We start from the raw sequence: 82,971 nt of genomic DNA on the forward strand, positions 1-82,971 counted from the left end.
GATTCACGGCAGTCTGCCGGTGGATGAGGCGCTGCGTGCCCTGATCGAGGCTTCACGCCAGGCCGACCGCGACGATATCGCGGCCAAGGTGGCGATCTGCCAGGCACTGGGCATGACCACCAGTGCACTCAAGGGTAACGGGTTTACCGCGTGGCTGCCGGACATGGCAGCGTTTGCCTCGGTACTGGAGCAGGCGCCACGGGCGGTCGATGGACCGTGGGTGGTGCATGTGCAGGACGAGGCGCTTGCCGCCGACCTGCAGGACCATTGCCTGCAGGTGACGGGCGATACGCCGGTCTACTATGCGTTCATCGGTTTCTAGCTAGATTCGATCGCGCGGCAAGGCCGATCACCGATTCACTGACAGCGCCGCCAGAACTCATCGGCCAACCGCCGCAGGTCCTTGGCCAGGTCGGCCACGTCACTGGCGCTGCTGTGGCTGCGCTGCCCGACGCTGACCGTCGCCTCGCTGGCCTGGCGAATGCTGGTGATGTTGCGGTTGATGTTCTCGCTGACCTGGCTCTGCTGCTCCACCGCCGCGGCGATCTGCAGGCTCATCTCGTTGATCTGGTTGACCCGCACGCTGATGCTGTCCAGCGCATCGCTGGCCAGTTGCGCCTGCTCGACGCTGTGCCCGGCATGGGCACTGCTCTGCTGCATCACCTGCACCGCCGCGCGGGCGCCGTCCTGCAGGGCGGCGATCATGCGCTGGATATCGTGGGTCGACTGCGCGGTGCGCTGGGCCAGGCCACGCACCTCGTCGGCGACCACCGCGAACCCCCGCCCCTGATCGCCCGCACGCGCCGCCTCGATGGCGGCGTTGAGCGCCAGCAGGTTGGTCTGCTCGGCGATGCCACGGATCACGTCGAGCACCCCGGAAATCTCGCTGCTGTGGTTCTCCAACTGCTGGATCACCTCGCTGGCTTCCACCAGCGAGCCGGCCAGGTCCTGGATCGCGCAGCGGTTGCGATCGACCAGCTGGTGGCCTGACTGGGTCTCGTCCTCGGCCTGGTCAGCCGCCATCGCCGCCATCTGCGCGCTGCTGGCCACCTGGGCGACACTGGCGCTCATCTGGTGGATCGCCGTGGCCACCTGGTCGGCTTCGCTCTGCTGCTCGAGGCTGTTGGCGTGGCTGCTGTGCAAGGCCTCGACCAGCGAGCCGGAGTGCCCGGCCAGGCGCGAGGAGGTGTCGCCGATGCGCCCGACCACCGCCCCCAGCTGCGCCTTGAGCATGCGCATGGCGAACTCGATCTGCCCCAGGCCGTCACGCCGGCCGGTGTACAGGTGCTGGCTGAGCGGGTTGTCGGCGATCGCCTGGGCCTGCCGCCGCAGCCGCTCGTAAGGGCGCAGCAGCCCAAGGATCGCCAGGCTGCTCAAGCCCGCCGCCGCCACCATCTCCACCAGCGATTCCAGCAGCGGTGCCCCCAGCCACCATTGACCCGCGCCGATCACCAGCGCCAGCACCACACCGACCGCCAGCGACAAGCGCGTGCCCAGCTGCAGCACCGGCAAGCGCTCGCGCCAGCCACGCCGGCCTTCGCGCAACCTTGCATAGCACCGCTCGGCCGCCGCGACCTGCTCGACCCCAGGTTTGGTCCGCACCGACTGGTACTCCAGCACCTGCCCGCCGCTGCTGATCGGCGAGACGAACGCGCTTACCCAGTAGTGGTCGCCGTTCTTGCAACGGTTCTTCACCAGCCCCATCCACGAGCGCCCGGCCTTGAGCGCCTGCCACATCTGGGCGAAGGCCTGGGGCGGCATGTCGGGGTGGCGGACAATGTGGTGGGGATTGCCCAGCAGCTCCTCGCGCGGGAACCCGCTGACCCGCAGGAAATCTTCATTGGCATAGGTGATACGGCTGTCCAGATCGGTGGTGGACAGGATGTTGGCGTCGCCGGGGTAATCCACTTCGCGACCGGTAACAGGCATATTGCACTTCATCGGAGGCTCTCGTTGTTGTACGGGAAAATCGGCAGGGCGTACGACTCTAGGGTCAAACGCGGGGGCAATATTGATCCACGGCAGGGTATTGGCACTTGGCCATCAAACGATCGAAACTGACAGCCGTGACAGCCTGGCGTCACGCTGGCGACCCGGTAGGCGCGCTATAACCCTGCAATAGCCCAATCCATTTCCCAGCCCTTTGGCCAAGGTGCCCGCCCCGATGCGACGTCCGTCCCGCTCCCTCGTACTCGCCGCCCTGGCCCTTGTCCTGCTGATCACCATCGGCGCCTGGCAGGGATTGCGCCGCGAAGCCCCGGTCAACCGCGCCGCCAGCGCGATACCGGTGCGCGTGGTCGCCGTGGCCCAGCAGGACGTGCCGCGCTACCTGAGCGCCATCGGCTCGGTGCTGTCGCTGCACAGCGTCGAGGTGCGCCCGCAGGTCGAGGGCGTACTGACCCAGGTGCTGGTCAAGGAAGGCCAGTGGGTCAAGCAGGGCGACCTGCTGGCCACCCTCGATGACCGGGCGATCCGCGCCAACCTCGACCAGGCCCGCGCCCAGCTCGGCCAGACCCAGGCGCAGTTGCAGGTGGGCAACGTCAACCTCAAGCGCTACCAGTTGCTCAGCAGCGACGACGGCGTGTCCAAGCAGACCCTCGACCAGCAGCAGGCGCTGGTGAACCAGTTGCAGGCGACGATCAAGGGCAACCAGGCGGCCATCGACAATGCCGCGGTGCAGCTCAGCTACACGCAGATCCGCGCGCCGGTGAGCGGCCGCGTCGGCATTCGCAACGTCGACCCTGGCAACCTGGTACGCACCAGCGACACCCAGAGCCTGTTCAGCGTCACCCAGATCGACCCGATCGCCGTGGAGTTCGCCCTGCCCCAACAGCAGCTGCCAGTCCTGCAGGGCCTGCTCAACTCGGCCACGCCCGCCGAAGTGGAGACCTACCTGGACGCCGACGGCGAACGCAGCCTGCTCGCCAAGGGGCACTTGATGCTGATCGACAACCAGGTCTCGGCCACCACCGGCACGGTGCGGGTCAAGGCCGAGTTCGACAACCGGGACGCACGCCTGTGGCCGGGCCAGCTGGTCACCGTGCGCCTGCGCACGGCGGTGGACGAGGACGCCCTGGTGGTGCCGCCGCCGGTGGTGCAACGCAGCATCGACGGCCACTTCGTCTACCGCCTGGACGGCGACAAGGTCAGCGCCGTACCGGTCAAGGTGGTGTACCAGGACAGCACGCTGAACGTCATTGCCGGGGTCAAGGCCGGCGATCGCCTGGTGCTGGACGGCCAGTCGCGGCTCAAGCCCGGCAGCACCGTGGAAGTCACCCCCGCCCCCCCTGCCCCGGCGCAAATGGCCGAAAGCAGGAGCCAGCCATGAACACCCGCAACGGCGTTTCGGCCTGGTGCATCGACCACCCCATCGCCACCCTGCTGCTGACCTTCGCCCTGGTGCTGCTCGGTGCCATCGCCTTCCCGCGCCTGCCGGTGGCGCCGCTGCCCGAGGCCGACTTCCCGACCATCCAGGTTACCGCCCAGTTGCCCGGTGCCAGCCCGGAAACCATGGCCTCGTCGGTCGCCACGCCCCTGGAGGTGCAGTTCAGCGCCATCCCCGGCATGACCCAGATGACCAGCAGCAGCGCCCTGGGCTCGACCAACCTGATCCTGCAGTTCACCCTGGACAAGAACATCGACACCGCCGCCCAGGAGGTCCAGGCGGCGATCAACACCGCCACCGCGCGGCTACCCCAGGACCTGCCCAGCCCGCCCACCTGGCGCAAGGTCAACCCGGCCGACAGCCCGGTGCTGATCCTCACCGTCAGCTCGGCGCAGATGCCCGGCAACCAACTGAGCGACTATGCCGAGACCCTGCTGGCCCGCCAGCTCAGCCAGATCGACGGCGTCGGCCTGATCAACATCACCGGGCAACTGCGCCCGGCCATCCGTGTGCAGGCCCAGCCCGAGAAGCTCGCCGCCATCGGCCTGACCCTGGCCGACATCCGCCAGGCCATCCAGCAGACCAGCCTCAACCTGGCCAAGGGCGCGCTGTACGGCGAGCACAGCGTGTCGACCCTGGCCGCCAACGACCAGCTGTTCCACCCCGAGGACTACGCGAAGCTGATCGTCAGCTACCGCAATGGCGCCCCGGTGCACCTGGCCGACGTCGCCAAGGTGATCGACGGCGCCGAGAACGCCTACGTCAGGGCCTGGTCCGGCGAACAGCCGGGGTTGAACCTGGTGATCTTCCGCCAGCCCGGGGCGAACATCGTCGACACCGTGGACCGGGTGATGGCCGCCCTGCCCCGCCTGCAGGAAATGCTGCCGGCGGCGGTCGAGGTATCGGTGCTGCAGGACCGCACGCAGACCATCCGCGCCTCGCTGCACGAGGTCGAGCTGACCCTGCTGATCGCCGTGGCCCTGGTGATCGGGGTGATGGCGCTGTTCCTGCGCCAGTGGTCGGCGACCTTCATCGTTTCCAGCGTGCTCGGCGTGTCGCTGATCGCCACTTGCGCATTGATGTACGTATTCGGCTTCAGCCTCAACAACCTCACCCTGGTGGCCATCGTCATCGCCGTGGGTTTCGTGGTGGACGATGCCATCGTCGTGGTGGAGAACATCCACCGCCACCTGGAGGCCGGCGACGACAGCCGCACGGCCGCGCTCAAGGGCGCCGGCGAGATCGGCTTCACCGTGGTGTCGATCAGCTTCTCGCTGATCGCCGCGTTCATTCCGCTGCTGTTCATGGGCGGCGTGGTCGGCCGGCTGTTCAAGGAATTCGCCCTGACCGCCACCGCGACCATCCTGATTTCGGTGGTGGTCTCGCTGACCCTGGCGCCGACCCTAGCCGCGCTGTGCATGCGCCGCCCGCCCGAGACGCGGCATGACGGTTTCGGCCAGCGCCTGGTGCGCTGGTACGAGAAGGGCCTGGACCGGGCCCTGGCGCACCAGCGTGTCACCCTCGGCGTGTTCGGCCTGACCCTGGCATTGGCGGTGGTCGGCTACGTGGCCATCCCCAAGGGCTTCTTTCCGCTGCAGGACACCGGTTTCATCCTCGGCACCAGCGAGGCGGCGGCCGATGTGTCCTACCCCGCGATGATCGAGAAGCACAAGGCGCTGGCGAAGATCATCGAAGCCGACCCGGCGGTGCGCGCCTTCTCCCATTCGGTCGGTGTCACCGGCAGCAACCAGACCATCGCCAACGGGCGCTTCTGGATCTCCCTCAAGCCCCGTGGCGAACGCGACGTGTCGGCCAGCGAATGGATCGACCGCATGCGCGCGAAACTGGCGCAGGTTCCCGGCATCGTCCTGTACCTGCGCGCAGGGCAAGATATCAACCTCAGTTCCGGGCCGTCGCGCACCCAGTACCAGTACGTGCTCAAGAGCAACGACGGCGTCGCGCTGAACCTGTGGACCCAGCGCCTGACCGAACGCCTGCGCGAGAATCCGGCGTTCCGCGACCTGTCCAACGACCTGCAACTGGGCGCCAGCGTCACCCGCATCGACATCGACCGCCAGGCCGCCGCGCGCTTCGGCCTGACCACGACCGACGTCGACCAGGCGCTGTACGATGCCTTCGGCCAGCGGCAGATCAGCGAATTCCAGACCGAGACCAACCAGTACAAGGTGATCCTCGAGCTGGACGCCCGCCAGCGCGGCAAGGCCGAGAGCCTCAACTATTTCTACCTGCGCTCGCCGCTGTCCGGCGAGATGGTGCCGCTGTCGGCCCTGGCCCATGTCGCGCCGCCCAGCACCGGGCCGCTGTCGATCAGCCACGACGGCCTGTTCCCGGCGGCCAACCTGTCGTTCAACCTGGCCCCCGGCGTGGCCCTGGGCGATGCGGTGCAGATCCTCGAACGCACCCAGCGCGAACTGGGCATGCCCGACTCCATCGCCGGCAACTTCCAGGGCGCCGCCCAGGCGTTCCAGAGTTCACTGTCGAGCCAGCCCTACCTGATCCTCGCCGCGCTGGTGGCGGTGTACATAATCCTCGGCGTGCTCTACGAGAGCTTCGTGCACCCGCTGACCATCATCTCCACCCTGCCCTCGGCGGGCCTGGGCGCGCTGATCCTGCTCTGGGCCATGGGCCAGGACTTCACCATCATGGGCCTGATCGGCGTGGTGCTGCTGATCGGCATCGTCAAGAAGAACGGCATCCTGCTCATCGACTTCGCCCTCGAAGCCCAGCGCAACCACGGCATGACGCCCGAGCAGGCGATCCACCAGGCGTGTCTGGTGCGCTTCCGCCCGATCATCATGACCACCCTGGCCGCACTGCTCGGCGCGCTGCCGCTGATGTTCGGCTTCGGCGCCGGCGCCGAACTGCGCCAGCCACTGGGCATCGCCGTGGTTGGCGGCCTGCTGGTGAGCCAGGCCCTGACGCTGTTCACCACCCCGGTCATATACTTGGCCCTGGAGCGTCTGTTCCACCGCCGCCGGGCCACCGTCGCCCCCGCGCCGACCGCCAGTTGAGACAAGACCATGCGTGTGCTGATCATCGAAGACGAAGAGAAAACCGCCGACTACCTGCATCGCGGCCTCACCGAGCAGGGCTTCACCGTCGACCTGGCGCGCGACGGCATCGACGGCCTGCACCTGGCGCTCGAAGGCGACTACGCGGTGATCGTGCTCGACGTGATGCTCCCCGGCCTGGATGGCTACGGCGTGCTGCGCGCACTGCGGGCGCGCAAGCAGACGCCGGTGATCATGCTCACCGCCCGCGAGCGGGTCGAGGACCGCATCCACGGCCTGCGCGAAGGCGCCGACGACTACCTGGGCAAACCGTTCTCGTTCCTCGAACTGGTGGCCCGGTTGCAGGCCCTGACCCGGCGCAGCGCCATTCATGAACCGCTGCAGATCCAGGTGGCGGACCTGTGGATCGACCTGATGGCGCGCAAGGCCAGTCGTGCCGGCCAGCGCCTGGACCTGACCGCCAAGGAGTTCTCGCTGCTCAGCGTGCTGGCCCGGCGCCAGGGCGAGATCCTGTCCAAGACCGCCATCGCCGAGCTGGTCTGGGACATCAATTTCGACAGCGACGCCAATGTCGTCGAGGTGGCGATCAAGCGCCTGCGCGCCAAGCTCGACGGGCCGTTCGACAACAAGCTGCTGCATACCATCCGAGGCATGGGCTATGTCCTGGAAAACCGTGGGTAGCCCGGGGGGCGCTGCGCGCCCCTTTCGCGGCACAAGGCCGCTCCTACAGCAGATCGCGTCCCCCTGTAGGAGCGGCCTTGTGCCGCGAAAGGGCTGCAAAGCAGCCCCCTGGGGTATTTGCCCATGAACCTTTTCCGGAGCCGACCCGGCACCCCCGTCGCCCTGCGCCTCTCGGCGCTGTTCACCCTGGTGGCACTGGCCGTGTTCGTATTGATCGGCAGTGCCTTGTACCGCCAGGTCGACCGCAGCCTCGACCTGCTGCCCGAAGCCGAACTGGACGCGCGCTTCAGCGTGCTCGAGTCCACCCTCAACCGCTACGGCACCGCCGAACACTGGGCCAAGATCAACAACAAGCTCAACCTGCTCAGCGAAGAAGACCGGCGCATCCGCTTCTGGGTGGTGAGCAGCGACCCGGCCTTCGAGTACGGCCATCCCAGCCAACAGCTGCGCGCCTTCGCCAAAGGCGCGCCAGGCATGCGCGACCTGCGCCTGGCCGACAGCCCCTACCCCTACAAGGTGCTGGTCAGCGAGCTGCCGGCCCTGGGCGGACGCCCGCCGCTGCGCTTTCTGATCGGCATCGACACCGAGACCTTCTGGCAGGCCCAGCACAGCCTGCTGGTGGCCATCGTCGGCCTGGCCGCGCTGGGCGTGTTGCTGGCCTCGCTGCTCAGCTACTGGGTCGCGCGCATCGGCCTCAAGCCCTTGCAAGCCCTCTCGGACGAAGCCCAGACCCTGGCGCCGCCACGCCTGGACGGGCGCCTGCAAACCCACGACCTGCCGCCGGAACTGGCGCAGTTCGCCGGCGCCTTCAACGCCGCCCTCGACCGGGTCAGCCAGGCCTACACGCAACTGGAAGCGTTCAACGCCGATGTCGCCCACGAACTGCGCTCGCCGCTGACCAACCTGATCGGCCAGACCCAGGTCGCCCTCACCCGCGGGCGCAGCGCCGAGCACTACTTCGAGGTGCTGCAATCGAACCTTGAGGAGCTCGAGCGCCTGCGCAGCATCATCAATGACATGCTGTTCCTGGCCAGCGCCGACCAGGGCAGCAAGGCCACCGCGCTGACCCAGGCATCGCTGGCCGAGGAAGTGGCCACCACCCTGGACTACCTCGACTTCATCCTCGAGGACGCCCAGGTCAGCGTCAGCGTCAGCGGCGACGCCCAGGCACATATCGAGAAGGCCCAACTGCGTCGGGCGCTGATCAACCTGTTGAACAACGCCGTGCAGCACACCGCGCCGCACCAGGTGATCGACGTGCGCATCGAGGCCAACGAGCAGCAAGTGAGCATCGCTGTCAGCAACCCCGGCCCGGCGATCGCCGACGAGCACCTGGCGCTGCTGTTCGAGCGTTTCTACCGGGTGGATGCCGCGCGGGCCAACAGCGGGGGCGGCAACCACGGCCTGGGCCTGGCGATCGTCAAGGCCATCGCCCTGATGCACGGCGGCAGTGTGTTCGTGCGCAGCGAAGCAGGCGCCAATACCTTCGGCATCAGCCTGCCAAACGGTCAACTACGCGGGTTTGCGGTAAAAATCTGATACTTTTACCGCTCATCATTACTTTTTATGCAACAGTGCTTATCCAAACAGCCTCTGTTTCCAGGCTGTTTACAGGGCTAACTTTAGCCCCGTCATCACTCGCACTTGCTTTGCAAGAAGGTTGCATCAAATGTCCAACAGTATGGGTATTGCCAGCGTCTTCGTCCTGTCGTCCCTGTTGTTGTCGCCCCTGGCCATGGCCGAAGAATCCCCGGCCTTCGTCGCCCGTAACAGCGAACTTGCCGCCCTCCATCAAGAAGCCCGCGAGGCCTATGCCGCAAAGCCGGCCGACGCGGTGAAAGACTCGCAGCAGACAGCTTCCAAGGTTGCAGCCGACAGCGATGTCGATAGCTGATCGGCCCTTTTCGATTCGAAGTTTTCCCTTGGCTACACCATGGGCACCGCCTGTGACGATATGTTAGCCTTTCAAAGCCGCTGCTAATCAGCGGCTTTTTTTATGTGTCGAAAATATCAGCAGGGATGTTGCGTCTCTAATAAGAGATTGGCAGACACGACAATAAAATCTGCCCAACCGCTTGACCAAAGGAGTTTGTACCGGTGCTTTCCGCGTTTCGTTTCACCCCGTTGTTCGTTGCGTTGGCCGCAACGATTCCCGTCTCCGCCCAGGCCGAAGAAGAGCGAGCCGAGGGTTTCATCGAAGGGTCCTCGCTCAACCTGCATTTTCGCAATGCCTACTTCAACCGCAACGAGAAGAACCGCAAGGTAGAGGACAAGCGCGAGTGGGGCCAGGGCGCCGTGGCGCGCTTCGAGTCCGGCTATACGCCAGGCACCATCGGCTTCGGCCTCGATGCCCACGCCATGATCGGTTTGAAACTGGACGGCGGCTCCGGCCATGCCGGTACCTCGATCCTGCCGAGCGAACCGGGCGACAAGGCCCGCCACGCCTTCTCCACCGCCGGCGGCGCGATCAAGCTCAAGGGCTTCGACACCGAGTTCAAGGCCGGTGACCTGTTCCTCAGCAACCCGGTGATCGCCGGTGGCGAAAGCCGCATGCTGCCGCAGACCTTCCGCGGCGTCGCGCTGACCAACAACAGCATCGACGGGCTGATGCTCGAAGGCGGCAAGGTCAGCTTCACCAAGCCGTACAACCAGAGCGGCCACCGCCGCATCAACACCTACTACAGCAACCAGACGCCCGAGCAGGACAGCCAGAACCTGAGCTGGGCCGGCGCGTCGTGGAGCGGCACCGAGGGCGTCACCGCCAACCTCTACGCCGCCGAGCTGAAGGACATCTGGAACCAGTACTACGCCGACTTCGACTACACCTACGCGGTCAACGACCTGGTCAGCCTGAACCCGGGCGTGCACTTCTATCACACCCAGGACACCGGCCAGTCGAAGCTGGGCAGCATCGACAACAACACCTGGAGCGTGCACTTCACCGTCGCCGCCGGGTACCACAGCGTCACCGCCGCCTACCAGCGGGTAAACGGCAACACGCCGTTCGACTACATCAACCTGGGTGACAGCATCTTCCTCGACAACTCGCGCATGTATTCGGATTTCAACGCGCCGAACGAGCGCTCGTGGAAGCTGCAGTACGACTACGACTTCGCCGGCCTCGGCATCCCAGGCCTGAGCACCTCGCTGTCGTACTCGCGCGGCAAGGCCGACCTGACCAAGGCCAGCCAGGACACCGAGTTCTATACCTTCTACAACGCGGACGGCAAGAATGCCCGGCACTGGGAGCGTGACTTCGACCTGAAGTACGTGTTCCAGGAAGGCCAGCTCAAGGACCTGTCGGTGCTGCTGCGCTATGCCACGCACCGAGCCAACGCGGCGTATGCGAGCGAGCAGGACAACGACGAGTTCCGGGTGATCGTGGATTACCCGCTGAACGTGTTCTAACGCGGTAATCACTATAGGAGCGGCCTTGTGTCGCGAAAGGGCCGCAAAGCGGCCCCAGCACTCTTAAGCAGCCCTGCAGAATCCTGGGCTGCTGCACAGCCCTTGCGCGACACAAGGGCGCTCCTGCAAAGTCAGCCGCTCGTTGCCTGGGCCAGGCCTTCCTGAATCAATTCCGTCGGCCAAATCGCCTTTGATCTTGTCCGACAATCCCCGCTTGCCTAGAATATCGCCGCCGCTTTTCGGCCCATTCCCCATGGATCCCGGGGCTTATGCAGTTGCGAGCATGACGTTGCCCACCCGATCACCACGATCCGCCCTGTACAAGTCACACCCCGAGCTGGTCCTCAACCTGGGCAGCTGCCTTGCCGTGCTCGCCATAGTGGCCATCGTCGGCTACCTGCTGGCCCGCGAACGCGACAGCGTCGAGCAATCGGAAATGCGCTCGTCGAGCAATATCGTGCAGTTGATCGAAAGTGACATCCTGCGCAACGTCGAACTCTACGACCAGTCGCTCAAGGGCCTGATCTGGGCCGTGCAGCACCCCGAGCTGCTCAACGTGCCGACCAAGCTGCGCCAGCAGATCCTGTTCAACCAGGCCTTCTCCGCGCCGGTGCGCGGCGACATTCTCTGGCTCGACGCCAAGGGCGACGTGCTCGGCGACTCCACCAGCGCGGTGCCGCGCCAGGCCAACTTCGCCGACACCGTGGCTTTCCAGGCGCACCGCGACCGCCCGGGCCTGGGCCTGCTGATCAGCCCGCCGTTCAAGGCGCGGCTGGGCAACCTGGACTGGTGCATCAGCTTCAGCCGGCGCATCTCCGGCGCCAACGGCGAGTTCCAGGGCCTGGCCGCCGGGGCCCTGCGCCTGTCCTATTTCAACGAACTGTTCCAGCGCCTGGACATCGGCGTGGACAGCAGCATCAACCTGCTCAACACCGATGGCCAGCTGCTGGCGCGCCAGCCGACCCGGCCGCAGGATCCACTGATCGGCACCAGCTTCAGCGAGCGCCCCAACTTCAAGCGCATCCTCAGCGAGCGCAGCGGCAGCTTTACCGCCCGTTCGACGGCCTATGAGGGCCAGCGCCTCTACACCTTCGCCCGGGTCGCCGACCTGCCGTTGATCGTGCTGGTGGCCCACTCGGCCGATGAAGTGTTCCAGTCGTGGCGGCGTACCGCGATCGTGGTCAGCGTGGCCACCGGCGTGTTGTGCATTGGCATCCTCTGGCTGACCTTGCTGCTGGGCCGCGAGCTACGTCGGCGCCACGATGCCGAACTGGGCCTGGCCACCCTCGCCGCCACCGACAGCCTCACCGGCCTTGCCAACCGCCGCCGCCTCGACCAGGTGCTGCGCCAGGAATGGGCGCGCGCCCAGCGCAACCGCAAGCCGCTGGCAGTGTTGATGGTGGATGTGGACCACTTCAAGGCCTTCAACCAGCGCCATGGCCATGCCGGTGGCGACCATGTGCTGCGCGAGGTGGCCACCACCATCGAGCTGTGCATCCGTCGCCCGGCGGACCTGGCGGCGCGCTACGGCGGGGAGGAGTTCCAGGTGGTACTGCCAGAGACCGAAATGGCCGGCGCGTTGCTGCTGGCCGAGCGGATTCGCGCCAGTGTCGAGGCGATGCCGCCGTTCGCCGATGATGAGCGGTCGGTGACGGTCAGTGTGGGGATTGGCCTGCATATCCCCGGCACCCATCAGGACCTGGCGGCGCTGCTGGGCGATGCGGACGAGGCGTTGTATCGGGCCAAGGCCAATGGGCGCAATCGGGTTGAGGGGCCACGGGCCTAGCTTTCGCGACACAAGACCGCTCCCACAGGGAGTTGCGTTCCCCTGTAGGAGCGGCCTTGTGTCGCGAAAGGGGCGCAAAGCGCCCCCAGCTTCCCGCTTACGACCGAGCGCGGGCTGCGTTGCGCAGCGCTTTCACCTGGTCATGGTTACGCTGTACACCCTGCAGCTGTTTCTCCACCAAGGCGTAGGAAGTGTCATTGGCCGACCGTCCCAGCTTGACCAGCTTCTCGCGGGCTTCCTTGTAAGCCTTCAGCGCATGGTCCTCGCCACGCTCCACTTCGTTGAGCACCGCTTCTTCATCCTTGCCGGTGACCATCGACTTGAGGTTGACCCAGCCACGGTGCAGGTCGCCGCTGATGCTGGTGCTGGTTTCCGGATCACCGCCCAGCCGGCGCACTTCACTTTGCAGCTCGGCCGCGGCACTGGCGCACTCGCTGGCACGCTGCACGAAAAATGCTTTCAGTTCAGGGTTCTTCACATCCTCGGCAGAGGTCTTGAAGCCCTTCTCACCATCCTTGCTGTACTCGATCAGGTCGTTGAGTACGTCGATCGTGTCTTTGTTGGGATTGCTCATGGCAACAACTCCTTGGCAGGTGATAGTCACCTTTACCGGAGCAGGCTTCATGCCAAGCCAGGAAATTAAAAAATACTGTTTAAAAACAATCACATATAAAACAACGAGCTTAACCATGAAGCGGCGTTCTGCATGATCGCCGCTTGGGTCGTCGTGCAGTTTGCAGTATGGTCGCGCTTCAACCGCCACAGGCCACCGCCCCGATGAAACCCGAAACCCTGCAACTGCTGGTCACCCGCACCATGCCTTTTGGCAAGTACCAGGGGCGGATCATCGCCGACCTGCCCGGGGACTACCTGGCATGGTTTGCCCGTAAAGGTTTCCCGCCCGGGGAGCTGGGCGGGTTGCTGGCGCTGATGCACGAGATCGACCACAACGGATTGGGCGATCTGCTGAAACCGTTGCGGGGCAAGACCAGGGGTTGAAGCATTTGATGGAGCTATCGCGGGGCTAGCCCTTGACCGGCGCCACCACCATCTCCACCTGCTCGCTCTTCTTGATCAGCGCATACACCACCGCCGTCAGCAAGCTGCCGGCCGTGATTGCCAGCAGATACAACAGCGTATGGTTGATCGCGTTGGGGATCAGCAGCACGAACAGCCCGCCATGGGGCGCCATCAGCTTGCAGCCGAAATACATCGACAAGGCCCCGGTCAGCGCGCCCCCGGCGATGCTCGCCGGAATCACCCGCAGCGGGTCCTTGGCGGCGAACGGGATCGCGCCCTCGGAGATGAAGCACAGGCCCAGCGCCAGCGCCGCCTTGCCGGCCTCGCGCTCACTCTGGGCGAACTTGCGCCGGGCCAGGAAGGTGGCGATGCCCAGGCCGATCGGCGGCACCATGCCGGCGGCCATGGTCGCGGCCATCGGCGCGTAGCTCGACGAGGCCAGCAGCCCCACCGAGAACGCATAGGCGGCTTTGTTGATCGGCCCGCCGAGGTCTACGCACATCATGCCGCCGAGCAGCAGCCCGAGCAGCACGGCGTTGGTGGTGCCCATGCTGTCGAGGAAATGGGTCAGGCCCTCGAGCATGGCCGCCACGGGCTGGCCGACCACGTAGATCATCACCAGGCCGGTGAACAGGCTGGCCAGCAGCGGGATGATGAGGATCGGCTTGAGCGCGTCGAGGCTGCTGGGCAGGCGCACCCAGCGGGCGATGGCCTTTGCGCTGTAGCCGGCCAGAAAGCCGGCGACGATGCCGCCGATGAACCCCGCCCCCAGCGTGCTCGCCAACAGGCCGCCGATCATCCCGGGCGCCAGGCCCGGGCGGTCGGCGATGGACCAGGCGATATAGCCGGCAAGCAGCGGCACCATCAACTTGAACGCCGCCTCGCCGCCGATCTGCATCAAGGCGGCGGGCAGCGTGCCGGGTTCCTTGTAGGCCTCGATGCCGAACACGAACGACAGCGCGATCAGCAAACCGCCAGCAACCACCATCGGCAGCATGAACGACACCCCGGTCAGCAGGTGCTTGTAGACACCGGTCTTCTCGGCCGGCGGCACCGCGCCGGTCGTCCCCGTCGCCTCCACCTTGCCCTCGGCCAGGGCCTTGTCCAGCGTGGCGCGGGCCTGCTTGAGGGCGATGCCGGTGCCGCAGCGGTAGATGCGCTTGCCGGCGAAGCGCGCAGCCGGTACTTCGATATCGGCGGCCAGCAACACCACATCGGCTGCGGCGATGGCCTCGGCCGGCAGTGGATTGCGCGCGCCGACCGAGCCCTGGGTTTCCACGGTGAGCTGGTAGCCCATGGCCTGCGCCGCCTGTTGCAGGGCTTCGGCGGCCATGAAGGTGTGGGCCACGCCGGTCGGGCAGGCGGTTACCGCGACAATCTTCGGCGCACCCTGCACCGGGGTTTGCGCCACTTGCACCTGGGCGCCAGCAGCGGCCTCGTCGAGGAAGCCTTCACGGTCGGCCAGGGCCTGGGCCGGCGTGCTCTGGTACAGGCGCTTGCCGGCGAAGCGCGCCAGGTCCACCGGCCCGCTGCTGACCACCAGCACCCAGTCGGCCTCGGCGATCTGCGTTGGCGTCAGGCGCAGCTCCGGGTGTTCGGCGTCGTGTACCTCGACGCAGGTTTTCCAGCCCCGACGCTGGGCAGCGGCGGCCAACAGGCGGGCGCTGAGCACGCTGGACACCTGGCCGTTGGGGCAGGCGGTGACAATGGCAATGTTCATCAGCAGCCCTCTTCTTGTTGTTCTGTAAGGCGCACGGCGGCTTCCAGGCGCTCCAGTTGCTCACGGTCGTGAATGCCGAAGCAGACCTGGGTGACTGCCTGGGCGGCGATGGCGGTGGCGCGGCGCAAGGTAGCGGCGGGCGCTTCGGCCTGGAGCAGGCCATGGACCATGCCGGCAACCAGCGAATCACCGGCGCCGACGGTACTGGCGATGCGCACTTTCGACGGTTGCGCATGCAACGCCAGGCCAGCGGCGAACCAGCTCACGCCCTGCTCGCCCTGGGACACCACCACATGCTCGACGCCAGTGGCGAGCAGCCGCCGTGCGGCCGCGCGTTGCTCGGCCGCGGCCTGCACCGGCAGCCCGAGGACTTCGCCCAGCTCCTCGGTGTTGGGCTTGACCAGCCAGGGCGCGGCCTGCAGGCCCGCGCGCAAGGCTTCGCCGCTGCTGTCCAGGGCCACCTTCAGGCCTTGCGCCTTGAGCATCAGCAACAGCTCGCGCAGCCACTCGGGGCTGATCCCCCGTGGCAGGCTGCCGGCCACCACCACGGCGTCATGCCCCGGGGCCACCTGTGCCAGACGTTGCAGCAAGGCGTCGCGGGCAGCCTCGTCGACCTGCGGCCCTGGCCCGTTGATATCGGTGACCTGGCCATCGGCTTCGACCAGCTTGATGTTGCTGCGGGTCTCGCCCGGCACGCGGACGAAGCAATCGGCGAACCCGCGCCAGGCAATCAGCGCCTCGAACGGCGCCAGGTTGTCCTGCCCCAGGAAACCACCGACGGTGACGCTGTGGCCCAGGTCGGCCAGCACCTGCGCGACGTTCAGCCCCTTGCCGGCGGCATGGCTGTGCTGGGCCTGGCTGCGGTTGACCGCGCCGGCTCGCAGGCGGTCGAGGCTGATGGTGATATCCAGCGCCGGGTTGAGGGTGAGGGTGAGGATCTTGGCCATCAATAACGCTCCACCAGCGCCCGGACTGCCTCGGCGCTGTCTTGTTGCAGGGCCTCGCGCGCCAGGGCGCGGGCCGTCGAAAGGTCGGCCTGGCGCACCAGGGCCTTGACTTCAGGAATGCTGCGGGCGGCGACGCTCAGCTCGTCCACCTCCAGGCCCAGCAGCACGGCGACCGCCTGCGGGTCGGCCGCCAGCTCGCCGCACACACCCACCCACTTGCCCTGGGCATGGGCGGCGCGCACGGTCATGTCGATCAGGTTGAGCACCGCCGGGTGCAAGCCGTCGGCCTGTGCCGACAGGCTCGGGTGACCGCGGTCGATGGCCAGGGTGTACTGGGTCAGGTCGTTGGTGCCGATGCTGAAGAAGTCCACTTCACGGGCCAGCTGCGGCGCCAGCAAGGCGGCCGACGGTACCTCGACCATGATGCCCACCTGCAAGTCGGCCACCGGGATCTCCTGGCGCAGGCGCTCGACCATGGCCTTGGCGGCGCGCCATTCATGGAGCTGGCCGACCATGGGGAACATGATGCGCAGCGGGCGGTTGTCCGCGGCACGCAGCAAGGCGCGCAGCTGGTCTTCCATCACCTGCGGGCGTTGCAGGGTCAGGCGCACGCCGCGCACGCCGAGGAAGGGGTTTTCCTCAGCCGCGATCGGCCAGTACGGCAAGGGCTTGTCGCCCCCAACGTCGAGGGTGCGCACCACCAGTGGCCGTCCGTCCAGGCCATCGAGCACCTGCCGGTACTCGGCTTCCTGGGTGGCCACATCGGGCAGTTGCGGGTGGGCCATGAAGATCAGCTCGGTGCGCAACAAGCCGACGCCTTCGGCACCTTGCTCCACCACCTTGTCGATGCCGTTGCTCTGGCCGATGTTGGCGAACACTTCGACGGCATGGCCGTCGCGCGTCCGCGCGGGCTCATGGCGGTTGGCCCAGGCGATCTGCAGCCGACGCTCGCGGGCATCACGCTCTGCCAGGGCTCGTTGCAACTCGGCCTCGGCTGGCGCAACCACGACCCGCCCGCGCTGACCATCGAGCAGCAGCGGCGTGCCGCTATCCAGCAACAGCACGGCCGCCCCGGCCCCGACCACCGCCGGGATGCCCAGGGCGCGGGCGACGATGGCGCTGTGTGCGGTGGCGCCGCCCTGGGCAGTGACGATACCGGCGACCCGTGCCGGGTCCAGGCGCGCCACGTCCGAAGGGCCGACTTCGGCCATCACCAGCACATAGGGCTGCTCTGGCTCGGCGCTGTCCTTGACGCCACACAGTTGCGCCAGCACCCGACGACCGATATCGCGCAGATCGGCGGCCCGCTCGGCCAGCAGCGCATCGTGCAGGGCCTCCTGCTGACGGGCGGCGGCTTCGATCACCGCCAGCCACGCAGCGGCGGCGCTTTCGCCCTGGGCCAGGCGCAGCTCGACGTCGTCGGTCAGGGCCGGGTCGGCGAGCATTTCCTGATGGGTGACGAAAATTTCGCCGATGGCCTTGTCGCTGCGTTGCACCAGGGCCTGAAGATCGGCGTGCACTGTGTCGATGGCCTGGCGCAGCCTGGCCCGCTCCTGGGCGGGCGACTCGCCGCGCAGCGGGTAGTCGATATCGCGCTCGACGCAGACATGGGCCGGACCGCTGGCGATGCCCGGCGCCGCAGCAACGCCTTGCAGCGTGCTGCCTGGCAGCGGAGCCTGCAGGGCTGGCACCGTTGCCTCGTCCTGCATCGCTGTGGGCGGCAGTGCCTCCACCTCTTCGCCCAGGCCCTGCTCGATGGCCGCCTGCAGCACCGGCAAGGCATCGGCGGCGATACCGGGCTCGGCGATCAGTTCCAGGACCTGGCCACGGCGGGCGCCCAGACTGAGCAGCTTGCTCAGGCTCTTCACCGAAACGGCGGGCTGGGCGCTATCGTGCAGCCGTATGCGGACCTCGCCCTCGAACCCCTTGGCCAGCTGCGCCAGTACCTTTGCAGGGCGAGCATGCAGGCCATGGGCGTTGGCCAGTACTATCCGGGCGCTCGGCCAGTCGGCAGGCGCCTCGCCGCCGAGCACCTCGAGCACGGCGCGGCTGCTGGTGGCCTGGTAGAGCATCTGCCCACGGCCCTCGATCAGCACCTCGCACAGGCGCTCGAGCAAGGCTTGATGCGCCGCTCCGAGGCTGGCCAGGCAGAACAGGCCATTGAGCGGCTGATCGCGGTAGCGCAACGGTTGCTGCGGGGTGACGAAGGCCAGCCCCGGTTGGCGCACCTCACGTTCGCTGTGCAGCCACCACAGGCCTTCACCCAGCGGCAGCGGCTCGGTCTGCTGCAGCACGGCGGCAAAGCCGCTGTCGGCACAACCGGCGCGTTGCAACAGACGAGCACCGCGCCAGGCCAGTTCGTCGAAGTCTTCCGCCGCCAGGTTGAGGCCGACCAGCTGGGCATCCAGCGCCAGCTCGCGTGGCGCCCCTTGCAGTAACTTGAGCAGTGCCTCGGCGCTGCCGGAGCGACGCAGCGCCTCGGCCAGGTCGGTTTCACCGAGGGCGCGGGTCAGCAGTTGCAGCAGGCGCAAATGTTCATCGGAGCGGGCGGCGATGCCGATGGCCAGGTAGACGATCTGGCCGTCGCCCCAATCCACCCCCTCGGGGAATTGCAGCAGGCGTACCCCGGTGGCGAATACCAGGTCGCGGGTCTGCGGCGTGCCGTGGGGGATGGCGATGCCCTGGCCAAGGAAGGTCGAGCCTTGCGCCTCGCGGGCTTGCAGCCCCGCCAGGTAACCCTCGGCCACCAGGCCATCGGCGACCAGTCGGTCGGCCAGCAACGCCAATGCCGCGCCTTTGTCGGCGGCGCGCTGGCCCATGGCAATCTGCTCCACGGCAAGCTCGAGCATGACCCTCTCCTTTTGCGACGCCCACGCCGGGCGCCGAGGTATTGTTGTGAAATTGGTTGGCAGATGTAGTGACAATGTCCAGCGCCAGTGGCGATTTCCGACTCGCAAGGCAGGAAACTTCAGCAAGCTGAAACGTTTAATCTGACCGGACGGCCACGTTACTCGATAATCTGCCGACGAAAAAGCCCCATCCTGTCGGACAATTGCGACAATGGTCGTCTGCGCGCGGGCTCGCCAATGGGTGAAACTACCCGGTCAAGCCACGCAGCCAGCCCCGGAAATAACAAGGAAAATTCGGTGAAACTCAGCGATATCGCCCGTCTGGCCGGTGTGTCCGTGACCACCGCCAGCTACGTCATCAATGGCAAGGCCGAACAGCAGCGCATCAGCAGCAGCACCGTCGAGCGCGTGCGCGCGGTGGTCGAGGCACACGGCTTCACGCCCAACCCCCAGGCCGCCGGCCTGCGCAGCCGCCATACGCGGACACTGGGCTTCATTCTCCCGGATCTGGAGAACCCCAGCTACGCCCGCATCGCCAAACAGCTGGAACAGGGCGCCCGCGCCCGTGGCTATCAGTTGCTGATCGCCAGCAGCGACGACCAGCCCGACAGCGAACGCCAACTGCAGCAACTGTTTCGCGCCCGACGCTGCGATGCGTTGTTCGTCGCCAGTTGCCTGCCGCCGCAAGACGATAGCTACCGCGCCTTGCAGGCCAAGGGCCTGCCAGTGATCGCAATCGACCGGGGCCTGGACCCGGCGTATTTCTGCTCGGTGATCAGCGACGACCGCGATGCCAGCCGCCAACTGGCGCAGAGCCTGCTCAAGACCCAGCCGCGCAGCATCGCGCTGATCGGCGCGCGCCCGGAACTGTCGGTCAGCCAGGCCCGCGCCGGTGGCTTCGACGAGGCGCTACGCCAGTTCGACGGCGAAGTACGCCGCTACCAGGGCGAGGCGTTCAGCCGTGAGTGCGGCCAGCAACTGATGGCGCAATTGATCGACGAGCTGGGCGGCCTGCCGGATGCCCTGGTGACCACCTCCTACGTGCTGCTGCAAGGCGTGTTCGACACCCTGCAAAGCCGCCCGGAAGGTTCGCGCCAACTGCAACTGGGCACCTTTGGCGACAACCAACTGCTCGACTTCCTGCCGCTGCCGGTCAACGCCATGGCCCAGCAGCACGGTCTGATCGCCGCCACCGCGCTGGAGCTGGCCCTGGCCGCGATCGAGGAAAAACGCTACGAGCCCGGCGTGCACGCCATTGGCCGCACCTTCAAGCAACGGATCGGCAAGGCCTGAGCATGCGCCTGATCGACACCCACACTCACCTGGACTTCCCCGACTTCGACGCCGACCGCCCGCGCCTGCTGGCCAACGCGGCGGCGCGCGGGGTGGAGCGCATGGTGGTGCTGGGGGTGTTCGAGGGCAACTTCCAGCGGGTATGGGAGCTGGCCTGTGCCGATGAGCGTATCCGCGCGGCATTGGGCCTGCACCCGGTCTACCTGGAACAGCACCGCCCCGAGCACCTTGGCCTGTTGCGCCAGTGGCTGGAGCGTCTGCACGGCGATCCACGGCTGTGCGCGGTGGGCGAATTCGGCCTGGACTACTACCTGGCCGAGCTGGACCAGGACCGCCAGCAGGCGCTGTTCGAGGCCCAGTTGCAGATGGCCTGCGACTTCGAGCTGCCGGCGCTGCTGCACGTACGCCGCAGCCATGCCCAGGTGATCGCCACGCTCAAGCGTTACAAGCCGGCGCGGGCGGGGATCATCCATGCCTTCGCCGGTAGTTACGAAGAAGCACGCGAGTACATCAAGCTGGGCTTTCGCCTCGGTCTCGGTGGCGCCGCCACCTGGCCGCAGGCGCTGCGCCTGCGCAAGACCTTGCCGCGCCTGCCGCTGGACAGCGTGGTGCTGGAGACCGACGCGCCAGACATGGCCCCGGCCATGTACCCTGGCCAGCGCAACAGCCCGGAGCATCTACCCGAGATTGTCGGGGCACTGGCCGAAATCATGGGGATCGAACCAGGGCTGCTGGCCGAGGCCAGCAGTCGCAACGCCTGCGAGGTGTTTGGCTGGTAGCCCGACACGTATCCCGTGTAGGAGCGGCCTTGTGTCGCGAAAGGGCTGCGTAGCAGCCCCAGGATTTCGGTGTTGACGCAAAGATCGCAGGGGCCGCGTTACGGCCCTTTCGCGACACAAGGCCGCTCCTACATGGGATCCATGTCGTCCTTGATCACACCCTGAACGCGCCGATCAGCCGCTTGAGTTCCACCACCTGCGCCGACAACGCCCGGCTGGCCTCCTCGGTCTGGCAGGCGCCTTCGGTGGTGTCCTGGGCGGCGCGGTTGATCGCCACGATGTTCTGGTCGATGTCGTGGGCCACGGCGGTCTGCTGCTCTACCGCGGCGGCGATCTGCTGGTTCTGTTCGACGATGCCGCCCACCGCGCCGAGAATGTTACCCAGTGCCTGCTGCACCTGGCGCGCCTCGTCGACGGTGCCGGCAGCCATCTGGTGGCTACTGCCCATCACCCGCACCGCCGCATCCACGCCTTCGCGCAGACGCTGGATCATCTGCGCGATCTCCTCGGTGGAGTCCTGGGTTCGTTTGGCCAGGGTGCGTACCTCGTCGGCGACCACGGCAAAACCACGCCCCTGCTCCCCGGCCCGCGCCGCCTCGATAGCGGCGTTGAGCGCCAGCAGGTTGGTCTGCTCGGCAATGCTGCGGATCACCTCCAATACCCGGCCGATGGCCTGGCTGTCGCCGGCCAACTGGTTCACCGCGGCCACGCTCTGGTCGATCTCGCCGGCCAGGCGGGCGATGCTGCCCTGCTGGCTCTGCACCAGATCACGACCTGAAGCGCTTTCGTGGTTGACCCGCTGCGCGCCCTCGGCAGCCAGCGCGGCGCTGCGGGCCACCTCCTGGGCGGTGGCGCTCATCTGGTTCATCGCCGTGGCCACCTGCTCGATCTGTTCGCGCTGGCCGCTGACCGCCTGGTTGCTGCGACTGGACACCGACAGCACCTGACCGGCCTGGTCCTCGACCGTGGTCACGGTCTTGCCGACCTGCTCGATCAGGCCGCGAATGCGCCGCACGGTTTCGTTGAAACCCCGGCCCAGCTCGCCCAACTCGTCGCGGCTGCTGGCCTGGAACATGACGGTCATGTCGCCGGCGGCCACTTTGTCCATGGCACTGCCGAGGCTGCCGAGGGTCTGCCGGGTGGACACATAGAAGCCGCTGTACAGGTAGATGATCAGCAGGAACACCGTGACCAGGGCCACCACCAGCGCCACGGTGCGCAGGCGGTGCTGGGCAAGGCGCTCCTCCAGTTGGCCGTGCAGGTGAGTGAGCACCGCCTCGTTGAGCCGATAGGTCTGGACCATCAGCTCGCTGGTCTGCTGGTAGAACCCGGCCCATGGCGCATCCAGAGTTTCGGCCACCACCACCTGGTCCTCGAACAGCGCCGCGGCCTGCTTGACCGTGGCCTGGCTGGCCTGGGCGCTGACGCCCAGCGCGGCCTTGGCCTGGCCATCGGCGGCCAGGGCGTCGTCCAGGCGCAGTGCATAGTCGGCGGACAGCCGTTCCAGGCGTTGCAGCAGGTCTTCGAAACGGGCGCTACCGGAGGAGTCCATGAAGCCGCGCCCCAGGGCCACCGCGCCCATCGCCCGGCCTTCACCCAGAGCCTGGGTGACCTGCGCCGTGGCGCTGCCGACCAGTTCGCTGAGCTGGCGCACCGAGGCCTGGCTATCCTGGCTCAGCCCCGCCTGGCTGGCGACCAGCTTGCCCAGTACCTGGGCCTGGGCCAGCACCTTGTCGAACAGTGCCGCCTTGTTCTGCAACGAGGTCTCGCCACGGGCAGCGTTGAAGGCGTCGGCCAGTTCACTGCGCTTGGCTTCGAGCACCGGGTCGCTGCTGCCCAGACCGTCGAGCTGGGCCTGGACTTTATCCTGCAAGGCGCCGATGCGGGTCTCCAGATCGCCGGCCTGGCCCGACTGGCCGAGCACGGCGTTGATCTGCAACAGGTTGCCCAGGGTTTCCAGGTCGCCGCGCAGGGCCAGGCTCTGGGCCAGTGGCGCCAGGCCTTGCAGCTCGCCGCGGGTGGCCTGGAGCTGATGATAGGCATCGCGCACCAGGTAGAAGCTGGTGACCAGCATGGGCAGGAAGAACAGGACGCTGATCAGGCTGAACTTCATGCCGAAGCTCAGCCGGTTCATCAGTGCGATGGCCGGATAGAGCAGACGCTTCACAGGTCACCTCCTTGAATTCTTGTTGTTCTGCGGGGTAGCACTAGGCCATCTTGGGGCCCGTGCCTTGTATAGCGCAGAATGAACGCAAGGTTTGTAACTTAAGGTTAAGCGCGCGCTGGATGGCACCGACTGCGTCGGTGTTCGCCAGCAAGGCTGGCTCCTACAGCGTTCCCCATGAGGGATGGCACCGACTGCGTCGGTGTTCGCCGGCAAGGCTGGCTCCTGCAGCGTTCCCCATAGGGGTCAAATCAGCACGGTCCACAAGGCAAAGCAGGCGTACCACAGCACCGCGCAACGCAGCAGCAGCTCCCACAGGCTGTCCAGCCGCTCCAGGCTGCGCTGGCGGTCCTCCTCTTCGGCAATGTCGTCCGCCACCCGACCGACCTTGGCCACCAGGTGCCCGGCGCTGACATGCCAGTCGAGCAGCTCGTGCAACATCACCCGGGTCACCGCGACAAAGTTGCCGACCAGGGCGAAGCTCACCGTCATCACCCGCACCGGCAGCCAGTCCAGGGCATGGCGCAACTGTCCGGCCAGGGCCTGCAGCGCCGGTTGGCGGCTATGCTCGGTGGTCAGGGCCAGCAGCCGATAGGCCAACGCCGCCCCCGGGCCCAGCAGGAAATACCAGAAGATCACCGCGAAGAAACTTTGGTATGCCTGCCACAGCAGGTGCCCCTGGACCCGCGTGATCAGCCCCGGGGCATCGTCCGCGGCCAGGCCCAGGTCACGCTCGGCCACGTGCAGCGCGGCCTGCTCGTCGCCCCGGCGCCAGGCATCGCGAAACGGCCCCAGGGCCGCCTTCACATCGCCACGCCCCAGGCTGTAGATCAGCACCAGCAGGTGCACCGGCAGCGCCAGCAAGCCATAGGCCACGGGCTCCAGCACATGCAGCAGCAACACCAGCAACGCCACCGGCGCCAGGATCAGGATCGCCAGGGTCGACCATGGATGGACCTTGCCACTGCGTTCCAGGCGCACCAGCTCGCCCAGGAAGAAGCCGTCGCGTTGCACCTGTTGGCGCAGCGCCGAGAATTTCTCGACCCACAGCGCCAGCACCAACACCAGAAAACTCATGCCTTGTCCTCATTGCGTTGCAGCTCAGCGCGGTAGCGCAGCCAGTCGAAAGCCGGGCCGGGGTCGGTCTTGCGCTGCGGGGCGATGTCGCTGTGGCCACAGATCCGCCCAAGGTCGATCACCGGCCAGGCGCCGCGGATCTGCTGGGTCAACTGGGCCAGGGCGGCGTACTGGGCATCGGTATAGGGCAACTGGTCGGTGCCTTCCAGCTCGATGCCGATGGAAAAGTCGTTGCAGCCCTCACGCTCGCCAAAGCGCGACACCCCGGCGTGCCAGGCGCGGTCGAGCAAGGAGACGAACTGGGTCACCGCGCCGTCGCGCTCGACGAACAGGTGCGCCGACACGGTCAGCTGGTTGATGGTTGCGAAGTAAGGATGCTCGTCAGGGTCGAGGCGGTTCTGGAAGAACTGCTGGACCTTGCCGGTACCGAAGCAGGCGGGAGGCAGGCTGATGTTGTGGATCACCAGCAGCGATATGGCCTCGCCGTCGGGGCGGGCGTTGCAGTTCGGCGAGGGGCAGTGGCTGACGCCAGAAAACCAGCCGGTCGCACGGTCCAATTGCATGGGGGCAGATCCTGAATGACGCCACGGGCAGGCTGTCAGTATGCCGCGCCTGCACCGCCCGTGCATGTAAATGATTGTGCAGAAAATGCGCGCCCCTGGGGCCTAGGCCTGCTGCACGCGCAACTGTTCCAGAACCGCCTCGAGGGCCCGATCGAACAACAAGCCATCGTCGAGCAAGCGCAGCTCGCCGCGGCGCAAGGCCACCGCCAGGCCGTTGCGGTTCCACTCGCGCACCTTCAAGCCGGTCCGGTTGGCGAACACGAAGCGGTCATGGCTGTCGATGCGCGCCACCAGCTTGCAGCGCAGCGGCTCGTCATCGTCCATCACTTCGACCCAGGTGCCCAGGCGCAGGCGCTCGACTTGGCGAAGGGCCGGTTCCTGGTCGTCGAGCGGCGCGCATGGGGCGTGGGTCGCTTCATCGGCGATGGCCAGCACGATGTCGTGCTCCACGCGCGCCTCGACCAGCGCCTCGTCGAATTCAGGCACGCCGCCGCAGGCCCGCAGGTGCAGCTGTTCCAGCAGCAAAAAGAATTCACGGGTCGCCGCCGAGTCCAGCGCTACGCCCGCCAGGCCCTCGCGCAAGGCCTTGAGCAACCCTGGCACTTGCTCCAGCAGGCGGGCCGGGTCTGCGCTGGGGGCAATGCTGGCGAGCAACCCGTCCATGGTCGCCAGGCCCTCGGCCCAGGCCTGGGAGTCTTCGCCCTGCTTGAGCCAGGCCAACAGCAGCACCTGGCTCCAGGCCTGCACCAGCATCTGCACCACCACCTGCGGCAGCACCTGGCCGCGCAGGCGCAGGTTCAGCGCCTGCTGCACCCGCTGGCGGGCCAGCAAGGTGCGGGCGCGGCCTTCCTCGGCGTCGCGGGTCCGTTGTTCGAGCAGCTCGTTGCGCCGGCGTTCGTCCTGGCTGAACAGCAGGAACTCCTCGAGCAGCTCGCTGAACAGCTCGCAGTCTTCGGAAAAATCATTGAGCAGGCGCTGGACGATCCGCTCGACCCGCAAATGCAAGCTATCGCGCAGCCCATCACCCTCGACTTCCCAGCCAATCGCCGCAGCGGCGATTTCGTTGAGCAGGCGCCGCGCCGGGTGGCTGGCCCGGCTTAGCAGCCCCTTGTCGATCAAGGCCACTTTCAGCAGGGGAATATGCAGGCGGCCGATCAGCCCGCGCAGGCTCGCCGGCAGGTTGTCATCCGCCTGGATGAAGGCGAACAACAGCTCGACCAGGTTGATCATGTCCTCGTCGGCGGTGGCGATGCGCCGGCGCGTGCCGCTGCGCACGCTGACCCGCAGCAGCAGTTGCTCGAGCTGTTGGCCGAGCTTGAAGTCGTCCGGCTCGCCGGGCGCCGGCACATAGTGCTGCAAGTGGGTCAGCAGGCGCAGTAGGTCTTCGGTACCGATCGGCTGCGCCGCGCTGAGCGTTTGCAGGCGCGGCGCCACACGACCGCGGCTGGGCGCCAGCAGCGCCTGCAACGCGCTGAAGAAGGCCTGCCCGGCACTATCGGCGCCCGGATCGTGCAAGGCGGGGTTGCTCGGCGCACGCCGGGCAATGTGCCGGCGGTCCTCGGCGCGGCGCCGCGGCGCCGGCAGCAGTTCCGGCAGCACGCCGGCACTGGCCAGCAGCTGGTTGGCCTCGCCATAGAGCAGGTCGAGGTCGCGCAGGACATAACGCTCGAACAACTTGAGCAACACCAGCTTGACGTTCGTCCCCACGCCCAGGTCGCGCCCGGCCTGGAGGAAGAAACCGCACAGGCTGCCTGGGCCCAGCGGGTTGCGCGCAACCTCGATGTCCAGTTCCAGCAGGGTCTCGAAACGCAGGTTCAACTGCTCAAGCACAAAGCCATCGCGTGACAGCACGCGATCGACCATCGCCTGCACCGCCACCGAACGCTCCAGCGTCGGGCTGTGCAACGCCAACTGGGCGTTGACCATTGAGGCCAGGGCATCGCACTGGCCGATACGGGCGAAGGCCTCGTAGAAGGTATCGAGAAAGCCGCGTTCGATGCTCTTGCGCTTGAGGCGCAGATCACGCATGGCCTCGAAGTACAGGTTCTGGTCGAGGCGGCCGCTGGCCTTGTCGGCCATTTCAAAGAGGGTGTCGTCGGCGTTGTCGAACAACGCCTGCAAGCCCTGGCGCAGTTGCAGGGCGGCCTTGTCACGCACCTGCAGGAGCAACACGGGAAGGCACGGCGAGGGCGCGCGGGCACCCCGGTCGAGGGTGGTCGCCAGGGGCACCACCTTGCCTTCTTTCTGCATCCCATACTCCTTGCTGGATGTTGCGTTGTGCCACCGGCGGAAAAATCGTCAAAGCTATGACGCCAAATACAAGGCGCCATTATCAGGGAAAAAGTTGACAGCTGCTAGCGCGCATTCTCACGCACCCAACTGACCCTGCAATCGGCCAAATGCTCATCTATCCCGACCAAAGGTCATCGCCGCGGCAGCTGTACACGCCGCCCCCCTGCCCTATAATCGCCGGCACCTAGCTTGTGGAGCCGACCATGCCGAACCTACGCCTCGCCGACCTGACCGCCGAAATCGAAGCCAACGTGCGCCGCGCGTTGCTCGAAGACATCGGCAGCGGCGACATCACCGCCCAGCTGATCCCGGCCGAGCGCCTGGCCAAGGCGACCATCATCACCCGCGAGGACTGCGTGATCGCCGGCTCCGCCTGGGTGGATGCGGTGTTCCGCCAGCTCGACCCGCGCGTGGCGGTGCACTGGCAGGTGGCGGACGGCGAGCGGGCCACGGCCAACCAGGCACTGTTCCATCTCGAAGGCCCGGCGCGCTCGCTGCTCAGTGGCGAACGCACGGCGCTGAACTTCCTGCAAATGCTGTCGGGCGTGGCCACCCGTGCACGCTTCCTGGCCGACCTGGTCGAGGGCACCCAGGTGCGCCTGCTGGACACCCGCAAGACCCTGCCGGGCCTGCGCCTGGCGCAGAAGTACGCGGTTACCTGCGGCGGCTGCCACAACCACCGCATCGGCCTGTACGACGCCTTCCTGATCAAGGAAAACCACATTGCCGCCAGCGGCGGCGTGGCCGCGGCCGTGGCGGCGGCGCAGCGCATCGCCCCGGGCAAGCCGGTGGAGATCGAGGTGGAAAGCCTGGACGAGCTGCGCCAGGCCCTGGCCGCCGGCGCCGATATCGTCATGCTCGACGAACTGAGCCTGGATGAAATGCGCGAAGCGGTGCGCATCACCGCCGGCAAGGCCAAGCTCGAGGCCAGCGGCGGGGTCAACGAGACCACCCTGCGGGTTATCGCCGAAACCGGTGTGGACTACATCTCGATCGGCGCGATGACCAAGGATGTGAAGGCGGTGGACCTGTCGATGCGGTTGAGTCTGTGAGCTGAATCGCAGGCACAAAAAAACCGGCCAGATGGCCGGTTTTTTTATCGCGGGGCCAGCCCGCTCCCACGTTCTGTGCAGGAGCGGGCTGGCCCGCAAAGGCTGGATCAGTGCGCGGCGTTGGCCAGGCCGTCCAGGTAACGCTCGACGTCCAGTGCGGCCATGCAGCCGGCGCCGGCCGAGGTGATGGCCTGGCGGTAGACATGGTCGGCCACGTCGCCGGCGGCGAACACGCCTTCGACATTGGTGGCGGTGGCATTGCCTTCACGGCCGCCAGCAACCACCAGGTAGCCATCCTTGAGGGTCAGCTGGCCTTCGAACAGCGAGGTGTTCGGGGTGTGGCCAATGGCGATGAACACGCCGTCGACCTTGATCTCGTCGAAGCTGCCGTCGTTGTTCTTCAGGCGTGCACCGGTCACGCCCATGTTGTCACCCAGCACTTCGTCCAGGGTGGCGTTGAGCTTGAGCTCGATCTTGCCTTCGGCGACACGGGCGTGCAGCTTGTCGACCAGGATCTTCTCGGCACGGAAGGTGTCACGACGGTGTACCAGGGTCACCTTGCTGGCGATGTTGGCCAGGTACAGCGCCTCTTCCACGGCAGTGTTGCCACCACCGACCACGGCCACCGGCTTGTTGCGGTAGAAGAAACCGTCGCAGGTAGCGCAGGCCGAAACACCCTTGCCCATGAAGGTCTCTTCCGACGGCAGGCCCAGGTAGCGAGCGCTGGCACCGGTGGCGACGATCAGCGCGTCGCAGGTGTAGGTGCCGCTGTCGCCCTGAAGAGTGAACGGCTTGTTGGCCAGGTCGACGGCGTTGATGTGATCGAAGACGATCTCGGTCTCGAAACGCTCGGCGTGCTCTTGCATGCGCTGCATCAGGGCCGGGCCGGTCAGGCCATGGGGGTCGCCCGGCCAGTTGTCGACTTCGGTGGTGGTGGTCAACTGGCCGCCGGCCTGCATGCCGGTGATCAGCAGCGGCTTGAGGTTGGCGCGGGCGGCATAGACCGCGGCGCTGTAACCGGCAGGGCCGGAACCGAGAATGATGACGCGCGAATGACGTACTTCAGACATGTCGAACTCCTGTCGAGCGGGCCGCACGGGGCCGGCATCGGGGTACCGGCTGCGCCAGCTGGAATTAAAACGGACCCACGCAGCACTTGGGGAAGGCTACAACGCGTTGGCCCAAAACCGTAAAAAGATGAGCGCACTGTAGCGAGGCCGCAGAGATTAAGGAAATATCCTTCGACAATCCACCTTATAGACAGTCTCTATGCCAGGCAGCCACCGACAGACATTGTCCCGGCGCATTGTTACAGGCCGTTTCGCCAACGCCCGGCGCCTTTCGTCGGCGCGCCAAACTCGGTAAGGTCAGCGCGTTTTCCTTTTGCGGAGCATTCCGATGCAAGCCCCTGCCCTTTCCGGCCCACAGTACCTTCGCGAAGGCCTGAAACTGGTCCTGAGCCCAAGCCTGCGGCTGTTCGTGCTGCTGCCCCTGGCGGTCAACCTGTTGCTGTTCGGCGGGCTGATCTACTTCGCCGGGCACCAGTTCAGCCTGTGGGTCGATGCGCTGATGCCGACCCTGCCCGACTGGCTGAGCTTCCTCACCTATATCCTCTGGCCGCTGTTCGTGGCGCTGGTGGTGCTGATGGTGTTCTTCACCTTCACCCTGCTGGCCAACGTCATCGCCGCGCCGTTCAACGGTTTCCTGGCCGAGAAGGTCGAGGTGGTAGTGCGCGGCCAGGACACCTTCCCACCATTCAGCTGGGCCGAACTGCTGGCCATGGTGCCGCGTACCTTCAGCCGCGAAATGCGCAAGCTGGGTTATTTCCTGCCACGGGCCATCGGCCTGTTCATCCTGTCGTTCATCCCGGTGGTCAACGTGATCGCCGCGCCGCTGTGGCTGGTATTCGGTATCTGGATGATGGCCATCCAGTACATCGACTACCCGGCGGACAACAACAAGATGAACTGGCAGGACATGCTGGCCTGGCTGCGCAGCAAGCGCTGGCAGTCGTTGGGCTTTGGCGGGATCACCTACCTGGCGCTGATGATTCCGGGGGTCAACGTGCTGATGATGCCGGCGGCGGTGGCCGGGGCGACGTTGTTCTGGGTGCGTGAACGCACCTGAGCCCCCATAAACCTGTAGGAGCGGCCTTGTGTCGCGAAAGGGCCGCAAAGCGGCCCCGGCGATATCAGCTTGATGCACGAATCCTGGGGGCGCTTCGCACCCCTTTCGCGACACAAGGCCGCTCCTACACAAGCGGTGTCAAGCCGGTCAGTGACTCAGCTGGCTGGAAAACTGCCCCACCGCATCCACCACTTTCTTCGCCCCTTCCTGGATCTCCACGATCACCCCGCCGGTATCGGCGGCCAGGGCCAGCCCTTGCTCGGCCTGGCGCTTGCTGGTGTCGATGATGTCCACCGCCGCCTGGGCCAGTTGCTCGTTCTGTTGCACCACCTTGGCGATCTCCTCGGTGGCGCTGCTGGTGCGCGAGGCCAGCTGGCGCACTTCGTCGGCGACCACGGCGAATCCCCGGCCCTGCTCACCGGCACGGGCGGCCTCGATGGCGGCGTTGAGCGCCAGCAGGTTGGTCTGCCCGGCGATGTCGCTGATGGTCTTGATGATTGCGCCGATCACCTTGGACTGCTTGTCCAGCGCCTGGATACCGTCGGCGGCGTCCTGCATCGACCCTTCCAGGCCACGCATCACCTCGACGGTCTGGGTTACCACGTCGGTGGCCTTGCGCGCGCTGCTGTCGGTCTCCAGCGAGGTGGTGTAGGCGATGTCCGCCGCCTGGGCCACGGCCAGCTCCTGGTTGACCTGGTCGGTGATAACGGTGGCGAACTTGACCACCTTGTAGAGCACGTCGTGGGCATCGATGATCGGGTTGTACGAAGCCTCCAGCCACACCACCCGGCCATGGGCGTCGATGCGCTTGAAGCGCTCGGCGACGAACTCGCCACGGCGCAGTTTCTCCCAGAACGCCTGGTAGCCCGCCGAGTTGGCCTCTTCCGGCTCGCAGAACATGCGGTGGGATTTGCCGCGCACCTGATCCAGGGTGTAACCCATGGTCTGCAGGAAACGGTCGTTGGCGGTCAGCACCTGGCCGTCGAGGTTGAACTCGATCACCGCCGTGGAGCGCATCAAGGCCTTGATCAGGCTCTCATGCTCGCGGGAGGTCTCGATGGTGCGGGTCAGGTCGCTGGAGTGCAGGGAGAAATACTTGATCCGCCCTTCGCTGTTCTTCACCGGCTGCAGGATCGAGCGCAGCCAGGCCTCCTCGCCGTTGCCGCGCAACAGGCGGAAAGCGCCGTTGAGGTGCTCGCCACGGGTAATGGCTTGCTTCATGCGCTGATAGAAGTCGAGCTTCTTCACATGGGCCGGGACAATGTCCTCGATATTGCGGCCGATCAGCTGTTCGGCGCGGTAGAGCATCTCGGCCTCGAAGTTGCCATTGACCGACTCGATGCGCCCCTGGGGGTCGAGCTGGAGGACCAGCATCTCACTGTCCAGGCTGTTCTTGACCTGCTCGATGGACATCAACTCTTCGCGCAGTTGCTGGATTTCTTGCTTCAGTTTGCTGTTGAACATGGCCGCTCTCCCGGAGCGTATTCCTGTAGTCGAATGCAATTGCATCGGCTGCCTGCGCTGAGTTCTTGAGTGCTTTGCAAGGAAATATTCAAACAGCCGAAAGTGCCGAAAATCAGGCGTCATATCCCCGTCACACGGGCGTCACATGGCGGCAGGACACTTTTCCCATGAGCACACCGTCCTTGCGCATCACCCTGGTCAGCGAAACCTTCCCACCGGAGATCAACGGCGTGGCCAATACCCTTGGCCGCTTGAGCGACGGGCTGCGCCAGCGCGGCCATCAGGTGGAACTGATCCGCCCGCGCCAGGCCAGCGACATCGGCCCGGGCGACCCCGAGCAGTTACTGCTGTGCCGTGGCTGGCCCCTGCCCGGCTACCCTGGCCTGCAGTGGGGCCAAGTGTCTATGCACAAGCTGTGGCGGCGCTGGCGCCGGCAGCGCCCGGATGTGCTGTACATCGCCACCGAGGGCCCGCTGGGGCTGAGCGCCCTGCGCGCCGCCCGACGCCTCGGGGTGGCGGTGATCAGTGGTTTTCACACCAATTTCCCGCAGTATTCCGGCCAATACGGCCTGGGTCTGCTGTCGCGACTGCTGACCCATTACCTGCGCTGGTTCCACCGACGTACCGCCATTACCCTGGTGCCCAGCGCCAGCCAGCGCCTGGAGCTGGAGCGCCGCGGCTTCGAACGCCTGGGGCTAATGGCCCGTGGCGTCGATGCCACGCTGTTCAACCCGGCACGGCGCAGCCAGGCCCTACGGGAGCAGTGGGGATTGGCGGCCGACGACATCGCCGTGCTGCACGTCGGCCGCCTGGCGGCGGAAAAGAACCTGGCCCTGCTGCGCCCCTGCATGGCGGCCCTGCACAACAACCATCCACACAAGCGCCTGCGCCTGGTGATTGTCGGCGACGGTCCGGCGCGCGCCCAACTTGAACAACAACTGCCCGAAGCGGTGTTCTGTGGCGCACAGCGTGGCGAGCTGCTGGCCGAGCACTACGCCAGCGGCGACTTGTTCCTGTTCCCGAGCCTGACCGAGACCTTTGGCAACGTGGTGCTCGAAGCCCTCGCCTCGGGCCTGGCGGTGGTCGCCTATGACGAGGCCGCCGCGGCCCAGCATATTCGCCATGGCCACAGCGGCGCCTTGGCCATGCCGGGCGATCAGGCCGCGTTCATCGATGCCGCCTGCTGGCTGCTGGAAGAGCAGGAAACCCTGCGCCGGGTGCGCCTGAATGCCCGCCAGCACGCCAGCCGCCAAGGCTGGCCGGCGATCATCGAGCAGTTCGAGGGTTATCTGTACAACGCCTGCCGGGGCGGGCAGCCGGTGGATGCCCCGGCACCGCTGCTGATCAAGCCAGAGTCGTCAACGCCTCGCGGCTGAACGGCAACACATCGGCTTCGCGGCCATCACGCACCTTCTGCGCCCACTGTGCATCCACCAGCAGTGCCCGGCCCACCGCCACCAGATCGAACTCCTGGTCCTGCAGGCGGCGCAGCAAGCCTTCCAGGCTGGCCGGCTTGGCCACCTTGTCGGTATCGACCATGAACTGCAGGAACTCGCCGTCCAAGCCCACGCTACCCACGGTGATGGTCGGCTTGCCGGTGAGCTGGCGGGTCCAGCCGGCCAGGTTCAGCTCGCTACCGTCGAATTCCGGCTCCCAGAACCGTCGGGTGGAACAATGGAAGATATCCACACCCGCCTCGCTCAGCGGCTCGAGGAACGCGGCCAGCGCCTCGGGAGTTTGCACCAGGCGCGCACTGTAGTCCTGCTGCTTCCATTGCGAGAAGCGCAAGATGATCGGGAAGTCCGGCCCGACCGCGGCGCGCACCGCCTGGATCAGCTCGATGGCAAAGCGCGAACGGCCGGCCAGATCACCACCGTATTCGTCGTCGCGGCGGTTGCTGGCCGCCCAGAAGAACTGGTCGATCAGGTAGCCATGGGCGCCATGGATCTCCACGCCGTCCATACCGATGGCCTGGGCATCGCGCGCGGCTTGAGCGAAGGCCGCGATGACCTCACGGATATCCGCGTGACTCATACCTTGCACCAGCACCTTGCCGTCCTTCTCCTTGCCGCTCGGGCCGTGGCCCGGCACGCTGCCATCGGGCTCGGTGCCCAGGCGTCGCACGCTGCCCACATGCCACAGCTGCGGCACGATGCGCCCACCCTCGGCGTGCACGGCCTCGACCACGCGCTTCCAGCCGGCCAGGGCGTCCTCGCCATGGAAACGTGGCACGTTGGGGTAGCCGTTGGCGGCCTTGTGTCCAACCGTGGTGCCTTCGGTGATGATCAACCCGACACCGGCGGCGGCGCGGCGGCGGTAGTACTCGACCACGCCGTCATGGGGTACGCCACCAGGGCAAAAGGTGCGGGTCATCGGTGCCATGACCACACGGGTCGGCAGGTCGAGGGTGCCAATGGTGAAAGGCTGGAACAGAGGGTTGCTGGACATGCGGCGCTCCCGACGGGGTGAGGAAATGCGCCTGAGCTTAGGGGGGTGCGTGCAGGTGGGCACAGTATTATTGATTACAGTGATTTAGCGGTATCGAAACAGGGGCTGTCGGGCAGCCCCACGGCATCTCAGGCCAGCGCTTTCTCGATCGCCTGCACCACGGTCGGATCGTCTGGCGCTGTACGCGGGGCGAAGCGTGCCAGCACCCGGCCATCCTTGCCGACCAGGAACTTCTCGAAGTTCCAGGTGATGTCACCGGGGAACTCGGCGCCCTCGCCCGCCAGCAAGCGATACAGCGCATGGCGTTGCGGGCCATTGACCTCGAGTTTGGCCCCCAGCGGGAAGCTCACGCCGTAGTTGAGGCTGCAGAACTCCTGGATTTCCTTCTCGCTGCCAGGCTCCTGGCCGGCAAACTGGTTGCAAGGCAGCCCAAGCACGTTGAAGCCTTGGCCCTTGAACTGCTGGTGCAGTTTTTCCAGCGATGCGTATTGCGGTGTCAGGCCGCACTTGGAGGCGACATTGACCACCAGCACCACTTGGCCCTTGAACGGTGCAAGGGGCAGGTCCTCGCCGTCCAGCGCCTTCAACGTCAGGTCGTGAAATGCACTCATGATGAAATCCCCTCTCAGGTTGCCAAGGGTCGCTGGGGCGAATCCCGCCCACTAAAAAGGCGCACGGCCAAACCGTCCACCCTCCTGAGGAGGGCAAGTCCGGCTTGCCCGAGCGCCTGGCGACTCTCTGAGCTTAGCGCAGAAAATCAGTGGTGATGACCACCTTCACCGTGGATGTGACGGTGAGCGATTTCTTCTTCGCTAGCGTCACGCACGTCGACGACCTTGACCTTGAAGTTCAGGCGCTGGCCAGCCAGTGGGTGGTTGCCGTCGACGGTCACGTCGTCGCCGTCGATATCACGGATGGTGACGATCTGCATCTGGCCATCTGGCGCCGAGGCGTGGAACTGCATACCCACTTCCAGTTGGTCGACGCCTTCGAACATCTTGCTGCTCAGGGTGCTGACCAGTTCGGCGGAGTATTCGCCGTAGGCCTCTTCCGGCTCGATGGCCACGGTCAGCTCGTCGCCGGCCTGCTTGCCTTCCAGGGCTTTTTCCAGGCCCGGGATGATGTTGGCGGCACCGTGCAGGTAGACCAGCGGCGCACCACCGGCGGAGCTGTCGATGACCTCACCTGCGTCGTTGGTGAGGGTATAGTCGATGGAGACAGCCTTGTTGGCGGCGATCAGCATGGGGCGAGACCTTTTGCAAAAGAATGTAGAGCGCACCAGTGTAACCAACGCATCGCGTGATTGCGAACGCGGCTCGGACGATACACGGCCCACCAGTCGGATCATCGGCTTCCATCAGGACGAGGAAGGCCACTGGGTGGTCGAGCTGTCCTGCGGGCACACCCAACACCTGCGCCATCAACCGCCCTGGCAGGCCCGCCCCTGGGTGCTCGACGCCGACCAGCGCGCGCGCCGCATCGGCCAGGCATTTGCCTGCGGCTGGTGCGCTCAGGGTGTGGTTAGCGATACCCTTGGCCGTTAAATTCCTTGCACCGCTTATTTCGAGAAGCACGCATGCAGACATTTTTCATTGCGCCGACCGACTTCGGCGTCGGCCTGACCTCCATCAGCCTGGGCCTGGTTCGGACCCTCGAACGCGCGGGGCTGAAGGTCGGTTTCTTCAAGCCGATCGCCCAGCCGCACCCCGGCGACACCGGCCCGGAACGCTCCAGCGAGCTGGTCGCCCGCACCCACGGCATCAAGCCGCCCACCCCACTGAGCCTGGCCCATGTCGAGCGCATGCTCGGTGACGGCCAGCTCGACGAACTGCTCGAACAGATCATCCGCCTGTACCAGCAGGCCTGTGTCGGCAAGGATGTGGTGGTGGTCGAGGGCATGGTGCCGACCCGGCACGCCAGCTATGCCGCGCGGGTCAACCTGCACCTGGCCAAGAGCCTGGATGCCGAGGTGATCCTGGTGTCGGCGCCGGAAAACGAAGTGCTCAGCGAGCTGTCCGGCCGCGTCGAACTGCAGGCCCAACTGTTCGGCGGCCCGCGCGACCCGAAGGTGCTCGGGGTGATCCTCAACAAGGTGCGCACCGAGGAGAGCATGGCCGAGTTCGCCACCCGCCTGCGCGAGCATTCGCCGCTGCTGCGCGGCAACGACTTCCGCCTGCTCGGCTGCATTCCCTGGCAGGCCGAGCTCAACGCCCCGCGCACCCGCGACGTGGCCGAACTGCTCGGCGCCCAGGTGCTCAACGCCGGTGACTACGACCAGCGGCGCATGAACAAGATCATCATCTGCGCGCGCACCGTGGCCAACACCGTGCCGCTGCTAACCTCCGGCACCCTGGTGGTGACCCCGGGCGATCGCGACGACATCATCCTCGCCGTGTGCATGGCGGCGATCAACGGCGTGCCCCTGGCCGGGCTGCTGCTGACCAGCGACAGCAAGCCCGACCCGCGCATCCTCGAGCTGTGCCGTGGCGCCCTGCAAGCGGGCCTGCCGATCCTCTCGGTGGGTACCGGCTCGTTCGACACAGCCAATCAGCTCAACTCACTGAACCGCGAGATCCCGGTGGACGACCGCGAACGCGCCGAGTTCATCACCGACTTCGTCGCCAGCCACCTGGATGCCGCCTGGCTGCATCAGCGCTGCGGCACGCCGCGCGAGCTGCGCCTGTCGCCGGCGGTGTTCCGCTACCAGCTGATCCAGCGCGCCCAGCAGGCCAACAAGCGCATCGTCCTGCCCGAGGGCGCGCAGCCGCTGCTGGTGCAGGCCGCCGCCCTGTGCCAGGCCCGTGGCATCGCCCGCTGCGTGCTACTGGCCAAGCCCGAGGAAGTCGAGGCAGTGGCCCGGGCCCAGGGCATCAGCCTGCCGCCGGACCTCGAAGTGCTCGACCCGGAGTCGATCCGCGGGCGCTACGTCGAGCCAATGGTCGACCTGCGCAAGAGCAAGAACCTCAATGCGCCGATGGCCGAGCAGCAACTGGAGGACCCGGTGGTGATCGGCACCATGATGCTTGCCCTGGGCGAGGTCGATGGCCTGGTCTCGGGCCTGGTGCACTCCACCGCCAACACCATTCGTCCGGCCCTGCAACTGATCAAGACCGCTCCCGGCAGCAGCCTGGTGTCGTCGGTGTACTTCATGCTGTTCCCCGACCAGGTGCTGGTCTACGGCGACTGCGTGATGAACCCGCACCCCAGCGCCGCGGAACTGGCCGAGATCGCCCGGCAGAGCGCCGAGTCGGCCGAATCGTTCGGCATCGCCGCCCGGGTGGCGATGCTCAGCTACTCCAGCGACTCGGCAGCCAGCGACGAGGAAGTGGAAAAGGTCCGTGAGGCCACGCGCCTGGCGCAGCAGGCCGAGCACGACCTGCAGATCGACGGGCCGCTGCAGTACGACGCTGCCGCCAACCCGGAGATCGCCCGGCAACTGGCACCGTCAAGCCCGGTGGCCGGACGTGCCACGGTATTCGTGTTCCCCGACCTGAACACCGGCAACACCACCCACAAGGCGGTGCAGCGCAGCGCCGACTGCGTCAGCCTCGGGCCGATGCTGCAAGGGCTGCGCAAGCCGGTCAACGACTTGCCGCGCGGGGCGCAGGTCGAGGACATCGTCCATACCATCGCGCTGACCGCGATTCAGGCCCACCAAGGCGCAAAAACCTCCGTCTAGCGCCACCGTCCCGGCTTCGGCCGGGACGCCCCATCACCCCTCGTCGGCGGCCCGACCAACGTCATTTGACTTCCCCCTGGCCGGGACTAGCGTTCAATGCTGTCAGGATGAAATCACCGCAGGCGTCACGGAAGCGCAGCGTTCGATTCGGCATGTGGCGAACGCGTGACCATTGCATCCGCCCTCCAGCATTCCCCTGCCTTTGATCCCGTCCTCTTTATCGCCCTCCCCGGCTCGACCGGGCGGGACGCACCGGCTTGCGTCACCTCGCAAGGCCCAGGCGATCGGGCGTGATCGCGCAGAGAAGGAAAGGCACGACAAGCAGAGTGGTCATGAAATACGTCATAGGCCCCAGCATAGGGGTTGCGCGTGTAGGTAACAGCGAGACGGGCTTTTATCTGGCCCCGGAAAAAATCGGCGGCCGACCGCTGGAATGCGATGGCTATGGCAACCAGACGCTCGACCCGCAACAACAACCGGTGTACGTCACCCGCTACAAGGATGCCAACGGCAGCGTCAAACGCCAGGCCGCACGTTTCTGTATCTTCGCCGTGGACGACAACGGCAAGGCCACGGAACTCACCCTCGACAGCCCCGGTGTCGAGTCCATGACCTGGTCGGTGCACCTGGCCAATAAAAAGGCCATCTGGTACAACTTCGCCGAACTGGAAGGCAACCTGCTGCTGGGTGCGCATAACAGTTACAAGCAACGGCACGTCTCGCTGCGCAACGACAGCGTTACCGACGAAGCCGATCGGCAGAAACTGATCATCGACCCAGGCCCTCACCAGCTGTCCGGCCGCCAGGGCAAGGTCGAGCTGTCGCGGGACAACACCAGCAACGACTACCGCTTCCGCTCGTTCCCGGCGCGCGCCACCCAGGGCCAGCAGATCAACACGCTGGGGACCCTGCGCACCGACGCCAAGGGGCGCCTGCTGGTGCTCGGCGGCCACGGCCACGCCGGGGGCAACGAACCGATCAGCAGCTTTGCCGGCGCCGATACCTGGCATGACGATGTGTCCGACGGCCCCGTCACCTGCACCCTCAAGCTGGCCAACCAGCCCGAGCAAACCCTCACCGCCTGGTGCATCGTTGGTTCGCCGAAATTCGCCCCGGAGCTGGAGAACATCGTCACCCTCGACGACCTGGCCTTCGACGTCGCGGTGCGCGAGCTCAACCTGTTGCCGGAGCTGTACCGCAACGGGCAATACCAGAAGAGCTACATCGCCAACTACGCACGCGACATCGAGCCGATCCTGCGGCGCCCCGCCGGCTATCGCTGGGTGGCCTCGATCCCATCGCTCAACAGTTTTTCACCGCCGCCGTTCGATGCCACGGACAATTCCCCGGCGAGCCAGGGCAAGCGCCAGGACTACTTCTCGCTGTTCCGCAACCCAGGCAGCAATGGCTTTACCGACGGCGCCCAGGCGCAGCTGTTCGATCAGAAGTCGGGGATTCCCTTGATGCCGCTGAACTCGGGCTCGAACTCGGTCAGCAACGAACTGCTCGACAAGTTCCTCACATTGACCCGCACGCAGTACTTCCTGCTGGGGCAATGGGCGGCGGGCCAGTTCACCCTGGAGCCGCCCAAACCGCTGCCGGGGGTCAGCGCGCTGGACCAGGCCAGCATCGGCAACTGCGTGGGCGGCCCACTGTGCCCGGGTATCGAAGTGACCTGGAGCCTCTACAGCCCCTCGCTCTACGCCAAGCCGTACCAGATCAGGCATCGTCACGAAAGCGCCTACTACTACGCCAACGGCCTGAGCACCACCGAGAACGAAACAGACCCGGAAGGCCCGTTCCAGGGTTGCGAACCGGGTGACCTGACCAAGCGCATGGCCATTCCGTGGCAGGCCGACTTCTATCAGTGCACGGTGCAGAACGTGAACTTCACCGACCCGGCCGTCAACAAGGAGGACAGCGTACCCAAGGCGCCGTCCTACTACGCCTACTGGTGGCCGCCGCAAAGCCCCTGGAATGTGATCCCCAGCGACTTGACCGCCGCTGCCCAGCAGGCCTCGGGGATCTCCGCCGGGATGCAGTCTATCTACAGCCGCGGCATCAATGGCTACACCGAGATGATCCAGGCCTGGCACTACTTGGGCTTCATCACCAATGAGGCCCAAGGGCCGCTGCGCGACCTGTATCCGTATTTCGTCGAGACCGAACGCAACAATGACCGCTTCGTCGCGGCCAGCTTTGCCATAGGCCCGGCCGAGTACGTGCTCAACGGTGCCAGCGGCAACTTCTTCAACACCTGGTACCTCAAGCCGGACGAGAAGCTGCCAAGCATCGATGCGCGACAAGTGGTCACCGCGCGGGGGCATCTTGTTCGCTGAACAGCCGAGGACCGTGGATGTGGTCGTCGTCGGGGGAGGGCCGGCCGGTAGCGCGGCCGCCCTCACCCTGCGGCGCCACGGCGGTCACTCGGTGATGCTGTTGGAACAGCGCGAATATGCCCGGGAGAAAGTCGGGGAAACCCTGTCGCCCGGCGTCTTGCCGCTGCTTGACTACCTCGGCGTGGGCGAGCATTTCCGCCAGGCCGGTTTCAGCCCGTCGTTCGCTTTCACCGCCGCCTGGGGCGACAGCGAGGTCCGTGCACGGGACTTCCTGTTCACCGGTCGCGGGCACGGTTGGCACCTGGACCGCACGCGTTTCGATGCTGGGCTGGCCAACGCCGCCCGCAGCATGGGCGCGCAACTGCTGACCGGCGTGCGGGTGCGCGAGCTCGGGCGCGATGGCGATACCTGGCGGTTGCGGGTCGATGGCCTGGAGGCTTCGCCAGAGGTGCGCTGCCGCTACCTGATAGACGCCACCGGACGCAGCGCCTGGCTGGCCCGGGCATTAGGCGCCAGCCGTCTGCAGCAGGACCACCTGGTGGGTATCTCGGCGTATTACGCCGCCAGCGACAGCGTCGTCGAAGGGTGCTCGCTGGTCGAGGCCACCGCTTCAGGCTGGTGGTACAGCGCCCCGGTGCCGGACGGGCGATTGATCACCGTGCTGATGACCGACGCCGACCTGCTCCAGGCCTCGCACGACGACCGGGAATACTTCTGGTCCACCGCACTCGCCCAGGCGCCCAATACCCGCGCCCGCCTGGGCGAGCGGCCGATGGCGGGCAACCTGCGCGTCTGGCCGGCACACTCGCAGCATCTCGAGCCCTGTTGCGGCAAGGGCTGGGCGGCAGCCGGCGACGCCGTGGCAGCGTTCGACCCGCTGTCATCGATGGGTATCGGCTATGCCTTGAGCACCGGCATCCAGAGCGCCCGGCTGGCCGCCATCAGCCTCGCCAACGCCAGCCACGAGGCCGAGCAGTGCCAGGCCTATCGCAGCGACATACAGCGCCACGTCATGGAGTACCAGGCGCTGAAACGTGGGTATTACCAGGTCGAGTCGCGCTACGCAGACCAACCCTTCTGGATCCGCAGGCAGGCCGCTTAGGCACATGGCGCGCGCCGTAATAAAAAGGGCAACCCCGCAGGGTTGCCCTTTTTATTCAGCGCGACGGCTCAGGGATACTGCTGCACGGTGCCTTGCTGGTCATACTGCTGGCCAGGGATTGGCTTGAGATTGACCTCGACCCGGCGGTTCTGCGCACGGCCATTGGCATCGGCGTTGCTGGCGATCGGCTGGTCGGGGCCCATGCCGCGCACGCTGACCCGCGACGGGTCGACCCCCTGGGAGGTCAGGTAGGTGCTGACTGCCTGGGCGCGGCGCTGGGACAGGTCCATGTTGTGCTGGCGGCTGCCGGTGCTGTCGGTGAAGCCGACCACCTCGATGGTGTTCTGGTTGAACTGCTTGAAGGAACCCGCCAGGTTGTTCAGCGGTGCATAGAAGCTGGGAGAGATATTCGCCGAATCGGTGGCGAAGGTGATGTTGCCCGGCATGATCAGCTTGATCTGGTCGCCCTGGCGCTGCACCTCGACACCGGTGTTGGCCATCTTCGCGCGCAGCTCGGCTTCCTGCTTGTCGGCGTAGTAGCCATAACCCGCCGCGGCGGCCCCCACCGCGGCGGCGCCGATCAACGCCCCCTTGCCACGGTTGTTGTGGTCGATGGCGGCACCGGCAATGGCGCCGGCCAGCGCACCGAGGCCACCGTACTTGGCGGTCTTGCTCATCCCTGTGGAGCCCTGCGCCTGGCCCTGGCTGTCGTAGGGGTTGGGGCTGGCACAACCGGACATCAGGGCAGCGGCGGTAGCGACGATAATCAGACGACGCATGGTGAACATGGACAAGCTCCTACTGAAATTCATTAGTGCAACGGATCACATACGGATCTATGCCAGCCTTGGATTACAGCGCAGCGGAAAAATTCCATGAAACCTCAGGCACGCACGAACGGGTTCTCGCGCATTTCCTCGCCGAGGCGGGTGTCCGGACCATGGCCGGTCACCACGATGGCCTCTTCATCCAGGCGGTATAGCCGCTCCTTGATGGAACGAACGATAGCCCGCTGATCGCCACCCCACAAATCAGTACGCCCGACGCCACGGCGGAACAAGGTGTCGCCGGCGATCAGCAGCTTGTGCTCGGCGAACCAGAAACTCATCGAGCCCGGCGTATGCCCTGGCGTGTGCAGGGCCACGCCGCAGCCGCAAGCCAGCTCCTCGTCGTCGTCCAGCCAACGGTCCGGCGACGGCACCGGGGTGTAGGGCATGCCGAACATCTGGCATTGCATCTCGAGGTTGTCCCACAGCGGCTGGTCGGCCTTGTGCAGGTGCAGCGTGGCGCCGGTCAGTTCCTTGAGTTTGCCCGAGGCAAGGAAGTGATCGAAATGGGCATGGGTATGGATGATGCTCACCAGGGTCAGGCCATGGTGCTGCAGGCGGGCGAGGATCTTTTGTTCGTCACCGCCCGGGTCGACGACGATGGCCTTCTTGCTCAGCGGATCGCCGATCAGGGTGCAATTGCACTGCAAGGGGCCGACGGGGAAGGTTTCGCGGATGAGCGGGATCGAGTTTTTTTGCATGATGGCATACAGAGAGCAGTTGATCGGAAAAGGTTGGAATACCCGCCAAAGCGCCTGATTCCAGAATCAGCATCGCATAGGCTGCGTCAGGCTGACGAAGGAGCATGACTGACGCTTCAATGCAAGATTATAGGGGCTGCTTCGCCGCCTTTTCCGGCAAGTCCACAATCAACACCTTGAAAGGCTGCCCCTCACGGCAAGTACAACCGGAACAACCCGCCCCCCAACGCCCCGCCGTTGGCAATCTCGATCCGCCCACGCACGCCGTTGCGCTCGTGCAAGGCGGCGATCCGCGCCGCGAAGTACAGGCCCAGCCCGGTGCTGCCGCTCTGCGAATCGATACCCTGCACATAGTCATGCTGACGCTCGAGCATGCGCTGTGGATAACCGGTGCCGTCGTCGTTGACGCTGATCACCAGTTGCTCGCCCTCTTCCTCGATGCTGATCAGCAGGGTGTGGCCGGCATAGCGGATGGCATTGGTCAGCACATTGGCCACCACCGAGGCGACCAGTTCGCGGTCGAAGAAGCCCAGCGGGCTTTGCGTCTCGATGCGCCAGGTGGCCAGGATGTCGCGGTGCTTGATCACGTCCTGCTGGGCGGCGAGCTGGGCTTCGATGAAGTCGTCCAGCTCGTGGTAGTCCGGGCAGATCGGCAACTGATTGACCCCCAGCTTGTACAGGCCCAGCAACTGCACGAGCATGCCGTTCAGGTGGCTCAGCTCATGCTCCACCACCCCCTGCTCGTTACCGCCGCGCAGTTCCTCGGGCAGGCGCGCCAGCCACTGGCTGTGGGCATGGGTCAGAGCCGAGAGGGAGTTTTTCAGGTCATGCACGGTGGAGGCGATCACCGTGGAGAAATCCAGCCCCTGGTTATCCTGGCTCATGCGCCGAACACCCGGATGTGCAGTTTGCGGTAGCGGTCGTAGCGGCTGTCGCTAGTCGGGATGCCGGCCACGCTGGTGAGGCAGTCTCGACACTCCTGCATCAATGCCGGCGGTGGTGTTTCACCACCAATGCGCAACAGGGCCTGGGCCGTGTTCAAAGCGATGCTGATGTTCTTCGGTTGCAGCGACAGCGCCTTGCGGAACATCCCCAGCGCCTCGTTGAGCTGACCGCCCTGGTAGCTGCGCACGCCCTGGCGGTTGAGGTCGACCGCCTCGGTCACGGCGCCGAGCACGACCGGGTCGTCGGTAAGCTTGGCCACGCTCTGCATGACCTTGGGGTCGTCGCCGTAGGTTTCCACGCAGCCCTTGAGGATCGAGGTACCTGCCGCGTCCTGACCCAGTTGCTGCAACTGCTTGGCCACGGTCAGCGCGGCCTCGACCGAGAAGAACTGATCCATTTTTTCCAGGCGCTGCATGGCCTGCTCGGTGAGCTTGGCCGCGGTATCCGGGTCCCCGGCCTGCTGCAGGCTGGCCGCCTTCATCAGCCGCGCGCGCACTTGCAGGCCCTGGTCCTCGACGTTTTCCTTGGCCACTTCGCTGAGCACAGTGTTGATCTCGACCCGGGTACGGGCATCGAGGCCATTGCCGGCGTTCTTGTTCATCAGCGCCTGGACCAGGCCCAGGTTGCTTTCGGCATCCTTGTAGCGCGAACTCTGCCCTTGGTTCACCGCATGACGGTAGGCCTTGGACGCGCTCTCGAAATCAGCGTTGTCCAGCGCCAGCTTGCCCAGCGCGGCCTGACGACGCACGGCCAGCGGCGAAAGGCGCACGGCCTCCTCGAGCATGTGCTGCGCGCGCTTGCCCTCGCCCTGGGCCACCAGCACTTCAGCCATGCCGTCGTACAGGTTGGGCATGATCGGGAAAGCCTTCAGCGCCTGCTCATAGACCCCTTGGGCCTGGGCATTCTGGCCGCGTTTGTGCAACAGGCTACCCAATGCGGCGTAAACCCAGGGCTGTGGCCGGCTGGCAAGGATGTTCTGGAGGAACTTCTCCAGTTCGTCGAAGCGGTTGAGGTCGCGCAGGGCATCGGCCCGGTAGCGCAGGCACAGCGGCGCGAAACGCGGGTCCTTCTTGCACAGCTCGGCGCAAGCGCCGAGCACCTCGGCCGGGCGGCCGCGGTCCAGGGCCTGGAGAATCGGCTTGAGCAGCGTCTTGCGCTGGGTCAGCTTCTCCAGGCGCTGGGCAAGCCCGACGCGGTTGAAGGGTTTGGTCAGATAGGCATCGGGCTCATGCTCGATGGCGCTGAGTACGATGGCCTGGCTGCTTTCGGCGGTGACCATGATGAACACGCATTCATGGCTGATCAGCTTGTCGATGATCAGGTCTTCGAGCACTTGCTGGCCGTTCTTCTTGCCATCGCCCAGATGGAAATCCTGAAGGATGAAGTCGTAGCGTTTCTGCCCGCACATGCGCAGCGCCTGTTCGCCACTGTCGGCCGTGTCGACGTCGCGCACGCCGAGTTCTCGGAGCATGGAGCGGGTCGACGTGCGGAAGTCGGTGTAGTCGTCGACGATCAGAAAGCTTTTTTGCCCGTACTGCAGCATCAACACGACCTGTACTGGAAGAAGAAGGAAAGTGGCGCGAAGCGATACATGCCGCCGAGACCTGTATCGGCAGCGGGTCGGAAAAGATGAGTGCGGCACGCCAGGGCCAGAAAGTGGCTCAAGGCCACTATTTTATCGCCGTGCGCGCCTTCAGGCCAACAGGCCAAGCGATTTGGCCCGGGCTACCGCCTGGGTACGGCGCTCGACCCCCAGCTTGCTGTTGATATGGCTGGCGTGGGTCTTGACGGTGTGCAACGAAATGAACAACTGCTCGCTGATCTGCTGGTTGGAGCAGCCTTGGGCGATCAATTCCAGCACTGCCAGCTCACGGCCGCTCAGGGCCTCGGCGATCACCGGCAGGTTGGGCGCCGACTCGGGCAGCCGCGCCAGCAAGTCGCCTTGCACGGCACAGGGTGCGCGCGCCAGCAACTGCTCGCGCAACCACTGGGGCTGATCATCCAGCAGCCGCTGGAACGCTTGCTGGGCGCCGCCCTGGGCAGCCTCCAGGGCCTGGGTGAGCAGCTTCGCGGCCTCGGCTTCACGGCCTTGCTCGAGCAGCATTTGGATAAGCTGGCACAGGGCGCTGACCACCAGGGTCATTCCGCCGCTGGCCCGCCCCCGCTCGACCAAGGCACCAAGACGCGCCTCGGCATCGTGCGCACGCTCCAGCACCCGCTCCAACAACGCCTGCTGCAATTCGATGTGCAGCGGTAGCAGGGGGTGGAACTCGGGCGCCGCCGCGGGCTGCTCGCCGCCATAGGTCTGGCCGAGACGTGTCAGCCACGACTCGGCCAGGTCGGTGCGGCCCTGGGCCAGCCACAATTCGCATTTCACCAGGGTGATCATGGCCAGGTAGAAGATCGGCGGCACGTCCCAGATGTGCATCAGCCGCTCGGCCTCGGCCAGCTCGGCGAACGCCTCGGCGAAGCGCCCCTCGCGGCCGTCGAGCGAGGCGATCACGCAGTGCCCGATCAGCACACTGATGTCTCGGCAACTGCGCGCCTCGCTCAAGCCTGCCCGCAAGCGGGTGCGTCCCGGCCCCGACTGCAGGCGCGCAGCCAGCAGGTAGCCTTCGTACAGGGTGAGTCGGGCGCGCACGGCATACAGGCGTTGCCCGGATAGCCCCTGCAGGCGCTGCAAGCCTTGGCGCACCTCCTCCAGCGCCCGCAGGACCTCGCCGCGGGCATGCAGCACCCTGGCTCGATCATAGTGGGCCAGCGCTTCGAACAACGGATTACCGACCCGTTGGGCCAGTTCGAGGGCTTCGCGGTTCCAGCCCCGCGCGCGCCAGAAATCGCCATCGGCGATGGCCAGGTTGGACAAGGTCGACAGGCACACCAGGCGCTGCCCGTAACGCTTGCAGGGCAAGCTTTGCAGCGCCTCGGAGCAATAGGCCAAGGTGCGCGCACGATCACCGCGACCACGGGCGATCACCCCGCTCAGGGCCAGCCACTGGGCCAGCATCGATTTTTGCGCGGTGGCCGAAGGGGCCGGCAGGAAGCGGCTCAGATAGGCCGCCAGCTCCTCGGCGGCATCGAGCTGGCAGGCCAGGCCCAGCGCCCAGCTGTACAGCACGATCAGCCGTGGCGTGCTGATCAGCAGGCTGTCGGGCAGGTCCATTTTCCAACGCAGCAACATGCCGACGTTCTGTTCGGCCAGCAGTTGCTCTTCCGACAGGCTCTGTACCAGATCGGCCGCCACATCCAGATGGCCGGCGCGCAGCGCCTGCTCCACCGCCTCGTCGAGCAGGCCCTGGCCCTCGAACCAGCGACAGGCGCGCAGGTGCAGCCCGGCGAGCGGCTCGCTGGCCTGGCGACTGCGCAGCAGGTCGGAGAACAAATGGTGATAACGGAACCAGGTGCCATGCTCGTCGAGCGGCACCAGGAACACCTGGTGGGCCTGCAGGTAGCGCAGCACCTCGGCGCTGTCGTGGCGCTCGCGCAGGGCATCGCACAGCTCGGCGCAGAAGCGCTCCTGGCAGGCGGTGTCATAGAGGAATGCCTGGACCGGCGCGGGCAGGATCTCGATCACTTCTTCCAGCAAATAATCGCGGATCAGCCCCTCGCCCCCGTGCAAGGCCTGGGGCAAGGCATGGTCGTCACCCGACTCGCTGGCGGCCAGTTGCCAGAAGCGCAGGCCAGCCACCCAGCCGTCACTGCGCTGGATCAGGTTGTCGAGGGCCTGGCCGCGCAAACCGGTGGGCTGGCGGCCAATCACCGCCAGCGCTTCGTCCGGGGTCAGGCGCAGGTCCTGCTCGTTGAGCTCGACCAATTGCCGCGACAGGCGCAAGCGTGCCAGGTGCCAGTCGGGGCGTTGACGACTGGTGACCAGCAGCACCAGCCCGGGCGGCAGGTGATTGAGGAAGAATTGCAGGCAGCGGTCTAGTACCGGCCCCTGGGCCAGGTGGTAGTCGTCCAGCACCAGCAGCAACGGCGTGTCAGGTTGCAGGTAGAGCGCCAACTCGTCGAGCAGGCCGTCGAGCCATTCCTCGAAGGCGAACGGTTGATGACGCTGGCGCATTTTCAATAGCCCCAGAGCCTGCCCACCGAGGGCCGGGCAAAACTGTTGCAGCCCTTCGAGCAGCCGTTCGAGGAAACGCCCCGGGTCGGCATCGCGCAGGCTCAGACCCAGCCACAAACTGCGCCAGTGGTTGGGTAGCGCCTGGCAGAACTCGATGGCGAGCGAGCTTTTGCCAAAGCCCGCCGGGGCGTTCACCAGCAACAGGCGCCCCGCCAAGCCGCTGTGCAAGCGCTGGCACAGGCGTGCGCGGGGCACATGCGCCTCTGGCAGGGGCGGGCGGAAAAAACGCCCGTCCAAAAGGCCCAAGGCCTGGCTGGCGACTCCATGCGTACGGGACAAGTCTGTCATGGCCGGCTCGTTCTGATTGGAGTAATGCGGCGGGTACGGATGGTTGCGAGACTAGCGGCAAACGCCGCGCATTTGAAGATGATGCAGGCCCTTTGGCCCAAAAAGACTACAACAAAACGAAACAACACCAAGGATGCGGGCCGAGGGCGCGGGAACAGAAACGCCCCGGCAAGCCGGGGCGTTCTGGGGGATCACACGGAGTGAACAGCGATCAGTTCAACGCACACCTGCCTGGCGCAGGGCCGCTGGCTGGAAGTCGGCCTTGCTGGCACTGAAGCCGAAGTTGTACGCGCTCTTTTCTTCGTTCTTCATGCCCAGTGCCAGGTAACGGCCCGATTGCAGGTCGTAGATGGCTTCCAGGGTGTACCACGGTACCTGCACGTTGTAGTACGGCTGGGCGTGGGCTTCCGATACGCGCCACAGCTGGTTGCGACCATCGTACTGGTCGATCACCGCAGCCTGCCAGGTGTCCTCGTCGATGTAGAAGTCACGCTTGGCATAGATGTGCCGCTGGCCTGGCTTCAGGGTCGCGACCACATGCCACACGCGGCGCAGCTCGTAACGCGCCAGGTCCTGGTTGATGTGCCCGGCCTTGATGATGTCGGCGTACTTGAGCTTCGGATCATCCAGCTTGTAGGCGTTGGAGGCAATGTACATCTCCTTCTTGCCTTCGAGCTTCCAGTCGTAGCGGTCCGGTGCGCCGTTGTACATGTCCAGGTTGTCGGAGGTACGCAGGCCGTCGGCAGCGGTACCCGGGCCGTCATAGGACACCTGCGGCGCCTGGCGTACACGACGCTGGCCGGCGTTGTAGATCCACGCCTTGCGCGGCTCCTTGACCTGGTCGAGGGTCTCGTGGACCAGCAGTACGGTACCGGCCAGGCGCGCCGGCGCGGTCACTTCCTGCTTGAAGTAGAACAGGATGTTGCCGGGGTTGGCCGGGTCGTAGTCCTTCATCTTGTCGCGGAAGACGAACTGGTCCTGGAAGTACACCAGGCTATAGGAGCCGTTCTGCTGCGGGGTGGCCTGGGTGACCAGGCGGGTCACGCTGCCGCCACGGTAGCGGGTGATGTGGTTCCAGATCACTTCCAGGCCGTCCTTGGGAATCGGGAACGGAATGGCGGTGCGGAAGTTCTCCAGGCCGTTGCCACCGGCGACCAGGGTGGTCCTGGTGGCGTTTTCCTTGACCGCCGCGAACACGTCGTCCGGCACGGTGGCACCGCGGTGGGTCTTGTACACGGGGAGCTTGTAGCTGTCCGGGTAGCGCTTGAGCATGGCTAGCTGGCCAGGCGAGAGCTTGTCCTTGTACTGCTCGGCGTTCTGCGCGGTGATGGTGAACAGCGGCTTTTCACTGCCATAAGGGTCGGACAGGAAGCCCTTGCTGTCGGCACTGCCGGCGCTCTTGGACAGCGGCTCCCACGGGCCGATGGAGCCATCGGCGTTACCGGCCTTCTCCGCGCCCATCGGCGTGAGCGACGCGCCCAGCTTGGCCGCCTCGTCGGCGGAAACCGCAGCCATGACGCTGGTCGCCAGCAGGGACATGCCCAATACCCCGGCTTGCAGCAGACGTGTGGTCATTTTCATTCTGTTGTCGTCCTGGATCAGAGTTCTTAGAAGTTCACGCCGAAGCTGAGGGCGACGAAGTCGCGATCATCCACGGTGGTGTACTTGCCATCGAAGAAGTTGGTGTACGACAGGCTCGCCGTGTAGGTGTTCTGGTACTCGGCGTCCAGCCCCAGGCTGACCGCCTTGCGCCCTTCCTCGAAGTTGCCGCCAGGGCCCGGCGAGTAGCCATCGACGTCATGGGACCAGGCCACGCTTGGGCGCAGGTTCACGCCGGCGAAGACGTTGTTGTAGTCCCAGATGGCGCGTACGCGATAACCCCAGGAGTCGGAGGTGGTGAAACCGTCGTTTTCGCAGTAGCGCGAAAGGTTGTTCTGCGGGGCGCCGGCCAGCGTGGTGGCGTTGAGGCTCTGGCAACGACCGCCAGGCAGCGGGCCAGGCCCGTAGACCGGGTCACGGCCGTAACGCATCTTGGAGGTGCTTTCCAGCCCGCCCACGTGGGTCCAGCCGACCTCGCCGACCATGGTCAGACGCTCGGCGCCCATGACCTGGTCGAAGAAGTGGGTGAACGTGGTTTGCAACTGGGTGATTTCCTTGCGCCGGTAGCCAGGCTGGTCGGTGTCCGGGATGCCCTTGAGCACCGAGGCGTTGGGGTCGAGCGGGGTCAGGCCCGAATACAGGATATCGGTGGTGTTCAGCTGCACCGGTGCGTTCGGCCGATAGCTGATTTCGCCGCTCCAGGCCGTGCCGGTGGGCAGGGTGGTGGAGAAGCTCAGGCCATACAGGCGAATGTCCTCCGGGTACTCGACGTAGTAGCTGGAGTTACCGGCCACATACAGGGGCATGAGTTGCTGCAGCAGGGCCGGGTTGGTGGCGGCGCCGGCCGGCACCCCGGCACGGACTAGCGCGCCAGCCAGGTTGGCTGGGTTGTAGAAGCGGGCCGCGGCGCCACGGCCACTGAAGATCGGCGCGCGGCTGTGGTAGTTCATGAAGTAACCGCCGAACTCGGTGTTCAGGGGTTCGTACATGTAGCGCAGCGCCAAGCCGAACTGGCCACTGTCGCGGGCATCACGGTCCGGGCCACGACGCACGATCACGCCTTCGTCCGGCGAGCCCCAGCTGACGCCCTGCCCCTGCAAGGCACGCATGGTCGGCCCCGCCAGGGCTCCCAGGCGTCCGGCCACGGCAGACTGCTTGGCCAGCACTGCCAGGTTGTTGTCGCAACCATCGGCGATCACGTCTGGCTGCGAGAAGAAGGTGCCGCAGTTGTCGACGACGGTCTGGTCCCACTCGACCTGGTAGAAACCTTCGGCGGTCAGGTTGTCGGTCAGGCTTTGCGACAGGTAGAACATGTTGACCGGGATCAGGCCTTCCTTGATCTCCGCGCCCGGACGACGGAATGCCGAGACATCGATGGGGTTGATGGAGTTGATGCCGCCACCGATGAAGGTACTTTCGCCCCAGCTCACCACCTGCTTGCCGAAGCGCACGGTGCCTGGCAGATCGGCGATGGAGTAGTTGTGATAGACAAAGGCGTCGAGGATCTGGGCGCCCGAGGACTTCGCGCCCTCCTTGCGGTTGGAGTCGCTGATGTCCTTGAACTCGCGACCTTCGTCCTTGAGTTCGAAGTCATACCAGTACTTGCCGCGGACGAACACGCCGGTGTCGCCGTACTTGAGCTCGAGGTCGTGGATACCCTTGAAGATCTTCGAGAAGGTCTCGCCCTTCTTGAAGTTCAGGTGGCCGTCGTCGGAGGTCTGCGACAGCCCCCTGCCGCCGTTGTTGGCCCCGATGAGGTTCTTGTTGGGGTTGGCCGTCGACCAGCTGGCGCCGATGGAGAGCGACGAGTCGAACTGGCCTTCGATTTCACCGATGTTGAAGCTGACCGCGAAAGCTGGACTTGCGAGCGTGGAAGCGAGGCTGACGGCCAGGGGCAGACGTGCCCGGCGCCAGAACGGGTTTGCAGATGTCATCGACGCTACTCCATGTACTTTTTTGTTATGGCAGTGAGTCCTTTCAGAAACGGCTTGAGCGCCTGGTTGACGCAGGCTCCTGCCCAAGGCACCACGCACAGGATGCGCGGTACCCTCCCCCATTCCTGAAAATCCCCTGACCCGACTATAGCCAGCGGTCACAGGTGCTTGATCCCTCTAAAGTGTGATTTGCGCGCCTGGGTGAAGCCCCACCCCGATTGGCCGCCCTGCGTGCTGGCAGTGCTCAAGCATGGCTCAATTTCATCGTTTGACAAGGCGCGATCCCTCTAGCCTGCGGGTCGTACTCGCGGTAGCACGACCCGCGCAGCGGTTACAGGGTAGAGAGGAAGGCGCTGTTACTGGCTTGCCACTGGCTGATATCCAGGCGAATGCGCTTCTTGTCGAGCTTGCCGACGCTGGTCTTGGGAATTTCAGTAACAAGGGCGATCTGGCTGGGAATCGCCCACTTGTTGATATGACCCTGTTCGACAAAAGGCTTGAGGTGTTCCTTGAGCGCCCGGGCATCGATGTTCATGCCGTCACGCGCCACCAGCAGGGCAAAGGGCCGCTCGCCCCATTGCGGGTCGGGCACGCCGACCACCGCCACTTCGCGCACCGCCGGGTGGCGGCTGATCAGGTCCTCGAGGTCGAGCGAGGAAATCCACTCACCGCCCGTCTTGATCACGTCCTTGATGCGATCGCGAATGTCGATGTAGCCCATGCCGTCGAGGGTGGCGACGTCACCGGTGTGCAACCAGCCGCCCTGCCAGAGTTCCTCGCCCTTCTCCGGCTCGCGGAAGTAGCCCATGGTCAGCCAGGGCGCACGCAGCACCAGTTCGCCTTGGGTTTCGCCATCGGCGGGGAGGAAATTGCCATTGCCGTCGACGATGGCAGCCTCGACCAGTGGCACCGGCACGCCGGCCTTGATCCGGTAGCTGGTGCGTTCATCCTCGCTGCCCGCCTGTAGCTCGTCGTTCAAGTGCGCGGCACTGATCAGCGGGCAGGTTTCCGACATGCCGTAGGCGGCGGTGAGCTGGATGCCCCGGGCCAGCGCTGCCTGGTACAAGGCGCGGTTGAGCGCGCTGCCACCGATGATGATCTTCCAGCCACCGAAATCCTGGCCGGCCGCCGACGGGCAATTGAGCAGCATCTGCAGGATGGTCGGCACGCAGTGGGAGAAGGTGACCTTTTCCTCGCGCCACAGCTTGATCAGCATGTCCGGCTCGTAGCGCCCAGGGTAGACCTGCTTGATCCCCATCATGGTCGCCGCGTAGGGGATGCCCCAGGCGTGCACGTGGAACATCGGCGTGATCGGCATGTAGACGTCGTTGCTGCTCAGCAGCCTCACGCTGTCCAAACTGCCCAGTACCGATGTTTCGGCCAGGGTGTGCAGCACCAGTTGGCGATGGGTGAAGTAAACCCCCTTGGGATTTCCGGTGGTGCCGGTGGTGTAGAAGGTGGTAGCCACCGAATTTTCATCGAAGTCGGGGAAATCGTAGCGCGGGCTGGCGGCGGCCAGCAGCTGCTCGTACTCGCCCACCAGGTTCGGCAGGTCGGCGGATTTGTCCGGGCCGTCGGTCAGCAGCAGGGTCTTGTCGACCGTGGTCAACTGGCCGGCGATCGCTTGGTAGAGCCCGATGAAATCACTGTTGACCAGCACGAAGCGGTCTTCGGCGTGGTTCATGGTGTAGAGAATCTGTTCGGGCGACAGGCGCACGTTGATGGTGTGCACCACGGCGCCGATCATCGGAATGGCGAACATGCACTCCAGGTAGCGGTGGCTGTCCCAGTCCATCACCGCCACGGTGTCTCCCGCCTTGACGCCGGCTTCGGTCAGCACGTTGGCCAAGCGGGCGATACGCTCGCTCAACTGCGGATAGGTCAGGCGGATCTGGTCGCGGTAGACGATCTCGCGGGTCTTCTCGTAGCGGCTGCCGGACATCAACAGGCGCTTGATCAGCAGCGGGTACTGGTAGGCGCCCTCGGCGGGCTTGATGATGCGCGTCTGCAACATGGGTATCCCTTTTCTTCAAAGCGGGCAGGACAGTTCAGAGATCAACTGTAGTTCGGTGACGCACCGGTCAAATCAGCCGAAGGAATGATTTGTGCCGTGCAGGTATGAGCGCAGGCGCTACCGTTGACGAGCGGCGGCGCCGGGCCGGACACTGCGCCGACCCCATCCTGCCCTGCCACCGGAGCCCCTGATGTCCAGCCCACGTCGCGCCGTGTTTCTCGATCACCAGTCACTGGACCTGGGTGACCTCGACCTTTCGCCCTTGCATGCCCAGTTCGACACGTTGCAACTGCATGCCACGACCCGCCCGGAGCAGGTCGCCGAACGCCTGCAAGGTGCCGTGGCCGTCATCAGCAACAAAGTGATGCTCGATGCCGCCACGCTGGCCGCCAACCCGCAACTCAAGCTGATCCTGGTGGCCGCCACCGGCACCAACAATGTCGACCTGGCCGCCGCCCGAGCCCAGGGCATCACCGTGAGCAACTGCCAGGGCTACGGCACGCCATCGGTGGCCCAGCACACCCTGGCCCTGCTGCTGGCCCTGGCCACGCGCCTGTGCGACTACGACCAGGCGGTGAAGGCCGGGCAATGGGCCAAGGCCAGCCAGTTCTGTCTGCTGGATTTCCCTATTGTCGAATTGGAGGGCAAGACCCTCGGCCTGCTCGGCCATGGCGAACTGGGCGGCGCGGTGGCGCGCCTGGCCGAGGCCTTCGGCATGCGCGTGCTGAGCGGGCAGATCCCCGGCCGGCCACCCCGGGCCGATCGCCTGCCACTGCACGAATTGCTGCCACAGGTCGATGCCCTGACCCTGCACTGCCCGCTAAACGAGCAGACCCGGCACATGATCGGTGCCCGCGAGCTGGCGCTGCTCAAGCCCGGCGCGCTGGTGGTCAACACCGCCCGCGGCGGGTTGATCGACGAACAGGCCCTGGCCGACACCCTGCGCAGCGGCCACCTGGGGGGCGCCGCCAGCGATGTGCTAAGCGTCGAACCGCCGGTCAACGGCAACCCGCTGCTGGCGGCGGATATCCCCCGCCTGATCATCACCCCGCACAGTGCCTGGGGCGCGGTGGAGTCGCGCCAGCGCATCGTCGGCCAGCTGGCCGAGAACGCCCAGGCCTACTTCGCCGGGCATCCGCGGCGCGTGGTCGGCTGACCCGCCTCTGGTACACTGCGCCACTTTTTCAGGAGGCGTCGTCCATGGACCCGCGCAGTGAAGTGTTGCTCCGCCAGGCAGAGCTGTTCCAAGGCCCGCTGCTGGTCGCCGGCGCCCAGGCCGATGGCCTGCTCGGCCAGTTGCCAGGGGCCCACGGCTGGACCTGGCATGCCGGCGACCAGGCCGTGCTCGAGAGCCGCTTCGCCGGGCGCAGCCACTACGGTGTCGAAGTGCCCGAGGTAGCCTTCGACGCCGCCGTGCTGTTCCTGCCCAAGTCACGCGAGCTGGCGGCCTACCTGCTCAACGCCCTGGCCTCGCGCCTTGCCGGGCGCACGCTGTACCTGGTGGGGGAGAAACGCGGTGGCGTCGAGGGCGCGGCCAAGCAATTGCAGGCCTTCGGCCGGCCGCGCAAGCTCGACAGCGCCCGCCACTGCCAACTATGGCAGGTGACCGTGGACAACGCGCCCGAAGCCAAGCCTCTGGAAAGCCTGGCCGAACGCTTCGAACTGCCGCTCGAAGATGGCCCTCTGCAGGTGATCAGCCTGCCCGGCGTGTTCAGCCACGGGCGCCTGGACAAGGGCACCGCCCTGCTCCTGGAGCACCTCGACGGCCTGCCGAGCGGCCATGTCCTGGACTTCGGCTGTGGTGCCGGGGTGCTCGGGGCCACGATCAAGCGTCGCTATCCGCAAAGCCAGGTCACCTTGCTCGATGTCGACGCCTTCGCGGTCGCGGCCAGTCGCCTGACCCTGGCCGCCAATGGTCTGGAAGGCGAGGTGATCAGCGGTGACGGGATCGATGCGGCCCCCAGCGACCTGGATGTAATCCTGAGCAATCCGCCGTTCCATACCGGTGTACATACCGACTATCACGCCTCGGAAAACCTGCTGAAAAAATCCAGGGAACATCTGCGAAAAGGCGGTGAAATCCGCTTGGTAGCCAACAGCTTCCTTCGTTACCAGCCGCTCATCGAAGGCGCCCTGGGCAACTGTGAGATCCGTGCCGAAGCACAAGGTTTTCGCATCTACCGCGCAACACATGGATAAAAACAGGGCTTGCCGAAAGCGATTCGCCTAGGCAGAATCCGCTCCGTCCTAGGGGAGTAGTCTCCCGCGAGCACCCTGCTCGCCCGGCACGCGTCAACACACTTGGCCCACAGGCCATGGCGCGTGCGACCCACGATCTGCGCAGACAGGTCCAGGGTTTGACAAGACCTATGACACGCACACCTTACCCGGGGCGGGGAGGTCGTACGTGTCATAGCCGTGTCGACCCGCCCCCGTAGGAATCCTGATGCTGGAATCATTGCTCGTCCCTACCGCGATCGTCGCGCTTGCCGAAATCGGCGACAAGACGCAATTGCTCGCGCTCATCCTTGCCGCTCGCTTTCGCAAGCCCTGGCCGATCATTGCCGGGATCGTCGCCGCGACGTTGGCCAACCATGCCGCCGCTGGCGCGGTCGGCGCCTGGGTCAGCAGCTTCTTCACCGAGTCGGTACTGCACTGGATCCTCGCCGCGAGCTTCACCGCCACCGCGCTGTGGACCCTGGTGCCAGACAAGATGGACGATGACGAAACCAGCAACGCGCGCCGCTTCGGGCCGTTCGTGACCACGCTGATCGCGTTCTTCCTGGCGGAGATCGGTGACAAGACCCAGGTGGCCACGGTGATGCTGGCGGCGCAGTACCCGCACCTGATCATGGTGATCATCGGCACGACGCTGGGCATGCTGATCGCCAACGTGCCGGTGGTGCTGGCTGGCAACTTCGCGGCGGAAAAACTGCCGCTGACGCTGATCCGTCGCCTGGCGGCGACCGCGTTCTTCGTGCTGGCCGTGGTCGCGGTGTATTCGGCGATGAAGACCAGTGGCTGGATAGGCTGAAGACCCTGTAGGAGCCAGCCTTGCTGGCGAACCAGACAGCGCGGTGCCTAGCACCGGCTTTGCCGGTGTTCGCCGGCAAGCCGGCTCCTACAGGGGGCCCGGTGAATTACTTCTTGGCGGCTTGATACAGCGGCATCACCTTAGGAATCGCCGCCTGCAACGAGGCGATACGGCTGCTCGAGGCCGGGTGGGTGCTCATGAACTCGGGCGGCGCGCCTTCGGACGCCTTGCTCATCTTGTTCCACAGGGTAATCGCGGCGTTCGGGTCGTAGCCGGCGCGAGCCGACAGCTCCAGGCCGATCAGGTCGGCCTCGTTCTCGTTGGCGCGGCTGTTGGGCAGGGTCATGGCGTAGTTCACCACTGTGTCGGCCATGGCCATGCTGTCCTGGCCCAGGCCGAAGATGGCACCAGCGCCCTGACGGGCCATTTGCACGCCGTAGGCCTTGGACATGGCTTCACGGCTGTGCTCGCGCAGGGCGTGGGCGATCTCGTGGCCGACCACGGCGGCGATCTCGGCGTCGGTCAGTTGCAACTGATCGATCAGGCCGGTGTAGACGATGATCTTGCCACCCGGGCCGCAGTTGGCGTTGAGCTCATCGCTCTTGATCACATTGACCTCCCAGTTCCACTGCGCGGCATCCGGCCGGAACTGTGGCGCCTGGGCGATCAGGCGCTTGGCGATGGCCTGCACGCGCTTGGCGTCGTTGCTGCTCTTGTCCAGCACGCCCTTGCTCGACGCTTCGCCGAGGGTCTGCTGGTACGACTGGGCGTACATCTGGTTGACCTCGTCGGTCGACAGCATGCTGAACATGTACTGCTGGCGCTGAACGCCCACGGCACCACCACTGGTGGTATTGACCGCCTGGCAGCCGCCCAGCAGGACACCGGCAGTCAGCAGGCTGACAACGAATGACTTACGCATGAAAACACTCCCTTTTTACGTGCCGCGTATCCTAGGCCCAGTCGCCCGCCCCTGCCAGAGCCGCAGGGAAGATTTCTCGCCGTCGCCTCATGCTTTGGTATTAGCCCGCCGATAACCCTGGATAACGACCTCCTTGCGCGCGGAGCTTTGCCATGAAGTTCAAGTCGATCCAGTTTTCCGTGGCCGCCCTGGCCGGTGCCATCGTGCTGAGCATTGTCGCGGCACTGGTGCTGTACGCGGTGTATGCCGGGCAACGAACCCAGGCACTGGTGCAACAACGTACCCAGCAGCAGTTCGAGAACGTCATCGAGCAGCGCCTGGCGGCTCTGGCCCGCACCCAGGTCAGCGAGATCCAGCGCGGCCTGGAAGCGCCGCTGGCGATCGCCCGCGGCCTGGCCACCGGCAACGCGATGATCGGCATGCAGGGGGCCGATGGCCAGCCACTGATGCGCGTCGACCGCGAACACCTGATCAACCAGCTCAAGCGCACCGTGCAGGCCAATCCGAGCGTGCTCGGCGCCTACCTGGGCTGGGAACCGAACGCCCTCGACCACGCCGATGCGCGCTACGTCGGCAGCAACCTGGTGGGCATCGACAGCGCCAGCGGGCGCTTCCTGCCCTGGTGGTTCCGCAACGCCGACGGCAGCCTCGGCCAGGACAAGCTGGCCGATGTCGACGACCGCACGGTGCTGGCCACCGGCGTGCGCGCCAGTGAGTACTACCTGTGCCCGAAAGAGTCGAAAAAAGCCTGCGTGATCGACCCCGCTCCCTACAAGGTGGGCGACAAGATGGTCATGCTCGCCTCGTTCGTCGAACCGATCATGATCGACGGCCAATTCCAGGGCATGGCCGGCGCCGACCTGTCGGTGAACTTCATCCAGGACCTGCTCAACACCGCAGATCGCCAGCTGTACGACGGCGCCGGCGAGCTGGCCCTGGTCTCGAGCAACGGTCGCCTGGTGGCCTACACCCGCGACCCGGCCAAGTTCGGCGAGAAGGCCAGCGACGTGCTGGACAGCGAGGAAGCCGCCACCCTCAACACCCTGAGCGGCGAGCAACTGCACTACGAAGTGGACGCCAGCAAGGACCGCATCGAACTGTACCTGCCCTTCAAGGTCGCCAGCACCGATGCGCGCTGGACCCTGTTGCTGGAGCTGCCGCTGAGCACGGTCATGGCCGACGTCAATCAGTTGCAGCAGGATCTGGCTGACCAACGCCGCACCGATATCACCGGCATGACCCTGGTCGGCCTGGCCATCGCCGCCGTCGGCCTGCTGGTAATCTGGCTGCTGGCCCTGGGCATCGCCCGCCCGCTCAAGCAGATGGTCGCCATGCTCGACGACATCGCCCAGGGCGAGGGCGACCTGACCCGCCGCCTGCAAAGCGACCGCGCCGACGAACTGGGCGCCATCGCCAGCGGCTTCAACACCTTCCTGGCCAAGCTGCAGGCGATGATCAGCCAGGTGGTCAGCTCGGTGCAGAAAGTCAGCGACTCGTCCGAGCATACCGCCGACATCGCCATCCGCACCAACCAGGGCGTGCACAAGCAAATGGCCGAGATCGACCAGGTGGCCACCGCCGTGCATGAGATGACCGCCACGGCCCAGGATGTGGCGCGCAACGCCACCCAGGCGGCCCAGGCCGCCAGCGAGGCCGACCGCGCGGCCAACCAGGGCCTGGACATCGTCCGCGATACCTCCAGCGCCATCAGCGCCCTGGCCAGCGAGATCGGCCGGGCGGTGACCGTGGTCCAGGACCTGGCCCGCGACAGCGAGAACATCAACGCCATCCTGGTGGCCATCCGCGCCATTGCCGAGCAGACCAACCTGCTGGCGCTCAACGCCGCCATCGAAGCAGCCCGCGCCGGAGAACAGGGCCGCGGCTTCGCCGTGGTCGCCGATGAGGTACGCAACCTGGCGCAGAAGACCCAGCAGGCCACCGAAGAAATCCAGCAGATGATCCAGCAGTTGCAGCAAGGCACCCGCGAAGTGGTCAAGGTGATGGAGGATAGCCAGGGCAAGACCGACGACAGCGTGCTGCAGGCCAGCCGCGCCGCCGAGGCGCTGGAGAGCATCACCCAGGCGGTGTCGGTGATCAACGACATGAACACCCAGATCGCCAGCGCCGCCGAAGAGCAGAGCGCCGTGGCCGAGGACATCAACCGCAATGTGATCAACATCGGCCAGGTGGCCGGCGAGGTCGCCGGCGGCGCCGACGAGTCGAGCCAGGCCAGCGCCGAGCTGACCAAGCTGGCGGAGCAGCAGCGGCGCTTGATCAATCAGTTCAGGGTGTAGACCTGCACACGCGCCCCTGTAGGAGCGGCCTTGCCGAGGCGTCGGACCGGCCGGAAAGGGGCGCGAAGCGGCTCCAGGGTTTGAGCGTTGACGCAAAGATCGCCGGGGCCGCCATGCGGCCCTTTCGCGGCATAAGGCCGCTCCTACAGGGGTAGCGTCCGTCGTCTAGGCAGGCGTCAGGCACTCCGGCCCATTGAGCTGCGGGTCGTTGACGAAATACGCCAGCGCCCGCTCGCGCAAGGCCGACGGCGGCTTGGCCAACAACTCGTGCAATCTCGCCATCGGTGTTTCAGGATCCAGCCACAGCGCCTGCTCGGCCTCGTCCAGGATCAGCGGCCGACGCTGGTTCATCGCCGCCTGGGTCACCACCGCGCAGCTCAGCCAGGCCTGCTCCTGCACCGGATAGACTTCCCACAATGCCGCGAAGAACAGCGACGCGCCCTCCCCCGGCGTCACCCAGTACGGGCGCTTGCGCGCCGTGCCCCGCCATTCGTAAAAACCATTGGCTGGCATCAGGCAGCGCCGCTGGCGCAGTGGCTCGCGGAACATAGGTTGTTCGGCGACGGTTTCGGCGCGGGCCTGGGCGGGGGTGCGGGACAGGTCGGTCAACCACGCTGGGGTCAACCCCCAGCGGGCGCTGGCCAGCTGCAACTGGCCGTCGAGCTGGCGCTGGATCAGCACCGAGGCACCGGGCGAGATGTTCCATTGGGCCTGCTGGCCCACCGGGAAACCGGGCAGCCCGGCAAAGGCCTGGGACCAGCGAAACAGGGCGTAGCGTCCACACATGGGCGAATTCAAAACCTAGCAGATCAGGGTTCCGGGATAACTCTCCGGTTCGTCGCCGGCAAGTGGCTGGGCAGCATTGTACGCATCGATCAACTGTCGTGCGTATTCGGCCTGCTCATCGGCCACCGCCAGGCCCAGCAAGCCCTGGATCGGCAGCTCGCCCATGGCGCCCATCAGATCACGCCCGACCAGGTGCGCCGCGATACCCTCGCTGGCCAGCATGCCCATCAACATCTGCGCCTCCAGCAGGCTTTCCGGCTCATAGATCCGTTGCATCAGTCGTTCTCACCGTAGACATCCAGCATCCACTCCTGGCCATGCACCTGCAGCACGAAGCGGATAGGCTTGCAGCACACCTGACAGTCCTCGATGTACTCCTGATCGCCCCCGGACAGGTCCACCGTGGTTTCGATTCGCTCGCCACAATAGGGGCAATCGTAGATCGCAGTTTCCAGCATCGCGGCCTCCGGGGTGACTTGTGCGTATAATTGCCGGTCTGTTTACAGGGCCTGTGTGTGTCCGAGCCGTTTTTCGGAGCCCGCCCCTACCTTATTACCCTAGCCGTTTCCAACAAGAGAGCATGATGGGCGAATTCGATGCCATCCGACCGTACGACGACGCTGAGGTCCCTGCCGTTCTGGCACGGCTGCTCAGCGACCCGGCATTCCTCGATATCCTCACCCACTTCCGCTTCCCGCGCGCGGCGGGCGCCTTCGGCTGGCTGCTCAAACCGCTGATCGCCCGACGTCTGCGCCAGGAGTTCGCCGGGGTTACCTGCGTCTCCACCCTGCAGGACAAGGTCGAGTACTACGTCGACCGCACCATCGACCGCGCCACCGACGGCGTGACCTACACCGGCGTCGAGCAGCTCAAGGCCGGTACCGCCTATCTGTTCCTGGCCAACCACCGCGACATCGTGATGGACCCGGCGTTCGTCAACTACGCGGTGTACCACGCAGGCCTGCCGACGCCGCGCATCGCCATCGGCGACAACCTGCTGCAAAAGCCGTTCGTCAGCGACATGATGCGCCTGAACAAGAGCTTCATCGTCCACCGCTCGATCAGCGGCCGCCGCGAGAAGCTGGCCGCCTACCAGTTGCTGTCGGCCTATATCAACCACTCGATCCGCCACGATTGCGTGTCGATCTGGATTGCCCAGGCCGAAGGCCGCGCCAAGGACGGTGACGACCGTACCGATTCGGCTATCCTCAAGATGTTCCACATGAGCCGCAAGGACGAGCCATTCGGCGCGGTGGTCCAGAGCCTTAACCTGACGCCAGTGTCGATCAGCTACGAATACGACCCCTGTGACCAAGCCAAGGCCCGCGAGCTATACATCCGCGCCACCACCGGCAGCTACACCAAGGCCCCGGGCGAGGACGACAACAGCATCGCCCAGGGCATCACCGGCTACAAAGGCCGGGTGCACATCAACTTCGCGCCACCGGTGACCGAGTACCACGAGGACACCAAGCAACTGGCACAGGCCATCGACCGCCAGATTCTCGGCGGCTACCGGCTGTTCCCGGTGCATTACCTGGCGTATGCGATGTGGGCAGAGCAAGACCCAGCCCTGGATGTGCCGAGCGCGGAGAAGATGTTCTCCGCCGATGAACTGGCCAAGGCCAAGGAAGAATGGCAACGGCGCCTGGACGCTTGCCCAGTGGAACACCAGCCGTACCTGGTGCAGCAGTATGCGACGCCGGTACGCAACCAGTATCAGGTCAAGCGCCAGCCGGCATCCGCCTGACCAGGTACGTGAAGGCACCTCGTGGGTGCGGGACAAGCCCGCGCCCACAGGCCAGCACCGGCAGCCTTCAGACCCAGGTGCTGAACCAGGACAACAGCAAGGCCATCGCCAGGCACGAGAAGCCAAGGATGTAGAAGTAGCGCGGCACGCGCTGCTCGAAGGCATCCACCATGCCGTCTTCCACCGCCAGGCCTGCACGGACCACCGCCTCGCGGCGTCGGGCACTGTGCAGCAACAACCCGCCTGGGCAAGTGATGATCAGGGCCAGCAAGTTGATCAATTTGGCCGGATGGGCGGCCAAGAAGCCCCAGAGCATTTGCAACGACATTGCGCGACCTCGGTATCACGTGCGGCAAAGCCGGGCATTCTACCCAAGGCCCAGCCCGTCACCGCGACTTTGCGACCAGCTGTCATTTAATTTCATCTGTCACACGCTCGTCATCAAGACAGGCCACCCTGTCGGCCTTCAACTGACCGGAGCTTGTCATGCTGCACGCCGAAAACCAGGACCGCCTCTACCTCGTCGCCCAGAGCGACGAACAGCAGGCGCTGATCGATGGCTTCGCCATCAATGTCCAGGATCGCCAGTGGCTGGTCTATTGCGCCCTCGGCGGGCATGCCCACGACGACCTGCCGGAAATCGATCCGCACACCGGGATCAGCCTGCTGGATTTCACCGTACTGGCCGCCTGAGCCTGCTGCGACTACAAATTGCCGAATTATCCGCGCCACAATAAAAAACCCGCTGCCTGAGCCCAGGCAGCGGGTTTTCTTTAGCGCAAAAGCCTTACTCGCCCAGTACCTGACCGACGGTCGGGTCCTTGAACAGCCGGGTCAGGGCATCGCTGAGCACATCGCTCACCAGCTTGGTGTTGGTCTCCTGGTTCGGCGCCATGCCGAAACGCTGGTCCAGCGACGCACCGTAACGGCCGCTGTAGCGACGGTTCGCGTTGGACACATCGGCACGGAAGGTGGCGCCGATGGTCGCCTCGGTCACGTACATCTTGTCCTTGGGCGACTGGTACTTGAGCTCGGCCAGGGTCACGGTCAGCTGCGGGGCGCTAGCGGCGTTGGGCGTCGGGGTGAAGCCGAGCAGGCGCACCGCGGCTTCGGCCTGGGCCTGCAGCTTGGGCACCACGTCATTGCCATTGACGGTGATGGTGCTGGTCTCGGGGTACATGCCACCGCGGGTGCCCAGCGACTGCGAAGCACGCCCATCGACCACCTTGACCACCACCGGCTGGCCATGCCCGACCGGGGCCAACTGCTGGGTGAGCTTGGGTTGCGGGCTGAGTTGTTGCGGGCTGTGGGCACAACCGGCCAGGCTCAGGCTGGCCACCGCGAACAAACCGACCAACAGACGTTGCAACATGCGCGTTTCTCCAGAAAAAGCGGCAAAGGCCCACAGTATACCTAGCGGCAAGCTTCCAGCGGCAAGCTGCAAGCAAAAGCACTTGCGCTTTTCCTTGGCGGTTGCCGCTTGTAGCTTGCAACCGCCCTTCTGTCACAATCGTTTCATGCCCCTGCGGTTATCCTCGCGTCAGCCCTCACACACAGGACTGACCATCATGGCCTCGCTCTGGACCCTGCTCTTGCACCGCCCGCGCCACGCCACTTACGCCCGCCTCGACAGCGATGGCACCTGCCTCGGTTTCAAGCAGTGCACTACAGCGCCGGGCAACGGCGCCTGGGTGCAGGTGCACGAGGCGCAACTGGCCTGGCTCGGTCGCCCGCTACCGAGCAGCGCCCGGGTTTGCGCCCGCGCAATGCAGCATTGGCAGCGACGCACCCTGTCAGCCTGATAAACGCTGCAATAAAAACCCAACAAGTACGCCCTTTCCGCCCGCGACATCGTTATAATCTCCCCCCGATTATAAGGACGTCTCCTGATCGGGCCCCGCATTCGCCGCTTGACCCCGGCACCCTCGACGCTTCGCCCACAGAGAGCCTTCCACTCAGGTCTTGCATTGGCTGTCGTGCCTGCTGTTCCCGGCCTTCCGCTTCGCATGAACCTGCGGGTTGCCATCGCGCAGTCCACTTTTGAGGTTCACGACTCCAAAAGAGCGTGAAAAAACGGTTTTTCACAACTTCACGAGAGTGTGGCGAGCAAATGAACAGTCTGGCATGTGTAAAAGCGGCAGATGTGTCCCGAACAGCCCTGAACAGACGGCAAAAGCGCTCATCCTGGATGGGAGCCTGAGGCCGGTCCATAACGCACGACGGTTCACTTGACCATAAGTCGAATTGCCGCACCTGCGGCAAACGGGGTTCAATACCTGAACACCCAAGACTGATTGGCGGTGTCCGCGGAAGTTGCAAGAACTGCGAAGAGTCGGACATGGCGATCCTGGCCACCCCAGGGATCCTATGCTGTCAATTAGGTGCTGTAGATTGTGGAGACGCGTTAATGGCGCAGAACGAATCGGTTGATGTGGTACTGGTAGGCGCGGGCATCATGAGTGCCACCCTGGCCGTACTGCTCAAGGAGCTCGACCCGACCCTCAAACTGGAGGTCGTCGAGGCGATGGACTCCGGGGCCGCGGAGAGTTCCAACCCCTGGAACAACGCCGGTACCGGCCATGCCGGCCTGTGCGAGCTGAACTATACCCCGCAGGCCGCCGATGGCAGCATCGACATCAAGAAGGCCGTGCACATCAACACCCAGTTCGAGGTTTCCCGCCAGTTCTGGGCGTACCTGAGCAAGAAGGGCAGCTTCGGCTCGGCGCGCGCGTTCATCAACCCGGTGCCGCACCTGAGCTACGTCGAGGGTGACAAGGGCGTTTCCTTCCTCAAGAAACGTTTCGAGATGCTCAAGCAGCACCACGCCTTCGCCGAGATGGAATACACCGAAGACAAGGCCGTGATGAACGACTGGATGCCGCTGATGATGCCAGGCCGTCCGGCCGACCAGCACATCGCCGCCACCCGCGTGCTCAAGGGCACCGACGTCAACTTCGGCGCCCTGACCAACAAGCTGCTCAAGCTGCTCGGCGACACGCCGGACACACAGGTCAAATACAGCAAGAAGGTCGTCGGCCTGCGCCGCAACGGCAGCGGCTGGACCGTGAGCATCAAGGACGTCAACAGCGGCGGCAGCCGTGAAGTCGACGCCCGCTTCGTCTTCCTGGGTGCCGGTGGCGCCGCCCTGCCACTGCTGCAGCTGTCCGGCATCCCGGAAAGCAAAGGCTTCGGTGGTTTCCCGGTCAGCGGCCAGTGGCTGCGTTGCGACAACCCGGAAATCGTCAAGCAACACCAGGCCAAGGTCTACAGCCAAGCCGCCGTTGGCGCGCCGCCGATGTCGGTACCGCACCTGGACACCCGCGTGGTCGATGGCAAGAAATCGCTGCTGTTCGGACCTTACGCCGGCTTTACCACCAAGTTCCTCAAGCACGGCTCGTTCATGGACCTGCCGCTTTCGGTGCGCATGGGCAACATCGGCCCGATGCTGGCCGTGGCCCGCGACAACATGGACCTGACCAAGTACCTGGTCAGCGAAGTGATGCAGTCGATGGAACAGCGCCTGGAATCCCTGCGCCGCTTCTACCCCGAGGCCAAGGCCGAGGACTGGCGCCTGGAAGTGGCTGGCCAGCGCGTGCAGATCATCAAGAAGGACCCGAAGAAAGGCGGCGTGCTGCAGTTCGGCACCGAGCTGGTCTCGGCCCAGGACGGCAGCCTGGCCGCACTGCTCGGCGCCTCGCCAGGCGCTTCGGTGACCGTTTCGATCATGCTCGAGCTGATCGAACGCTGCTTCCCCGAGCAGGCCAAGGGTGCCTGGGCCGCCAAGCTCAAGGAGATCTTCCCGGCACGCGAGAAGACCCTGGCCACCGACGCGGCCCTGTACCACAAGATCAGCGCCGACAACGATGTGGCGCTGGAACTGGTGGAGAGCAGCCCGGCCAAGCATTACGCCTGATCCGGCTGAAACGAAAAAACGCCCTTCGGGGCGTTTTTTTGTGCCTGTCTCGCCAGGCTGACCTCCCTCTTGTAGGAGCGGCCTTGTGTCGCGAAAGGGCTGCAAAGCAGCCCCGGCAATGTTACAGGAATGCTGAAATCTGGGGCCGCTTCGCGCCCCTTTCGCGGCACAAGGCCGCTCCTACAGGAGAAGCCGAAAGGTGAAATCAGCCGCGGGCGTTGTCGATGATCTCGATATACTCCGGCGCATTGCGCTGGTCGGCGATGGCCTCGACGAAGGTCTTGCCATGCTCGTCCTTGCCGTCAAGGTCGTAACCGGCCTCGACGAAGAAGCCCACATAGCGCTCGAAGTCGTCGACACGCAGGCCACGATAGGCCTTGATCAGCTTGTGATGCGACGGCGAGGTCAGGCCATCGGCCGGCTCGAACTGCAGGAAGATCTTGATGTAGTCATCGCTGATCTCATCACCAATCACTTGTTTCTTGTCTTTACGCATCGCCGACTCCAACTGGGCCATCACGGGCATTTTCAAAGGCCGGCAGTTTACCCTCGCGCAGCGACGAGCCTCAACGCGTACGTACGCTACCGGTGTGCAAGTCGGCCCAGATATGACCATTGGCATAGGTGAGGAACTGCACGTAGAGGGTCTCGTTGCGCAGCAGGTCGACGATCACCCGGTAATCGGCCAGCGGGTAGTTCAGGGTCAGGGTGCGGGTTTTGTCGTCATACACCGGCTTCTTCAGGCTCTTGCCACCCTCGCCATCGAAGTTGACCAGCACCTGGCCAATGGTCGCGCCCTTGCTCAGCGGCTTGCCTTTAAGGCGCATCTGCAACGAAGCAGTGATAGGGATCGGCTGCTGGTCGGACTGGCGCTGGGTGCCGACCACCACGCTGTAGTCGGTGACCTGCAGCAGTTGCTGGCTGGTCGGTGCCTCCTGGCGCAGGGAAAGATCGTCTGGCGGGAGAAACTGGCTGTGCAGCGGGGCGGCGGACAACGGCAGGCTCACCGCCAGCAGCAGGGGGACGATCGCACGCATGTGAGGCTCCTTGGCATGAGCAGGCACTCTACGCACAGGCCTCATCACGGGGCAAGCCCGCACCGCCGCGAAAGACGGTCAGTCAAACTGCGCGCGCATCCAGGCGTGGTACTCGGCAACCTCGGGCTCCCCTTCGCGCGGGGCCCAGTGGGCATGCTCGCCTTCGCCCAACGGGCGATAGGGCCCGGCCTTGCCTTCGAACAGCACGCTATCCTGCTCGAGCACCACCAAGCCATGGTAAGTGCCTGGCGTCAGGTCGACGCCCAGGCACTCACCGCCTGCCTGCAGTACACGCTTTTCGATTACCACGCCCTGATCATCGAAGATCAACAGCCCCAGGCGCCCCTTGAGTACGACCAACACTTCGGCCTTGTCGTCGCTCAGGTGCCGATGCGGCGCAATGTAGGTAGACGGTTGCAGGCCGACCGCCAGGCGGTGGCAAGGCTCGTGCATTTCATGGAAATTGTGGTGATGCCGGCCACGCGGACTATCGGTGGCTTTTTGCGCCAGCTCGGCGAACAACGACTGATCGAGGTAAGCGGGCTGGCGCATGCTCACAACCCCTTGACGGCGAAGATGCCGTTGGCGTTGCGCCAGTAGCCCTTGTAGTCCATGCCGTAGCCGAAGATGTAGCGGTCCACGCAGGACAGGCCGAAGTAGCTGGCTTTCAGGTCCGGGCTGGCCTTGCGGTCGTGGTCCTTGTCGATCAGCACGGCAGTGTGCACCGCACGGGCGCCGGCATGCTTGCAGAACTCGATGATCGCGCTGAGGGTGTGGCCTTCGTCGAGGATGTCATCGACGATCAGCACGTCACGGTCGATGAACGACACTTCCGGCTTGGCCTTCCAGAACAGCTCACCACCGCTGGTCTGGTTGCGGTAGCGGGTGGCATGGATGTACGAGACTTCCAGCGGGAACTGCAGGTGGGTCAACAGCTTTCCGGCGAAGATCAGGCCACCGTTCATCACGCAGAACACAACCGGGTTCTTGTCGTGCAGGTCAACGCAGATGCGTTTGCCGACCTCGGCGATGGCCACCTCGACCTCGGCTTCGTTGTACAGGCAATCAGCCTCGTGCATCACTTGACGGATATGCTCGAGATCGGCGGACATGGCGCGCTCCAGGGGGTGCATTTTGGAAAAGCGGGCAAAGGTACGCATCCGCTCGTCTCAGATCAAGCCTTTATGGACTAACGTGCACAATGACTGCACGACATCAAGGACTGAATAGATTAATCTAGCGCGGTTTTTTTGCCCGCCTCCCGGAGCCCTCCCCCTATGCCTACTCGTGAGATCCGCCATCCGCTGATCCGCCACAAGCTCGGCCTGATGCGCCGTGCCGATATCAGCACCAAGAATTTTCGCGAACTCGCCCAGGAAGTCGGTGCACTACTGACCTATGAAGCCACCCAGGACCTGCCGCTCGAAACCTACGAGATCGACGGCTGGTGCGGCAAGGTGCAAGTCGAGAAGATCGCCGGCAAGAAGATTACCGTGGTACCGATCCTGCGCGCTGGTATCGGCATGCTCGACGGCGTGCTCAGCCTGGTGCCCGGCGCCAAGGTCAGCGCCGTCGGTGTCGCCCGCAACGAGGAAACCCTCGAAGCCCACACCTACCTGGAAAAGCTCGCGCCGGACATCAACCAGCGCCTGGCCCTGATCATCGACCCGATGCTGGCCACCGGCAACTCGATGGTCGCCACCATCGACCTGCTGAAAAAAGCCGGCTGCAAGGAGATCCGCGCCATGGTCCTGGTCGCGGCCCCCGAAGGTATCGCCGTGGTGGAAAAAGCCCACCCGGACGTGCAGATCTACACCGCCTCGATCGACCAGCGCCTTAACGAACACGGCTACATCGTTCCAGGCCTGGGCGATGCCGGCGACAAGATCTTCGGCACCAAGCAGAAGGACGCCTGACCATGCAGGACGGCTTCAACGACCCGCTCTGGCGCCAGGTCGTTTCGGGCGCGCAGATGCTCTTCGTGGCATTCGGCGCGCTGGTGCTGATGCCGCTGATCACCGGCCTGGACCCTAACGTGGCGCTGTTCACCGCCGGTATCGGCACCCTGCTGTTCCAGCTGGTCACAGGCCGTCAGGTCCCGGTATTCCTGGCCTCGAGCTTTGCCTTCATCACCCCGATCATCCTTGCCAAGGGCCAGTTCGGCCTGGCCGAGACCATGGGCGGCGTGATGGCTGCTGGGTTCGTGTACACCTTCATGGGCCTGATGGTGAAGATCAAGGGCACCGGCTTCATCGACCGCATGTTGCCGCCGGTGGTGATCGGCCCGGTGATCATCTCCATCGGCCTGGCCATGGCGCCGATCGCCGCCAACATGGCGATGGGCAAGGGCGGCGACGGCGCCGCGCTGATGCCCTACAAGACCGCCATGCTGATCTCCATGCCGGCGCTGCTGACCACGCTGATCGTCGCCGTGTTCGGCAAGGGTATCTTCCGCCTGGTGCCGATCATCGCTGGCGTGCTGGTGGGCTTCGCCCTGTCGTTCGCCTTCGGCGTGGTCGATACCGCCAAGATCGCCGCCGCGCCCTGGCTCGAGGTGCCCAATTTCACCGCGCCAGCGTTCAACTGGCAGGCCATCCTGTTCATCGTCCCGGTCGCCCTGGCACCGGCGATCGAGCATATCGGCGGAGTGATCGCGGTGGGCAGCGTGACCGGACGCGACTACCTGAAGAAGCCGGGCCTGCACCGCACCTTGCTGGGCGACGGCCTGGCGACCACAGCCGCCGGCCTGTTCGGCGGGCCGCCCAACACCACCTACGCCGAAGTGACCGGCGCGGTGATGCTGACCAAGAACTACAACCCGAAGATCATGACCTGGGCGGCGATCTTTGCCATCACCCTGGCCTTCATCGGCAAGTTCGGCGCGCTGCTGCAGAGCATCCCGGTACCGGTGATGGGCGGCATCCTGTGCCTGTTGTTCGGTTCGATCGCGGCGGTGGGCATGAACACCATGATCCGCCACAAGATCGACCTGGCCGAGGCCCGCAACCTGGTGATCGTCTCGGTGACCCTGGTGTTCGGTATCGGTGGCGTGCTGATCGGCAGCGGTGACGGCCCGGATGACTGGGGCCTGAAAGGCATCGCGCTGTGCGCGGTGGTGGCCATTGCCCTGAACCTGATCCTGCCGGGCAACGACGGCTGGAAGAACAAGAAGCTGGATGACCAGCTGCCTTGAGTCTTTCTTGACATCCTGGGGCCGCCTTGCGGCCCTTTCGCGGCACAAGGCCGCTCCTACAGACGATGTAGGAGCGGCCTTGTGCCGCGAAAGGGCTGCAAAACAGCCCCTCTATACAAATCTCAGGCCTTCTCGCACATCCCCGCCAACGCCTTCACCCACTCCGGGTGCTCATTCAAGCACGGCACCAGCACCAACTCCCTGCCGCCCGCCTCGATGAACTGCTCGCTGCCGCGCATGCCGATCTCCTCCAGCGTCTCGATGCAGTCGGCAACGAACGCCGGGCACATCACCAGCAGCTTCTTCACTCCAGCCTTGCCTAACTCGTCCAGCCGCGTTTCGGTATAGGGCTCGATCCATTTGGCCCGCCCCAGGCGCGACTGGAACGACACCGACCACTTGCCCTCGGGGATACCCATCTTCACCGCGAACGCCCGTGCCGTGGCCAGGCACTGGCCGCGATAGCACACCGCGCGCATCTCGGCGCTGGCGTCCTTGCAGCAGTCGGCGGCCTGGAAGTCGTGCTGGCCGGTGGGGTCGAGCTTCTTCAGGTGCCGCTCGGGCAAGCCATGGAAGCTCAGCAGCAGGTGATCGTAGCCCTGCTCCAGGTAGGGCCGGGCACTGGCAGCCAACGCCTCGATGTAGTCGGGGTGCTCGTAGAATGGCTGCAAGATGCGGGTTTGCAGGGGCAGCTTGCGTTCGGCGATGGTCTGCCTGGCCAACTCGACCACCGTGGTCACCGTGCTGTCGGCGAACTGTGGATAAAGCGGCGCCAGGGTCACCTTGCGCACGCCTTGGGCTGCCAGGCGCTCCAACACCTCGGGCAGCGCCGGCTGGCCATAGCGCATGGCGATTTCCACTGGGCCATGGGGCCAGTGGGCCGTCATCGCCTGTTGCAAGCGCCGGGTCAGCACCACCAGCGGCGAGCCCTCGTCCCACCAGATCGACGCGTAGGCGTGGGCCGATTGCTCCGGGCGCTTGATCAGGATCAGCGACACCAGCAGCCGACGCACCGGCCAGGGCAGGTCGATCACGTATGGGTCCATCAGGAACTGGTTGAGATAACGGCGCACATCGGCCACCGAAGTTGAAGCCGGCGAACCCAGGTTGACCAGCAGCAGGGCATGATCGGTCATGCAGCGTCCTATGTCAGAGGCGGCTGGACAGGTCGTCCAGGGCCGATTGCAGATCGTTGAAGCGGAACGTGAAGCCCGCCGCCAGCAAGCGTACCGGCCGGGCACGCTGGCCACCGAGCAACAGCGTCGACAGCTCGCCGAGCCCGGCCTTGAGCAGCAACGCCGGCACCGGCATGAACGCCGGACGGTGCAGGGCGCGGCCCAGGCACTTGGCGAATGCGCGGTTGCGCACCGGCTCTGGCGCGCAGGCATTATAAGGACCGCTGGCGTCGTTATGCTGCACAAGAAAATCAATCAAGGCGATCTGGTCGTCTATATGGATCCATGGCATCCACTGCCGACCATCGCCCAACGGCCCGCCCAGGCCCAGTTTGTACGGCAGGCGCAGGCGCGACAAAAAGCCGCCATCGGCGGCCAGCACCAGCCCCGTGCGCACCAGCACCACACGAAGGCCAAGGGCCTGGGCGCGTTGCGCGGTTTCTTCCCAGGCGATGCACAGCTGGCTGGCGAAGTCCTCCTTCACCGGCGACGAGGCTTCGCTCAGCTCACGTTCGCCGCCATCGCCATACCAGCCCACCGCAGAGCCCGACACCAACACCTGCGGCCGTTGCTCGCGGCTTGCCAGCCAGGCCAGCAGCTGCTCGGTCAGGGTCACCCGGCTGGCCCACAACAAGGTGCGTCGGGCCGCCGTCCAGGGCCGGTCGGCAATCGGCGCACCGGCCAGGTTGATCACCGCATCCACCCGGTCATCGCTGGCGATTTCCTCAAGCCGGGCGACCCCGCGAACATCGCGGCCACAGATTTTCGCCACCTCCCCGGGGCGGCGGCTCCATACGCTCAGGCGATGCCCCTGTCCCTGCCACAGCTGGCAGAGGTGTTGGCCGATCAGGCCGGTACCGCCGGTCAGCAATATATGCATGGCTGTGTCCTCACACTTGGCGGCCGTGGTCTATTTTTAAGATCAAGGCACTTTTTTGACCGAACGCTCTCGGATAAACATAGGCCAACCTGTCCTAATCGAGCGGAATAACCTTATACAAAGATTGTGCATTGTACAGGTTTGCCTGGCAGCGTAGGCTGCATACAGCTAGGTTCGAAGAGGCCATCATGACAGTACCTATTGCCATCATCGGTGCCGGTATCGCCGGCCTGTCCGCCGCCCAGGCCCTGCAAAAGGCCGGGCAGACCGTCCACCTGTTCGACAAGGGCCATGGCAGCGGCGGCCGCATGGCCAGCAAGCGCAGCGATGCCGGCGCGCTGGATCTCGGCGCCCAGTACTTCACCGCCCGCGACCGGCGCTTCGTCGAGCAGGTGCACCACTGGGTAGACGCCGGCTGGGCGGCGCAGTGGAAGCCCCAGCTGTACAACTACCGCGATGGCGAGCTGACCCCATCCCCCGACGAGCAGGTGCGCTGGGTCGGCGTGCCGCGCATGAGCGCCATCACCCGCGGCCTGCTCAAGGATGTCACGGTCAACTTCGGCTGCCGTATCGCCGAAGTGTTTCGCGGCAAGCAATACTGGCACCTGCAGGACACCGAGGGATGCAGCCATGGGCCGTTCAGCCGCGTGGTGATCGCCGTGCCCGCCCCCCAGGCCACACCGCTGCTGGCCGCCGCGCCGAAGCTCGCCGCGGTCGCCGCCGGCGTGCAGATGGAACCGACCTGGGCCATCGCCCTGGGCTTTCAGACCCCGCTCGACACCCCCATGCAAGGCTGCTTCGTGCAGGACAATCCACTCGACTGGCTGGCACGCAACCGCAGCAAGCCGGGGCGTGACGAACAGCTCGATACCTGGGTGCTGCATGCCACCTCCAGCTGGAGCAAGCACCATATCGACCTGCCCAAGGAAGAGGTGATCGAACAGTTGTGGGGCGAGTTCGCCGAACTGGTCGGCTGCGTGGTGCCAGCCCCCACGTTCGCCCTCGCCCACCGCTGGCTGTACGCACGCCCGGCGGGCAACCACGAATGGGGCACACTGGCCGATGCCGACCTGGGCCTGTATGCCTGTGGCGACTGGTGCCTGTCCGGTCGGGTCGAAGGGGCGTGGCTCAGCGGCCAGGAGGCGGCAAGGCGCCTGTTGGCGCATCTGGAATAGCGCGTCAGCAGACTTATACAAAAAAGTTGCTTTGTATAAGTTTGCATTTGTGCTGGAATTGACTTGTACAACCTGTGCAATTTGTACAAGTCACTTCGGAGACAGCGATGAACGCGCCCTCGCTCGCCCACAAGCCACGCCTGGCCATCAGCGCCTGCCTGACCGGCCAACCGGTGCGCTACAACGCCGGCCACAAAGCCTCCAACCTGTGCCTCGAGCTGCTTGGCCAGCACTTCGACTGGGTGGCGCTATGCCCGGAGGTGGCGATCGGCCTGGGCACCCCGCGCGAACCGATTCGTCTGGTGGGCGCCCCCGAGCACCCTGCCGTGGTCGGCACGCGCAATGGCGGCACCGACCTGGCCGGGCCATTGCGCGCCTACGCCGAGCAGATCGCCGAGGAAGTCGACGACATCTGCGGCTACATCTTCATGCAGAAATCGCCGTCCTGTGGCCTGGAACGGGTCAAGGTCTACCAGGACGACGGCCGCCCTGCCCAGCAGGGCGGTCGTGGCGCCTACGCGGCGGCATTCTGCGCACGCCGCCCGGAACTACCGGTCGAGGAAGAAGGCCGCCTGCACGACCCGGTCCTGCGGGAAAACTTCATCGCCCGGGTCTACGCCTACGCCGACTGGCAGCAGCAGCTGGGCCAGGGCCTGAGCCGCGGCGCGCTGATCGCTTTCCACTCGCGCTACAAATACCTGCTGATGGCCCACAACCCTGAAGCCTACCGCCGCCTGGGCCGTTTACTCGGCAGCCTGCGCCGCGACGACGATCCGGAGCTGGTCGGCCCGCGCTACTTCAGCCAACTGATGCAGGCCCTGCGCCGCTGCGCCAGTCGCGGCACCCACGGCAATGTGCTGCAGCACCTGAGCGGCTACCTGCGCAACGACCTTGGCCAGGCGGACAAGGCGGAGCTGCAGCAGATCATCGGCCAGTACCAGCAGGGCGTGGTGCCCTTGGTGGTTCCTCTGACCCTGCTGCGCCACCACCTGCGCAAGCACCCTGACCCGTACCTGTTGCAACAGGTCTACCTACAACCTCACCCCCTCGAACTGGGACTGCGCAATGCCATCTGACCCCCTGTTGCCCATTGGCGAGGTCGCCCGCCTGACGGGGGTCAACCCCGTCACCCTGCGCGCCTGGGAACGCCGCTACGGGCTGATCAAGCCGCAGCGCACGGCCAAGGGCCATCGGCTTTATCCACAGGACCAGGTACAGCGGGTCCAGGACGTGTTGCGCTGGCTGGACCGCGGCGCTGCGGTGAGCCAGGTACGCGAACTGCTTGACCATGCCGCCGAAGCGCCAGCGCCGATCCAGGGGGAATGGGGCGCGCGCATCGAACAGCTGATCGACGCCGTCGCCCGTCTGGCCCAACGCCCGCTGGACCAGTTGCTGAACCAGGCAATGGCGCTATATCCGGCGGTGACCGTCTGCGAGCGCCTGCTCCTGCCCCTGCTCGATGCCTTGCACCTGCGCTGGCAGACCCACTTCGATGCCCGCCTGGAGCAGGTGTTCTTCCATACCTGGCTACGCAGCAAGCTGGGCGCGAGGGTGTACCACGACAACCACTCCCTGGCCGGGCCCTGCGTACTGCTTGCCCGCACCGACGATACGCTCTTCGCTGCCGAGTTCTGGCTCAGCGCCTGGCTGCTGAGCAGCAGTGGCCAGGCACTGGAGATCCTCGAGTGGGCGGTGGAACCACGCCAGTTACGCCACGCCATCGAGCAATTGCAACCCCGCGCCCTGGTGCTGCACCTGGGGCGCCACCCGGACCTGGCCGGGCTCACCCGTGCCTTGCACGACGTCACCGGCCCCAAGCTCCTGGGTGGCGCCGCGGTCCTTATCCATGAGACCACGCTCAAGGCCATGGCCCTGCCCGGCCTGCAGCTGTTCGATACACCAGCGGCCGCGCTGCGCGCGCTCCAGCAATCATGACCGTTCACAAGGCGCTCTCTGCATGCAACTGATCTGGCTGCGCAACGACTTGCGCATCGACGACAACACCGCCCTGGCAGCCGCCTGCCAACGTGGGCCGACCCTGGCCCTGTGGGTCGCCAGCCCCGGTCAGTGGCAAGCCCACGACGATGCGCCCTGCAAGGTCGACTTCTGGCTGCGCAACCTGCGCCAACTGCGCCAAGCCCTCGAAGCACTGAACATTCCGCTGCTGATCCGCAGCACCGACACCTGGGCGACGGTGCCGCAGTGCGTGCTGGCGGTCTGCCGGGAGCACAATGTGCAAACCGTGCACTGGAACGACGAATACGGCCTCAACGAAGCCCGCCGCGACCAGGCTACCCGGCAACTCCTGCGCCAAGCGGGCGTCGATGCCATTGGCCACCTCGACCAGTTGCTGTTCCAACCGGGCAGCATCCTCACCCGCAGCGGCCACTACTTCCAGGTGTTCAGCCAGTTCAAGCGCGTCTGCCTGGAGCACCTGCACCGTGACGTGCCGGCCTTGGCCCGGCCTGTGCGCCGGCAGGCGGCGATGGCGATCGCCAGCGACCCGATTCCCCAGCATATCGACGGTTTCGAAGCCCCCAGCGAGGCGCTGCGTCGGCACTGGCCAGCCGGCGAAGACGAAGCGCGGCAACGTTTGACACGCTTCGTCGACGAACGCATCGAAGACTACCAGCACTGGCGCGACCTGCCGGCCAAGGCCGGCACCAGCCAGCTGTCGCCCTACCTGGCGGCGGGCGTGCTCTCCCCGCGTCAATGCCTGCATGGCGCATTGGCCGGCAACCGCGGCGAGTTCGACAGCGGCAACGTCGGCGTGCAGACCTGGGTCAACGAACTGCTCTGGCGCGAGTTCTACAAGCACGTGCTGGTGGGCTACCCGCGCGTTTCGCGACATCGCGCCTTCCGCCCGCAGACCGAAGCCCTGCCCTGGCGCACTGCACCCGACGACCTGCAAGCCTGGCAGCAAGGCCGTACCGGCTTTGCCATCATCGATGCGGCCATGCGCCAATTGCTGCACACCGGCTGGATGCACAACCGCCTGCGCATGATCGTTGCCATGTTCCTCAGCAAGAACCTGCTGATCGACTGGCGCCACGGCGAGCGGCATTTCATGCGCCATCTGATAGACGGCGACCTCGCCGCCAACAACGGTGGCTGGCAGTGGAGCGCGTCGACCGGCACCGACGCGGTGCCCTATTTCAGGATCTTCAACCCGATCACCCAGTCGCAGCGCTTCGACCCGCAGGGGCGTTTCATCCGTCATTGGCTACCTGAGTTGCAGGCGCTGGACGATAAATCGATTCACTACCCCGTGAAATCTGCCGATCTATTTGCTACTAATAATTACTCGAACCCAATAGTCGATCTCGAAAGCAGTCGTCAGCGGGCATTGGCGGCCTTCAAGGGCTTGTCCGGCTGGCAGGATCAGGGGGCCTTGCCTTGAGTACAAAACGCAGTTTCTGGGTTACAGGCGCCAGCCAGGGATTGGGCTTGGCCATGGTGGAACAGTTGCTCGATCAAGGACATCAAGTTGCCGCCAGTGGCAGGGATAGCCAGGAGCTCGACGCCTTGGGCAAACGCCACGGGGCCAGTTTGCTGCGTCTGCCCGGTCTGTTGACCGAGGCCAGCCAGGCCGCTGCCATCGACCAGCAGCTACTGGACAAGTGGGGGGCACTCGACGGCCTGATCATCAACGCCGGTGCCTGCGACTACCTGCCGGACGACACCACGCTTGGCAACCTGTTCGAGAGGATCGTGCAAAGCAACATGAGCGCCACAGAAAGCGCGCTCAACTGCGCCCTGTCGGCGCTGAGGAAAGGTAAGCAGCCGCAGGTGATGGTGATCTTCAACCGTTACTCGGCCTTGCAATTATATAACCCGACCCAGCCGCCCAGCGGCGTCAACAGCCTACCCCAAGGGGTGCGCGAGCAACGCCAGCCGTTGCTGGACCGAGGCATCGACCTGACCGTGGTGGCGCCGCCGGCACTGAGTGTATCGTTGCCACCTGAAGCCTGGACCGCGCAGAGCGCCGCGGCAGTGCTGATTGCAGAGCTGGAGCAGCGCGACCCCGAACTGATGCTCGAGGCCCTGGGCATGAACAACCTGTGGCCGTTGCCGGAACATGTGCGCTAACCAAGCGCCGCGATGGATGGCACCGGCCATGCCGGTGTTCGCCGGCAAAGCCGGCTCCTACAGCGTTATCCCGGCCACCCCCGCCCCGTAGGAGCCAGCCTTGCTGGCGAACCAGGCGCCGCGGCACACGGCACCGGCCATGCCGGTCCCTACAGGGGGAAACGCTGCACACTGGCGGTACTTGTCCACAGCAGCGGCAACACCCGCTGCAAACCATCGGGATCGGCACTGCTCCAGAACTCGGTAGCCCGCGCCGGCCCCTCGGCCAGCAGCTCGCGCGCGACCAGCAAACGCTGCAGTTGCCGCGCCACGGCCGCGCCGGTGTCGATGATCGCAAGCTCAGCGGGCACCATCTCGGCCAGCAGCGGACGCAGGAAGGGGTAATGGGTGCAGCCAAGGATCAAGGTATCGCAACCGGCCGCCAACAAGGGTTGTACATAGCCCAGCAGCAATTGGCGCAGTTGCGCACTGCTCAGGTCTCCCGCCTCGATACGCTCGACCAACCCAGGGCAAGGCTGGGTAACCACCCGCACATCGCTGGCGAAACGGTCGAGCAAGGCGGCGAACTTGGCGCTTTGCAGCGTGCCGGTGGTGGCCAGCACGCCCACCACGCCGGAACGGGTCGCCGCCGCCGCCGGCTTGACCGCAGGCTCCATCCCCACCAACGGCCAATCCGCATACAGCTCGCGCAGGTCGGCCACCGCCGCCACGGTCGCCGTGTTGCAGGCCAGGACCATGGCCTTGGCGCCCTGCGCCTGGAAGAACCCAGCGATATGGCGCAGGCGTTGGCGGATATAGTCCGGTGATTTCTCACCATAGGGCACATGGCCGCTATCGGCGACGTACAGCAGCGATTCGTTGGGCAGCAAGCGCTGGATCTCGGCGAGCACCGACAAGCCGCCGACCCCCGAGTCCATCACACCCACCGGCGCCGAACGCTCAGCCATGGCGGTTGGCGCACACGGCGCAGGCGGGGTCGCGCTTGACCCGCAGTTCGCGCATGCGCGTGCTCAGCGCATCGATCAGCAGCAAGCGCCCCACCAGTGGCTCGCCGAAGCCTGCCAGCAGCTTCAACGCCTCGAGGGCCTGAAGGCTGCCCACCAGGCCGACCAACGGGCCGATGACCCCAGCTTCGCTGCAGGTCAGCTCGGCCTCGCTACCATGGCCGTACAGGCAGTGGTAGCAAGGGCTACTGTCGCGACGGGTGTCGAACACCGACAACTGCCCCTCGAGGCGGATCGCCGCGCCGCTGACCAGCGGCTTGCCGGCCGCCACGCAAGCGGCGTTGACCGACTCGCGGGTGGCGAAGTTGTCGGAGCAATCCAGCACCACATCGACCGCCGCCACGGCAGCGGCCAGCGAATCCTCGTCGAGCGCCCGACGATGGGCAACCAGGGCAATCTCTGGGTTGATCGCCAGCAGGCGCTTGATCGCAGAGTCGACCTTGCTCATGCCAACGCTGTCGCTGTCATGGATCACCTGGCGCTGCAGGTTGGTCAGGTCAACGGTGTCGAAGTCGGCCAGGTGCAAGGTGCCGACACCCGCGGCAGCCAGGTACAGCGCCACCGGCGAGCCGAGCCCGCCGAGGCCGATCACCAGGGCCTTGCCGTGTTTCAGGCGCAACTGGCCGTCGATATCCACCTGCGACAGCAGGATCTGACGGCTGTAGCGCAGCAGCTCCTGGTCGCTCAGCATGGCAGGCGCCCCAGGCTGATACGCTCATGGCCACCCAGGTCGACCCGGCTGGCGACCTCGCCGAAACCGGCCGCGACCAGCAACGCGCGTACGGCAGGAGCCTGGTCGTAACCATGCTCGAGCAGCAACCAGCCACCGGGCACCAGGTGCGCAGGGGCCTGGGCGACGATCACCCGCAGGTCGGCCAGGCCGTCCTCGCCGGCCACCAGGGCACTGCTCGGTTCGAAACGCACATCGCCGGCCACCAGGTGCGGATCGGCGGCACGGATATAAGGCGGGTTGCTGAGAATCAGCTCGAAGCGCTCATCGACCAAGGCCTCGAACCAGTGGCTGCGGCGCACCTGGACATTGCCCAGGCCCAGGCGCTGGCGATTGCGCTCGGCCAGGGCCACGGCCTCGTCGACACGGTCGACGGCGCTGACCTGCCAGGCCGGGCACTCATTGGCCAAGGCCAGGGCGATGGCCCCGGTGCCGGTGCCCAGGTCGAGCACCCGGGCCGGCGTGCCGGGCAGCAGCTCGAGCGCGGCCTCCACCAGCAGCTCGGTATCGGGGCGTGGGATCAGGGTATGCGGCGCCACTTCCAGGTCGAGCTTCCAGAACCCTTGCTGGCCGAGGATATAGGCCACCGGCTCACCGCCGCGACGGCGTTCGAGGTAACCGGCAAAGGTCTCGGCCGCTTCGCTGCTGACGATCCGCTCGGGCCAGGTGTGCAAGTAGCTGCGCGACTTGCCCAGGGCCGCGGCCAGGAGCAGTTCGGCGTCCAACCGCGCGGTTGGCGACTCCGGCAACTGCGCGTTACGCAGCAGGCTGGCGATGATGGTCATCTCAGTCTCCCAGGGCGGCCAGCTGATCGGCCTGGTATTCAGCCAGCAGTGGCTCGATCACGGCCTCCACGCCCCCGGCGAGGATATCGTCCAGGGAGTAGAGGGTGAGGTTGATACGGTGGTCGGTAACCCGGCCCTGTGGATAGTTGTAGGTGCGAATGCGTTCGGAACGGTCGCCCGAGCCCACCAGCAGCTTGCGCTCGCTGGCGATGGCGCTCTGCGCGGCGCTGGTCTGCATGTCGTTGAGCTTGGCCGACAGCCAGGACATGGCGCGGGCACGGTTCTTGTGCTGCGAGCGCTCTTCCTGGCACTCGACCACGATACCGGTGGGCAAGTGGGTGATGCGGATGGCCGAGTCGGTCTTGTTGACATGCTGGCCGCCGGCACCGGAAGCGCGGTAGGTGTCTACCCGCAGGTCGGCCGGGTTGATCTCGATCGCCACCTGCTCGTCGGGCTCGGGCAGCACCGCCACGGTGCACGCCGAGGTGTGGATACGGCCCTGGGATTCGGTCTCGGGCACCCGCTGCACACGGTGCGCGCCGGACTCGAACTTGAGCTTGCCATAGACGCTATCACCCTCGACGCGGGCGATGATTTCCTTGTAGCCGCCGTGCTCGCCCTCGTTCTCGGAGAGGATTTCCAGGCGCCAGCCGCGTTTCTCGGCATAGCGCGAGTACATGCGGAACAGGTCGCCGGAGAAGATCGCCGCCTCGTCGCCGCCGGTGCCAGCGCGGATTTCCAGGAACACGTTGCGCCCGTCGTTGGGGTCCTTGGGCAACAGCATGCGCTGCAACTGCGACTCCAGGCCAACCAGTCGCTCCTTGGCTTCGCGCACTTCCTCGACGGCCATCTCGCGCAGGTCGGGGTCGGCGTCCTTGAGCAGCGCCTGGGCGCCCTCGAGGTCGTCCTGCACCTTGCGCCACTCTTGATAGGCGCCGATCACCGGCTCGACTTCGGCGTACTCGCGCGAGTAGGCGCGAAAGCGCGTCTGGTCGGAAATGACTTCGGCGTCACCAAGCAGCGCGGTGAGTTCCTCGAAGCGGTCCTGGAGGGTGTCCAGTTTATTCAGCAGCGACGCTTTCATTGCGGGGATTTATCCGTCGAGCCCTCGTCGAGGGCAAAGAGTTCCTGGGCCATGGCCAGCGCATCGAGGCGGCCTTCGGCGGAGAGCTTTTTCAGTTGCACGCTGGGCGCATGCAGGAGTTTGTTGGTCAGGCCCCGGGCCAGTTGCAGCAGCACGTCCTCGGGGTTGCCACCGTTGGCCAGCAAACGCTGGGCCTTTTGCAGCTCTTCGTCGCGCAGGCGCTCGCTCTGTTGGCGGTAGGCCCTGAGCACGTCCACCGCGGCCAGCTCGCGCAGGCGCACCATGAAGTCGTCGGCACCGGCCGAAACCAGCTCTTCGGCAGCCTGGGCCGCGCCCTGACGGCTCTTGAGGTTTTCCGCGACCACTTCGTGCAAGTCGTCGACGGTATACAGGTAGACGTCGTCCAGCTCGCCGACCTGCGGCTCGATATCCCGTGGCACGGCGATATCGACCATGAAGATCGGCTTGTGCCGGCGCTGTTTCAGGGCGCTTTCCACCGCGCCTTTGCCGAGGATCGGCAACTGGCTGGCGGTGGAGCTGATGACGATGTCGCTGTTGACCAGCTCTTGCGGGATATCGGACAACAGCACGGCGTGGGCGCCGAACTGTTCGGCCAGGATGCTGGCGCGCTCGAGGGTGCGGTTGGCCACGACGATGCGGCGCACGCCCTGCTCGTGCAGGTGGCGGGCGACCAGGGTGATGGTCTCGCCGGCGCCGATCAACAGGGCTTGGCTGCGGCCCAGGTCGGAGAAGATCTGCTTGGCCAGGCTGACTGCGGCGAAAGCCACCGACACTGGGTTCTCGCCGATCGCGGTGTCGGTGCGCACCTGCTTGGCGGCGCTGAAGGTGGCCTGGAACAGGCGCCCTAGCAGCGGACCGACGGTGCCGGCCTCGCGAGCCACCGCATAGGCCGACTTCATCTGGCCGAGGATCTGCGGCTCGCCGAGCACCAGCGAGTCGAGGCCGGAGGCCACGCGCATCATGTGCTTGACGGCGTCGTGGTCCTCATGGACGTAGGCGCTGGCGCGCAGTTCGTCGAGGCTCAGCTGGTGGTAGTCGGCCAGCCATTGCAGCACGGTGTCGGCGGCGAGGTGGTCCTGCTCGATATAGAGTTCACTGCGGTTGCAGGTCGACAGGATCGCCGCCTCGCGGCTGGCGGTCAGTCGGCACAGCTGCTGCAGGGCGTCGACCAGCTGTTCTGGAGTAAACGCCACGCGCTCGCGTACGTCTACCGAGGCAGTCTTATGGTTGATACCAAGTGCAAGAAAGGCCATGCAAGGTCGCTGATAGGGACGTGAAGCCGGTAATTGTCCTACTTCGCAGGTTCCAGAACAACCACCGTTCGCTATTGTGCTGATGAGGCCAGGCTATCGACCGCCCCGCGCGCGCGCATACTCGCATCTCTATCGGCTTGCGCCTTTGCCTTTGCCTTTGCCTTTGCCTTTGCTGATCAAGAGGCTAACGCCAAACCTTGCGAGCGAT

Annotated in this window: 72 protein-coding genes, 3 pseudogenes and 1 riboswitch (1 of these 76 cut by a window edge); of the genes and pseudogenes, 34 read left to right on the forward strand and 41 right to left on the reverse strand. The window is 65.5% G+C overall.

Going from position 1 to position 82,971, the window contains the following annotated elements:
* Positions 1 to 322: the 3' portion of a YkgJ family cysteine cluster protein gene (locus tag E3U47_RS05695; protein WP_134690024.1), read on the forward strand. 413 nt of this gene lie to the left of the window's left edge; the window shows 322 of its 735 coding nt (coding positions 414–735); the start codon falls outside the window, past its left edge; its stop codon occupies positions 320 to 322.
* Positions 323 to 357: 35 nt separating this feature from the next.
* Here the strand turns inward: E3U47_RS05695 and E3U47_RS05700 are convergent, their stop codons facing one another.
* Positions 358 to 1,941, reverse strand: a complete 1,584-nt coding sequence (locus tag E3U47_RS05700) for a PAS domain-containing methyl-accepting chemotaxis protein (protein WP_134690025.1) — start codon at positions 1,939 to 1,941, stop codon at positions 358 to 360.
* A 223-nt stretch (positions 1,942 to 2,164) separates the two neighbouring features.
* On the opposite strand from E3U47_RS05700, the gene E3U47_RS05705 reads away from it, so the two are divergent.
* The 7 genes from E3U47_RS05705 (at position 2,165) to E3U47_RS05735 (ending at position 12,292) form a co-directional block, all read left to right on the forward strand.
* Entirely contained in the window at positions 2,165 to 3,328 is a 1,164-nt protein-coding gene (locus E3U47_RS05705; RefSeq protein WP_134690026.1) for an efflux RND transporter periplasmic adaptor subunit, read from the forward strand.
* The gene (locus E3U47_RS05710) at positions 3,325 to 6,417 is read left to right on the forward strand and encodes a multidrug efflux RND transporter permease subunit (protein ID WP_134690027.1); all 3,093 of its coding nucleotides are present in this window, start codon (positions 3,325 to 3,327) and stop codon (positions 6,415 to 6,417) included. The genes E3U47_RS05705 and E3U47_RS05710 overlap by 4 nt, the downstream gene beginning before the upstream one ends.
* Positions 6,418 to 6,426: 9 nt before the next feature.
* Positions 6,427 to 7,098 (forward strand): heavy metal response regulator transcription factor, encoded by a 672-nt coding sequence (locus E3U47_RS05715; RefSeq protein ID WP_134690028.1) that lies wholly within the window; start codon positions 6,427 to 6,429, stop codon positions 7,096 to 7,098.
* Between the two features lie 123 nt (positions 7,099 to 7,221).
* Complete coding sequence (locus E3U47_RS05720; protein ID WP_134690029.1) at positions 7,222 to 8,637, forward strand: heavy metal sensor histidine kinase; 1,416 nt, start codon at positions 7,222 to 7,224, stop codon at positions 8,635 to 8,637.
* 130 nt (positions 8,638 to 8,767) lie between these two features.
* The gene (locus tag E3U47_RS05725; RefSeq protein WP_134690030.1) at positions 8,768 to 8,992 is read left to right on the forward strand and encodes a hypothetical protein; all 225 of its coding nucleotides are present in this window, start codon (positions 8,768 to 8,770) and stop codon (positions 8,990 to 8,992) included.
* A 203-nt stretch (positions 8,993 to 9,195) separates the two neighbouring features.
* On the forward strand, positions 9,196 to 10,506 hold the full coding sequence (locus tag E3U47_RS05730; RefSeq protein ID WP_134690031.1) for an OprD family porin: 1,311 nt from the start codon (positions 9,196 to 9,198) through the stop codon (positions 10,504 to 10,506).
* A gap of 289 nt (positions 10,507 to 10,795) precedes the next feature.
* The gene (locus E3U47_RS05735) at positions 10,796 to 12,292 is read left to right on the forward strand and encodes a diguanylate cyclase (protein ID WP_134690095.1); all 1,497 of its coding nucleotides are present in this window, start codon (positions 10,796 to 10,798) and stop codon (positions 12,290 to 12,292) included.
* Positions 12,293 to 12,389: 97 nt separating this feature from the next.
* On the opposite strand, the gene E3U47_RS05740 is transcribed toward E3U47_RS05735, so the two are convergent.
* Positions 12,390 to 12,866 carry a PA2169 family four-helix-bundle protein gene (locus E3U47_RS05740; RefSeq protein ID WP_046857067.1) on the reverse strand — a complete coding sequence of 159 codons (477 nt, stop codon included), beginning with the start codon at positions 12,864 to 12,866 and terminating at the stop codon, positions 12,390 to 12,392.
* Between the two features lie 203 nt (positions 12,867 to 13,069).
* On the opposite strand from E3U47_RS05740, the gene E3U47_RS05745 reads away from it, so the two are divergent.
* A complete protein-coding gene (locus tag E3U47_RS05745; protein ID WP_031315465.1) occupies positions 13,070 to 13,291 on the forward strand; it encodes a DUF3820 family protein in 222 nt (73 codons plus the stop codon).
* A gap of 25 nt (positions 13,292 to 13,316) precedes the next feature.
* On the opposite strand, the gene E3U47_RS05750 is transcribed toward E3U47_RS05745, so the two are convergent.
* Genes E3U47_RS05750 through ptsP form a run of 3 tightly spaced genes read right to left on the reverse strand, consistent with a single transcriptional unit; the run spans position 13,317 to position 18,828 of the window.
* On the reverse strand, positions 13,317 to 15,032 hold the full coding sequence (locus E3U47_RS05750) for a PTS fructose-like transporter subunit IIB (protein ID WP_134690032.1): 1,716 nt from the start codon (positions 15,030 to 15,032) through the stop codon (positions 13,317 to 13,319).
* Positions 15,032 to 15,979 carry a 1-phosphofructokinase gene (gene pfkB, locus E3U47_RS05755; protein ID WP_134690033.1) on the reverse strand — a complete coding sequence of 316 codons (948 nt, stop codon included), beginning with the start codon at positions 15,977 to 15,979 and terminating at the stop codon, positions 15,032 to 15,034. The genes E3U47_RS05750 and pfkB overlap by 1 nt, the downstream gene beginning before the upstream one ends.
* Positions 15,979 to 18,828 (reverse strand): phosphoenolpyruvate--protein phosphotransferase, encoded by a 2,850-nt coding sequence (gene ptsP, locus E3U47_RS05760; RefSeq protein WP_134690034.1) that lies wholly within the window; start codon positions 18,826 to 18,828, stop codon positions 15,979 to 15,981. The genes pfkB and ptsP overlap by 1 nt, the downstream gene beginning before the upstream one ends.
* Positions 18,829 to 19,125: 297 nt before the next feature.
* On the opposite strand from ptsP, the gene cra reads away from it, so the two are divergent.
* A complete protein-coding gene (gene cra / locus E3U47_RS05765; RefSeq protein WP_134690035.1) occupies positions 19,126 to 20,121 on the forward strand; it encodes a catabolite repressor/activator in 996 nt (331 codons plus the stop codon).
* 2 nt (positions 20,122 to 20,123) lie between these two features.
* Positions 20,124 to 20,900 (forward strand): TatD family hydrolase, encoded by a 777-nt coding sequence (locus tag E3U47_RS05770; protein WP_134690036.1) that lies wholly within the window; start codon positions 20,124 to 20,126, stop codon positions 20,898 to 20,900.
* A 154-nt stretch (positions 20,901 to 21,054) separates the two neighbouring features.
* Here the strand turns inward: E3U47_RS05770 and E3U47_RS25410 are convergent, their stop codons facing one another.
* From E3U47_RS25410 to E3U47_RS05790, 5 genes and pseudogenes are all read right to left on the reverse strand, one after another.
* Complete coding sequence (locus tag E3U47_RS25410) at positions 21,055 to 21,768, reverse strand: methyl-accepting chemotaxis protein (RefSeq protein ID WP_372239483.1); 714 nt, start codon at positions 21,766 to 21,768, stop codon at positions 21,055 to 21,057.
* Between the two features lie 144 nt (positions 21,769 to 21,912).
* Positions 21,913 to 23,034 (reverse strand): annotated as a pseudogene (locus E3U47_RS25415) (HAMP domain-containing protein); the annotation flags it as partial.
* Positions 23,035 to 23,310: 276 nt separating this feature from the next.
* On the reverse strand, positions 23,311 to 24,141 hold the full coding sequence (ampE, locus tag E3U47_RS05780; protein ID WP_134690038.1) for a regulatory signaling modulator protein AmpE: 831 nt from the start codon (positions 24,139 to 24,141) through the stop codon (positions 23,311 to 23,313).
* A complete protein-coding gene (gene ampD, locus E3U47_RS05785; protein WP_134690039.1) occupies positions 24,138 to 24,704 on the reverse strand; it encodes a 1,6-anhydro-N-acetylmuramyl-L-alanine amidase AmpD in 567 nt (188 codons plus the stop codon). Before ampD ends, ampE begins: the two co-directional genes overlap by 4 nt.
* 102 nt (positions 24,705 to 24,806) lie before the next feature.
* Positions 24,807 to 26,954 (reverse strand): DUF1631 domain-containing protein, encoded by a 2,148-nt coding sequence (locus E3U47_RS05790; protein WP_134690040.1) that lies wholly within the window; start codon positions 26,952 to 26,954, stop codon positions 24,807 to 24,809.
* A 245-nt stretch (positions 26,955 to 27,199) separates the two neighbouring features.
* Here E3U47_RS05790 and nadC point away from each other — a divergent pair, with 245 nt between their 5' ends.
* Positions 27,200 to 28,048 (forward strand): carboxylating nicotinate-nucleotide diphosphorylase, encoded by an 849-nt coding sequence (gene nadC / locus E3U47_RS05795; protein ID WP_134690041.1) that lies wholly within the window; start codon positions 27,200 to 27,202, stop codon positions 28,046 to 28,048.
* 107 nt (positions 28,049 to 28,155) lie between these two features.
* On the opposite strand, the gene trxB is transcribed toward nadC, so the two are convergent.
* Complete coding sequence (gene trxB, locus E3U47_RS05800) at positions 28,156 to 29,118, reverse strand: thioredoxin-disulfide reductase (protein ID WP_134690042.1); 963 nt, start codon at positions 29,116 to 29,118, stop codon at positions 28,156 to 28,158.
* A 328-nt stretch (positions 29,119 to 29,446) separates the two neighbouring features.
* On the opposite strand from trxB, the gene cysZ reads away from it, so the two are divergent.
* Positions 29,447 to 30,175 (forward strand): sulfate transporter CysZ, encoded by a 729-nt coding sequence (cysZ, locus tag E3U47_RS05805; RefSeq protein ID WP_134690043.1) that lies wholly within the window; start codon positions 29,447 to 29,449, stop codon positions 30,173 to 30,175.
* A 147-nt stretch (positions 30,176 to 30,322) separates the two neighbouring features.
* Here cysZ and E3U47_RS25420 read toward each other — a convergent pair whose 3' ends face one another.
* Together E3U47_RS25420 and E3U47_RS25425 are read right to left on the reverse strand one after the other, a co-directional pair.
* Entirely contained in the window at positions 30,323 to 30,754 is a 432-nt protein-coding gene (locus E3U47_RS25420; protein ID WP_371923703.1) for a methyl-accepting chemotaxis protein, read from the reverse strand.
* Positions 30,755 to 30,916: 162 nt separating this feature from the next.
* Positions 30,917 to 31,762, reverse strand: a pseudogene (locus tag E3U47_RS25425) (PAS domain-containing protein); the annotation flags it as partial.
* 44 nt (positions 31,763 to 31,806) lie between these two features.
* Between E3U47_RS25425 and E3U47_RS05815 the strand changes: the two are divergent.
* Positions 31,807 to 33,015: a glycosyltransferase family 1 protein gene (locus tag E3U47_RS05815; protein WP_134690045.1), complete on the forward strand. Its 1,209-nt coding sequence runs from the start codon at positions 31,807 to 31,809 to the stop codon at positions 33,013 to 33,015.
* On the opposite strand, the gene E3U47_RS05820 is transcribed toward E3U47_RS05815, so the two are convergent.
* From E3U47_RS05820 to E3U47_RS05830, 3 genes are all read right to left on the reverse strand, one after another.
* On the reverse strand, positions 32,984 to 34,087 hold the full coding sequence (locus E3U47_RS05820; protein WP_134690046.1) for an NADH:flavin oxidoreductase: 1,104 nt from the start codon (positions 34,085 to 34,087) through the stop codon (positions 32,984 to 32,986). The two genes, E3U47_RS05815 and E3U47_RS05820, sit on opposite strands and share 32 nt — an antisense overlap.
* Before the next feature lie 128 nt (positions 34,088 to 34,215).
* Entirely contained in the window at positions 34,216 to 34,698 is a 483-nt protein-coding gene (locus tag E3U47_RS05825; protein ID WP_134690047.1) for a glutathione peroxidase, read from the reverse strand.
* Positions 34,699 to 34,844: 146 nt separating this feature from the next.
* Positions 34,845 to 35,330, reverse strand: coding sequence for a peptidylprolyl isomerase (locus E3U47_RS05830; protein ID WP_134690048.1), 486 nt, complete (start codon positions 35,328 to 35,330; stop codon positions 34,845 to 34,847).
* On the opposite strand from E3U47_RS05830, the gene E3U47_RS05835 reads away from it, so the two are divergent.
* The 4 genes from E3U47_RS05835 to E3U47_RS05850 all read left to right on the forward strand — a co-directional run bounded on the left by E3U47_RS05835 (position 35,329) and on the right by E3U47_RS05850 (position 41,207).
* Positions 35,329 to 35,631: a DUF3565 domain-containing protein gene (locus E3U47_RS05835; RefSeq protein WP_134690049.1), complete on the forward strand. Its 303-nt coding sequence runs from the start codon at positions 35,329 to 35,331 to the stop codon at positions 35,629 to 35,631. The two genes, E3U47_RS05830 and E3U47_RS05835, sit on opposite strands and share 2 nt — an antisense overlap.
* Positions 35,632 to 35,663: 32 nt before the next feature.
* Complete coding sequence (pta, locus tag E3U47_RS05840) at positions 35,664 to 37,766, forward strand: phosphate acetyltransferase (RefSeq protein ID WP_134690050.1); 2,103 nt, start codon at positions 35,664 to 35,666, stop codon at positions 37,764 to 37,766.
* Between the two features lie 332 nt (positions 37,767 to 38,098).
* Positions 38,099 to 40,105 carry a CTQ-dependent lysine 6-oxidase LodA gene (lodA, locus tag E3U47_RS05845; protein WP_218568149.1) on the forward strand — a complete coding sequence of 669 codons (2,007 nt, stop codon included), beginning with the start codon at positions 38,099 to 38,101 and terminating at the stop codon, positions 40,103 to 40,105.
* Positions 40,106 to 40,118: 13 nt separating this feature from the next.
* Positions 40,119 to 41,207, forward strand: a complete 1,089-nt coding sequence (locus E3U47_RS05850; RefSeq protein WP_167659439.1) for an FAD-dependent oxidoreductase — start codon at positions 40,119 to 40,121, stop codon at positions 41,205 to 41,207.
* Positions 41,208 to 41,275: 68 nt separating this feature from the next.
* Here E3U47_RS05850 and E3U47_RS05855 read toward each other — a convergent pair whose 3' ends face one another.
* The 8 genes from E3U47_RS05855 to E3U47_RS05895 all read right to left on the reverse strand — a co-directional run bounded on the left by E3U47_RS05855 (position 41,276) and on the right by E3U47_RS05895 (position 53,638).
* The gene (locus tag E3U47_RS05855) at positions 41,276 to 41,995 is read right to left on the reverse strand and encodes an OmpA family protein (protein WP_134690053.1); all 720 of its coding nucleotides are present in this window, start codon (positions 41,993 to 41,995) and stop codon (positions 41,276 to 41,278) included.
* 95 nt (positions 41,996 to 42,090) lie between these two features.
* Positions 42,091 to 42,735, reverse strand: coding sequence for an MBL fold metallo-hydrolase (locus tag E3U47_RS05860; protein ID WP_134690054.1), 645 nt, complete (start codon positions 42,733 to 42,735; stop codon positions 42,091 to 42,093).
* A gap of 191 nt (positions 42,736 to 42,926) precedes the next feature.
* Entirely contained in the window at positions 42,927 to 43,619 is a 693-nt protein-coding gene (locus E3U47_RS05865) for a sensor histidine kinase KdpD (RefSeq protein WP_134690055.1), read from the reverse strand.
* Positions 43,616 to 45,223: a tetratricopeptide repeat-containing response regulator gene (locus E3U47_RS05870; RefSeq protein WP_134690056.1), complete on the reverse strand. Its 1,608-nt coding sequence runs from the start codon at positions 45,221 to 45,223 to the stop codon at positions 43,616 to 43,618. Before E3U47_RS05870 ends, E3U47_RS05865 begins: the two co-directional genes overlap by 4 nt.
* 150 nt (positions 45,224 to 45,373) lie before the next feature.
* Complete coding sequence (locus E3U47_RS05875) at positions 45,374 to 48,091, reverse strand: LuxR C-terminal-related transcriptional regulator (protein WP_134690057.1); 2,718 nt, start codon at positions 48,089 to 48,091, stop codon at positions 45,374 to 45,376.
* Positions 48,092 to 48,307: 216 nt separating this feature from the next.
* Positions 48,308 to 49,672: a DUF1329 domain-containing protein gene (locus E3U47_RS05880; protein WP_134690058.1), complete on the reverse strand. Its 1,365-nt coding sequence runs from the start codon at positions 49,670 to 49,672 to the stop codon at positions 48,308 to 48,310.
* Positions 49,673 to 49,698: 26 nt separating this feature from the next.
* Entirely contained in the window at positions 49,699 to 51,624 is a 1,926-nt protein-coding gene (locus tag E3U47_RS05885) for a DUF1302 domain-containing protein (protein WP_134690059.1), read from the reverse strand.
* 331 nt (positions 51,625 to 51,955) lie between these two features.
* Complete coding sequence (locus E3U47_RS05895; RefSeq protein WP_134690060.1) at positions 51,956 to 53,638, reverse strand: fatty acid--CoA ligase; 1,683 nt, start codon at positions 53,636 to 53,638, stop codon at positions 51,956 to 51,958.
* 190 nt (positions 53,639 to 53,828) lie between these two features.
* On the opposite strand from E3U47_RS05895, the gene E3U47_RS05900 reads away from it, so the two are divergent.
* From E3U47_RS05900 to E3U47_RS05910, 3 genes are all read left to right on the forward strand, one after another.
* A complete protein-coding gene (locus E3U47_RS05900) occupies positions 53,829 to 54,794 on the forward strand; it encodes a 2-hydroxyacid dehydrogenase (protein ID WP_134690061.1) in 966 nt (321 codons plus the stop codon).
* A gap of 44 nt (positions 54,795 to 54,838) precedes the next feature.
* Positions 54,839 to 55,837: a class I SAM-dependent methyltransferase gene (locus E3U47_RS05905; protein ID WP_134690062.1), complete on the forward strand. Its 999-nt coding sequence runs from the start codon at positions 54,839 to 54,841 to the stop codon at positions 55,835 to 55,837.
* 39 nt (positions 55,838 to 55,876) lie between these two features.
* A riboswitch (yybP-ykoY riboswitch) is annotated at positions 55,877 to 55,996 on the forward strand.
* A 91-nt stretch (positions 55,997 to 56,087) separates the two neighbouring features.
* Complete coding sequence (locus E3U47_RS05910; RefSeq protein ID WP_177414205.1) at positions 56,088 to 56,672, forward strand: TMEM165/GDT1 family protein; 585 nt, start codon at positions 56,088 to 56,090, stop codon at positions 56,670 to 56,672.
* 106 nt (positions 56,673 to 56,778) lie between these two features.
* Here the strand turns inward: E3U47_RS05910 and E3U47_RS05915 are convergent, their stop codons facing one another.
* The gene (locus E3U47_RS05915) at positions 56,779 to 57,594 is read right to left on the reverse strand and encodes a M48 family metallopeptidase (RefSeq protein ID WP_134690064.1); all 816 of its coding nucleotides are present in this window, start codon (positions 57,592 to 57,594) and stop codon (positions 56,779 to 56,781) included.
* Positions 57,595 to 58,829: 1,235 nt separating this feature from the next.
* Between E3U47_RS05915 and E3U47_RS25430 the strand changes: the two are divergent.
* A pseudogene (locus E3U47_RS25430) lies at positions 58,830 to 59,033 on the forward strand (HAMP domain-containing protein); the annotation flags it as partial.
* Positions 59,034 to 59,144: 111 nt separating this feature from the next.
* Positions 59,145 to 59,888 carry a methyl-accepting chemotaxis protein gene (locus E3U47_RS25435; protein WP_372239484.1) on the forward strand — a complete coding sequence of 248 codons (744 nt, stop codon included), beginning with the start codon at positions 59,145 to 59,147 and terminating at the stop codon, positions 59,886 to 59,888.
* A 165-nt stretch (positions 59,889 to 60,053) separates the two neighbouring features.
* Here the strand turns inward: E3U47_RS25435 and E3U47_RS05925 are convergent, their stop codons facing one another.
* Genes E3U47_RS05925 through E3U47_RS05935 form a run of 3 tightly spaced genes read right to left on the reverse strand, consistent with a single transcriptional unit; the run spans position 60,054 to position 61,132 of the window.
* On the reverse strand, positions 60,054 to 60,674 hold the full coding sequence (locus E3U47_RS05925; RefSeq protein WP_134690066.1) for an SOS response-associated peptidase: 621 nt from the start codon (positions 60,672 to 60,674) through the stop codon (positions 60,054 to 60,056).
* Positions 60,675 to 60,689: 15 nt separating this feature from the next.
* Entirely contained in the window at positions 60,690 to 60,950 is a 261-nt protein-coding gene (locus tag E3U47_RS05930) for a putative signal transducing protein (protein WP_134690067.1), read from the reverse strand.
* On the reverse strand, positions 60,950 to 61,132 hold the full coding sequence (locus E3U47_RS05935; RefSeq protein WP_134690068.1) for a CPXCG motif-containing cysteine-rich protein: 183 nt from the start codon (positions 61,130 to 61,132) through the stop codon (positions 60,950 to 60,952). The genes E3U47_RS05930 and E3U47_RS05935 overlap by 1 nt, the downstream gene beginning before the upstream one ends.
* A 125-nt stretch (positions 61,133 to 61,257) precedes the next feature.
* Between E3U47_RS05935 and E3U47_RS05940 the strand changes: the two genes are divergently transcribed.
* Entirely contained in the window at positions 61,258 to 62,424 is a 1,167-nt protein-coding gene (locus E3U47_RS05940; protein WP_134690069.1) for a 1-acyl-sn-glycerol-3-phosphate acyltransferase, read from the forward strand.
* 67 nt (positions 62,425 to 62,491) lie between these two features.
* Here the strand turns inward: E3U47_RS05940 and E3U47_RS05945 are convergent, their stop codons facing one another.
* Entirely contained in the window at positions 62,492 to 62,752 is a 261-nt protein-coding gene (locus E3U47_RS05945) for a hypothetical protein (protein ID WP_134690070.1), read from the reverse strand.
* 158 nt (positions 62,753 to 62,910) lie between these two features.
* Between E3U47_RS05945 and E3U47_RS05950 the strand changes: the two genes are divergently transcribed.
* Entirely contained in the window at positions 62,911 to 63,117 is a 207-nt protein-coding gene (locus E3U47_RS05950) for a hypothetical protein (RefSeq protein ID WP_134690071.1), read from the forward strand.
* A gap of 94 nt (positions 63,118 to 63,211) precedes the next feature.
* Here E3U47_RS05950 and E3U47_RS05955 read toward each other — a convergent pair whose 3' ends face one another.
* On the reverse strand, positions 63,212 to 63,796 hold the full coding sequence (locus E3U47_RS05955) for a YajG family lipoprotein (RefSeq protein ID WP_134690072.1): 585 nt from the start codon (positions 63,794 to 63,796) through the stop codon (positions 63,212 to 63,214).
* Positions 63,797 to 63,992: 196 nt separating this feature from the next.
* Here E3U47_RS05955 and E3U47_RS05960 point away from each other — a divergent pair, with 196 nt between their 5' ends.
* A complete protein-coding gene (locus E3U47_RS05960) occupies positions 63,993 to 64,226 on the forward strand; it encodes a hypothetical protein (RefSeq protein WP_134690073.1) in 234 nt (77 codons plus the stop codon).
* Between the two features lie 605 nt (positions 64,227 to 64,831).
* The gene (mqo, locus tag E3U47_RS05965; RefSeq protein WP_134690074.1) at positions 64,832 to 66,337 is read left to right on the forward strand and encodes a malate dehydrogenase (quinone); all 1,506 of its coding nucleotides are present in this window, start codon (positions 64,832 to 64,834) and stop codon (positions 66,335 to 66,337) included.
* Positions 66,338 to 66,542: 205 nt separating this feature from the next.
* Here the strand turns inward: mqo and E3U47_RS05970 are convergent, their stop codons facing one another.
* The 4 genes from E3U47_RS05970 to E3U47_RS05985 all read right to left on the reverse strand — a co-directional run bounded on the left by E3U47_RS05970 (position 66,543) and on the right by E3U47_RS05985 (position 68,486).
* Entirely contained in the window at positions 66,543 to 66,833 is a 291-nt protein-coding gene (locus E3U47_RS05970) for a PA4642 family protein (protein ID WP_134690075.1), read from the reverse strand.
* A 70-nt stretch (positions 66,834 to 66,903) separates the two neighbouring features.
* The gene (locus tag E3U47_RS05975; protein ID WP_134690076.1) at positions 66,904 to 67,374 is read right to left on the reverse strand and encodes a hypothetical protein; all 471 of its coding nucleotides are present in this window, start codon (positions 67,372 to 67,374) and stop codon (positions 66,904 to 66,906) included.
* Positions 67,375 to 67,452: 78 nt separating this feature from the next.
* Positions 67,453 to 67,926: a WbuC family cupin fold metalloprotein gene (locus E3U47_RS05980; RefSeq protein ID WP_134690077.1), complete on the reverse strand. Its 474-nt coding sequence runs from the start codon at positions 67,924 to 67,926 to the stop codon at positions 67,453 to 67,455.
* A 2-nt stretch (positions 67,927 to 67,928) separates the two neighbouring features.
* Entirely contained in the window at positions 67,929 to 68,486 is a 558-nt protein-coding gene (locus tag E3U47_RS05985) for a hypoxanthine-guanine phosphoribosyltransferase (protein ID WP_134690078.1), read from the reverse strand.
* 165 nt (positions 68,487 to 68,651) lie between these two features.
* Here E3U47_RS05985 and upp point away from each other — a divergent pair, with 165 nt between their 5' ends.
* The gene (gene upp, locus E3U47_RS05990) at positions 68,652 to 69,290 is read left to right on the forward strand and encodes a uracil phosphoribosyltransferase (RefSeq protein ID WP_134690079.1); all 639 of its coding nucleotides are present in this window, start codon (positions 68,652 to 68,654) and stop codon (positions 69,288 to 69,290) included.
* A gap of 2 nt (positions 69,291 to 69,292) precedes the next feature.
* Complete coding sequence (locus tag E3U47_RS05995) at positions 69,293 to 70,567, forward strand: uracil-xanthine permease family protein (protein ID WP_134690080.1); 1,275 nt, start codon at positions 69,293 to 69,295, stop codon at positions 70,565 to 70,567.
* Positions 70,568 to 70,689: 122 nt separating this feature from the next.
* On the opposite strand, the gene hemH is transcribed toward E3U47_RS05995, so the two are convergent.
* Positions 70,690 to 71,703 (reverse strand): ferrochelatase, encoded by a 1,014-nt coding sequence (gene hemH / locus E3U47_RS06000; protein WP_134690081.1) that lies wholly within the window; start codon positions 71,701 to 71,703, stop codon positions 70,690 to 70,692.
* A gap of 13 nt (positions 71,704 to 71,716) precedes the next feature.
* A complete protein-coding gene (locus E3U47_RS06005; RefSeq protein ID WP_134690082.1) occupies positions 71,717 to 72,622 on the reverse strand; it encodes a TIGR01777 family oxidoreductase in 906 nt (301 codons plus the stop codon).
* 188 nt (positions 72,623 to 72,810) lie between these two features.
* On the opposite strand from E3U47_RS06005, the gene E3U47_RS06010 reads away from it, so the two are divergent.
* From E3U47_RS06010 to E3U47_RS06030, 5 genes are all read left to right on the forward strand, one after another.
* A complete protein-coding gene (locus E3U47_RS06010) occupies positions 72,811 to 73,797 on the forward strand; it encodes an NAD(P)/FAD-dependent oxidoreductase (RefSeq protein WP_134690083.1) in 987 nt (328 codons plus the stop codon).
* 107 nt (positions 73,798 to 73,904) lie between these two features.
* Positions 73,905 to 74,873, forward strand: a complete 969-nt coding sequence (locus tag E3U47_RS06015; protein WP_134690084.1) for a DUF523 and DUF1722 domain-containing protein — start codon at positions 73,905 to 73,907, stop codon at positions 74,871 to 74,873.
* Entirely contained in the window at positions 74,863 to 75,732 is an 870-nt protein-coding gene (locus E3U47_RS06020; RefSeq protein WP_256660228.1) for a MerR family transcriptional regulator, read from the forward strand. The genes E3U47_RS06015 and E3U47_RS06020 overlap by 11 nt, the downstream gene beginning before the upstream one ends.
* A 22-nt stretch (positions 75,733 to 75,754) precedes the next feature.
* A complete protein-coding gene (gene phrB / locus E3U47_RS06025) occupies positions 75,755 to 77,197 on the forward strand; it encodes a deoxyribodipyrimidine photo-lyase (protein ID WP_134690085.1) in 1,443 nt (480 codons plus the stop codon).
* Positions 77,194 to 77,886: an SDR family oxidoreductase gene (locus tag E3U47_RS06030; RefSeq protein ID WP_134690086.1), complete on the forward strand. Its 693-nt coding sequence runs from the start codon at positions 77,194 to 77,196 to the stop codon at positions 77,884 to 77,886. The genes phrB and E3U47_RS06030 overlap by 4 nt, the downstream gene beginning before the upstream one ends.
* Positions 77,887 to 78,035: 149 nt before the next feature.
* On the opposite strand, the gene murI is transcribed toward E3U47_RS06030, so the two are convergent.
* Genes murI through hemA form a run of 5 tightly spaced genes read right to left on the reverse strand, consistent with a single transcriptional unit; the run spans position 78,036 to position 82,763 of the window.
* Positions 78,036 to 78,833, reverse strand: a complete 798-nt coding sequence (gene murI / locus E3U47_RS06035; RefSeq protein ID WP_134690087.1) for a glutamate racemase — start codon at positions 78,831 to 78,833, stop codon at positions 78,036 to 78,038.
* Positions 78,826 to 79,581, reverse strand: a complete 756-nt coding sequence (locus tag E3U47_RS06040; protein ID WP_134690088.1) for a molybdopterin-synthase adenylyltransferase MoeB — start codon at positions 79,579 to 79,581, stop codon at positions 78,826 to 78,828. Before E3U47_RS06040 ends, murI begins: the two co-directional genes overlap by 8 nt.
* Positions 79,575 to 80,405: a peptide chain release factor N(5)-glutamine methyltransferase gene (gene prmC, locus E3U47_RS06045; RefSeq protein WP_134690089.1), complete on the reverse strand. Its 831-nt coding sequence runs from the start codon at positions 80,403 to 80,405 to the stop codon at positions 79,575 to 79,577. The genes E3U47_RS06040 and prmC overlap by 7 nt, the downstream gene beginning before the upstream one ends.
* A 1-nt stretch (position 80,406) precedes the next feature.
* A complete protein-coding gene (gene prfA / locus E3U47_RS06050; protein WP_134690090.1) occupies positions 80,407 to 81,489 on the reverse strand; it encodes a peptide chain release factor 1 in 1,083 nt (360 codons plus the stop codon).
* Positions 81,486 to 82,763 carry a glutamyl-tRNA reductase gene (gene hemA / locus E3U47_RS06055; protein ID WP_134690091.1) on the reverse strand — a complete coding sequence of 426 codons (1,278 nt, stop codon included), beginning with the start codon at positions 82,761 to 82,763 and terminating at the stop codon, positions 81,486 to 81,488. The genes prfA and hemA overlap by 4 nt, the downstream gene beginning before the upstream one ends.
* Between the last annotated feature and the right edge of the window lie 208 nt (positions 82,764 to 82,971).

It is taken from the genome of Pseudomonas sp. RIT623 (assembly GCF_004519305.1).
Lineage (GTDB): Bacteria > Pseudomonadota > Gammaproteobacteria > Pseudomonadales > Pseudomonadaceae > Aquipseudomonas.

Coding starts and splice junctions, on each gene's coding strand:
- E3U47_RS05700 (WP_134690025.1), bottom strand. CDS start 1,941: ATGAAGTGCAATATGCCTGTTACCGGTCGCGAAGTGGATTACCCCGGC.
- E3U47_RS05705 (WP_134690026.1), top strand. CDS start 2,165: ATGCGACGTCCGTCCCGCTCCCTCGTACTCGCCGCCCTGGCCCTTGTC.
- E3U47_RS05710 (WP_134690027.1), top strand. CDS start 3,325: ATGAACACCCGCAACGGCGTTTCGGCCTGGTGCATCGACCACCCCATC.
- E3U47_RS05715 (WP_134690028.1), top strand. CDS start 6,427: ATGCGTGTGCTGATCATCGAAGACGAAGAGAAAACCGCCGACTACCTG.
- E3U47_RS05720 (WP_134690029.1), top strand. CDS start 7,222: ATGAACCTTTTCCGGAGCCGACCCGGCACCCCCGTCGCCCTGCGCCTC.
- E3U47_RS05725 (WP_134690030.1), top strand. CDS start 8,768: ATGTCCAACAGTATGGGTATTGCCAGCGTCTTCGTCCTGTCGTCCCTG.
- E3U47_RS05740 (WP_046857067.1), bottom strand. CDS start 12,866: ATGAGCAATCCCAACAAAGACACGATCGACGTACTCAACGACCTGATC.
- E3U47_RS05745 (WP_031315465.1), top strand. CDS start 13,070: ATGAAACCCGAAACCCTGCAACTGCTGGTCACCCGCACCATGCCTTTT.
- E3U47_RS05750 (WP_134690032.1), bottom strand. CDS start 15,032: ATGAACATTGCCATTGTCACCGCCTGCCCCAACGGCCAGGTGTCCAGC.
- pfkB (WP_134690033.1), bottom strand. CDS start 15,979: ATGGCCAAGATCCTCACCCTCACCCTCAACCCGGCGCTGGATATCACC.
- ptsP (WP_134690034.1), bottom strand. CDS start 18,828: ATGCTCGAGCTTGCCGTGGAGCAGATTGCCATGGGCCAGCGCGCCGCC.
- E3U47_RS05770 (WP_134690036.1), top strand. CDS start 20,124: ATGCGCCTGATCGACACCCACACTCACCTGGACTTCCCCGACTTCGAC.
- E3U47_RS25410 (WP_372239483.1), bottom strand. CDS start 21,768: ATGAACCAGATGAGCGCCACCGCCCAGGAGGTGGCCCGCAGCGCCGCG.
- ampE (WP_134690038.1), bottom strand. CDS start 24,141: ATGAGTTTTCTGGTGTTGGTGCTGGCGCTGTGGGTCGAGAAATTCTCG.
- ampD (WP_134690039.1), bottom strand. CDS start 24,704: ATGCAATTGGACCGTGCGACCGGCTGGTTTTCTGGCGTCAGCCACTGC.
- E3U47_RS05790 (WP_134690040.1), bottom strand. CDS start 26,954: ATGCAGAAAGAAGGCAAGGTGGTGCCCCTGGCGACCACCCTCGACCGG.
- nadC (WP_134690041.1), top strand. CDS start 27,200: ATGCCGAACCTACGCCTCGCCGACCTGACCGCCGAAATCGAAGCCAAC.
- trxB (WP_134690042.1), bottom strand. CDS start 29,118: ATGTCTGAAGTACGTCATTCGCGCGTCATCATTCTCGGTTCCGGCCCT.
- cysZ (WP_134690043.1), top strand. CDS start 29,447: ATGCAAGCCCCTGCCCTTTCCGGCCCACAGTACCTTCGCGAAGGCCTG.
- E3U47_RS25420 (WP_371923703.1), bottom strand. CDS start 30,754: ATGCGTGGCCTGGAAGGGTCGATGCAGGACGCCGCCGACGGTATCCAG.
- E3U47_RS05815 (WP_134690045.1), top strand. CDS start 31,807: ATGAGCACACCGTCCTTGCGCATCACCCTGGTCAGCGAAACCTTCCCA.
- E3U47_RS05820 (WP_134690046.1), bottom strand. CDS start 34,087: ATGTCCAGCAACCCTCTGTTCCAGCCTTTCACCATTGGCACCCTCGAC.
- E3U47_RS05825 (WP_134690047.1), bottom strand. CDS start 34,698: ATGAGTGCATTTCACGACCTGACGTTGAAGGCGCTGGACGGCGAGGAC.
- E3U47_RS05835 (WP_134690049.1), top strand. CDS start 35,329: ATGGGGCGAGACCTTTTGCAAAAGAATGTAGAGCGCACCAGTGTAACC.
- E3U47_RS05830 (WP_134690048.1), bottom strand. CDS start 35,330: ATGCTGATCGCCGCCAACAAGGCTGTCTCCATCGACTATACCCTCACC.
- pta (WP_134690050.1), top strand. CDS start 35,664: ATGCAGACATTTTTCATTGCGCCGACCGACTTCGGCGTCGGCCTGACC.
- lodA (WP_218568149.1), top strand. CDS start 38,099: ATGAAATACGTCATAGGCCCCAGCATAGGGGTTGCGCGTGTAGGTAAC.
- E3U47_RS05855 (WP_134690053.1), bottom strand. CDS start 41,995: ATGTTCACCATGCGTCGTCTGATTATCGTCGCTACCGCCGCTGCCCTG.
- E3U47_RS05860 (WP_134690054.1), bottom strand. CDS start 42,735: ATGCAAAAAAACTCGATCCCGCTCATCCGCGAAACCTTCCCCGTCGGC.
- E3U47_RS05865 (WP_134690055.1), bottom strand. CDS start 43,619: ATGAGCCAGGATAACCAGGGGCTGGATTTCTCCACGGTGATCGCCTCC.
- E3U47_RS05870 (WP_134690056.1), bottom strand. CDS start 45,223: ATGCTGCAGTACGGGCAAAAAAGCTTTCTGATCGTCGACGACTACACC.
- E3U47_RS05875 (WP_134690057.1), bottom strand. CDS start 48,091: ATGACAGACTTGTCCCGTACGCATGGAGTCGCCAGCCAGGCCTTGGGC.
- E3U47_RS05880 (WP_134690058.1), bottom strand. CDS start 49,672: ATGAAAATGACCACACGTCTGCTGCAAGCCGGGGTATTGGGCATGTCC.
- E3U47_RS05885 (WP_134690059.1), bottom strand. CDS start 51,624: ATGACATCTGCAAACCCGTTCTGGCGCCGGGCACGTCTGCCCCTGGCC.
- E3U47_RS05895 (WP_134690060.1), bottom strand. CDS start 53,638: ATGTTGCAGACGCGCATCATCAAGCCCGCCGAGGGCGCCTACCAGTAC.
- E3U47_RS05900 (WP_134690061.1), top strand. CDS start 53,829: ATGTCCAGCCCACGTCGCGCCGTGTTTCTCGATCACCAGTCACTGGAC.
- E3U47_RS05905 (WP_134690062.1), top strand. CDS start 54,839: ATGGACCCGCGCAGTGAAGTGTTGCTCCGCCAGGCAGAGCTGTTCCAA.
- E3U47_RS05915 (WP_134690064.1), bottom strand. CDS start 57,594: ATGCGTAAGTCATTCGTTGTCAGCCTGCTGACTGCCGGTGTCCTGCTG.
- E3U47_RS25435 (WP_372239484.1), top strand. CDS start 59,145: ATGGCCGAGATCGACCAGGTGGCCACCGCCGTGCATGAGATGACCGCC.
- E3U47_RS05925 (WP_134690066.1), bottom strand. CDS start 60,674: ATGTGTGGACGCTACGCCCTGTTTCGCTGGTCCCAGGCCTTTGCCGGG.
- E3U47_RS05930 (WP_134690067.1), bottom strand. CDS start 60,950: ATGCAACGGATCTATGAGCCGGAAAGCCTGCTGGAGGCGCAGATGTTG.
- E3U47_RS05935 (WP_134690068.1), bottom strand. CDS start 61,132: ATGCTGGAAACTGCGATCTACGATTGCCCCTATTGTGGCGAGCGAATC.
- E3U47_RS05940 (WP_134690069.1), top strand. CDS start 61,258: ATGGGCGAATTCGATGCCATCCGACCGTACGACGACGCTGAGGTCCCT.
- E3U47_RS05945 (WP_134690070.1), bottom strand. CDS start 62,752: ATGTCGTTGCAAATGCTCTGGGGCTTCTTGGCCGCCCATCCGGCCAAA.
- E3U47_RS05950 (WP_134690071.1), top strand. CDS start 62,911: ATGCTGCACGCCGAAAACCAGGACCGCCTCTACCTCGTCGCCCAGAGC.
- E3U47_RS05955 (WP_134690072.1), bottom strand. CDS start 63,796: ATGTTGCAACGTCTGTTGGTCGGTTTGTTCGCGGTGGCCAGCCTGAGC.
- E3U47_RS05960 (WP_134690073.1), top strand. CDS start 63,993: ATGGCCTCGCTCTGGACCCTGCTCTTGCACCGCCCGCGCCACGCCACT.
- mqo (WP_134690074.1), top strand. CDS start 64,832: ATGGCGCAGAACGAATCGGTTGATGTGGTACTGGTAGGCGCGGGCATC.
- E3U47_RS05970 (WP_134690075.1), bottom strand. CDS start 66,833: ATGCGTAAAGACAAGAAACAAGTGATTGGTGATGAGATCAGCGATGAC.
- E3U47_RS05975 (WP_134690076.1), bottom strand. CDS start 67,374: ATGCGTGCGATCGTCCCCCTGCTGCTGGCGGTGAGCCTGCCGTTGTCC.
- E3U47_RS05980 (WP_134690077.1), bottom strand. CDS start 67,926: ATGCGCCAGCCCGCTTACCTCGATCAGTCGTTGTTCGCCGAGCTGGCG.
- E3U47_RS05985 (WP_134690078.1), bottom strand. CDS start 68,486: ATGTCCGCCGATCTCGAGCATATCCGTCAAGTGATGCACGAGGCTGAT.
- upp (WP_134690079.1), top strand. CDS start 68,652: ATGCCTACTCGTGAGATCCGCCATCCGCTGATCCGCCACAAGCTCGGC.
- E3U47_RS05995 (WP_134690080.1), top strand. CDS start 69,293: ATGCAGGACGGCTTCAACGACCCGCTCTGGCGCCAGGTCGTTTCGGGC.
- hemH (WP_134690081.1), bottom strand. CDS start 71,703: ATGACCGATCATGCCCTGCTGCTGGTCAACCTGGGTTCGCCGGCTTCA.
- E3U47_RS06005 (WP_134690082.1), bottom strand. CDS start 72,622: ATGCATATATTGCTGACCGGCGGTACCGGCCTGATCGGCCAACACCTC.
- E3U47_RS06010 (WP_134690083.1), top strand. CDS start 72,811: ATGACAGTACCTATTGCCATCATCGGTGCCGGTATCGCCGGCCTGTCC.
- E3U47_RS06015 (WP_134690084.1), top strand. CDS start 73,905: ATGAACGCGCCCTCGCTCGCCCACAAGCCACGCCTGGCCATCAGCGCC.
- E3U47_RS06020 (WP_256660228.1), top strand. CDS start 74,863: ATGCCATCTGACCCCCTGTTGCCCATTGGCGAGGTCGCCCGCCTGACG.
- phrB (WP_134690085.1), top strand. CDS start 75,755: ATGCAACTGATCTGGCTGCGCAACGACTTGCGCATCGACGACAACACC.
- murI (WP_134690087.1), bottom strand. CDS start 78,833: ATGGCTGAGCGTTCGGCGCCGGTGGGTGTGATGGACTCGGGGGTCGGC.
- E3U47_RS06040 (WP_134690088.1), bottom strand. CDS start 79,581: ATGCTGAGCGACCAGGAGCTGCTGCGCTACAGCCGTCAGATCCTGCTG.
- prmC (WP_134690089.1), bottom strand. CDS start 80,405: ATGACCATCATCGCCAGCCTGCTGCGTAACGCGCAGTTGCCGGAGTCG.
- prfA (WP_134690090.1), bottom strand. CDS start 81,489: ATGAAAGCGTCGCTGCTGAATAAACTGGACACCCTCCAGGACCGCTTC.
- hemA (WP_134690091.1), bottom strand. CDS start 82,763: ATGGCCTTTCTTGCACTTGGTATCAACCATAAGACTGCCTCGGTAGAC.